The organism is Acidocella aquatica (genome assembly GCF_030160635.1).
Taxonomy (GTDB): domain Bacteria; phylum Pseudomonadota; class Alphaproteobacteria; order Acetobacterales; family Acetobacteraceae; genus Acidocella; species Acidocella aquatica.
The window spans coordinates 57672-142238 of the sequence record NZ_BSOS01000006.1; the positions used below are offsets into that span (position 1 = coordinate 57672).

General features: G+C 60.8%; 71 protein-coding genes, 2 pseudogenes and 1 riboswitch (1 of these 74 cut by a window edge). Of the genes and pseudogenes, 50 read left to right on the top strand and 23 right to left on the bottom strand.

Going from position 1 to position 84567, the window contains the following annotated elements; translation table 11 throughout:
* On the bottom strand, window positions 1-438 hold the 5' end (the start) of the coding sequence (locus QQJ84_RS01725; RefSeq protein WP_284256192.1) for a hypothetical protein. Its footprint begins 804 nt before the window's first position; the window shows 438 of its 1242 coding nt (coding positions 1-438); it begins with the start codon at window positions 436-438; the stop codon falls past the left edge of the window.
* Window positions 439-634: 196 nt separating this feature from the next.
* Here QQJ84_RS01725 and QQJ84_RS01730 point away from each other — a divergent pair, with 196 nt between their 5' ends.
* The 8 genes and pseudogenes from QQJ84_RS01730 (at window position 635) to QQJ84_RS01760 (ending at window position 10041) form a co-directional block, all read left to right on the top strand.
* Window positions 635-1534, top strand: coding sequence for an SDR family oxidoreductase (locus tag QQJ84_RS01730; RefSeq protein ID WP_284256193.1), 900 nt, complete (start codon window positions 635-637; stop codon window positions 1532-1534).
* A 19-nt stretch (window positions 1535-1553) separates the two neighbouring features.
* Complete coding sequence (locus QQJ84_RS01735) at window positions 1554-2477, top strand: NADP-dependent oxidoreductase (protein WP_284256194.1); 924 nt, start codon at window positions 1554-1556, stop codon at window positions 2475-2477.
* A 192-nt stretch (window positions 2478-2669) separates the two neighbouring features.
* Window positions 2670-3932 carry an aromatic ring-hydroxylating oxygenase subunit alpha gene (locus QQJ84_RS01740; protein ID WP_284256195.1) on the top strand — a complete coding sequence of 421 codons (1263 nt, stop codon included), beginning with the start codon at window positions 2670-2672 and terminating at the stop codon, window positions 3930-3932.
* A gap of 111 nt (window positions 3933-4043) precedes the next feature.
* Window positions 4044-4538, top strand: a complete 495-nt coding sequence (locus QQJ84_RS01745; RefSeq protein ID WP_284256196.1) for an aromatic-ring-hydroxylating dioxygenase subunit beta — start codon at window positions 4044-4046, stop codon at window positions 4536-4538.
* A gap of 22 nt (window positions 4539-4560) precedes the next feature.
* Window positions 4561-4818, top strand: a pseudogene (locus QQJ84_RS19410) (VOC family protein); the annotation flags it as partial.
* A gap of 18 nt (window positions 4819-4836) precedes the next feature.
* Window positions 4837-5475, top strand: a complete 639-nt coding sequence (locus QQJ84_RS01750; protein WP_284256269.1) for a VOC family protein — start codon at window positions 4837-4839, stop codon at window positions 5473-5475.
* Window positions 5476-6498, top strand: coding sequence for an amidohydrolase family protein (locus QQJ84_RS01755; protein WP_284256197.1), 1023 nt, complete (start codon window positions 5476-5478; stop codon window positions 6496-6498).
* Window positions 6499-6546: 48 nt separating this feature from the next.
* The gene (locus QQJ84_RS01760; RefSeq protein WP_284256198.1) at window positions 6547-10041 is read left to right on the top strand and encodes an indolepyruvate ferredoxin oxidoreductase family protein; all 3495 of its coding nucleotides are present in this window, start codon (window positions 6547-6549) and stop codon (window positions 10039-10041) included.
* A gap of 87 nt (window positions 10042-10128) precedes the next feature.
* Here QQJ84_RS01760 and QQJ84_RS01765 read toward each other — a convergent pair whose 3' ends face one another.
* Window positions 10129-11301: an acyl-CoA dehydrogenase family protein gene (locus QQJ84_RS01765; protein ID WP_284256199.1), complete on the bottom strand. Its 1173-nt coding sequence runs from the start codon at window positions 11299-11301 to the stop codon at window positions 10129-10131.
* Between the two features lie 228 nt (window positions 11302-11529).
* Entirely contained in the window at window positions 11530-12057 is a 528-nt protein-coding gene (locus QQJ84_RS01770; RefSeq protein WP_284256201.1) for a MarR family winged helix-turn-helix transcriptional regulator, read from the bottom strand.
* Between the two features lie 377 nt (window positions 12058-12434).
* On the opposite strand from QQJ84_RS01770, the gene QQJ84_RS01775 reads away from it, so the two are divergent.
* From QQJ84_RS01775 to QQJ84_RS01795, 5 genes are read left to right on the top strand one after another with little or no spacing between them, the layout of a single operon-like run.
* The gene (locus tag QQJ84_RS01775; RefSeq protein ID WP_284256202.1) at window positions 12435-13577 is read left to right on the top strand and encodes a hypothetical protein; all 1143 of its coding nucleotides are present in this window, start codon (window positions 12435-12437) and stop codon (window positions 13575-13577) included.
* Window positions 13574-14626 carry a phosphotransferase family protein gene (locus QQJ84_RS01780; protein WP_284256203.1) on the top strand — a complete coding sequence of 351 codons (1053 nt, stop codon included), beginning with the start codon at window positions 13574-13576 and terminating at the stop codon, window positions 14624-14626. Before QQJ84_RS01775 ends, QQJ84_RS01780 begins: the two co-directional genes overlap by 4 nt.
* Before the next feature lie 11 nt (window positions 14627-14637).
* A complete protein-coding gene (locus QQJ84_RS01785) occupies window positions 14638-15138 on the top strand; it encodes a hypothetical protein (protein WP_284256204.1) in 501 nt (166 codons plus the stop codon).
* Complete coding sequence (locus QQJ84_RS01790; RefSeq protein ID WP_284256205.1) at window positions 15135-16517, top strand: phosphotransferase family protein; 1383 nt, start codon at window positions 15135-15137, stop codon at window positions 16515-16517. Before QQJ84_RS01785 ends, QQJ84_RS01790 begins: the two co-directional genes overlap by 4 nt.
* Window positions 16514-17395, top strand: coding sequence for an alpha/beta fold hydrolase (locus QQJ84_RS01795; RefSeq protein ID WP_284256206.1), 882 nt, complete (start codon window positions 16514-16516; stop codon window positions 17393-17395). The genes QQJ84_RS01790 and QQJ84_RS01795 overlap by 4 nt, the downstream gene beginning before the upstream one ends.
* Window positions 17396-17441: 46 nt before the next feature.
* On the opposite strand, the gene QQJ84_RS01800 is transcribed toward QQJ84_RS01795, so the two are convergent.
* The 3 genes from QQJ84_RS01800 to QQJ84_RS01810 all read right to left on the bottom strand — a co-directional run bounded on the left by QQJ84_RS01800 (window position 17442) and on the right by QQJ84_RS01810 (window position 19383).
* Complete coding sequence (locus QQJ84_RS01800) at window positions 17442-17774, bottom strand: non-heme iron oxygenase ferredoxin subunit (RefSeq protein ID WP_284256207.1); 333 nt, start codon at window positions 17772-17774, stop codon at window positions 17442-17444.
* Window positions 17775-17852: 78 nt separating this feature from the next.
* A complete protein-coding gene (locus tag QQJ84_RS01805; RefSeq protein ID WP_284256208.1) occupies window positions 17853-18599 on the bottom strand; it encodes an antibiotic biosynthesis monooxygenase family protein in 747 nt (248 codons plus the stop codon).
* Between the two features lie 13 nt (window positions 18600-18612).
* Window positions 18613-19383 carry a glucose 1-dehydrogenase gene (locus tag QQJ84_RS01810; protein ID WP_284256209.1) on the bottom strand — a complete coding sequence of 257 codons (771 nt, stop codon included), beginning with the start codon at window positions 19381-19383 and terminating at the stop codon, window positions 18613-18615.
* A gap of 152 nt (window positions 19384-19535) precedes the next feature.
* Between QQJ84_RS01810 and QQJ84_RS01815 the strand changes: the two genes are divergently transcribed.
* From QQJ84_RS01815 to QQJ84_RS01830, 4 genes are read left to right on the top strand one after another with little or no spacing between them, the layout of a single operon-like run.
* Window positions 19536-20330, top strand: a complete 795-nt coding sequence (locus tag QQJ84_RS01815) for an enoyl-CoA hydratase/isomerase family protein (protein WP_284256210.1) — start codon at window positions 19536-19538, stop codon at window positions 20328-20330.
* Window positions 20331-20353: 23 nt separating this feature from the next.
* On the top strand, window positions 20354-21877 hold the full coding sequence (locus tag QQJ84_RS01820) for an AMP-binding protein (RefSeq protein ID WP_284256211.1): 1524 nt from the start codon (window positions 20354-20356) through the stop codon (window positions 21875-21877).
* Window position 21878: 1 nt separating this feature from the next.
* Window positions 21879-22679 (top strand): enoyl-CoA hydratase/isomerase family protein, encoded by an 801-nt coding sequence (locus QQJ84_RS01825; RefSeq protein WP_284256212.1) that lies wholly within the window; start codon window positions 21879-21881, stop codon window positions 22677-22679.
* 19 nt (window positions 22680-22698) lie between these two features.
* A complete protein-coding gene (locus tag QQJ84_RS01830; protein ID WP_284256213.1) occupies window positions 22699-23886 on the top strand; it encodes a CaiB/BaiF CoA transferase family protein in 1188 nt (395 codons plus the stop codon).
* Here the strand turns inward: QQJ84_RS01830 and QQJ84_RS01835 are convergent, their stop codons facing one another.
* On the bottom strand, window positions 23887-25257 hold the full coding sequence (locus QQJ84_RS01835; RefSeq protein WP_284256214.1) for an enoyl-CoA hydratase/isomerase family protein: 1371 nt from the start codon (window positions 25255-25257) through the stop codon (window positions 23887-23889). It abuts the gene before it with no gap.
* Complete coding sequence (locus QQJ84_RS01840; RefSeq protein ID WP_284256215.1) at window positions 25254-26450, bottom strand: NAD(P)/FAD-dependent oxidoreductase; 1197 nt, start codon at window positions 26448-26450, stop codon at window positions 25254-25256. The genes QQJ84_RS01835 and QQJ84_RS01840 overlap by 4 nt, the downstream gene beginning before the upstream one ends.
* A gap of 719 nt (window positions 26451-27169) precedes the next feature.
* Here QQJ84_RS01840 and QQJ84_RS01845 point away from each other — a divergent pair.
* From QQJ84_RS01845 to QQJ84_RS01880, 8 genes are all read left to right on the top strand, one after another.
* Window positions 27170-28855, top strand: coding sequence for a DUF1302 domain-containing protein (locus QQJ84_RS01845; protein WP_284256216.1), 1686 nt, complete (start codon window positions 27170-27172; stop codon window positions 28853-28855).
* A gap of 20 nt (window positions 28856-28875) precedes the next feature.
* On the top strand, window positions 28876-30291 hold the full coding sequence (locus tag QQJ84_RS01850) for a DUF1329 domain-containing protein (protein WP_284256217.1): 1416 nt from the start codon (window positions 28876-28878) through the stop codon (window positions 30289-30291).
* A 169-nt stretch (window positions 30292-30460) separates the two neighbouring features.
* Window positions 30461-31522, top strand: a complete 1062-nt coding sequence (locus QQJ84_RS01855; protein WP_284256219.1) for a WD40/YVTN/BNR-like repeat-containing protein — start codon at window positions 30461-30463, stop codon at window positions 31520-31522.
* 14 nt (window positions 31523-31536) lie between these two features.
* Entirely contained in the window at window positions 31537-33933 is a 2397-nt protein-coding gene (locus tag QQJ84_RS01860; RefSeq protein ID WP_284256221.1) for an efflux RND transporter permease subunit, read from the top strand.
* Window positions 33934-34108: 175 nt separating this feature from the next.
* Window positions 34109-36319, top strand: coding sequence for a CaiB/BaiF CoA-transferase family protein (locus tag QQJ84_RS01865; protein WP_284256222.1), 2211 nt, complete (start codon window positions 34109-34111; stop codon window positions 36317-36319).
* 68 nt (window positions 36320-36387) lie between these two features.
* A complete protein-coding gene (locus QQJ84_RS01870; protein WP_284256223.1) occupies window positions 36388-37482 on the top strand; it encodes a DUF7065 domain-containing protein in 1095 nt (364 codons plus the stop codon).
* A complete protein-coding gene (locus tag QQJ84_RS01875; protein WP_284256224.1) occupies window positions 37479-38960 on the top strand; it encodes a phosphotransferase family protein in 1482 nt (493 codons plus the stop codon). Before QQJ84_RS01870 ends, QQJ84_RS01875 begins: the two co-directional genes overlap by 4 nt.
* 40 nt (window positions 38961-39000) lie before the next feature.
* Entirely contained in the window at window positions 39001-40059 is a 1059-nt protein-coding gene (locus tag QQJ84_RS01880; protein WP_284256226.1) for an NADPH:quinone oxidoreductase family protein, read from the top strand.
* A 76-nt stretch (window positions 40060-40135) separates the two neighbouring features.
* Here QQJ84_RS01880 and QQJ84_RS01885 read toward each other — a convergent pair whose 3' ends face one another.
* Window positions 40136-41539, bottom strand: a complete 1404-nt coding sequence (locus QQJ84_RS01885) for an aldehyde dehydrogenase family protein (protein WP_284256227.1) — start codon at window positions 41537-41539, stop codon at window positions 40136-40138.
* Between the two features lie 75 nt (window positions 41540-41614).
* Between QQJ84_RS01885 and QQJ84_RS01890 the strand changes: the two genes are divergently transcribed.
* Entirely contained in the window at window positions 41615-41884 is a 270-nt protein-coding gene (locus QQJ84_RS01890) for a hypothetical protein (RefSeq protein ID WP_284256228.1), read from the top strand.
* Here QQJ84_RS01890 and QQJ84_RS01895 read toward each other — a convergent pair.
* Window positions 41881-42702: an RMD1 family protein gene (locus QQJ84_RS01895; protein WP_284256229.1), complete on the bottom strand. Its 822-nt coding sequence runs from the start codon at window positions 42700-42702 to the stop codon at window positions 41881-41883. The genes QQJ84_RS01890 and QQJ84_RS01895 overlap by 4 nt on opposite strands.
* A 65-nt stretch (window positions 42703-42767) precedes the next feature.
* Here QQJ84_RS01895 and QQJ84_RS01900 point away from each other — a divergent pair, with 65 nt between their 5' ends.
* Entirely contained in the window at window positions 42768-42959 is a 192-nt protein-coding gene (locus QQJ84_RS01900) for a hypothetical protein (protein WP_284256230.1), read from the top strand.
* Between the two features lie 53 nt (window positions 42960-43012).
* On the opposite strand, the gene QQJ84_RS01905 is transcribed toward QQJ84_RS01900, so the two are convergent.
* The 3 genes from QQJ84_RS01905 to QQJ84_RS01915 all read right to left on the bottom strand — a co-directional run bounded on the left by QQJ84_RS01905 (window position 43013) and on the right by QQJ84_RS01915 (window position 48781).
* Complete coding sequence (locus tag QQJ84_RS01905) at window positions 43013-44002, bottom strand: AraC family transcriptional regulator (RefSeq protein ID WP_284256231.1); 990 nt, start codon at window positions 44000-44002, stop codon at window positions 43013-43015.
* Window positions 44003-44126: 124 nt separating this feature from the next.
* A complete protein-coding gene (car, locus tag QQJ84_RS01910; protein ID WP_284256232.1) occupies window positions 44127-47711 on the bottom strand; it encodes a carboxylic acid reductase in 3585 nt (1194 codons plus the stop codon).
* A 236-nt stretch (window positions 47712-47947) separates the two neighbouring features.
* Window positions 47948-48781, bottom strand: a complete 834-nt coding sequence (locus QQJ84_RS01915) for a class I SAM-dependent methyltransferase (RefSeq protein ID WP_284256233.1) — start codon at window positions 48779-48781, stop codon at window positions 47948-47950.
* A gap of 116 nt (window positions 48782-48897) precedes the next feature.
* Window positions 48898-48993: riboswitch (TPP riboswitch) on the top strand.
* On the opposite strand from QQJ84_RS01915, the gene QQJ84_RS01920 reads away from it, so the two are divergent.
* From QQJ84_RS01920 to QQJ84_RS01930, 3 genes are all read left to right on the top strand, one after another.
* Window positions 48983-49942 carry an ABC transporter substrate-binding protein gene (locus QQJ84_RS01920; RefSeq protein ID WP_284256234.1) on the top strand — a complete coding sequence of 320 codons (960 nt, stop codon included), beginning with the start codon at window positions 48983-48985 and terminating at the stop codon, window positions 49940-49942. Its footprint overlaps the riboswitch before it by 11 nt.
* Before the next feature lies 1 nt (window position 49943).
* A complete protein-coding gene (locus QQJ84_RS01925; RefSeq protein ID WP_284256235.1) occupies window positions 49944-50678 on the top strand; it encodes an ABC transporter ATP-binding protein in 735 nt (244 codons plus the stop codon).
* Window positions 50675-51424: an ABC transporter permease gene (locus QQJ84_RS01930; RefSeq protein WP_284256236.1), complete on the top strand. Its 750-nt coding sequence runs from the start codon at window positions 50675-50677 to the stop codon at window positions 51422-51424. The genes QQJ84_RS01925 and QQJ84_RS01930 overlap by 4 nt, the downstream gene beginning before the upstream one ends.
* Here the strand turns inward: QQJ84_RS01930 and QQJ84_RS01935 are convergent.
* Window positions 51394-52605: a DUF2125 domain-containing protein gene (locus tag QQJ84_RS01935; protein WP_284256237.1), complete on the bottom strand. Its 1212-nt coding sequence runs from the start codon at window positions 52603-52605 to the stop codon at window positions 51394-51396. The genes QQJ84_RS01930 and QQJ84_RS01935 overlap by 31 nt on opposite strands.
* Before the next feature lie 86 nt (window positions 52606-52691).
* Here QQJ84_RS01935 and QQJ84_RS01940 point away from each other — a divergent pair, with 86 nt between their 5' ends.
* Genes QQJ84_RS01940 through QQJ84_RS01955 form a run of 4 tightly spaced genes read left to right on the top strand, consistent with a single transcriptional unit; the run spans window position 52692 to window position 57510 of the window.
* Window positions 52692-53642, top strand: coding sequence for a bifunctional riboflavin kinase/FAD synthetase (locus QQJ84_RS01940; RefSeq protein WP_284256238.1), 951 nt, complete (start codon window positions 52692-52694; stop codon window positions 53640-53642).
* Window positions 53639-56458, top strand: a complete 2820-nt coding sequence (gene ileS / locus QQJ84_RS01945; protein ID WP_408861664.1) for an isoleucine--tRNA ligase — start codon at window positions 53639-53641, stop codon at window positions 56456-56458. The genes QQJ84_RS01940 and ileS overlap by 4 nt, the downstream gene beginning before the upstream one ends.
* Window positions 56455-56943 (top strand): signal peptidase II, encoded by a 489-nt coding sequence (gene lspA / locus QQJ84_RS01950; protein ID WP_284256240.1) that lies wholly within the window; start codon window positions 56455-56457, stop codon window positions 56941-56943. The genes ileS and lspA overlap by 4 nt, the downstream gene beginning before the upstream one ends.
* Window positions 56944-56952: 9 nt before the next feature.
* Entirely contained in the window at window positions 56953-57510 is a 558-nt protein-coding gene (locus QQJ84_RS01955) for a DUF3035 domain-containing protein (RefSeq protein ID WP_284256241.1), read from the top strand.
* Window positions 57511-57521: 11 nt separating this feature from the next.
* Here QQJ84_RS01955 and lysA read toward each other — a convergent pair whose 3' ends face one another.
* The 3 genes from lysA to argH are packed head-to-tail and all read right to left on the bottom strand — an operon-like array spanning window position 57522 to window position 60399.
* Complete coding sequence (gene lysA, locus QQJ84_RS01960; protein WP_284256242.1) at window positions 57522-58832, bottom strand: diaminopimelate decarboxylase; 1311 nt, start codon at window positions 58830-58832, stop codon at window positions 57522-57524.
* Between the two features lie 2 nt (window positions 58833-58834).
* A complete protein-coding gene (lptM, locus tag QQJ84_RS01965; protein ID WP_284256243.1) occupies window positions 58835-58960 on the bottom strand; it encodes an LPS translocon maturation chaperone LptM in 126 nt (41 codons plus the stop codon).
* Window positions 58957-60399 (bottom strand): argininosuccinate lyase, encoded by a 1443-nt coding sequence (gene argH / locus QQJ84_RS01970; protein WP_408861669.1) that lies wholly within the window; start codon window positions 60397-60399, stop codon window positions 58957-58959. The genes lptM and argH overlap by 4 nt, the downstream gene beginning before the upstream one ends.
* Between argH and QQJ84_RS01975 the strand changes: the two genes are divergently transcribed.
* A complete protein-coding gene (locus tag QQJ84_RS01975) occupies window positions 60353-60967 on the top strand; it encodes a TlpA family protein disulfide reductase (protein ID WP_284256246.1) in 615 nt (204 codons plus the stop codon). The genes argH and QQJ84_RS01975 overlap by 47 nt on opposite strands.
* 62 nt (window positions 60968-61029) lie before the next feature.
* Here the strand turns inward: QQJ84_RS01975 and secB are convergent, their stop codons facing one another.
* A complete protein-coding gene (gene secB, locus QQJ84_RS01980; protein WP_284256247.1) occupies window positions 61030-61539 on the bottom strand; it encodes a protein-export chaperone SecB in 510 nt (169 codons plus the stop codon).
* 68 nt (window positions 61540-61607) lie between these two features.
* On the opposite strand from secB, the gene argC reads away from it, so the two are divergent.
* The 7 genes from argC to fusA all read left to right on the top strand — a co-directional run bounded on the left by argC (window position 61608) and on the right by fusA (window position 69555).
* A complete protein-coding gene (argC, locus tag QQJ84_RS01985; protein ID WP_284256248.1) occupies window positions 61608-62513 on the top strand; it encodes an N-acetyl-gamma-glutamyl-phosphate reductase in 906 nt (301 codons plus the stop codon).
* The gene (locus QQJ84_RS01990; protein ID WP_284256249.1) at window positions 62513-63073 is read left to right on the top strand and encodes a gamma carbonic anhydrase family protein; all 561 of its coding nucleotides are present in this window, start codon (window positions 62513-62515) and stop codon (window positions 63071-63073) included. The genes argC and QQJ84_RS01990 overlap by 1 nt, the downstream gene beginning before the upstream one ends.
* 72 nt (window positions 63074-63145) lie before the next feature.
* Window positions 63146-63766: a TetR family transcriptional regulator gene (locus tag QQJ84_RS01995; RefSeq protein ID WP_284256250.1), complete on the top strand. Its 621-nt coding sequence runs from the start codon at window positions 63146-63148 to the stop codon at window positions 63764-63766.
* Between the two features lie 48 nt (window positions 63767-63814).
* On the top strand, window positions 63815-64276 hold the full coding sequence (locus QQJ84_RS02000; RefSeq protein ID WP_284256251.1) for a phasin family protein: 462 nt from the start codon (window positions 63815-63817) through the stop codon (window positions 64274-64276).
* 67 nt (window positions 64277-64343) lie between these two features.
* Entirely contained in the window at window positions 64344-66515 is a 2172-nt protein-coding gene (gene uvrB, locus QQJ84_RS02005) for an excinuclease ABC subunit UvrB (protein WP_284256252.1), read from the top strand.
* A 30-nt stretch (window positions 66516-66545) separates the two neighbouring features.
* Entirely contained in the window at window positions 66546-67331 is a 786-nt protein-coding gene (locus QQJ84_RS02010) for an EipB family protein (RefSeq protein ID WP_284256253.1), read from the top strand.
* 142 nt (window positions 67332-67473) lie between these two features.
* On the top strand, window positions 67474-69555 hold the full coding sequence (gene fusA, locus QQJ84_RS02015; protein ID WP_284256254.1) for an elongation factor G: 2082 nt from the start codon (window positions 67474-67476) through the stop codon (window positions 69553-69555).
* 45 nt (window positions 69556-69600) lie between these two features.
* On the opposite strand, the gene QQJ84_RS02020 is transcribed toward fusA, so the two are convergent.
* The 3 genes from QQJ84_RS02020 to ispH are packed head-to-tail and all read right to left on the bottom strand — an operon-like array spanning window position 69601 to window position 72338.
* Window positions 69601-70209, bottom strand: coding sequence for a DNA-3-methyladenine glycosylase family protein (locus QQJ84_RS02020; protein ID WP_284256255.1), 609 nt, complete (start codon window positions 70207-70209; stop codon window positions 69601-69603).
* A gap of 14 nt (window positions 70210-70223) precedes the next feature.
* Window positions 70224-71372: an adenosyl-hopene transferase HpnH gene (hpnH, locus tag QQJ84_RS02025; protein ID WP_284256256.1), complete on the bottom strand. Its 1149-nt coding sequence runs from the start codon at window positions 71370-71372 to the stop codon at window positions 70224-70226.
* A gap of 12 nt (window positions 71373-71384) precedes the next feature.
* The gene (gene ispH / locus QQJ84_RS02030) at window positions 71385-72338 is read right to left on the bottom strand and encodes a 4-hydroxy-3-methylbut-2-enyl diphosphate reductase (protein WP_284256257.1); all 954 of its coding nucleotides are present in this window, start codon (window positions 72336-72338) and stop codon (window positions 71385-71387) included.
* A gap of 312 nt (window positions 72339-72650) precedes the next feature.
* Between ispH and dxs the strand changes: the two genes are divergently transcribed.
* The 5 genes from dxs to QQJ84_RS02055 are packed head-to-tail and all read left to right on the top strand — an operon-like array spanning window position 72651 to window position 78445.
* Window positions 72651-74582 carry a 1-deoxy-D-xylulose-5-phosphate synthase gene (gene dxs / locus QQJ84_RS02035; protein WP_284256258.1) on the top strand — a complete coding sequence of 644 codons (1932 nt, stop codon included), beginning with the start codon at window positions 72651-72653 and terminating at the stop codon, window positions 74580-74582.
* Window positions 74583-74599: 17 nt separating this feature from the next.
* Window positions 74600-75238 carry an ABC transporter substrate-binding protein gene (locus tag QQJ84_RS02040; RefSeq protein WP_284256259.1) on the top strand — a complete coding sequence of 213 codons (639 nt, stop codon included), beginning with the start codon at window positions 74600-74602 and terminating at the stop codon, window positions 75236-75238.
* A gap of 1 nt (window position 75239) precedes the next feature.
* Window positions 75240-76367, top strand: a complete 1128-nt coding sequence (gene hpnI, locus QQJ84_RS02045) for a bacteriohopanetetrol glucosamine biosynthesis glycosyltransferase HpnI (protein WP_284256260.1) — start codon at window positions 75240-75242, stop codon at window positions 76365-76367.
* Between the two features lie 17 nt (window positions 76368-76384).
* Entirely contained in the window at window positions 76385-77809 is a 1425-nt protein-coding gene (hpnJ, locus tag QQJ84_RS02050; RefSeq protein ID WP_284256262.1) for a hopanoid biosynthesis associated radical SAM protein HpnJ, read from the top strand.
* Entirely contained in the window at window positions 77810-78445 is a 636-nt protein-coding gene (locus tag QQJ84_RS02055) for a phosphoribosylanthranilate isomerase (RefSeq protein WP_284256263.1), read from the top strand.
* Window positions 78446-78622: 177 nt separating this feature from the next.
* Here the strand turns inward: QQJ84_RS02055 and QQJ84_RS02060 are convergent, their stop codons facing one another.
* Both QQJ84_RS02060 and QQJ84_RS02065 read right to left on the bottom strand, forming a co-directional pair.
* On the bottom strand, window positions 78623-79744 hold the full coding sequence (locus tag QQJ84_RS02060) for a flavin monoamine oxidase family protein (protein WP_284256264.1): 1122 nt from the start codon (window positions 79742-79744) through the stop codon (window positions 78623-78625).
* Complete coding sequence (locus tag QQJ84_RS02065) at window positions 79741-80610, bottom strand: NAD(P)-dependent oxidoreductase (protein ID WP_284256265.1); 870 nt, start codon at window positions 80608-80610, stop codon at window positions 79741-79743. Before QQJ84_RS02065 ends, QQJ84_RS02060 begins: the two co-directional genes overlap by 4 nt.
* Window positions 80611-80666: 56 nt before the next feature.
* Between QQJ84_RS02065 and QQJ84_RS02070 the strand changes: the two genes are divergently transcribed.
* The 3 genes and pseudogenes from QQJ84_RS02070 to QQJ84_RS02075 form a co-directional block, all read left to right on the top strand.
* Window positions 80667-80897 (top strand): hypothetical protein, encoded by a 231-nt coding sequence (locus tag QQJ84_RS02070; RefSeq protein ID WP_284256266.1) that lies wholly within the window; start codon window positions 80667-80669, stop codon window positions 80895-80897.
* A 52-nt stretch (window positions 80898-80949) separates the two neighbouring features.
* A pseudogene (locus QQJ84_RS19415) lies at window positions 80950-81051 on the top strand (ESPR domain-containing protein); the annotation flags it as partial.
* A 21-nt stretch (window positions 81052-81072) separates the two neighbouring features.
* On the top strand, window positions 81073-84567 hold a 3495-nt coding region (locus QQJ84_RS02075; RefSeq protein ID WP_284256267.1), incomplete at its 3' end, for a two-partner secretion domain-containing protein.

An 84567-nucleotide genomic window follows, 5' to 3' on the forward strand; every position in this document is an offset into this window, starting at 1 on the left:
GTAGCGGCCGTTGCGGGTGGCGCGGTGGTGCGCGGAGAGATGCGGCGGGGCGAGGCCGCGCCAGGTGACATCGTAGCTCATGCCCGATTCGTTGGGCTCCAGCACCATGCGGGTGGTGCGCAGGGGCTCGATGAACTCGTAGCGGAGCGGCCCGATCGACACGCTGAAATCATCGCGCCAGATGCGGCTGAGGCGCAGGGTGCGCTGCACGCCGTTGATGTTGAGCGAGCTGTGGCCGCCGATCATGTTGCTGTTGGGGGCGATGCGCATGCCGTTGATGAGGAAGACGCCGCTCTCGAGGTCGTAGACGCCGTAGTAGTAGCCGTCGTCCCACGCGGGGTCTGACGCTGGGATGTAGCTCATGGGGTAGGCGGTGGCGTGGACCGGGTATTCATCATACGGGGTCAGCGGCATTTTTTCGAAATCTTGTTCGGACAATTTTGCCGTTCCTCCGGGCTTTTTGCTGAAATTCCAAGACTGCCGCGTGGTTTGGCGCGCGTGCGCCATGGTGGGGAATAAGTTGACACTTGGCGAGGCGGGTTATAATCCGAGATCTAATTAGTGTGCAACTGTATTATACATATCCTTGCAAACTGCGGCAGGCAGTTGCGGGGTAGGCAGGGGAGGCCGCGATATGGGGATTTGCGACGGGCGGGTGGCGATTGTGACAGGCGGCGGGCGCGGTGTGGGCCGTGCCTATGCGCTGATGCTGGCCTCGCAGGGGGCGAAGGTCGTGGTTAACGATCTGGGCGCCGCCGCGAACGGCGTGGGGGCGGATTTGTCACCGGCGCAGGAAGTGGTGAACGAGATCGTTGCCAAGGGCGGCGAGGCGATTGTGAACGGCTCTGACGTGTCCGACTGGGCGCAGGCGCATGCGATGGTGCAGGGCGCGGTGGACCAGTTTGGGCATCTGGACATCCTGATCAACAATGCCGGCATTCTGCGTGACCGCATGATGGTGAATATGACCGAGGATGACTGGGATGCGGTCATCAAGGTGCATTTGAAGGGCACGTTTGCGCCCGCGCACCACGCGGCGAATTATTGGCGCACGGAGAGCAAGGCAGGGCGGCAGCGCGATGCGCGGATTATCAACACCAGCTCCGGCTCCGGGCTGTTTGGCAACATTGGCCAGGCGAATTATGCGGCGGCGAAGGGCGGGATTGCCTCGTTCACCATCGTGATTGCGCGTGAGCTGGCGCGGATTGGCGTGACGGTGAATGCGATCGCGCCGCGTGCGCAGACGCGCATGACGGAGAATTTACGCGAGGTTTCCGGCGAGGCGCTGTTGCGGCGCGACCCAGAATGGATTGCCGCACTGGTGACATGGCTGGCCAGCCCGGCCGCGCGTGATGTGACCGGGCGGGTGTTTGAGGCCTGGGGCTTTGGCTACTCGGTGGCGGGTGGCTGGACGCATGGGCCGATTACCGAGGCCTCGCGCGACCCGGCGACGGTGGAGGACGGGGTGCGCCACATATTGGCGGCGGCGCGCTACAATGCCGGGATCGACCGCGATACCTGGCTGAATCCATAGATATTACGGAGGAAAATCCATGAAGCGCGTTAGCATTCACGATTACGGCGGACCCGAGCAGCTGGTTTATGAAGACGCCGCGGCGCCGGTGGCGGGGCCAGGGCAGTTGCTGGTGAAGGTGGCGGCGAGCAGCGTCAACCCGGTGGATTGGAAGATCCGCAGCGGGGCAACGCGGGCGATGATGGATTTTCCCATGCCGCTGGTGCTGGGGGGCGATATTGCAGGCACGGTGGTGGCGGTTGGCGAGGGCGTGAGCGGCTGGGCCGTGGGCGAGGAAGTGTTCGCGTTGATCGGGCTGGTGGGGGCGTATGCCGAATATGTGGCGGTGAATGCCGCGATTGTGGCGCGCAAGCCTGTGGGGTTGAGCTTTGAGGCGGCGGCGGCGCTGCCGCTGGTGGCGCTGACCGCGTGGCAGGCTTTGGCCGAGGATGGGCGCGAGCTGAAGGGCAAGCATGTGTTGGTGCATAATGCCTCCGGCGGTGTTGGCACCATGGCCGTGCAACTGGCCAAGGCGGCGGGAGCGCGGGTGACGGCGAGTGCTTCGGCGAAAAATGCGGCGCTTGTGCGTGGGCTGGGAGCCGATTTGGTGGTGGACTTCCGGGCGTCGCCTGTGGATGTGGTGGCCAAGGATGTGGATATTCTGCTCGATTGCGTGGGCAATAGTGCTGCGTTTGCGTTGTGGCCGCTGGTGCGGGCGGGTGGTTCGATGATCCGGCTGGGTGGCGGGGCGGATGATGCCAAGCCGGCGGAAGCGGCGGGCGTGCGGATTTTGAAAATACGGGTACGGCCGGATGCGGCGCAACTGCGTGAGATCGCCGCACTGGTGGAAGCGGGCAAGCTGCGCCCGGTGGTGGGTGAGGTGCTGCCATTGGCCGAGGTGGCGAAGGCGCATGTGGCGAGCCAGGGCGGGCATGTGCTCGGAAAAATAGTGCTGAAGATGTGAAGTTGGCGCGGGTGGCTTCCATTGCTTGCTATGGGGGTTGACGTGCGGTAATATGCTCTAGCTTATTATACGCAACTATTAATTTGCCTCTTTGAGGGGCGCAAATTGCGGCGGGGAATGAAAATCATGCCATTGGATAATTCGCTACAGGCTGCCTTGGTCCAGGCGAACGCGGAGAAGGGGTCCTTTCGGGTGAACCGCGCCGCATACAAGAGCCGGGAAGTATTCGAGCGGGAAAAAAAGCTAATTTTCGAGAAATGCTGGCTGTACCTCGGGCATGGCACGGAGTTGAAGAAAAAAGGCGATTTTGCCTCGCGCCGGGTGGGTGGTCGCGATATCATTTTTATCAGAGACCGTAACGACCAGGTGGCGGCATTCTATAATAGCTGCACGCATCGCGGCGCGAAGATTTGCCGGGAGCATAATGGAAATGCGAGGACTTTTGCTTGTCCGTATCATGGCTGGGTGTTCAATTCCGAAGGCAAGCTGGTCTCGCAGAATGCCAGCAGCGGTTATGTGGAAAACCTGAACGCCGATGGCCATCTGGATTTGCTGCCGGTGCCGCGGCTGGAGCATTACCGGGATTTCTATTTCCTGAATTATAATCAGAAGGCGATCAGCCTGCATGATTATCTGGCGGGCGCGCGCGATGCGATCGACGCGATCTGCGACCAGACCGAAGACAAGCAGATTATTCTGGCAGGTGAGCATAGCTACAGCGTGCGCGCCAACTATAAGTTCATGGCCGAGAACAGCTATGATGGGTATCATCTCTTGCCCGTTCATGCCTCGTTCTTTGACCATTTACGTGACCAGTATGCGGGGACCTCGGCCGCGCATGTCGTGGATGAAACCATTGCGAGTTATAACACGCGTGGCGCGGTGCGCGGCCTGGGGATGGGGCACGCGGTGCTGGATTCCTATGTGCCGACCGGCCGCCCTGTGGCGCAATGGCTACCCTCGATGGGGGCGGCGTTAAAGCCGGAGATCGAAGCGAAATACGCGCGGCTGGTTGAGCGGTTTGGTAAGGAACGAGCGGACTATATTGCGGAGACGCAGAAGAATCTGGTGATTTTCCCGAATCTGGTGATCAACGATATTCTCTCGACCACGGTGCGTTATGTTGAGCCGGAAGGGCCGGATATGATGCGGATAACCGCCTGGGCCTTGGGGCCGAATGATGAAAGTCCGGCACTGCGAGCTATGCGCCTGGATAATTTCGTGTCGTTTCTGGGGCCGGCGGGGTTTGGCTCGCCCGACGATATTGAAATGTTGGAGATATGTCAGACAGCGCTTGAACATACGCCTATTGAGTGGAATGAAATTTCCAAAGGCATGGCGCCAGGCGGGGATCGGCGGACGATTGCTGGTGCTCCGGATGATGAAATTCAGATGCAGGCTTATTGGACACAATGGGATTTGATCATGCGGGGCATTGAGACCTTGGAGACATGACAAGGTTTTGCCTTGGGCAGAGTGGATTGAGGACCAAAAGAGCGAATGGCACGATACCGGTAAGTATCCGGCCTGAATAAAAAATTAGGCTGCAAGGAGGGAATTAATTGTATGCCATCTATATTGACACGGACCGAAGCCGAAGACTTTTTGTTCCATGAAGCTGAATTACTCGATGACTGGCGGATGCCGGAATGGGCGGCGTTGTATACTGAAGGCGCGCTGTATGAAGTGACGTCGCCGGCATCGCCCGATCCTGTAGCGTCCAATGCGGCAAACAGTCTGTTTTTAATCTCAGATCATATCGACAGAATTCGTGGCCGCGCCAACAGGCTTATGAAAAAGAGTGCCCATGCGGAGTTTCCACGCTCAAAGACGCGCCATCTGGTGACGAATGTGCGTATTGTGGGTGAGGAGGATGGCGGGACGCGGCTGCGTGCGAATATCGCAGTTTACCGGACCAAGGAAGATACCAGCACCGTGTTTATGGGCGAGGCCTGGTATACGATCGTGAATGAAGGTGGGACACTTAAAATTCATCGCAAGCGGATCATTCTTGATCTGAACAGCCTTTATAACCAAGGCCGTCTGACAATTATTTTATAACTCTGATGGTGGGGCAAAAAAAATGGCCGTAAATTTCCGCTATAGAAGGCTTGGCTACGTTGCATTGAATGTAATTGATGTTGAAAAATCAACGAAATTTGCAACAGACGTGTTTGGGCTTGACTGTGTTGGCGAGGGGCCAAACGGGGCGCGGTTTTTCCGCTCTGGGACGTCGCATCATGATATTATCCTGACCCCAGCCGCGAGCCCCGCGTTTGTACGCAGCTCCTGGGAGCTTGAGACGGAGGAGGATCTTGACCGGGCGTTCAGGCATTATCAAGGGCTCGGTTTGAACCCGGTGTGGCTGGGTGCTGGCGAGAGCGCGGATTTGAAATTGGAGCGAGCCTTCCGGATGATTGAACCGGTGCTCGGCACGACCTGGGAATATTATGCGCGGATGACGTATTTGACATCACCGCGGCAGAATCGGCTGACCAAGTTCCAGGGCGGGAAGCATTATGGGCTTGTGGTGCCCGACTGCAAGAAGATGAACGACTATATGGTCGAAAACATGGGCTTCCTGGTGTCGGACTATATGGAAGGGTGGTTCGCCTCGTTGCTGCGGGCGTTCCCGAATCCGAACCATCATAGCTTTGCGCCGCTGCAGTTTCCCTCGCCTAAGCCGGTGTTTCACCATGTGGCGTTTATGGTTGATGAAATCGACGATATTGGAAAATTGCTGAACCGCGCTAAGCAGTTTGATGTGAAGATTCAGTTTGGCATTGGCCGGCATCCGACATCAGGCAGCATTCATCTGTATCTGTACGATCCGGACTATTTTGTGTGGGAATACACGCTGGGCATGGAGCAGTTCCCCGAGGCGGGCGCGCGCGAGCCAAGACGGATGTCGTCGTTGCCGGAAAATCTTGACCTGTGGCAGGCGGTGCCGGATCGGGAACATTTCAGCAAAATGCCGCCGATTATACAGGCGCTCTGAATGCTGATTGATTTCCATAGCCATTTCATTCCGGGTTCTTTCCCTGAATTACCGCAGGGAATTGAGGAGCCGGCCTGGCCCCGGCTGGAACTGGATGGCCAAGGGCATGGCACGATGTTTACCGGTGCGCGGAAGTTCCGGGCGTTTGATGATATCTACTGGGATGTTCCCAGGCGCCTTGCGGTGATGGATGCGGCTGGGCTTGATATGCAGGTGATATCCCCGTTGCCGGAAACGTTGTCCTACTGGCTTGATGCGGCGGCGGCGGTTGTGTTGACTGATGCAATGAATGAAGCCTGCGCTGCGATGGTGGCGCAGGCGCCGCTGCGGTTGAAGGGGTTTGGCGCGGTGGCGCTGCAGAATCCTGAAGCGGCGATTAGGCAGGTTGCTGATGTCGCGCGGATGCCGGGGATGGTGGGCATTTTTGTGGGCAGCCATGTCAACGGAAAGTCGATTGCTTCGTCCGAGTTTCATCTGGTGTTCGCAGCGGCGGAAAAGGCCGGACTGTTGGTGTTTGTGCATGGGATTAAGCCAGATATTTTGGGCAAGGTGGCGGGACCGCCGCTGCTGGAGGCCGTTTTAGGTATCCCGCAGGAAAATGCGCTGGCTCTGGCCTCGTTTATTTCCACGGATATTCTGGGGAAATTTCCAGAGTTAAAGTTGGTTTTTAGCCATGGCGGCGGAACCATTGGGGCGGTGATTGACCGCATGACCTTGGTTTGGGAAAAATTCGCGGATATGCGTGTGGCGATAAAAATCCCGCCGCTCGAATATGCGCGGCGATTTTGGTACGATACTGTCGTATTCAGCCCGGAGTATCTCGGCTATCTGATCGCGCGGTTGGGGGCTGATCGGATTGTTGCGGGAACGGATGGGCCGACCGAAATCGGCCAGACCAATCTGCGCGGCTTTATCGCAGCGACAGGCGTTGATGCGGCGGACCAGGAGCGCGTTGGCGGCGGCAACGCGTTGGCATTGTTTATGAAGACGCCTGGCATTATCGCGATAAAATACATGGATTAATCTCTCCGGGTGAATTGACCTGGGAAATTGTGATGACGAGGACAGGACATGGTTAAGACGGCTGTAAAGCTCGACGATAAATTTACACAGGATCATGGACGGGTCTATATTTCGTCTAACCAGGCGCTGGTGCGTCTGCCGATTATGCAGCGCCAGCGCGATGCGGCTGCAGGGTTAAATACAGCCGGGTATATCACCGGATATCGTGGCTCGCCCATTGGTGTTTACGACACCAATCTATGGGCCGCAGCCGATTATTTGAAAGACAATCATATCCGCTTCCAGCCGGGGGTGAACGAGGAGATGGCGGCGTCCACGATTCGTGGCACGCAATGGTTGAGTTATTACAAAGAGGCAAAATACGACGGTATTTTTTCAATCTGGTATGCCAAGAATCTGGGGGTTGACCGGGCGTTTGAAGTGTTGCGCCAGGGTAATCTGGAGGGTTCGGCCAAGAATGGCGGTGTGTTGGTGGTTGGCGCCGACGATGTTGGCGGTAAGTCCACGGTAACAGCGACTTCGTCTGATCCGGTATGGCGTGCGGCATTGATGCCGATTCTCTATCCGTCCAATACGCAGGAATATCTGGATTTTGGCTTGTATGGGTTTGGCCTGTCGCGTTATGCGGGGGTGTGGACAGGGTTCAAGGTGGTTACGGATACCATCGAGCTGACCTCTACGATTGACGTTAACCCGGAGCGTTCGCGCATTATTTTACCGGCGGATTTTCAGATGCCGCCGGGTGGCATTAATAAGATGAAGGGGGATATTGCACCTTTGCCGATTGAGCGGCGGTTGGTGGAATTTAAGTTGCCGGCCGCGCAGGCTTTTGCGCGCGCCAATAATCTTGACAAGATCATCCTCGACAGCGAACGCCGCGAGCTTGGCATTGTGACCGCGGGTAAGCCGTATCAGGATGTGCGCGAGGCGTTGAACGAGTTGGATATCGACGAGAACCGCGCGCGGGCGCTGGGTATCCGGCTGCTCAAGCTCGGCATGATTTTTCCGGTGGAGCCGAATGTTGCCACGCACTTCGCGCTTGACCACAAGGAGATTCTGGTTGTCGAGGAGAAGAGTGCGTTTATCGAGGATCAGCTGATCACGCTGCTTTACCATACCGAAGCAGCGCGCCGGCCGCAGGTGACGGGCAAGAAGGACGACAGGGGTGAACGTCTGGTACCTGATTTCGGTGAGACTTCGGTACATCTGCTGATCGACGTGCTGAGCCGACGGATTGAGGCGCTGGGCCTGGCGGATGACCGGCTCAAAGAGCGCATTGCGCGGATTCGTGAGCGGCGCAGCAATGTGCAGCCGATCAAGCAAACGGGTCTGGTGCGGACGGCGTTTTTTTGCTCGGGTTGCCCGCATAATACCTCGACGCGCACGGTTGATGGCAGTCTGACGTTTGCGGGTGTTGGCTGCCACGGGCTGGCGGCGATGTTTATGCCTGACAGGCCGACCGAATGGGCGGTGCAGATGGGCGGCGAGGGATCGTTGTGGGCGGGGCTGCATTCTTTTGTTGATGTGCCGCACGCATTCCAGAATTTGGGTGATGGTACATATTTTCATTCAGGTATTCTGGCCATTCGTGCGGCTGTCGCATCCGGCGCGAACATGACCTACAAGCTGCTGTATAATGATGCGGTGGCGATGACGGGTGGACAGCCGGTCGATGGCAAGTTGAGCGTCGAGGCGATGGCTAACCAGGTGTATTGGGAAGGCGTGAAGCCGATTGTGATTGTCACCGACGAGCCGGATAAATATCCCGCGGATGTGATCTGGCCGCCGGGAACAACCATCCGGCACCGGCGCGACCTGGAGGACGTGCAGCGCGAGATGCAGAAACTCCCTGGTGTTTCCGGCCTGATTTATGATCAGACCTGTGCTGCGGAGAAGCGCCGCCGGCGCAAGCGCAAGACCTTTCCCGACCCGGCGAAGCGCTTGTTCATCAACCAAGATGTCTGTGAAGGCTGTGGCGATTGCAGCAAAAAATCGAACTGTGTGAGTGTGCAGCCGGTTGATACCGAGTTCGGCCGCAAGCGCAAGATTGATCAGTCTAGCTGCAACAAGGATTTCTCATGCCAGGATGGCTTCTGCCCATCGTTTGTGAGTGTGCTGGGCGGCTCGGTGCGTAAGTTTGGTGCGGTGTTCAAGGACGCGGAACTGGCTGATCTGTTCAAGACACTGCCGGAGCCAGGCGCTCCGGCGGAGAAGCCGGTTTATAATATCGTGCTCACCGGTATTGGCGGGACGGGCGTGCTGACTGTGGCGGCGATTGCCGGCATGGCAGCGCATCTCGACAATAAGGGGTCCAGCGTGATGGACATGACGGGGATGGCGCAGAAAGGCGGTTCGGTGCTTAGCCATATCCGTATCGCCAACTCGCCGGATGCGTTGCATGCGCCGCGGCTTTGGGCTGGTTCGGCCGATTTGGTGCTGGGTTGCGATCTGGTCGTGACTGCGAGCGCGCAGACGCTGGACATGGTGTCGCCGGATACGAAGATCGTGGTGAATAGTGATATTGTGCCGACGGCGCAGTTTCAGTCCAACAATGCGATTCAGTTGAATCCACAAACACAACTTGATGTGTTGCGGGGAATTGTTGGGGCGGAAAATCTGGCGGAGCGGCCGGCGACATCAATCGCGACGCGGTTGATGGGTGACAGTATTACGACGAACATGTTCATGTTCGGGTTCGCGGTGCAGAAGGGGCTGGTGCCGCTTTCGGTCGCGGCGATCGAAGAAGCGATCAAGCTTAACGGCTCGCAGGTGAAGGCAACTTTGCAGGTGTTCAACTGGGGCCGGCTGGCCGCGCATGATGAGCCGATGCTGGAAGAGTATCTGGAGAAATGCGGCGTTGAGGAATTGGCGGAGCCGGTGTCACAGACACTGGATGCGTTGATCGAACGGCGCGTGAGGCACCTGACTGATTACCAGAACGCTGGTTGGGCAAAGCAATATAGCGACTTTGTTAGCAAGGTGCGTGAGGCTGAATTGGTGGGTGTGCCGGGTGGCGAACTGAAGGTGACGGCCTCGGTGGCGCGCTATCTGAGCAAGCTGATGTCTTACAAGGACGAATATGAAGTTGCGCGCCTTTATACCAACGGTGATTTCATTAAGCGGTTGCAGCAGCAATTTGAAGGTGACTTCAAGCTTGAGTTCAACATGGCGCCGCCGTTGATCGCCAAGGCGCGCAAGCCTGGTGGTGAACCGCAGAAGATCGCCATCGGGGGTTGGATGTTTAACGTGCTGAAGGTGATGGCAAAACTGAAGGGTTTGCGCGGCGGGGCGCTTGATGTATTCGGGCGGACGGCGGAGCGCCGGATGGAGCGCCGGTTAATTGGCGAATACCGTGACCTTATCACCAATGTGCTGGAGCAGTTGACGCCGGCGACACAGAATTTGGTAACACGGATTGCTGAGTTGCCCGAGATCATCCGTGGCTATGGCGTGATCAAGGATGGCCATGTTAAGCAATTTGAAGTGGAGAAGCAAAAGCTTCTGGCGGAACTGAACAAGGGCTCGCCGGCGCTGGCGGCTTGATGCCGACAATCTCGGATTGATACGCGGCCAGTCTGCACTGAAAGGTTTAGACTGGCCGTTGCGTTCGGTTGCTAAAAAACAAAAGACCTAGCAGTAACCGAGTTGACGGCCTGCGAGGTCCAGGAGAATTTCTTCGGAGCCCCCGCCGATGGCATAGACGCGGACTTCGCGGTAGAGGCGTTCGGTTTTGGTGCCGCGGATGTAGGAGGCGCCACCGAGGACTTGTGCGGCTTCGCGGGCGACGCGTTCGAAGGTGCGTGTTGCTTGTACTTTTAAGAGTGCGAAATCGGCGGCGTTGATTTTGCCTTCCCGGAAACGCCAGGCGCAAAGGTCGACAAAGGCCTGTGTTGTATCGATGTGACGTTGCATGTCGGCTAGTTTGACGCGAATCACTTGATGTTCGGTGAGTCTCTTGCCGAAAGTATAGCGCTGTTTTGCCCATTCAGCGGCTTCGGTGAGGCAGACCCTGGCCTGGCCGCAGCAACTTTGCGCGGCGACGAGCCGTTCGGCGTTGAAATTTTCGAGGATCTTGATGAAGCCGCCATTTTCGGGACCGATCAGGTTTTCAACAGGCACCTCTACGTCGTCGAAGTAGAGCGCCGCGGTGTCAGAGCAATGCCAGCCCATTTTGTCGAGCTTGGTCTGGGTGAACCCAGGCGAGCCTTTTTCAATTAAAAGCAGGGAAATTCCCTTCATGCCCTCACCGCCGGTGCGAACGGCGACGACGTAGTAGTCGGCACGCATGCCGTTGCTGATGAACATTTTGGAGCCATTGACAATGTATTTCCCGCCGCGCCGGACGGCTGTGGTTTTGAGGCGCGCAACGTCCGAGCCGCCCGAGGGTTCGGTGATGCCAAGTGCCATGATTTTCTCGCCGCGCAGCACGGCCGGTGCGATGCGCTGCTTCATTTCTTCGGACCCCATGGCAAGAACAGGTGGCAATGCCACGAAATGGGTCATTAAAACCGAATGGATGCCGCCGGCGCCTGCGAGGGCGAGTTCCTCGGCGCAGACGAGGTTATGGAAAATATCGATGCCTTCCGAGGTTCCACCGTATTGTTCGGGAAATCCGAGCCCGGTAATCCCGGCCTCTCCAGCTTTGCGGTTCAGTTCGCGCGGGGTGTCGCAGGTCGCTTCCCAGTGGTCGAGATTGGGCAGGACTTCCTTTTGGATGAACCGGCGGACAAGATGGGAAATTTCTTCATGGGTTTCATTGTAAAAGGGTGACCGTACGCGCCATGCGTCGAAAATTGCTTCCAATTTCTCGGGTCCTTTCTGGTTGTGATTTTGTCTCCGGAGCATGCTGGCCCGACAATTTTCTACGGGGCGCGTATCCGCCGGACAAGGGGGCGGCCGATGAAGAGTTGAGCGTGGCTGACGAGGCGGCGATTATGAGTTGCGTGCCTTGAGTATGTTCGATTTCCCGCCAAGCCGGCCATGTTAGCGTAGAGACACCTTAACGAATCTCTGCTGAATGAAGGCAGATGCTCATGGCTGGTCGGTTAAAAGCAGCGACTCGGGTGCATCGCTTTTATCCTCGGCGGTTTGCTTTGTCTGGTTGTTCATTTCGATGAGGCGTAGTTTCATCCGGTGCAAAATATCTTCGGCCAACAGGATTTCATCGTTCGTCATGCCGCGCATGGTTTCTTGATTGAGGCTGGTGGCGCGTTCCTGCATCAGGCTCAGGAGGGAGCGGCCGGCGGGGGTCATCTCGATCCGCTTGGCGCGGCGATCCGTGGGGTCGGCCTTACGGGCGACGTAGCCGTTGGCTTCCAGCCGGTCGAGTAGGCCACCCAGGGCGACCTTGCCGATGTCCAGAACTTTGGCAAGTTCAGTTTGCATGGTCGGCTCGCCGTCGTGGCGGGAAAGGTTGGCCAACACCCACCATTGTGAACGGGTGATGCCCAAGGGTTTGAGCGCATTGTCGATGACGGTACGCCGAAGGCGTGAAACGTCGTGGACCAGAAAACCCAAACGGAATTGTCCAGGTTTAAGAGTTATTTTTTTACCTGACATTTCGCGAAGCCTTTAAAGTAAGTCTAATCGTGGAACCTGGATTAGAGTTGGTTGTGGTGCCGTTGTGTGACGGTGATACACAAGTATAGCCGGGATTGCCGCCGAATGAAAGTAGTGTGCTTGCACATAATTCTAGGTTCGCGGTGGGAGGCGATAGGGCCAAATTTATGCCTGGGCGGAGAAATTCCGCGCTGTTTTGCGATGCAGCCCAGAATCGGCTGTGCTGTACATGTTTCAGATAAATAAGAAAGCTAGTGCATTATATGGAGGTATATCAGATATTGACCCCCCAGACAAGACTCCATATACAAATTGCGCAAAGGTAGAGACTGGCGCCCGGCCCGCTTCACCGCACCGCGAAACAATGGGAGAAAGCGATGCTGACGGATCTCGATGAAAGCCTGCATCATCAGGCCCCGTTGACGTTTGATCACGTGAATACCACGGATCATCGCTTTTATGACCGGCAGTTGATGGGCGGGTTCCGCCCGGATGGCGAGGCGGCTTTTCTTGCCGGAATCACCTATTTCAAGAATATGAACGTGGCCGAGGGCTTTATGATGGTCCAGGCGCGTTCGGCCAAGCAGTATAATGTGCGGTTCACCAAGCAATTGCGGCCGTTGACGGAGAGCCGGGCGCAGCTCGGGCCGCTTTCGCTGACCGTGGTGGAGCCGTTCAAGGAGTTGCGGTTTGTGCTGGAGGCGGGTGTGGACTACCCGCTGGCGATGGATATTACCTATCGCGCGGTGCTGCCGGCGCGCCTTGAGCACCCGCATAACGACCGTATGGATGGCCGGCTGCATACGGATTATCTGCGCTATAACCAGCTGGCGAAAATCAGTGGCTGGATTGAAGTTGAGGGTGAGCGTTTTGATGCCGCCGATTGGTTCGGCTGGCGCGACCATAGCTGGGGTGTGCGCCCTGGGGTTGGCGGGTTTGAACCCCAGACGGGGACCGCCGTGGGTGGGGGCGTGGCGTCGGCGTCGCGGACTGGCGGCAAGGGGCTTTTTCTCGTGCATGCGGGGTTTTTCAATGGCACGCAGGGCGGCAGTATCCAGTTGATTGAAGCGGGCGACGGCAAGCGGATTTATACCGAGGGCGCGGTGTGCGGGGCGGACGGCGAGGAGATCGCCGTGACCAGCATTACGCATGACGTGGTGTTCAAACCCGGCACGAGGGTGTTTGATACCATGGGGCTGGATCTCGGCCTGGCGAATGGCGAGACGTGGACGCTGCGGGCAAAGTCTGTTGGGCGGCCCTGGGTGTATCGTGGCGGCGGGTTTGACAGCGGGTTTAACGATGGCAAGGGCCAGGGCGTGTATCGCAGCAAGGAGTTGATGATCGAGACGGAGGTTTATGACATCTCCGACCCTGAGTTGATAGGCTTCCCCGATGGCACGCGCGGCAAGACCAAGCACCGTGAGCAAATGGCGGTTTGCGAGATTAACGGCGTGACCGGCTCCGCCTATATGCCGATGTTTGTCATTGGCGATTTAGTTCAGCTTAAGGGCCAAAAATGATCAATGAAGCATCGCTGCAAAGCTATTTTCAGAAGCACCTGGGTATTGATACGCAGGTGGTTAAGGTGAAGCAGACGTTTCCAGGAATTTCGCGGCAGACCTATTTGGTTTGGACCAAGGAGGGGAATGCCGAGGGGAGCTATATTTTCCGGACTGATTCCAAGGGCGGGCCGATTTGCCCGGTGCCGTTGGAATATGAGTGGAAGATTATGTCGCGGCTGTTCAAGACCGTGGTGCCGGTGGCCGAGCCGTTGTGGTTTGAGCAGGCGCCGGAGGTGACCGGGGGCCGGCCGGTGATGGTGCGGCGGATGGTTGATGGCTCCAATGAGATTCCGGGGCTGTACGATGAGGGTGCGGCAGCGGCGGCGCGGCGGCAGCGGGTTGCCTTTGACCATGCCGAAAAGCTGGCGGCGCTGCATACGCTGGATTTAGAGGCCAACGGGTTTACCGCGTTTGTGGAAATGCCGGAGTCTCCAGCACTGGCCTCGCGGCATGATTTTGAGCGTTGGACCGGCATATGGCGTGGCGCGCGCACTGATCCGATGCCGCTGGTGACCGAGGCGGCCTATTGGCTGGAGGAAAATCTGCCGACGAGCGCTGCGCGGATTTCGTTATGCAAAGGCAATAACGGCATGGGCGAGGAGATTTGGAAGGACGACAAGGTTGCGGCGCTGAGCGATTGGGAGTTGGCGTTCGCGGGTGACCCGGCGCAGGATTGGGCGATGTCTCAGGGCATGCTGACGCTCGGCGATGCGAAGGCGACGATCGCGCATTATGAGGCGGCGGCGGGGTTCTCGATTGATCAGTCGAGCCTGGATTTTTACCGGGTGTGGGAGGTGTGGAAAGCGGTGCCGACGCTCAACAACGGGCTGCGCAGCTTTCTGGACGGCTCCGACAAGAGCGTGGCGCGGTTGAACCTGGGCTATGGGCGCGTGAAATTGTTCGAGCAGCTGTTGGGCATGATGATCGGCAAGCCGATTGACGAGGCGGCGGCGATTGTCGAGCGTTGGCGCAAGAGCCCGTACCGCCCTGAAAACGCCGCGGCTTAAGGAGAGAGACGATGAAACCATCCGTTGAGCAGATGCTCGAAGCGATGCAGTTGGCGCTGCGGGAAAAAGTGTCGCCGGTGGTGAGCGACCAATGGGCGGCGAGTGCGCTGCGTAGTGTCGACGTGATTTTGAACCATCTGCAGGCGCGCACGCCTGTGGAAGGGCCGATGCTGTATGAGGATAACCGTGACCTGGCGGCAGTGCTGGAAGGGGCGGGCGGGTTGAGCCTGGCTGGGGAAATGGCCAGCAATGGTGATGTATTGGCCAAGGCGCTGGCGGGGTTTGCCGCGGATGTGGCGGAGTCGGCGCAGGGGTATCCGGCGGTTGCGGTGTTGTCGGCGCTGAATGTTCGCGGGCGGTATTTACTCGACGATTTGCTGCGGGTTTGCCACGCGCGCAGGGGCCAGCCAGGGGTGGAGCGGGTGCATACGGCATTGCGTGGATATTTGGACCGGCATATTGAGCGCGAGCGGCCGTTTTTCTTCCCGACATACGTCGGCCGGCCGGTATGAGCGGGTTGGATGACCGCGCGGGCGCGCAGCTACGGGCCGTGCTTGCGGCGTTCCGCGAGGAGGTGAAGCCTGAACTCACCTCGCCGCAGACCAAGTTTCGCGCAGAGCTGATTGATATGCTCCTGACCCGGCTTGCCGCCGAGGCGGATGGCGGGGATGCGGGGGAGTTGTTCTGGGATGATATGGGGCGATTGCTGGGGCAGACGCCTGCTAACGATGAGCGGGCGCGCAACCAGGCGCTGTCCGATTTGTTGGGCCATGCGCAGGGCGGGGACGGCAAATTGGTGGCTTTGATTGCCGCGATCGCCGCTGGTGAAGCCAAGCGCCGGGTTGCATTGGAAGACCGGGTTGCGGAGAATTTGCGGGTTTTGAAAACCGGGCCGAGTTCGGCTGGCGAACTCTCGATTTCGCCGGAGGATGTGACCGGGTATCTGCGCGGGCGTTTTCCGGAAGACCCTGGTATTATCGCGACGCGGGTGACGGTGGTGCCAGGTGGGCGCTCGAAGGCGACCATTTTAATTGAGTTCACCACCGCCGATGGTCCGCGTGAGATTGTGGTGCGCAAGGATTTCGAGCTGGGGTCGGCGGGTATTTCGGTTGTTGAAGAATATCCCGTGATTCGCGCTGCTTGGGAGGCGGGTTTGCCGGTGCCGCAGCCGTTGTGGCTGGAGGAGCGGCGGAGCGCGATTGGCGGCAAGTTCATCGCGTTCAGCAAGGTCCGTGGCAAATCCATGGGGACGTTGTTCGCCAGCGATGCCTCGCCGGCATTTTTGCGGGAGTTTGCCGCGACGCTGGCAAAACTGCATGCGGTGGACATTGATAAATCCGGCTTGAGCGAGCGGCTGCGCTGGGCGCGGGAGGCGCACCCGGTTCGCGCGCTCATTGATCATTTTTATGACCGTTACCGCCTGCTGCCGCCTGAGCCGTTGATGGATGCGGCGTTTGCGCATTTGCGGCTGCTGATGAAGGATATCGGCAATGAACGCGCGCTGGTGCATGGCGATGCGGGTTTGCATAATCTGATGGGCGAGGGCGACCATCTGACAGCGCTGCTGGACTGGGAGTTTTCGCATACAGGGGACCCGGCCGAGGATTTAACGTATTGCAAATATCTGGTGGAGAAGTTGATCCCCTGGGATGAGTTCATGGCGGTGTATATCGCGGCTGGCGGGCGGCCGGTCTCCCCGGCGCGGATGCAGTTCTTCACGCTGTGGCGGACGCTGCATCTTGCCATTCACACCGGAACGGCGAAGCTGGCGTTTGATAGCGGTGAAGATCAGGATTTGCGCAAGGCGGCGATCGGCTACAACACATTTCCCAAACAGTTGCGCGACCTGGCGTTTGATTTGGCCAGATATACCGGCGGGAGCAAGCTGTGACCGGCCGGTCCACCACCGGACCTTCATCGCATATCTATGTTTCGCAGCGGCTTCGGCTGCATTATGCCGATTGGGGAAATGCCCAGGCGCCGCCGTTGCTTCTGCTGCATGGCTCGCGGGACCATTGCCGTAACTGGGACTGGGTGGCGCAGGATTTGTGCCGGGATTACCACGTCATCGCGCCGGATTTGCGCGGGCATGGCGATAGTGCCTGGACCAATGACGGCCAGTATTCCATGGCGGCCTATGTGTATGATCTGGCGCAGTTGATCCATCAGTTGAAGCTGGCGCCGCTTGCCATCGTGGCGCATTCGCTTGGCGGGAATATTTCGCTGCGGTATGCGGGGTTGTATCCGCAAAATGTGAGCCGCCTGGTGGTGATCGAGGGCATGGGTTCGATGCCCAATGGGCCGCTGGAGGCACAGCCGGAGAAGGTGGTGCCACGGATGATTGATTGGCTGGATGAGCAGCGCAGGCTCTCGGCGCGGTTGCCGAGGCGGTATGCGACCATCGATGAGGCGTTTCAGCGCATGCACGCGGAGAACAAGCATCTCTCCGAGGCACAGGCGCGGCATTTGACGTATCATGGTGTGAGCCAGAACGAGGATGGCACGTTCAGCTGGAAGTTTGATAATTATGTGCGGGCGTTTCCACCGAACGATCTGGCGCCGGCGGAACTGGCGTATTTATGGAGCCGGATTAGCTGCCCAACGCTGTTGGTTTACGGAGCGGATAGTTGGGCGACCCCGCCGGACCAGGATGGGCGCATGGCGCATTTTAAAAATGCGCGGCTCGATGTTTTTGAGCATTCCGGGCATTGGGTGCAGCACGATCGTACGCCGGATTTTATCAAGACCGTGCGGGAATTTTTGGCCTGAGCGGAGCGGGCGCGGCGATTTTTATCGCCACGCTTCTCCGTTGGCGTTAAATGGTGAGAAAAACTTCGTCATTTTTGACTTCAACAGGATAGGTTTTTAGCGCGACCATGCAGGGCAGTGCGGCCGGCTCGCCGGTGCGGATGTCGAAGGCGCCGTCATGCCAGGAGCAGATGACATTGAATTTTTCGACATAGCCGTCCTCGGAGAGAGTCGCGGCGCCGTGGGTGCAGATATTGTCGGAGGCGTAGACTTTGCCCTCCACCAGATAGATCGCGAAATTGCCTGACCCCGCGACTTCGGCGTGGAAAATTTCGCCTTCTTCAAGGTCCGACATCTGACAAACTTTTACCAGTGTTTGTCCGGAATTCTCTGAAGTCACGGCTGATCCTTTTTCTTAAAGCTGGGGGTGAAATACAATAGGGCGTAGCCTGGTGGAATGGAAGATGCCGGCGCGCGGTTAGAGAATTCCCTGGAATAATGGGCCGCCATAGGTTGTGCCTAATTCCGGTTTGAATTTTGCCAGGAAGGGCGCGGGCACGGCGCCGAAGAGGTGTACCTTGCTGGTAACCAGGGGCAGGATTTTAGACATTTTAGGGCCGGAATTTGCCATATGGGCAGCCAGGGCCGGGGCGTCGTCATAAATATCGAGCACCAGCGCTTCAGTGCCGGATTCGTTGAGGAACCATTCGTAGCCGCTGGTGGCGGGTTCGGTGGCGGCGACATGGGCGAAGCAGTCCGCAGCGAGAGCGCGGAAGGCGGCTTCCTGGCCGGGGTGGATGGAGAAGCGGGCGACGGCGAAAATTTTGGGGCTTGGCCCTGGGCTCGCGGTGCCCGGGGCGGGCGATTGCAGCTTGCCCTGGAAGCGCAGGCCGGCGTGCGCCGCGTTGGGGAACCGCTTGGTGTATTGGGTAAATAAATCGGCGGGCATGTCCCCGGCGAATTTGATTTTCAAGCTGGCGTGCGCGAGCAGGGCGGGCATGGTTTTGCCAACCATTTTGCCGTGATGGTTGAGACCGGCGATGCCGTCATAGATTTCGATGACGAAGGCCTGGGTGCCGTCGGGCGAGATGAACCATTCATAGGCCTGGGTGCCGGTGAGGTCCACTTTCGCGGCGGCCATGCACGTCTGGGCTTTTTCCCTAAAAGCCTCGGTCTCGCCAGGGTTGATGAAGAAGTGCACGATGCTGAAGAGTTTTTCCGCCATGGGAGGCTCCTGATTAAACCGAGGTTGCGCCGTCGACCGGGAGGGCGGCGCCGTTGACGAAGCTGCTCTCGGGCGAGGCGAGCCACAAGACCGCGTTGGCGACTTCCTCGGGCAAGCCAACGCGCTGCATGGGGATGCGGGCGGTGAGCATGGCGAGTTTTTCCTGCGCGTTGGCGAAGCCGCTGGTGATGAGGTCGGTCATGATCAGGCCGGGGCAGACGGCGTTCACGCGGATGTTGCGGGCGGCGTATTCGAGGGCGACGGATTTGGTCATGCCCAATACGGCGTGTTTGCTGGCGTAATAGGCGGATGAGCGCGGGCCGCCGCGCAGGCCGGCGAAGGAGCTGCAATTGACGATGGCGCCGCCGCCGGCTTTGAGAATTTCCGGGATTTCGTATTTCATTGAGAGCCAGACGCCGCGCACATTGACGGCCATGACGCGCTCGAATGTGTCCTCGTCGGCATCGGCGATGTCGGTGGTCACGTCACCAGGGATGCCGGCGTTGTTGAAGGCGACGTCGAGGCGGCCAAAGCGGGCGATGCAGGCGGCGACCATGGCCTGCACCGAGGCAGAGCTGGTAACGTCGGTTGCCACGAAGGCGGCCTCGCCCCCGGCCTGGAGGATTTCGGCGACGGCCTGCTCGCCCTCGGCGCTGCGGCGGGCGGCGATCATCACTTTGGCGCCCTGCCCGGCGAAGGCGTGGCCGGCCGCGAGGCCGATGCCAGCGTTGCCGCCGGTGATCAGGGCGACCTTGCCGTCGAATCGCATCCGCGCGTTTGGCATGATTGGATTTCCCCTTGATTATTAACTAGCGCACGATCTGAAAAAACTCATTCCGCACGCTTGCTTAAAATGTGCGCTACTTTATCATACACATCCATGCTTGCAAGCCAAGCCGCAAGGCGGGCGACGATTCGGGGGAAGGGAAAAGCCAGATGGCCAAAGAGTATAAAACGCTCCGCTATGAGGTCGACGGGCCGATTGCCAGGTTGACGTTGACCCGGCCGGAAATATTGAACCGGATGGATGATGTGACCTCCGAGGAGGTGGTGCATGTGATCGAGAGCCTGCGCCGCCCTGGCGATGTGCGGGTGCTGATTATTGCCTCGACCGGCACGACGTTCTCGGCCGGGGGGGATTTGGATGAGGTGCGCCGGTTGATCAATGATTTTGATCGCCGGATGGATGCTTATGATACCGGGCGGCGGCTGATTTACGGCATGGCGGAGATTACCGTGCCGGTGGTGGTGGCGTTGCAGGGCGATGTGTTCGGGTTGGGCACGTCGCTGGCGCTGTCGGGCGATATCATCATTGCCAGCAAGAATGTGCGCATCGGTGATCCGCATGTGAAGGTGGGGCTGGTGGCGGGCGATGGCGGCTGCCTGGTGTGGCCGGCGGCGTTCGGCATGGCGCGGGCGAAGCGGCATCTGCTGACGGGTGACCCGATTGGCGCGGAAGAGGCTTACCGGCTGGGAGGGGTGACGGATTTGGTGGACACACCCGAGGAAGTGCTGCCGCTGGCGGAGAAGCTTGCGGCCAAGATTGCGGCGCTGCCGCCGGTGGCGGTGCAGCTGACCAAGCGCTCGCTCAACCATGTGATGCACAAGGCGGCGGTGGATGGTTTTGAGTTCTCCATGGCGCTTGAGCAATACGCGATCACCACCAATGACCTTGTGGAAGGGCTTGATGCGTTCAAGGAAAAACGCAAGCCGGTGTATCGTAATCGTTAAAATGGGCGGGAGAGAGTAGGGCCATGCACCCGCGTGACCAGCTTGCGATCAATCCTGACCGCCCGGCGCTGATTATGGCCGGGAGCGGGGAGGTGATTACGTTTGCCGGACTGGACCGGCGGGCGAACCGGTGCGCGCAGTTGTACCGCAAGCTCGGGCTGAAGCCGGGGGACCGGGTGGCGTTCTGGCTGGAGAATGATGCGCGGTTTTTCGAGATATGCTGGGGCGCGCATAACGCCGGGCTGCTGTATGTGCCGATCAGCTCGCGCCTGACGGTGGGCGAGGCGGCGTATATCGCGCGCGATTGTGATGCGAAGCTGGTGATTGCCTCGGCGGCGTTGCGGGCCGAGGCGCTGGCGGCAGAGTTGGGGCCGGAGATAGCGGTGCTGGTGACCAGTGCGCCGGGCGGGTTCGACGAAGCGGTGGCGGGGATGCCTGACACGCCGATTGCGGGTGAGGTGCGCGGGGCGGCGATGGTGTATTCATCGGGCACCACGGGGCGGCCGAAGGGGATTTCACCTGACCTGGAGGCGGTGGGGATTGATGTGCCGCCCGCGGTAACCGCCACGGTGGTGCGGCTTTATGGGTTTGATAACCACACGGTGTATCTCTCCACCGCGCCGCTTTATCATACCGCGCCGCTGAAATTTACCATGTCGGTGCAGTCCGTTGGTGGCACGGTGGTGGTGCTGGAGAAGTTTGACGCGGCGGCGGCGCTGGCGGCGATTGAGACATATCGCGTGACGCATTCGCAATGGGTGCCAACCATGTTCGTGCGCATGCTGCATTTGCGCGAGAGCATGACGGGGCGTGATTTGTCGTCGCACAAGGTGGCGATTCATTCGGCGGCCCCCTGCCCGGTGGCGGTGAAGGAGCAGATGATCGACTGGTGGGGGCCGATTATTTACGAATATTATGGCGGGTCCGAGAGTGTCGGCATGTGCGCCATCGAGCCGTTGGAGTGGTTGCGCAAAAAGGGGTCGGTGGGGCGGCCCTCGCGTGGGAAAATTCATATTCTGGCAGAGGATGGCGCCGAACTTGGCGTTGGCCAGACCGGGAATGTGTATTTCGAGGGCGGCAGCGCCTTTGTGTATCATAAGGACGAAGCCAAGACCGCGCGGGCAAAAACACGAGAGGGCTGGGGCACGTTTGGGGATATTGGGTATGTGGATGAGGACGGCTACCTCTTCCTGACCGACCGGCGCGATTATGTGATCAATGTTGGCGGTGTGAATATCTATCCGCAGGAGGCGGAGAATTTTCTCTCCACGCATCCGAAGGTGCTGGACGTGGCGGTGTTTGGCATTCCGCATGCGGAATATGGCGAAGAGGTGAAGGCCGTGGTCGCTGTGCGCGCGCCGCATGTCGCCGGTCCGGCGCTGGCGGAGGAATTGATCGCGTATTGCCGCGAACATCTGGCGGCGAACAAATGTCCGCGCTCGGTTGATTTCGAGGCTGACATGCCGCGCGAGCCGACAGGGAAATTGCTGAAGCGCTTGTTGCGGGCGCGCTACTGGCCGGAAAAAAACAAACAAAAGGTGGGATGACATGAGCGAGCCGGAATTATTAACGCAAATCGACGGACCGATTGCCCGGATCACGTTTAACCGGCCGCAGGCGCGTAATGCGCTGACCGCTGGCATGGTGAGCGACATGGCGGCGTTTTTGCTGAAAATTGAGAATGACTCAGCGGTGCGCTGCGTGATTCTTGCGGGTTCTGGCGAGCACTTCATGGCCGGTGGCGATGTTGCGGGGTTTGGCGAGGCGCTGAATGCCCTGCCGGCGGAGCGGGAGGCTGATTTTGTCCGCCGGGCAAAATCAGCCATGCCGATCTTCGAGGTGTTTGAACGTTTGTCGAAGCCGGTGATTGCCAAGGTGCGCGGTGCGGCGGCGGGGGCCAGTATCGGCTGGGTTGCGGCGGCGGATTTTGTGATGATCTCCGAGACGGCATTATTCGTGTTCGCGCATATCCATTTGGGTGCCAGCCCGGATGGCGCGCTGACCTGGCATCTGCCGCGCGCGGTGGGGCTGCGCAAGGCGAAGGAACTGGTGCTTCTCGGCGGGCGGTTGAACGCGCAGGAAGCGCTGGAGGCGGGGCTGGCAAATCGCCTGGTGCCGAACGCGGAGCTTGATGCGGAAACCGAAGCGCTGGCGAAACGCCTTAGCGCCGGGCCAAGCATTGCCATTGGCCGCAGCAAGCTGTTGCTCAATCAGGCTTCGGCCAATTCGCAACTCCGGCAGATGGAGCTGGAAGCAGAGTCGTTTGGCGCCTGCGCGGCGAGTGATGATTTCGTTGAAGGCGTCACGGCATTCACGGGCAAGCGTAAAGCGGCATTCAAGGGCCGTTGATCTTCGAAGGGTTTTGAATATGGCAAAGATTTTACAGGGCATAAGGGTGCTGGATGTCACGCGTTATGTCGCTGGCCCGGCGACGACGGCATTGCTCGCGGACCTTGGCGCGGATGTAATCCGCATTGAGCCGCCTGGCGGCGGTGAAGACCGTACGCCCCTGCCCTTTGCCGAAGGTTTCCACGGGGGTGCTGGTTTCACCCAGGTTGGGCGCAACAAGCGTGGTATAACGCTCGATCTTGCTTGCGAGCGTGGGAAGGCCGTGTTTGAAAAATTGTTAAAGACGGCGGATATCGTGGTTGCGAATTTGCCACCTCGCTCCGTGGCGTCGCTGGGCATTGGCTATGAGCGGCTCTGCGCGACCAAGCCTGATATCATCTTTGTGCATCTGACCACTTTTGGCGCCGATGGGCCTTATGCCGACCGGCTGGGGTTTGATGCGATCGCGCAAGTGATGAGCGGCATGACACATCTCTCCGGTGATCCTGGCCGGCCGATGAAAAACGCGGCGGCATGGGTGGATATGTCCACCGGTTTTATCGGTGCGTTCGGCGCGCTGGCGGCGTTGCGCCATCGCGATGCCACCGGCGAGGGGCAGAAGGTGGAAGCCAATCTGCTGCAAACCGCAATGACAGTCGGTAATTACTTTTTGATCGAGGAAGATTTCAATCACTACGGGCGCGAGGGGACGGGTAACCGTGCGCAGTCTGGCGGGCCGGCTGATCTGGTGCGGACCAAGGATGGCTGGGTGTATATCGTCGCGCTTGGCAACCCGATGTTCAAGCGGTTTGCCCGGATGATTGGCCGTGAGGAGGAGTTTCTGGCAGATCCACGCTATCAATCCGACGAGAGCCGCGCCGAGCATGGCGATGCATTGAGTGCGGTGACGAGTGAATGGTCGTCGCGGCTGACGACGGAAGAAGCGCTGCTGCAACTGGCCAAATTCAACATTCCGGCCGGGCCGCTTTTAACGCCCAAACAGGCCTTGGCCGACCCGCATGTGGTTGGGCAATTCCTGCAGCATGTCGAGGTCGAGGGCTTGTCAAAACCCGTGCCCTATATCCGCCCGCCTGCGAAGTTGAGTAAAACACCGGCGGAAATACACAAAGGTCCGCCGCGCGCGGGGGAGGATAATGAAGCGATTTTGGCGGAAGTTGGTTTTACGGTGGAAGAAATCGCAACGCTGGCGCGCGACGGTGTGATTTGATCAGCTGGCGCTGAGGTTTTTTTGATATATGGGCCCACCGAGCGGGCGGGGAAAGCCCAGTGCTGCGACGCAGAGCAGGTCAATATCTCCGGTTGACGCAGCGGCGCCGGAGGCAACCAGCGCTTCGCCGGTCGCAGAGAGTGCCGCGGTAAATTGCGGTGAAAATGCCTGCACGGGGCCAGATACAGCGGCGCGGAGTTGTTGGCTGAGCTGGCAGCCGCGCCCGATGACCGTGGCGCGGCCCAATGGACGGACGAGGCGGGCAATGGCGGCGAGGACGGCGGCATCCTGATTTTTTTGTGTGGCGATTTCGACCAGCCCGTTGGCCTTGCCATGCAGGATGACGGTCAGCGCGTGGGGAGCCGCGGTTTCGTTTGAGCCAATGACATGCACGGCTATTTCCGCATCCGGCCGGATTTCGATGTTGGCGGCACGGGCGATTGGTGCCAGGGTTTGGGCGTGTGAGCCGCTGAGCGCCAGGGCGGTGAGTCGCTGGGGTGGCGCCGCAACTTTTCCGGCGGCGCGTTCGGCGAAGAACAGATGGCGCATGGCCTTGGCTTCAGCGGAATATTTGCATTCGCTGACGAGCTGGCGTTCGGCTTCAACACCGGCATCAAACCCATGTTCATAGCCAGCGCGCACGGCGGCGATGGCTTTGAGGGGGGCGGTTTCTCCAGGGCGTTCATGTGCGGCGCGCAGCGCGGCGGCGGCGAAGATAGCCTGAGCATCCTGGCTGGCGATGAGCGCGTGGTCGCGGGTGCGGCGGATGAGTTTGCCGGTTTGGGCTTTGGCCCATGCTATGGCGGCGGCGCGGAAGTCAGCTTCGGTTGTTGTCTCATCGACAAGACCGAGGCGCAGGGCCTCCGGGGTATCGAGGATATCGCCGCAGGCGGCGACATCCAGTGCGCGGGCGAGGGGGATGATGCGGGGCAGGCGCTGTGTGCCGCAGGCGCCGGGGATGATGCCGACCTCGACTTCGGGCAGGCCGAAACGGGCTTGTGCTCCGGCGAGGCGGTAATGGCAGGTGAGGGCGAGCTCCAGCCCGCCGCCCAGCGCCGCGCCGTGGATGGCGGCGAACAGTGGTTTTGTGACCCGGTCCATGGCGTCAAGTGCCGCATGCAGAAAGAACGGTTCGGTGCGCGTGGCGGTTCGCTTGAGGTCCACCCCGGCGGAGAAGGCGCGGCCGGCGCCAACGAACAGTATGCCCGCGACCGCCTTATTGTGTTCCAGATGGGGCATAAGCTCGGCGATGCCCTCGCGCATGGTGTCATACAGTGCGTTGACCGGTGGGTTATCCAGTTCGATGATGGCGAGATTGCCATCGAGGGTGAGGTGCAGCGGAGCTTGGCTCTCAGCGGCGGGCGTGGTCATACCGCGAGTTTCCGCAAATCCTGTTTTGGATCAGCGAGCAGGGCGGCGTTAACCGCGGCGCGTTTCTCGACGAGAATTTGGGCGAAACGCATGTCCTTGGCCTGATTGATGCCGAGCGCGCCGATCACGACTCCGGCTTCGTTCTGGTAGATGAGCATGAATTTCCGGCTGTTGGCCTCACCACGCAACGTGGCGATGCCGGTGCCGATATCGCCGGCGGTTTGCAGCTTTACGTCATATTGGTCGGACCACATGGTTGACACGGCGCCATAGGCCTCGTGTTTGCCCAGCATGTTGCGCGCAGCGGTGATGGCCTGGTTTTGCGCGTGTTTCCAGTTTTCGCTGCGGATGTCGCCGTTGCCAAAAGGGTTGGGATAGCGCGTTACGTCACCCGCGGCGTAAATATCCGGGTCGCTGGTCTGGCAATATTCGTCGACGATGATGCCGTCGCGGCAGGCAAGTCCGGCCGCGGCGGCGAGCTCGGTATTTGGCACGACGCCGATGCCGATCACGATCAGATCAGCTTGAAGATCACCGCGCTTGGTGGTGCTGATACCCGTGGGGGTGAGGCTGACGGAGCCGGCATCGAGCAGCAGATTGACGCCGTGGCTCGTGTGCAGTTCCGCCATATAGGCGGAGAGCTCGGGCGGCAGAATACGCGACATCACACGGCCGGCGAAGTCTACCACGGTGACATGGCAGCCGCGGGTTGAAGCGCTGGCGGCGACTTCCATGCCGATGACGCCAGCGCCGACGATGGCAACGCGTATGCCAGGTTGAAGCGCGGCGCGAAGATGCCGCGCGTCGGCAAGCGTTCTCACGACGTAGGCCGGCACCGGGGAGGTTTCCATGCCGGGCAGGGTGCGCGCGCGCGCGCCCGTGGTGATCAGCAATTTTTCATATTTAATCGGTTCATCGGAGCCGATCTGCAGCGTGCGCGCGGCCGGGTTGATGGCAGTGACGGGCGTGCCCAGCCGGAGTTCGACGCCCTGTTCGGCGTACCAACTCTCGGCGCGCAGATAAAAGCGGCTTTCCGGCGCATCGCCGGTCAGCGCTTCCTTTGATAAAGGCGGACGGTCGTAGGGGGCTTCAGGCTCATCGCCGATCAGCAGAATCGGTCCGGCATAGCCTTCCTGCCGCAGAGTCGCCGCCGCCATATCGCCAGCCAGGCTCGCGCCGATGATGTAAATCATGCTAGAATCTCCTCCTGAACCGCTTTGCGGCAATATATGGCAACCAAACAATGAGGTTGTGTACTAATTTTCTGGCCACCCTAACATCTGTTTCCTGTGGGGGCAAGAAATCGCCGTGGAAGCGGATCGAAGACGGATAAAATGAGGAAAACCAAGGATATCAAAGCAATTTCACGGAAAAATTCCAACAAATTCAACGGGGATGGAGAAGACCCCCGGTGTGACGCCCGGTTTTAGTGGAACGAAAAGAGAATTGCCGGCAATGCTGAGAAAGCTGGTAAGCAAGGGCAGAAAATGGTCAAATAAAGAGATTGTAAGCCACCGTATGGTTGACAACTTTCTATCTAGTGTAATAAACACTTGCGTACTATCGTCGTTCAGGCAAAAGTTCACAGACCGTAGTTTGTAGTTACCGTCGTCATAAGTGGTGTTGTTATGAGGGGGAGGCGTGGACAAAATTATCGTTCTTAAATGCTGGGTGGATTTATCCGTCGCGGTGTAGGTTGAAGGGGCGGGGTATTGATCCATTTAGGCTGGCTTCCAGTCGTTTTTCGCGGAATGTTCTGAGATTGCGGGTTGCTTGGTGGGCGTGAGCAATGCCTCATTTGAGTGTTGAAGGTCTGACAGGTACTAAAAGCTTATTGATATGCGCTAGAGTAATAAAAAATCGCCAGCTTTAAACTGGTGGCGTGCAAGATCAACTGGGAAGGATAAATTCAATGAAAACAAAGGATGTAACGATTTTAAAGCAGCGGTTGCTGTCGAGTATTCCATCTCGATATGCGCACCTCTCCGCCTTGATGCTCGCGGGCACGGCGGCGGGTGTCGTGACACTTTTGGCGCCGCATGCGGCGCATGCGTACAGCTTCTACAACGGCCAGTATGATGGTCAGCAACTCGAGATCAACCTCGATACGACGGTTGGTTATTCAAATATTTTTCGTGTCAATAATCCGTCCAAGGTGTTGTTGGCCAATGTCAACGGCGATGAAGGCGACCGCCAGTTTCCGCATGGCATGGTTTCGAATGAATTCGAAGTTAACCCGATTTTTGACGTCAAATACGGCAATTACGGCTTGCATGTCAGCGGTGAAGCTTATCTGAACACCGTTTATCTGCAAAAGGGCCAAGATCACTCAGCGGCCACCTTAAACCCGATTTCGATTACCGATCCATCGAGTTTCACGAGTGCGACGCGCAATCAGAATGGTGAAAATGCCAAGCTTCTGGATGCCTTTGTTTATGGCTCGGAGTATTTTGGGGCGAATAACCAGCAGGAAATCACTGTTAAAATTGGCCGTCAGACTCAGCTTTGGGGGCAGAGCCTGTTGATCGCCGGTGATGGTATTTCCGCGGCCATGGCGCCGATTGATATTCAGTTCGCGCAGAGCAACCCGAATGCGCTGGCCTCGCAGGTGTTCCTGCCGACCGCGCAGGTGGTCGTAACCTATCAGCCAAACACCGTATATACCCTGCAGGCTTATTATCAGTCTGAATGGGCGCCGGATAATTTCCAGGGTGTAGGCTCTTATTTCAGCAGCGCAGACATTCTCGACAAGGGTGGGCAGCGGATTCTTGTTGGAGGTCCTTATGGGCTTTACCGTATCAAGGATAACCGCCCGCCGATCGGTAACGGCCAGTTCGGTGTCTCCCTACAGGCGACGCTTGGTAATTTCGATCTTGGCGTGTATGCGCTGCGCTATGATTCCAAAACGCCTGAGATCTATGTTGGTGCACCAGATCCGTCGAAGGGGCCGTCAATTCCTCAGGGCGGCGTAAATGCGGGCAGTTACTGGCTGGTTTACCCACGTGACTTGCAGTTGTACGGTGCTTCGATCTCCACCACCATTGGGCCAGCTAACGTCGCGGGAGAAATTTCGTATCGTCCGAATGTGAATTTGGACAGCGGTTTGGGTGGTTCGGCCTATCCCGGTAATGCGAATGGCTCCCCGGCCTGGGCCGTCGGCCGCGTGTTGAACGAACAGATTTCAACTTTGTATATTTCGCCACCGTTACCGCTTGATCCAGGTGGTTTGTCGTTCCTGGGCGAATTTGTATCAAACACCGTGCTTGGCGTGTCAAAAAACAAGGCTGCGTTGGCTCCAGGCCGCGATGCCACGGCTGGCCAGATTGCCTTTCAGCTTACCCCGACCTACTTCTTTGCTGCGGTTCCAAATGTTCAGTGGAACTTTCCGATCGGCTTCGGCATGGGCGTGTTTAACCGCTCGCAGTTCGACCAAACCGAAAACAATGGCGTTGGCCACGTAAATGTCAGTATTCAAGCCATTTACAAGCAAACTTGGACGGCCGAGGTGACCTATTACGACTATCTCGGGAAGGCTAACGCGCTCAATCCAACGGCCGATCGCGGGTATGTCGGATTCAACCTTACGCATACATTCTAAGAATCAGGGAAGAAACAACCATGAAAAGAAGAAGTTTTGGTTTGATGGGTGCAGTCAGCGCGGCGGCGATGAGTGCGGGGGTTGGTCTTCCGCAGAGGGCACGCGCGGCGCTGACGACGGCGGATGCCGACCGGCTCAAGAGTGAACTAACCCCGATCGGCGCCGAGCGCGCGGGCAATGCGGATGGTTCGATCCCGGCCTGGACCGGCGAAAATCTGCCGCTTGAGGGCAGCGGCCCATGGGGCATTCTGCCTGACTACTTCGCCAGCGACGCGAAGATTGTCAGCATCAATGCCTCCAATATGGAGCAATACAAAGACAAGCTGACACCCGGCACGCAGGCGATGATGCAGAAGTATCCGGACTTCCGGATCGATGTGTATCCGACCCATCGTACCGCGATTGCCACGCAGGAAGTGTATGACAACGCGTATAAGAACGTGACGGGTGCGGTGCCGGCCGCGGGCGGTTCGCGCTTTGGCGTTTCGGGTGTTTACGGCGCCATTCCGTTCCCGATCCCCGACCCGAACGATCCGCTTGAGGCTGGCGCACAGATTATTCAAAACCATTCCTTCCGGTGGTTCGGCCCGTATCAGACGCGCAATCTCTGTATTTATACAATGATCGATGGCCAGTTGGTGCTGGCCACGGGTGACCGGGTGACGCAGTCCTGCCCTTACTACTTCCCCGGCGGTGATGCTGCCTCCTTCGACAGCGGCCCTCACAGGGGCCAACTGCGCAACTTCCTGGGGCCGGTGTTTGCCCCGCCGCAGTCCAAGGGGCAGATCTACATGGAGCTGAACACGACGAATCAGCTGGAGAATCCGGTCAAGATCTGGGAATATCTGGTGGGTCAAGGGCGTGTGCGCCGCGCGCCGGAACTACAGTATGACACGCCGGAAACGCAGGCCAACGACCTTATCAATTATGACGAAAGCTACGGTTGGTACGGTTCGCAGGACAGGTACGACTGGAAGTCGCTCGGCAAGAAGGAGATGTACATCCCCTACAACAACAACAAGCTGTGGAATGCAACCCAGTTTGAGGCGCATGGGAACCATTTCATTAATCCGGATCTGGTGCGGTGGGAACTGCATCGTGTATGGGTGGTTGATGCCACGTTGCACCCAGGTGAGCGTAACGTGCTGCCGCACCGTGTGTTCTATGTTGACGAGGATACATGGACCATCGCGGCGACTGACTCCTACGATGCGCAAGGCAATCTGCTTCGCGTTGTGCATATCTTCAATGAAAACCGGCCAGATATTCCTGCTGTTTCCATGGGAACGCCGGCGTTCTACAATTTCCAGACGGGCAATTATGTGACTGTGCAGGCCCCCTGGAATTCACCGCCGTATAACCAGCCCTACCTGCTGACGCCAATTCCCGATAGCACGTTCAATCCGCAACAAATGGCGGCGGCGGGTCAGTATTAAGGAGGCGCCGCTCCCAAGCGGCAGCCTGACCAGCGGTGTGCCTCAAACAGGGGTTTTGTTTGGGGCGCACCTTTTGTCTTTTTAGCCTAGTGCGTTCGTGATCGGTGAAGTGAGTACGATAATAATGCCAATACGCCGCCATTTTACTGTTATTCTGGGCCTGTTGTGCATGCTGATCTCGACGCCGCTGCGGGCTGACGGTCAGGTGCCAACGGGTATCCGGCCGCTCGATACACCAGCGTTGGCAGCCAAGGTGCCGGATCAGGTAACGCTGATTGCCATTACGAAAGCCGGTAACAGGCTTGTGGCGGTTGGTGAACATGGTGTGATTATCTACTCTGATGACAATGGCAAAACCTGGACGCAGGCGCGCGTGCCGGTTAGCGTTCTGCTAACGGCGGTTGCTTTCGCAACGCCGGCGCAAGGCTGGGCGGTGGGGCATTATGGGGTGATTCTCCATACGTCTGACGCTGGCGCCACTTGGCAACTGCAGCTCAATGGCATCCAGGCAAACCAGCTTACACTTGACGCTGCCAACCAGGCCGTTGCGCAAGACCCGAATTCGGAAGTAGCCCAGCGTGCATTGCACCGGGCAAATATATTCATGGCGGCCGGCGCGGATAAGCCATTTCTCACCGTTTTGGCGCTGAGCGCGAATGACGCGATTGCCTTCGGGGGCTACCGTATGGCGATGAGAACAACAGATGGCGGAAAAACCTGGACTGACTGGAGCCTGCATATAGGGGATCCGATCAGCCATAATCTCTATGATGTGGAGCAAATCGGGCCGTATATTGTTATCGCTGGCGAGGCTGGAAATGTCTTCATTTCAACTGACGGCGGCAATGATTTTCCAGCTGTAACGGCACCCACTGATGCGACCATGTTTGGCGCTGTTGCAACAGGCGATAACAACGGGGTGCTTGTGTTTGGTGTCGCGGGGCAGGCGTATCGCAGCGAAGATGGCGGTAAGACCTGGCAAACGGTACAGACGTTTGGATCAGAGGCCAATTTGCTTGCCGCGCGCACGCTCGCATCGGGCGTCATTGTCGTCGTCAGTGAAGCGGGTGTGATCTATGTTTCCCGCGATCATGCTCACAGCTTCACCCGCTTGCCGGAACCTCAGAAAATGGGCCTGTTTGATCTTGTGCAGGCTGCGAATGGTGATGTCGTGTTTGTCGGAAATCTTGGTGTGCAGCGTGTTCCTGCCCAAGATTTCGGCGTAAATTAGAACGGGGGAATTTCGTGACCATTCATACTGATCCATCGCCCGTCATTGCCGATATTTCCCAATTTGATCGAAAGTCCGGTTCATTTCTGGAAGGACTGTTGTTTAATCATCGGCCGATTATTCTACTGGCCTGCCTCCTGGCAACTTTGTTCTTTGGCTTCTCGGCGACGCAGATAAAACTGAATGCAAGCTTCGAGAAGATGATTCCGACGCACCAAGCGTTTATCGTCAATTTTCTTAAGCACTATGACGAGCTGCAAAGTCAGGGGAATGCTGTCCGCATCGTGGTGAGCGCCAATCAGGGCACGATCATTGACGCGCACTATCTCTCGGTCCTGCAGAAGATTAGTGACCAGGTCTACCTTCTGCCGGGCGTTGACAGAGGGTATATGACCTCGCTCTGGACGCCGCTGACACGCTGGCTGGCGGTCACCCCCGACGGGCTTGAGGGGGGGCCTGTAATCAGCCAGTATTATGATGGCAGTCCCGCGCAGTTGGAGATCGTCCGGCAGAATATTGCGAAAACGGGAAAAATCGGCGAACTCGTCAGTCCTGATTTCAAGTCGAGCATGATTTATGTGCCGTTGATGGAGAACGATAATCTCACGGGAAAACCGTTGAACTACGGCGAGCTTGCACGGGATTTGAATGGCATACGCAAGGAATATGCCTCCCAGGGAGTGACGCTGCATATTGTTGGTTTCGCCATGGTGGTTGGCGATATGATCAACGGAATCAACGAAATTCTAGCCTTCTTCGCGGTCTCAATTCTGATCGCGACATGCGCGTTGTTTTGGTATACGCGCTGTGTGAGGAGCACGTTGCTGGTGGTAACGGCCTCTCTTGTGGCCGTCACTTGGCAAATGGGGTTACTGCCGATACTCGGCTTTGATCTCAACCCCTATTCGGTGCTGGTGCCATTCCTGGTGTTTGCCATTGGTATGAGCCATGGCGCGCAGAAAATGAACGGCGTTATGCAGGATATCGGGCGTGGCACGCATCCGCTGGTCGCCGCACGCTACACGTTCCGGCGGCTGTTCCTGGCCGGGTTCGCGGCACTTACCTGTGATGCGGCCAGCTTTGGCGTGCTGATGACCATAAAAATCGAGGCGATTCGCGAGTTGGCGCTGATTGCCAGCATGGGTGTGGGTATCCTGATCTTCACGAACTTGATAATGCTGCCAATGTTGCTGAGCTATACAGGGGTTAGCCGCAAGGCGGCGGTGCGCAGCATGCGCACCGAAATGGCTGAGGAAGGCGGGCGGGTCTCACATCCGTTATGGGATTTTCTCGATCTGTTTACCCAGCGCCGCTATGCCACCATGGCAATTTTTCTGGCGGTGATCCTTGGTTGCGTTGGCTGGTATGTTGGCCGTGGTGTGCAGGTTGGCGATTTGAACCAGGGCGCACCGGAGTTGCGGCAAGCCTCGCAGTACAACAAGGATAATGCATATATCCTGAGTCATTATTCGACCGGCAGTGATGTACTGGTCGTAATGATTGATACGACGCCGGGGCAATGCACCGACTATAAGACAATTTCAACAATTGATGGTCTGGAATGGCAATTAGACCAGATGCATGAAGTGAAGTCCACGGAGTCTCTCGCATCCTTTGCGGCCATGGCCACGATGCTGTTGACCGAGGATGCGCCTAAATGGGACGCGCTTGATCTTACGATGACCGATTATATCGTCTACGCGCCGAGCCGTCTGGTGAATCCAGATTGTAGCTTTTTGCCGCTCTACGTCTCACTCGTCGACCATAAAGCGGCGACACTGGACCATGTGGTCGCGACCATACAGAAATTCATCGCAAACCCGGCTAACCAGGGGGCCGGTTTTAAAATCTCCCTGGCAGGCGGCAACGCCGGCATTGAAGCCGCGACCAATATCGTCATCAAGCAGGCCAATGATCAGATGCTTTATCTGGTTTATGCGGCCGTGATTCTCTTCTGCTTTGTAACCTTCCGTTCCTGGCGGGCGGTGCTCTGCGCGGTATTGCCGCTTGTCCTCACCTCAATTCTCAGCCAGGCGCTGATGGTCTGGTTACACATAGGCATCAAAGTGGCGACGCTTCCGGTGATTGCGCTTGGTGTCGGCATAGGTGTCGACTATGCTCTCTATGTACTGAGCATTTGCCTTAAACAACTGCGGGCAGGGGCGAGCCTTTCGGACGCTTATCATCGTACGCTTCTGTTTACGGGAAAGGTCGTGCTGCTGACCGGGTTTACCTTGGCGGCCGGTGTGGTGACCTGGGTATTCGCCCCGATTAAATTCCAGGCTGACATGGGATTGCTGCTATCGTTCATGTTTGTATGGAACATGCTCGGCGCGATGATTCTCGTTCCCTCACTGGCGTATTTCCTGCTCCCACAATCATTGTTCAAGCCCGCCGTGGAATCCCAGTGAGGCATGGAAACAAGGGGCGGACCAAAATAGGTTAGTTGTTTTCTGTCCTGGCGATGCTTTCTGCGGATGGCATTGCGGGTAACGAGTATTGTGCGGGCCGTCTGACTTTGAAGCAGCGGCATTTGGAACGGTTGTCAGCAGCCGTTAAGGATCGCTTTGAAGAAAGGTCTATGGCATGGCTTCTGAACCGCGGATTTTGAAGGATATCGTCGTCGTGGATTTGGGCGCCGGCATGGCGGCCGCACTGGTTTCAAAATTTCTCGGTGAATGGGGCGCTGAGATAATCCGGGTAACGCCCGCGCAGTCCGATCCGTTTGGCACGATCTATCCAGCCTATGAAGTCTGGCGCCGTGGCAATAAATTTGACCATGAGGCCGCACACTCCACGGTGGCGTTCAACCGGTTGCTTGCCCGGGCGGACATTTGCATTACCGGCGGCGAGGATTACCCCGGCCTGGCAAGACATGATGCGACGGCTTTGGCGGCGCAGAATCCGCGTTTGATCGTTCTGGATATTGAAGCTTATCCGGCTGGAACCAAATATGCTGGCCGCCCCGCGACGGATGTGCTCGTGCAGGCACGCTCCGGGCTCGCTTATGAACATTATTCCAAACGCCCGCTGGTTATGAGCTTCGCGCCTGCGAGTTACGGCGCTGCATGCCGTGGTCTGGTGGGGCTATTCGCAGCCCTCTACGAGCGCGAGGGCAGCGGGAAGGGGCAGGTTGTCGCGACGTCGTTATTTGAAGGGGCGTTGAACTGGGCGGCCGGGTTGTGGTGTGATGTCGACAAACCCACCGAGAATACGAAGTTTGTTATGCCGAAGGACCCGTACCCGCTGATCTTCCGCTGCGCGGACGGGGTGTATGTGCATATCGTGATCGGTGCTGCGGGTTCTAAATACCGCATGTATCAGGCACTGGAGATCGACGACCCGAGTGTGCTGCCCAATGACAGCGGGATGCCCAAGCCCACCGATGATCCAAAAAACTTTTTCGGGAACATCGATCTTCTGGCCGAGCATGTGGCGAAAAAACCAAGTGGGGAGCTGCTGGAGCGAATTTGGGCACTCGGCCTGCCTGCCGAGCCGGTGCTCCCGCCCGGCGCATGCTGGGATCTGCCGCAGATCCGGCATAATGGCACAATTGTCACGGATGCTGATGGTACGCGCCATGTTGGTCAGCCGATTGTCATCGAGACCTGCGAAGCCCCCTTCGCCGGGCCGCCTAAACAGGTGGGGCCGCGGCCTTTGGATGGCGTGCGCGCCATCGATTTCGGCGCTTTTGTCGCCGGGCCCTACGCTTCGCTGGTGCTGGCGGATCTTGGTGCGGAGGTGATCAAGGTTGAAACCCCGGCGGGCGACCCGAATCGCAGTATTTTCCGGTCGTGGTCGCCGGTGAACCGAGGCAAGCGTGCGATTTCAATTGACCTGAAACACCCTGACGGGCTGGCCCTGGCGAAAATGCTCTGCACGAAATCTGACATTGTCACAAGCAATTTCAGGACCGGCGTTTCCGCCCGGCTGGGGATTGATCCGGATAGTTTGCACGCTGAAAAGCCAGAACTTATCGTGCTTGAGAGCCCGGCCTATGGCAGCAGCGGTCCGCTGGCGGAACGCGCTGGGTTTGACCTGGTGATGCAGGCCTTGTGCGGGCATGAGTACCGGGCGGGCGGCAAGGGCAATGAGCCGTTGTGGAACCGGACTTCCATGGTGGATTATGCCGGCGGTTTGCTCGGAGCCATCGGCGCGCTTGCGGCGCTGTATCATCGTGCCAGGACGGGTGAGGGCACGACGGTTAACTGTGCCCTCGTGAGCGCCGGTATTTATCTGCTCTCAGAGCTTGTGCAGCGGCCTGATGGCCATTTTGAGGGTGCAGAGCCATTGAATGCGTCGCGGACTGGTTACGGCCCCGCGGAAGCGCTCTATGAGGCTACTGATGGTTGGATCGCCATTGCCGTGCGTGGCGCTGCCGCTGGGGCGGCTTTGGCGAAGGTGCTGGGGCTGAGCGGCGCCCTGACCGGCGAGCCGATGCAGTGGGGGGCCGGGGAGGCCAACCTGATTGCGGACGCGGTGCGCGCGAGACCGGCGGATGAGCTGCTCGGCGCGTTGGATGCGGCCGGCGTGTGGGCTGAAAAATGTCTGAAAAACAATGAGCGGGAAATTTTGAATGATCCCAGCCTGCATGCCGCCGGGACAATCCGCAGCGCATTTCATCCGCAATCTGGGGAGGTGCGCGAGCTTGGCCCGATGCTACGGTTCTCGCGTTCATCGACTGGTGTGCCCGGGCATGCGCCGCTGTTGGGTGAGTCGACGCGCGAGGTGCTTGTGGAGATAGGTATGAGCGAGACGGAGATTGACGCGCTTTGGGCAAAGAAGGCGGTCTCCTGAAACTGGTTTGCTGATTTAACGGGAGGCGGGCGCCTGCCGTATGATGGAAACGACAAGGACATAATTTCATGCTGGATGCTGCTTTGCTGAACCCGTTTGACGTTGATCCACACGACGAGCTTCCGCATCCGGCGGAGGATAAGCCGAATTGGACCGAGTACTACTATTTCTTTGGCTTCGACAGGCAAGCGGACCATGCCATCAGTTTGCATATTGGCCGCGAGCCGACGGATACAGACATCTGGCGCGCGGTGATTGGCGTTTATCTTCCGGGCGGAAAACTGCTGGTGGGACGCTATTTGGGGCGGGACGGCACCGCGGATGGTCCTGGCGCGGGACCAATGCGCGTGCGCTGCCTGGAACCAATGCGGCGGTGGGCACTTAGCTTCGATGGATTACTGGAACAATCCGATCGTGTTGCCGCGGCTAACCACCCGCATCCAAGCGCAATTGCCGAGGTGGCGAAATTTGATCTTGTGTTCGAAGGCGCCGCGCCGATGTGGGATCTTGGAAAGAGCGATCTGTCCAAAGGTTTTGTGTTTGTCGCGGATGACACAAGCGAGGAGTCAAAGTCGCATCACTGGGAACAAATCTGCAAGGTAGGCGGCAGCCTCACGGTTGCCGGCAAGACGCTGGCTTTTGAGGGCGCGGGCAACAGGGATCACTCCTTTGGTCCGCGCGATTATACCCCGATGGTGAGCAGCATGTGGGTGAATGCGTATTTCCCCAGTGGCAAGGCGCTGATGCTGATGGGAACGAGGGTTGGACCGTTCTTCATCAAGGGTGGTTATATCTTCCGCAACGATGGCAACCCGCTGGAGACAGTTCGTTTTATTGAGGCGCCAGCGGGTGAGGGCGAGGCGGCGCCCCTTGCCAGCGTGGCGGCTGATCCGTTGGCGGACCCAGCGCAGAGGCATTTTCGGGTTGTGGTGGCGACGGCCGCGGGATACGAAGTGATTACCGGAGAGCTGGTACATGCCCTCTCCACTACGAATTTGTCGCCCAATCATGAACTGCTAGGCACGGATATGGCTTTTTCAGGGAAGGGATTCCAGTTCTGCGAATGCCCCACGCGCTATTCATGGAATGGCGAGGAGGGCATGGGGCATTTCGAACGGATCACGCAATTGCGTTCTCTTCATGCAACAGGTGTGCTGCCATGATCCGCGATAAAGATTTGCATCGCTTTATTACCTCCATCTCCACGGCGCTCGCTGGGCCGGTCATGGGCGATCTGCAATCGGATGGGGTGCGCAGGTTGAACGGCATACTGCTGTTGTTGCTGGACCGGATTGCCTCGGATTTTATAGACGGGAATGCCATTGCGGCGGAAACCCTGCGGCAATGGGAAGAGCTGGAAGGCGAAGTCGCGGCGGTTGGTTTGGCGGCGGCAACGCGAGATTTGGAGCAGCCTGGGCAAATTCGCGAGACGCTGGATCGACGGATGACATCCGTGCAGAAACAGCTTTGCGCGCCGGAGGCTTTTGACGATTTTGTAGAGCGTCTGCGTGCGAAGGATCCGCAAGCGCGCGCATGGATGCAAAAAGCTTCCGGGGCATTGCTGCGGGTGAACCAGGCCTTTGAGGATAGTTTTTCCGCACATGGCAACCGTAAGGCGGAGGTGGCGGTTGACAAGGCAAGCGCATTGCGCACCGGCCTCGCAGCTTATCTGAAGCAGCGCTATCCTCAGTTGCCGGATGATCCTCTGGAAGAGTTTGTTGTTGCATCGGGGGGATTTTCAAAAATCACGGCGCTTTTCACGCTGCCCGAAAATGGCGTTTTGCCGCGGCGGCTGACGTTGCGGTTGGATATTCCGAACGCGATCACCCAGGCGGTCTTGAGTGATGAATACCCGATTTTGGAGCGAGTGTATCAGCTTGGGCTGCCGGTACCCAAGCCTCTGTTTTTCGAGCCGGATGCAAGCCATCTGGGCGGAGCTTTTGTCGTCACCACGCAGGTTGAGGATGCCAAGGTGGCGGGCTCGCCGTTTTATGAGGACCGCCGGAAGGGGGGCACGAATATCGGGCCGCAATTCGGGAGGGAAGTTGCGCGCCTGCTCGCGGATCTGCATCGCGGCACGCTGGAGGCCGCACCCGATCCGGCGATCGCCAAGGCACGTGATGACATTATCGCAACACTGAGCGCCGAGTGGCGGGCGCTGGAGAAACCGGCGTTCTCGCTGGGGCTCGATCTTGGCCTTGCCTGGCTGGCTGCGAATCCTCTACCGCCGGAGCGGCCGGTTACGTTGATCCACGGTGATTTCGCGCCGCATAATGTGCTGACGCGCGATGGCCACGTTGTGGCCCTGCTCGATTGGGAACTGGCAAAACGCGGTGACCCGGCGGAAGATCTGGCGCAGGCCAAGATGCTGATGACCGGCGGAATTATCGGCTGGGATGATTTTGTGGCAACCTATGTCGAGGCCGGTGGCCCGGCAATTGCCTGCGACCCGCATGCTGTGGCCTATTATGCGATTATCGTTTTCCTCCAGCATGGCGTGAACGAGACGCGGCTTCGTAACAATTATCTGAACGGGACGCGCGGCGATATCGAGGCAATGATCTGCGCCAGCCATTTTCAGGATAGGCTCAATCTCTACCAGGCAAAGTCGTTGGCTGAAGCCTTGGCGCTGGAAACATAACGCCGCGCCGCCAGCACTGAACTCTAGGAGGAATGCTTAAATGAAAGCCATTGTTTGTCGCGAGTTTGGGCCGATAGAGAAGCTTCGCTATGAGGACCTTGCCCGGCCCGTTCCGGGCGTTGGGGAGGTGTTGGTTGAAGTGCATGCCGTGGGCGTGAACTTTACGGATGTGTTAGCGGTGGAGGGCCGCTCGCAGTTGAAGCGGAATTTCCCGATTGTTCCTGGCGTGGAGGCCGCTGGCGTGGTGTTGCGGACGGGGCCGGGTGTTACTTCTGTGAAGCCGGGGCAGCGCGTGTTGGGAACGTGCATTTCTGGCTCTTATGCCGAGGAAGTCATTTTCGAAGAGCATGAAGTGTTCCGGATTCCTGATGATATGGATATGCGTGCCGCCGCGACATTTTATGTCGCGTCGATGACTGCGCATTATGCCTTGCATGACAGGGCGAAGTTGCAGCCCGGTGAGACGCTGCTGGTATTGGGAGCCGGTGGTGGCGCCGGTCTGGCGGCGGTGCAAATTGGCAAGGCGCTGGGAGCAAGGGTTGTCGCCGGAGCGTCCTCGGAAGAAAAGCTGGTGTTGGCGGCGCGCTTTGGTGCCGATGCGGGATTGCAATATCCCAAGGGGCCGCTTGATCTTGCTGGTCAGAAGGAATTGGCGGAGGCATTGTTCACGCATACAAAAAACACTGGCGCCGCATCACCCGTTGAGGTCAAGATCAGTTCCGTCCGCGACGCATCGGGATACCATGTGATTTTTGATGGTGTCGGCGGAACTTATGCTGAACCGGCACTGCGCTCGCTTTCCTGGGAGGGGCGTTACCTTTCCGTTGGTTTTGCCGCGGGCGTGCCGAAAGTATCGCTCGGGCCGATATTGTTTAAAAATGCCGTGGTGATGGGTATTCAGCCGGCCGAGGATATTATCCGCCAACCTGGGCGCAGCCCCGAGGCGATGGAAAGGATGCTGGGATGGTATGCAAAAGGCTTGCTGCGTCCCGACATCAGCGCGGTGTTTCCGCTGAGAGATGCTGCTGAGGCCATGCGCCTGCTTGCTGAGCGGAAAGCAACGGGGCGTGTTGTGTTGGTGACGGATCGGGCGGGGTGAGGGCGAGCAGCTCGCTAAAAAATCAGGACGCTTTCTTTGCGCGAAGCGCCCCGATTTTATCTGATTATGTTAAAAATTATTTGGCGACGTACACGATGTGATTTTGCGTGAACTCGGCGAGCCCTTCAAGACCAAGTTCCGACCCCATGCCGGATTGCTTGGCGCCACCAGCTGGAACATCAGGGTGGACGTTCAAATGTTGATTTACCCAGACGATACCTGAGTCGATTTTCATCGCGACTTCAAGGCCGCGTTCCGGATTCGCGGTCCAGACCGTGCCGCCCAGGCCGTAGGTTGTATCGTTGGCGCGGGCGATCGCGTCGTCGATACTGGAGTAGCGGAGCACCGGCAGCACCGGCCCGAACTGCTCCTCGCGGACGAGGCGCGCGTTATCGCCAATGTCGCGGACAATGGTGGGGCGGATAAAATAACCCGGACCTTCGGGGAATACACCGCCCGCGATAATTGTGCCCTCACTGCGGGTGTCTTCGATCAACGCTTTGACTTTTTCATACTGCGCTCTGTTTTGGAGCGGTCCCATCTGGACACCTTGCTTCATGCCGTCCTCAACAATGGCGGCATCCGCCAGAGTCGCCAGTTCGGTGCACATTTCCTCATAGAGTGAGTCATGAACGTAGAGGCGTTTGATCGCCAGGCACACCTGGCCGGCGTTGATCATGGCGCCGGCGAAAATTTTTGGTGCGACCACTTTGGGGTCGGCGTCGTCGAGCACAATGCCGACATCGTTGCCACCGAGTTCAAGTGTGACGCGCTTGAGCGTACCGGAAGCACTTTCCATGACTTTTTTGCCGGTGGCGGTGGAGCCGGTGAAGGAGATCTTCGCGACATCCGGGTGCTTTGTGAGCAGGCCGCCAAGGTCGTTGAGGTCGGTAATCATGTTGAACACGCCAGCGGGGAGGTGCTCATTGCAGATTTCGGCAAATCGCAGGCTGGAGAGAGGTGTCGTGGGAGCCGGTTTCGCCACGACGGTATTGCCGGCGAGCAATGCGGGCGTGATTTTGACCATCAGGATGGTCATCGGATAATTCCAGGGTGTGATCGCGGCGACGACACCAAGCGGCGTGCGATGTTCGACGATTTTTTCCCGCTCGTCTTCTTTCAGGATTTTTGTAGGAAGTTCCATGCTGCCGAGAATACGCAGCATGGCAACCGCGCCGCCGATTTCACCCGTTGCGTCAGCGAGAGGCTTTCCTTGTTCAGTGGTCAGCAGCCTGGCGAATTCCTCAAGCCGAGCTTCCAGGCTGGCGGCAATGGCAAAAAGTCTGGCGCGGCGGGCTTCAATGGTGAGTTTGGACCACGCGGGGAACGCAGCTTTCGCCGCCTGCACGGCAGCTTCAACCTGTGCGGCATCGGCGCGCGGGCAACGGGTGATAATCTCCCCTGTTGCTGGATTCAGCACGTCCATGTTCAGAGCGCCGGGCGTGAGTTGCCCGTTGATAAGTAGGCGGTAATCGTTCATTTTTTTCTCCCTAAATTTATCTGGTTTAAACAAGCCGGGCCTCATAATTCACATGGTAGGTAAAATCATCCGGCCATGAATGCGCGTATTTGTTTTCTTCAATTTTATTTTAAACAGCTGTGGGCACCGGATAAATCCTATTCCCGTATCTTTGCTGACAGTCAATATATGAATTATATAATGATCATTAACAACTTATTTGACGATTTCCGCATGAACGGCTTATGCCGCGCTGCCTTCAAAGGGCACGGGATGCTGCCGCCAGGGGCAGGCCGGAAGCCGGGGGATTATCCAGGTGTTCGAATTTGGTCAGTCACCTCTTCTTCTGCAAAATTCATCAATTAAGGCCAAAAATGCTGCCATAATGCGGGTGGATAGATCACGAGCAACAGCTCGACGACGATAAGTGCCACGATGTACCATTCGACACGCAGGTTACTCTCGCTCTGCACGAGCCCCAGGAGGGTCTGCATCGTCCCCGAAATAACATCAAGTTTGCGGTCAAGCGCGCGGTCGCGTTCACGCAGCTCATACTCCTCGGCAAGCCGGGCGTAGAGTCGCTCAAGCTCCGGGTGCTCCCAGAGCAATTCAGGTTTTTCGCCAATTTCAACACGGCCGACCATCTTGTGCTGGATCAGCAAAACCTTGCCGATATGGCGCATCAATTCACGCCCCCTGCCACGGTTTCGCGCCCTGATCGCGAGATCAGCCGCCAGGGGGTCGATCCGGTCGAAAACAGTGGCCAGACGCATCTCGTAATGTGATAGAATGACACTTTTCGCCAAGACGATGGCAATGGCCTGAAGCCGCTCTATGTTCATCTCCCGAATCACGATGACGCCCGTGGTATCGACCTGCTCCTCGGCCGCGGGATCAACGCGCAGCCGAGCGTCATCCTTTTCGCGGACTGCCAGCGGCTCGGTCAGCAGTGGGGCAAGATGGTCCAGAAACGCCTGCTCAACGGCGTCGCTGGCATTGAACAACACCAGAGCCCCGTAGCGGAACACAACAGCGGCGCCATCCTGCGGAAGCCGCAGCACCAGCGGTGCCGTATCCAATGCCCCCTCCACCTCCAGCGGCCGCGGGTCGAGGCGTTCGGCCAGCAGCCACGTGCGTACCCTGATAAGCTTTGAAGCCCAGGTTTTGCCCATTACGTCTTGCATGGTAATATTCCTGTTGCGTTATCGCCTGTATGCCCGCCAAGCCGCGCGGCCAACCGGATCAACGCATGATCAGGTTTAACCGGAAGGTTCAGGCTAAACGCATGAAGGTGAGCATTAAAGTAAAAAGTGAGCGTCTTGCCGCCGATCCTGGTCAGATCGCGTTGTGGCATCCCGCGATGGCACGCGCGGTGGCGCCATTGGCGTCAATCCGGGCGAAAGGCCATCCGGCGGCCCCGGTTTCAATCCAAAACTCTTGAGAGCGGGGCATTTTCGCCAGCACCGCACAAAAAATATTCTCCATCAGCTGCGTTCAGGGCAATGGCGCCGCATGGTCTTTGCCGCTTTTGGCCTGCCGTAACCGGGCTAAAAACGCAGTCGGGGACACACCATGAAATGCGGCGAAAGCCCGCGTGAACGAGGTATGCACAGGGTAACCAGTCCGCCGCGCGATTTCAGAGAACGGAATGTCTTCAGCCTCAATGAGTTGGGCCGCTCGCATCATGCGGATCCGGGTGAGATAGGCCATAGGCGGCATACCCATGATGGCCGCGAACCCCGCCGCAAAACGTGACCGCGAGACGCCGACCGCGTGCGCCAGGCTCACAACGGTCCAGGACCGGTCAGGCCGCGAGTGCAGCAGAATAACCGCCGCATTGACCCAGCGCGTGCTTGGGGCACGAACCTCCATCGGCTGGTCTTGCCAGGAGTCATGGTACATGCCGCGCATGCTGTGCACAAAACACAGGCTCGCCAGCATGCTGCCGAAGGCGGATGCGCCCGGCCCGCGCAAGGCCTCATGCCATTGCTTCGGATCACCGGCCAGCGCCCGGCCATGAGGGGCTGCTCCGGTCTTGGACATAACCAGAACCGCCGGTGCCGCGCGCACCGCCCGGGCCGCAGGCGACAGATAGGCAAGTTCCAGCACACACGACATCACGACCGCCAGAACCGGAAGATTGCCAACCGCAATATGGCACGGTTCCTCCAGCGGCGGGGTATCGATTATGACCTCTTCCTCCAGCACCGGCCCGGAGACGCCACTCAGGCGGTGCTGGTCACCGTAGAACATCAGCGCCGTCTCGCCGCTCTCCAGGCGTATGGCCGGAGCCTGCTGGCTGCTGGCATCAAGCCAGACGCAGCCTTCCAGCACCACATGCAGCACCGGACGCCCGGCCTCTGGAAACACGGCCGCCACGCCGCCAAGCTCGACAACCGAGACACGGGCCTCAATAACCCGCAAGTCGCGCAGCAAAACCTCGCTGAGCTGGCCCGGGGGCCTGGCCTGCCTATCGGTGGGCAAGCCGGGCCTCACATTGCGCGTGAGATGATTCGAGACAGTTTCGGTCGTGCATGAGTTTGGCGCTCCGCCTGCCTTTTGGCTCAAAAGTCTAAATGCCTTTCCTGGCGCCGCGCAAGCGCTGGAATTAAGCCGGAGGGCGAGACATCACGTCCGCGCTCGCCTTCGGCTGCTCGATCAGCCCCAGCAAGCTCATATCCCTCAGATATTTGTGGATATATTCCTCGCTGAGTTGAGGCACCTCCGGCCCGGCCGGGATGGTCTTCACCATGGCCTCAAAGTCCGCGCTGCTAACCGGCACCGGGTTGGGCGGATGCGGCGCCGCGAAGTATCCGAGGATCGACATCGAGGATTTCTGCCGCTCATTATCAGGCAGGTTACGCAATTTATCCTCAAACCTGCGGGCCCATTCCTCGTGATCGTTGATCCGCTTTACGGTGTAACCCGCGCTCTCCACCCAATCCACCACCGTGTCGAGCGACAAACCGTCGCCGTGGTGAACATTGATCAGGTTGTAGCTGAAGAAACCACTATACGGCCGGGCGCCAATCTGCTGCATCGCCGCCGCGAGGAAATTAACCGGCAACCCGTCATAATGCGCAGGCTGGCGTTCGCCGTTCGGGCCAAGCTCGTAGAAGGATTTTGGCGCGATCCCCGTTTTCACGAGGCTGAACAGCAGCCGCGTGAACATGTCGGTGACATTGATCTGCCCCAGATAACGGGCATGAGGCATGATCATGCCGGCACGGAATACATTCACCGGCAGGCCGAATTCTTCATTTGCTTCGCGCAACATAACCTCGCCCGCCCATTTGCTCGCCCCGTAGCCGGATGCGTACATGTCGATCAGCGGCATCTCCGGCGCGCCCTTGCGCACGTCCATCGACTCCGGGCCGCGCGCGAGGTCGGCGCCCATATGCGGCACCGCGACAGAGGATATGTAGTCAAATCGTTTGAGCCGCTCCGTCAGCGCCAGACGGATGAGTTCCGCCGTGCCCAGCACGTTTGGCTCGAAAAGATTCCGGTAGGAGAGGCGGTGATTCACCAGCGCGGCGGGATGCACGATGTGATCCACCTCATAGGCAAGCCGCGCGAAGCTTGCTTCGCTCAGCCCAAGCTTTGGCGTCGCGAGATCGCCGGGCAACATCTCCAGGTGGCGGGAAGCAAGTGTCTGGAAGCGCTCGGCCAGGTCGTGGTCCAAGGTGCCGATGGCCTCATCCAGCCGCGCCCGCGCCGCCTGCGCATCCGCGCCACGGATGATGCAAATGAGCTTACCGTCAATCCTGGCAAGCTGCTCCAGCCATTCCAGGCACAGAAACCGGCCAAGAAAGCCGTTCGCACCTGTCAGAAGCACTGTCCTGCTGACACTGACAGCCGGCGCGGCGACCTTCGCGGCGGCCAATGTTGCCGCATCTAACAGCACGTCAAGTTTGAAATCGGTGGCGCGCACCCGCTCCGGATCAGGATGGATCTGCTTGTAGCGTTCCAGTGGCCCGGCATTGCTGAGCGCATCGTCGATATAGGCAGCCAGGCGCGAGGCGCTGGCCGAGGGATGCAGCACAATGCTGACCGGCACCGAAATTCCGAACATCTCCTCGAACAGCAGCGTGAGGCTCACCGCGCCGAATGAGTCGCCGCCAAGGTCGGCATAGCTCTGGTGATTGCCGCCATGAAACGATGCCAGACCAAGATTTGCCTTGAACGCGCCGGCAACGCGATCAAGCGTTGATTGGCCAGCCCCTCCCTCGCGCAGCAATGCGAGTTCGTCCTGCTGCTGGCGTTCAATCTCCTGATACATGGCCTCAAGCCTGCCGGCGTAACGCCGCTTCAGATTGGGCCGCAACGGCTTGCGCACGCTGGAGAGAAGGCCGTTTTCAAGGGTGAAAGCTTCCCGCTCGATCAAAACATCGCGCGGCACCTCGAAAGATTTCAGCCCTGCATCCCGCGCCGCGTTCTGGAGGTCGCCAAGTACAAGCTCCCTCAGCTCAGAATCGCTCGGCGCGTGGCCAAGCCGCGCTTGGGCAAGCTCAAGCGCCGGTACGGCCACGGCAAGCAGGAAGGAGCGCTGGGAGCTGCCATAAACGTAGATCTGTTTTATGAACTTGCTCTGGGCGAGAAACACGGCTTCCAAAGGCCCGATGGCCACAAACTCAGCCTGGGAGAGCTTGATGACATTGTTCCGCCGATCGACCCAGACCAAATACCCCGGCTCTTGCTCCTCCATAACGTCGCCGGTTTTAAGATAGCCATCCGCGTCGAAGATCGCCGCGCTCGCCTCCGGTCGCTTGAAATATCCCTTGATCGTGAGGGCGGTTTTCACCAGCAGCTCACCGCGCGGGAAGGGCCGGTCCGTTGTGTAATAGCCAAGTTCAGGCACATCGGCGAGCTTGTAATCAAGCACAACGCGGGGAACGATCCTGTTGAGCCAGGTCATCGCGCCGCCGCCCGCTTCCGTGCAGCCATAGCCTTCGATGATGGGGATATCGAAACATTCCGCCATGAACTGGCGCACTTCCGGCGCGGTGGGCGAGCTGCCAACGCCACCGGCGTTCAGGCGGTCACCCAGGAAGGAGTTTCTCATCTCCTCCCGGACGGCTTCATCGGCGTTTTCGCGCGTCTCGCCGGCAGCAAGCCGGCGCTGAACCTCGGATTGATAGTGCTGATAGACCAGCTCGCACACACGCGGAATGAAGGTGATGAAAGTGGGGCGCGCGATGCGGATATCCTCGAATAGGGAGGACATGTCGCTCTTCAGCGTGAAATAAACGGTGCCGCCCTGCGCAAGGGCGGAATGCACCATGTTGCGGCCCATAAAATGGTTCATCGGTGCATAGCCCATGGCCACGGTCGGCACATAAACCGGCATCCAGCTCCAGAATTGAATGCTGATCGCATCATGGATCAACGCACCTTTCGGTGTGCCCGTGCTGCCGGAGGTGTACATGATCATCGAGATATTGTCGCGGCCGCGCGGCGAAGGCGGCAGCGGCTCGAACACGAATTGTCCGCCATGGCTGACCGCTTCGGCGAATGCCGTCAACCTCACCGTGCCGCCATTTTTCGCGAGCCGCTCACGCGATGCTTCAAGCAACCGGCGTTCAGCATCAATCTGGTCATCATAATCGATCACGATCAGGCTGCGGATCGTGTTCTGGCTGCACGCATAATCAGTTGCGAGCGCCAGATTGTCGATATTCGCAACCATGGTGACCGGCGCGGTATCGCGCAGCACCTCTTCCATATCCGGCTGGGACAGATTGGCCTGCAGCGGCACGCACACCGCCTGGGCATAGATGCAGGCCAGATCAACCGCCGCCATCTCGGCGCCGGTGAAGGCGATGAACGCGACCATATCCCCCGGGGCGACGCGATGGTGCGGATGGTGCCGCCAGAAATTCGCAATGGCCTCAACCTGCCCGTGAAGCTGCGCGTAGCTGATGGTTTCGAATGCAGGCAGATAATGCCTGAAGCTTTCCCCCGTGCGCGCATCCAGCCTGATCTCGTAGGCGCGCGACCCCATGGCGGGGCGGCCGGCGTAGCCGTTCAGCGTCGCGGCGATGATTTCGCGATATGATATGTCAGGCTCTTGAATCCTGCGCGTCACATCCTCCAGGGGCTTCAGTGCCTTGAGCTGCGGATCAGCCTCGGCCATTTTCCAGATACGCACGCCCGCTTTCTCGATAAGATGCTGCTGGTTGAAGTCCTGGACCATTTTTTCCCCCTCATTATTGGCATTAGAGGGGTAAGCTAACATTCACGCAGTCAGCCTGCCACGGTTTCTCCCATCATATATCTCGCAAATCGTCCAGAACATTTAACGATTAATCCAGCACGCGCGGGCAGTGGCTGTCCCGCGGGGGGCTGATCCGGCTCATGCGCCGTGCCGCCGATGATCCGCCGCTGGTTTCAGAGCATGAACGCGTTGGCGGCAACGAGATATCATACTGTTTAAACCGCGGCGCTGATCAGCTCCACCGGCGCGATCAGATTTCGCTCGAGATTATCGATCATGTTCGCAATTTTCTGCGGCGCCGTCCCGCCCATTAGCTGGTGCAGGCCAAGCCGCGGCGGCCCTTCGCTTTGGGCCATGCGCGCGCGCATCTGCTGGAAGAACGCGATGGCGAATGCACGCCGGTTGCGCTCCTTGCGAACCACAAATCCGGCCCCCTCCAGCAGGTGCCGGTAGGTGGCGGTGGTTTCCACGAAGCTCGCCTCGGGCGTCGCGGCCCAGGGCAGGGGGAAGTTCAGCTCCGCCGAGATATCCTCGCGCATCACATCATAAATGCCGAACAGGCCTCCGGGTTTGAGCACGCGCCGCACCTGTTCGAACAGCCGTGATTTTTCCCTTATGTTCATGCCGGCATGCAGCATATAGGCGCCATCGAAGCTGCCCGATTCGAACGGCAGATCAAGCGCGCTGCCATGCAGATAGGCCACCTCGCTCTCCAGCCCCACATGCCGCGCCAGGGTTTTGGCGGCGCGGACATAGTCCTCGGTAATATCAATGCCGGTCACCCGGCATCTTTGCTCATGGGCGAAATAGCGCGACGCGCCGCCCAGCCCCGCGCCGATGTCGAGCAGGAGCATCCCCGGCTTGAACCCCAGCTCGGCGGCGAAGTCCACGGTCGCCTGTCGTCCGCCGATGTGGAATTCATCGATGGGCGAAAGATCGGCGGGGACGAGGTGGCTAAGGTTTTTTCCCGTGGCGGCCAGGGCGTCGAAAATGTCGCGCTCCAGTGATCCGTGCGCGTAGTGCCGCGCGACTGTTTGTTCGAGTGTCATGGTGCCGGCTCCCAATCCGAGTGAGAAGCGCGGCCAGCATACGTCCATGCTGGATTTCTGTAAAAGGGCAATTGCAGGTCCGGCGGCTTGACGCGGCGCGTGGAATCCTAAAAACATCAGCTCAACCGGGGTGCCTGCAATCCGCAGGCTGAGATCAAACCCGCTGAACCTGTCTGGGTAATGCCAGCGAAGGGAGTGCATATGAGACTACACCGCCGTACCCTGTTGTCCGCCGCCACCGCGAGCGCCGCTCTGGCCGGCCCGCTTGCCCGCGCCGCAATGCCGCAAAAATTCACGGTATTGCTGGATTGGTTCGTCAACCCAGACCATGGGCCGCTGTTCGCCGCCAAATACATTGGCGCCTATGCCCGCGCGGGGCTCGATGTGGCGCTGATCGCCCCCACCGACCCCGATCTGCCGCCGCGCCTGCTCGCCGCCGGCAAGGCGGATGTGGCGCTCAGCTACCAGACCCAGCTTTATCTGCTGGTGGACCAGGGCCTGCCCGTGCGCCGCATCGGCACGTTGATCGACAAGCCCCTGAACACGCTGACCGCGCTGGGCGGCCGGGGGATCACCACCCTGCACGACCTCAAGGGTAAAAAGATTGGCTATTCCATCGCCGGGGTGGAGGAGGTGCTGATCGGCACCATGCTGAAATCAGTTGGCCTGGCTTTGAGCGATGTCACGCTGGTCAACGTCAATTTCAACCTTGTCAGCGCGTTGCAGAGCCATGCGGTGGATGCCGTGATCGGCACCTACCGCACCTATGAGGATATTCAACTGGCCCAGGCCGGGCTGAACCCGGTGATCTTTCTGCCCGAGGATTATGGTGTGCCGCCCTCCGACGAGCTGATCATGCTCGCCAACCTGAAGGCGCTGGACAACCCGGCCCTGCCGAAATTCATCGCGGCGGTGAAGGAAGGCGCGGATTATCTGGCCCTGCACGGCGATGCGGTGCTGGCGCAGTTCCTTAAGGATAATCCGAGCCTGAACGACAGACTCGACATCGCCTCCTGGCATGCGCTGCCGGGCGCCTTCGCGGCTGACCCGGCGAAGCTCGATGCCGCGCGCTACACCCGCTACCGCGATTTCATGTTCGCCGCCGGACTCATCAAAAAATCCCTGCCGCTGGATACCTACGCGGTGGAGATCAAGGCCTAAGGTGGAGACACCTCCCGGGATTTTGGTGCGGGATCTGTCGCTTCATTTTGGCGGCGTCACCGTTTTCGAGGGGTTGAGCTTCGAGATCGCCGCGCAAAAATTCACCGCGCTGCTGGGGCCGAGCGGGGTGGGCAAGACCACGCTGCTGCGCATCATCGCCGGGCTGGAAGCGCCCGCCACAGGCGGCGTTGCGGCAACTGACCGTGCACCGCTCGCCGGGCGGATCGCCTATATGGCGCAGCAGGATTTTTTGCTGCCCTGGGCCAGCGCGCTGCGTAACGTGATGCTTGGCGCCACCTTGCGGGGCGCCAGGCCGGAGCCTGAGCGGGCCTTGCATCTGCTGGAGCGGGTGGGGCTGGGCGCGCAGGCGCATGCGCTGCCGCAGACCCTCTCGGGCGGCATGCGTCAGCGCGTGGCGCTGGCCCGCACGCTTTATGAGGACCGGCCGATTGTGCTGATGGACGAGCCGTTCTCCGCGCTGGACAGCATCACCCGGCTCAAAATCCAAAACCTGGCGGCGGAACTTCTGGCCGGGCGCACAGTGCTGCTGATCACGCATGACCCGCTGGAGGCCTGCCGTCTTGGCCATGCGCTGTTTGTGCTCTCCGGCGCCCCGGCGCGGCTGAGTGAGCCGCTGCACGTGCCCGGCCCGCCACCGCGCGCGGCCGATGATATTGCCCTGCTGCAGACCCAGGGCGCGCTGATGCGCACCCTCACCGAAGCAGCCGCGCCATGAGGGGCGCTCGCCCAGCCACCACCTTCCTGGTGTTCCTCGCCCTATGGTGGCTGGCGGCCCGCTATTCTTCCGTGCCGCCCTTCATGCTGCCGCCGCCTGGTGATGTTGCCGTGGCGTTGTGGACGCAGCGTGGCCTGTTGCTGGCCAATACGCTGGTCACGCTGGCGGAAATCCTGCTCGGCCTGCTCTGCGGCACGCTGCTGGGCGGTATCGCGGCGCTGGGAATCGTATTCTCCCCCGTGTTGCAGCGCTGGCTGATGCCGGTTCTGGTGGTCAGCCAGGCAATCCCCGTGTTCGCGCTGGCGCCGTTGATGGTGCTGTGGTTTGGCTTTGGCATGGTGGCGAAGATCATCATGGCGATGCTGGTGATCTTTTTCCCCGTGACCGCCAATTTTGCTGACGGCCTGCGCCGCACGCCGCCCGGCTGGCTGGATCTGGCGCGCACGATGAATGCCAGCCCCTACGCGATGCTGCGCCACATCCGCCTGCCGGCCGCGCTGCCGGCCTTTGCCTCCGGCCTGCGCGTGGCCACCGCCATCGCCCCCATCGGCGCGATCATCGGTGAGTGGGCCGGGGCCTCCTCGGGCCTGGGCTACATCATGCTCAACGCCAACGCGCGCATCCAGACAGCACTGATGTTCGCGGCATTGTTTATCCTGGCGGCCCTCACCGTCGCGCTTTATGTGCTGGTGGACCGCCTGTTGCGCCGCCTGCTTTATTGGGCGCCCGATACCACCGGCGGCTGAGCCGCGGCGCCGGAGCCATCCCCCGGCGCCTGCGGCGTGGGGGCTGGCGGGTTTTCCAGCGCATCCCAGTCAATCGGCGGCAGGTCCGATACTTTTTCGCCGTTAATAGCCACAGTACCCGCGCCATAAACCACATGCATGCCCAACGTCTGCCCACCGCTATCGCTGCTGGAGAGATAAGGTGAGAGCTGCGCCTGGATCGCGCTGATCCTGTCCTGCGTCTGTGGATACGCGCCGGTTATGGCGGCGGAGAATGCGTCTAGATGGTCCGCGGTGACATCCGCCGTGCCCGAGGGCTGCGCCTTGGCGTCAAATTTCACATTGCCGCTCGCATTCAGCGTGCTCGGCCCAGCCACCAGCTTCAGGCTGGCGCTGGCATTCCCACCCCCGGCCGCCCAGGCACGCGCCGCCTGCAGCATGATTTTGCCGCGATCCGCCCTGTTCGCCGCCGGCAGGGCGTTGAATTGTTCGACCAGCGCGTCCCAATTGGCGGGAACCGGGCCGGAGAGGTTCATGCTGACCGCCAGCTCCGTGACACTGCCGCCAAAGGGCACCGAGCCCAGGCGGGTGAGCAAGGGCGAGAGCGAGATGCCTTTAAAATCATCGGTCCAGTTTAAGGCCGAGCCGGAGGCACCGGCCGCGCGGTTGATGGTGGCATGGGAGTTGATGCTGTCGATATGCAGCAGCAGCAGGCTGCCGCCGCTGGCCAGAAGATTGATGTTGCTGGCTGAAAAATCGGAGGCCTTGAACGGGTCGATTTCTTTGTTCGCCAGTGCGTCGAGGTCGATCTGCTGGGTCAGGGCGATGTTGCCGAACGTGGCGGCGACGCTGGCGCGCGGCGTGTTGATGGTGATCTGCCCCGGCAGGTTGTAATGCAATATCTGCGGGTCAGCCGCGTCGATCTCCATGCCGAAACTTGGCAAAGTGACGGAGACGGGCGGCCGGGCCGGGTTCGGCTGCACGGTAATCTGCATATTGGTCAGCGTCACGCTGGCCGCCAGCGGTGAATAACCCCGGTTCATGCGGCCATAGCTCACGGTAATGTTGCCCTGGTTCTGCATGCGCGCGGCCCAGTTGGCGAAGCCGTCCTGCATCTGGCTCTCCGTCCACCACCAAAGCCCGAGCCAGACGGCCGCCAGGACCACCACGGCCATGCCCAAAACTCTGCCGATGAACCGCATGGTAAAAACTCCGTTCGGGCTATATTTATGCGGCCATACTGCCCCACCCTTGACCATTGGCCAAGCGTTGGGGCTTTTGCAGGGTCATGAAGATTTTCAAAGACTGGCGGGGCCTGCCCGCCTCCGCAAAAGGGGCCTGTGTGGCCCTGGGTAATTTTGACGGCGTGCATCTGGGCCATGTCACGGTGCTGCGCGCCGCCCATGCGGCCAGACCCGGCGCGCCGCTGGCGGTGCTAACCTTCGAGCCGCATCCGCGCGAGTTTTTCCGCCCGCAGGACCCGCCGTTCCGCCTCACATTGTCGAGCGAGCGTGCCAGTGCCCTGGCCGCGCTGGGTGTGGAGATGCTCTACGAGCTGCCATTCAACGCGGAATTCTCCCACCTCACCGCCGAGCAATTCTGCCAGGAGGTGCTGCATGAGGGGGTAGGGGCGCTGCATTTGGCCTGCGGCGGAGATTTTGCCTTCGGTCACCGGCGCGGCGGCGATGTGGCGCTGCTGGCCCGCCAGGCGGAGGTTTTTGGCATGGGCCTGAGCATCGTGCCCCCCGTGAGTGACACGCAGGGGCTGATCTCGTCCAGCCGCATCCGCCGCCTGCTGCAGGATGGCTACCCCGAGCGCGCCGCGCTGCTGCTCGGCCGCCCCTTTACGATTCGCGGCGAGGTGATGCATGGCGATGCGCGTGGCCGCACCATCGGCTTCCCCACCGCCAACATTCCGCTTGGCCGCCATCTGGAGCCCGCGCGCGGCGTATATGCCGTGACCGTGCGGCTGCCGGACGGGGCGGAGGTCAACGGGGTTGCCAATATCGGCCAGCGCCCCACCGTGGGCGGGTTGGAATCGCGGCTGGAGGTGCATTTGTTCGACTTCGCGGCCAACCTCTACGGCGAGGAGCTGAGTGTGGCGCTGCATCATTTTTTACGCGAGGAACAAAAATTCCCCAGCTTCGAGGTATTGAAGGCGCAAATCGCCCAGGATGCGCTGCAGGCCCTGGCCATGCTTGACAGGGATCAAAATCCGGCCAAACCCCTCACCCCATGACCGAAGCCCCCATGAGCGAAGCAAAGCCCGACTATAAAGCCACCGTATTTCTGCCACGCACGGAATTTCCGATGCGCGGGGAGCTGCCAACCCGCGAGCCGGAGATGCTGCGCCGCTGGGAGGAGATGCGCCTGTGGGAGAAACTGCGCGAAGCCGGGGAGGGGCGCGCACCGTTCATCCTGCATGACGGCCCTCCCTATGCCAACGGCAATCTGCACATCGGCCATGCGCTGAACAAGATTCACAAGGATGTCATCAACCGCGCGCAGCAGATGTCCGGGCGGGATGCCAACTACATCCCCGGGTGGGACTGCCACGGCCTGCCGATTGAATGGAAGGTCGAGGAGAAATACCGCGCCAAAAAGCTGGATAAGGACCAGGTGCCGGTGCTGGAATTCCGCCGCGAGTGCCGCGAATACGCGCAGCACTGGCTGGATGTGCAGGCGGCGGAGTTCAAGCGCCTCGGCGTCGCCGGGGACTGGGTGAACCGCTACGCCACCATGGATTTTAAGTCCGAGGCGTGCATCGCGGGCGAAATCGGCAAATTCCTGCTCAACGGCGCGCTCTATCGCGGCCTGCGCCCGGTGATGTGGAGCCCGGTGGAAAAAACCGCCCTGGCCGAGGCCGAGGTTGAGTATTATGACAAAAAAGATACCGCGATCTATGTCCGCTTCCCCATCGCGGACACGATCGCGCGCGGCGCCCCGGCCGAGGTGGCTGATCTGCTTGGCTGCGCCATCGTCATCTGGACCACGACGCCTTGGACCATTCCCGGTAACCGTGGCCTGGCGGTGGGGCATGAGCTTGATTATGTGCTGCTGCGGGTGGACGCTCTCGCCGACGGCAGCGCCGCCGTGGCGGGCGAAAAGTTCATCGTCTCCGAAGGCCTGCTGGAGGATTTCGCGGCAAAAACCGGCATCACCGCGCATAGCGTGCTGCGCAAGTTCCAGGGGCGCGATCTCGAAGGCCAATTGTTCAAACACCCGCTGCACAAGGCCGATGCGGGGTATGATTTCACCGTGCCGCTGATGCTGGGCGAGTTTGTGACCATGGAGGCGGGCACCGGCATCGTCCACATGGCCCCCGGCCACGGCGAGGACGATTTTTTCCTCTGCCGCGCGCATAACATCGCAGTGCCGGACACGGTGGCGGGTGACGGCACCTATTACCCCTCAGTGCCGTTGTTCGCGGGACTGCACGTTTACAAAGCGGCTGATCCCGTCTGCAACGCCTTGCAGGCGGCCGGGGCGCTGCTGCACCGGGCGGAGTTCATGCACTCCTACCCGCATAGCTGGCGCTCGAAGGCGCCGCTGATCTACCGCGCCACGCCGAACTGGTTCATCCGCATGGACGGCGAGGACAAGATCCGCGAAAAGGCGCTCGCCGCCATCGACACCACGCAGTTCGTGCCCGGGATCGGCCGCAACCGCATCCGCTCCATGGTGGAATCGCGCCCTGACTGGTGCATCTCGCGCCAGCGCGCCTGGGGCGTGCCGATTGCGATCTTCGTTGACAAGACCACGCACGAGCCTTTGCGCGATGCCGAGGTCATGGCCCGCATCGTGGAGATTTTCGCGGCCGAAAGCGCCGATGCCTGGTATGTCCGCCCGGCGCAGGATTTCCTGGGCGATAAGTACAAGGCCGAGGATTACGAGCAGGTGTTCGATGTCGTCGACGTCTGGTTCGAAGCCGGCTCCACCCACGCCTTCGTGCTGGAAGCGCGCGGCCTGCCCACCCCCGCTGACATCTATCTCGAAGGCTCGGACCAGCATCGCGGCTGGTTCCAGGCGTCGTTGCTGGAATCGGTGGGCACACGCGGCGTGGCGCCGTTCAAGGCGGTGGTGACCGATGGCTTCGTGCTCGACGAGCAGGGGCGCAAAATGTCCAAATCGCTCGGCAATGTCACCGCGCCGCAGGAGGTGAACGACAAATACGGCGCGGATATTCTGCGCCTGTGGGTGATGAACTCCGACACCTCCGAGGATCTGCGCATCGGCCCGGAAATCCTCAAGCAGCAGGCGGAGCTTTATCGCCGGTTGCGCAATTCGCTGCGCTGGATTCTGGGCTCGCTGGATGGTTTCACCGAGGCGGAAAAACTGCCGGAAGCAAAATTCCCGGCGCTGGAGAAGTTCCTGCTGCACCGGCTGTGGGAGTTGAACCAAAAAATCCAGGGTGCCGTGCGCGACCATGACTGGACCGGCGTATACCCCGCCATCCACCATTTCTGCGCCACCGACCTTTCGGCGTTCTATTTCGATATCCGCAAGGATTCGCTCTATTGCGACCACCCGGATTCCGAAAAACGCCGCGCCTGCCGCAGCTTTCTGGATATTCTGCACCGGTGCCTCACCGCCTGGCTGGCTCCGGCATTGCCCTTCACCGCGGAGGAGGCCTGGGTCACGCGCTTTGGCGCGGAGGCGTCGGTTCATACAACGCAGTTCCCGGATGTGCCGGATATCTGGCGCAACGACGCGCTGGCGGAAAAATGGCAGGATAAGATCCGCGCCGTGCGGGCCAATTTCACCAATGCGATCGAGCAGATGCGGCGCGAGAAGAAGGTGGGCTCGTCGCTGCAAATCGCATTGAGCATCCCCGAAAAATGGTCGTTCGGCCTGTCCGCCGAGGAATGGGCGGATGTCGTCATCGTGTCTCAGGTCGAACTCTCTTCTGAAACTCAAAAATCAGACGAGAGCATGGAACTTCCCGTGATCGCCCCCGGCGCCAAATGCGAGCGTTGCTGGAAGATTTTGCCGGAAGTCGGCCATAACGCCACTCACCCCACGCTGTGTATCCGCTGCTGCGAGGCCGTTGCGTGAACAAGCGCATCGCCGGATTGTTCCTCGCCGCCCTGGTGCTCACCGCTGACCAGGGCAGCAAATACTGGGTGCTGCATGGCGCGCATTTGACCGATGGCCATGTGCTCGTGCTGCTGCCGGTGCTCAACTTTGTGCTGGTCTGGAACCACGGAATCACCTTTGGCATGTTCGCGGGCGCGGGGGCTAAAGTGTTGCTGGCCACCGTTGCCAGCGTTGTCATTCTCAGCCTGCTTGTCTGGCTGTGGCGGAGCAAAAACTGGCTCACCAGCCTAGCCGCCGGCGCCATTGCCGGCGGGGCAGTCGGCAATGTAGCGGATCGCTTGCACTACGGCGCGGTGGTGGACTTCATCCAGGCGCATATCGGCGGCTGGTCCTGGTATGTGTTCAACGTGGGGGATGCCGCGATCGTCTGCGGGGTTGCCGCCTTGATGCTGGAAAGCTTGTTTCAACGCCCGCCAGTTGCCCCAAACGGCGCGCAGCGATAGGAAGACGCCATGAGAATCAAAATCCCCGCCGCTGCCTGCGCCGTTACCCTCGCTATCGTCCTCTCGGGCTGTAGCGACAATATGAAGAAGACGTTCGGGCTGGAAGCCAATCCGCCCGACGCCTTCCAGGTCGGCACGCAGGCGCCGCTCTCCTTGCCGCCCGAGCTTGGCGTATTGCCCCCGCCCAACCCCGGCGAACCGCGGCCCCAGCAGGTTAACGCGGCGCAGCAGGGCGCGGATGCGCTGGACACCGCCAACGCGTTGACCTCCGCCCCAACCACCCAAAGCCCTGGCGAACAGGCGCTGCTCGATCAGGCAGGCCCCGCCCCCAGCGGCGACATCCGCGCGCAGGTGAACCAGAATGCGCTGATCGCCAGCAAGCCGCCCGGTTTTGTCGCCAAGCTCACCGGCAGCGGCCCCGTGCCCGCGCCGACCGTGGATGCCGGGGCCGAGCAGCGCCGCTTGCAGGAGAACGAGGCCCTGGGCCAGCCAGCGACAACCGGCGCAACCCCGCAGGACTCAAACGTGAAGCCGGGCTTTTTTCAAAGCATCTGGAACGCGTTCTAAAACCCCGGCGTTCAGGCGGGCACGGCCTCATCTTCCCATAGCTGCGCAATGCTCTGCCGGGGTGTGATGAGGTGAAAATGCCCGCCATCCACCAACACGGCGGCGGCGCGCGGCCGGGCGTTGTAGCTGCTGCTCATCACCGCGCCGTAAGCTCCCGCATCCAATATCGCCACGCGCGCGCCCGGCGCCATCGGCGGCATCGGGCGGTCCTTGGCGAAGCAATCCGCGGTTTCGCACACCGGGCCGACGATATCAGCCGGCGAGACCGGATTTTGCAGCTGCGCCGCGCCCAGCGGTAAAATCCCGTGCCAGGCTTCGTAAAGCGCGGGGCGCATCAGATCGTTCATCGCCGCGTCCAGCACGATGAAGCGTTTGTCCCCGGCCTGTTTTTCCAGGATCACGCTGCTCAGCAGCATCCCCGCCGGGCCTACCAGATAACGCCCCGGCTCCAGCAACAGCCGCACGCCAAGCGCGCCCACCTCGCGCCGCACGGTGGCGGCAAAGGCGGCCAGCGGCATGCCGGGCTCATCGCCATAACCGATCCCCAGGCCGCCGCCGAGGTCGAGCACGGAGACCGCAAGCCCGGCCGTGCGCAATGCGCGCACCATGGCGGCGGCCTTGGCGTAGGCTTCGGCATAAGGGGCGGGTGAGAGGATCTGGCTGCCAATGTGCAGCGCGATGCCCACCGGCTCCACCCCCGGCAGGCTTGCCGCCCGCGCGTACAGGGCGGGAATATCCTGCGCGGCGATGCCGAATTTATTGCCGGCGAGGCCGGTGGTTATCTTCTCATGCGTGCCAGCGTCCACATCCGGGTTCATGCGCAGCACCACTTTCGCGGTGCAGCCCATCCGCCCGGCGATGGCCGAGATCATCTCCAGCTCCTCGGCGCTCTCAACGTTGATCTGCCCGATCCCGGCGCCCAACGCCTCAGCCAGTTCAACGGGCGCCTTGCCGACACCTGAATATACCACATCGGCCGCGGCGATTCCGGCGCGCTGGGTGCGCAGAAACTCGCCCAGGCTGACAACATCGGCCCCCGCGCCGAGGTGCCGGAAAATGTTGAGCACGGCCAGATGGTCGTTGGCCTTCACCGCGTAATGCACATGCACGTTCAGCTTTTGCGCCTCCAGCGCCGTGGTCAGAGCGGCGTAGCGCGCGCGTATGCTCCCCGCGCCGTAGACCCATACCGGTGTACCATGCGCATCCGCGATGGCGTTCAGCGGCACACCCTCAAAACACAGCCCGTCGCGCGCGTGCATCGAAAGTGCCGGGCGGGCGGCCAGAAGCTCCGGCAGACCCGCCGCTTGCGTTGCATCGGCCATGGTTATTGCGCCGGGTAGACGTGCGGGTAGGTCACGGCCGCGGCCGGGCCGGGCGGGGATGGTTCGCCCCGCCGCCCGCAAGCGGTGAGCGCCAGACAAAGCATCAAAGCCACGGTGATTCGTTTCATGAAAGTTGTTCCAGCCATTTTGCCGCCTGCGCGCTCACATTCGCGGGCGCCGTTCCACCATAACTCACGCGCGAGGCCACTGAGGCCTCGACGGTCAGCACATCAAAAATCTCCGCCGTGATACGCGGTTCGGCTGAGCGCATCTCCTCGAGCGTGAGTTGCGCGATATCCACCCCCCTGGCTTCCGCCAGCCGCACGATCTGCCCGGTCACATGGTGGGCGTCGCGGAAGGGCATTTTCAGCACCCGCACCAGCCAGTCGGCGAGGTCGGTCGCGGTGGAGAAGCCCGAGCCCGCCAGATCGGCCATGCGCGCGGTGTCGGCCGTCAGGTCGCGCACCATCCCGGCGGTGGCGGCTAGGCAGAGCGAGATGGCCTCGCTCGCGTCGAACACCGGCTCCTTGTCCTCCTGCATGTCCTTCGCATAGGCCATCGGCAGGCCCTTCATCACGGTCAGCAGCCCGAGCAGATGGCCGAAAATGCGCCCGGTCTTGGCCCGTGTCAGCTCGGCGGCGTCTGGGTTGCGCTTCTGCGGCATGATCGAGGAGCCGGTGGTGAAGGCATCGGAGAGCGAGATCAGCCGGTAGGGCGAGGAGCACCAGATGATGATCTCCTCGGCGAAGCGCGAGAGGTGCATCGCCAAAATGGAGAGCGCGGAGAGATACTCCAGCGCGAAATCGCGGTCGGAGACCGAATCCAGCGAATTCGCGGTCGGCCGCGCGAAGCCCAGCGCCGCCGCGGTCGCGAAACGGTCAATCGGGAATGAGGTTCCCGCCAGCGCCGCCGCGCCCAGCGGGCATTCGTTGAGGCGGCGGCGGGTATCCTCAAGCCGCCCGGCGTCGCGCGCCAGCATCTCCACATAGGCCAGCAGATGGTGCCCGAAGGTGACCGGCTGCGCCGTTTGCAGATGCGTGAAGCCCGGCATCACGCTGCCCGCATGTTCCGCCGCGCGTGTGGCCATCGCCAGCATCAGATCCTTCACCTGCGCGCCCACATCATCAATTGCGCGGCGTACCCAGAGGCGGAAATCCGTCGCCACCTGGTCGTTACGGCTGCGCCCGGTGTGCAGGCGGCGCGCCGCTTCGCCGATGCGCTCGGTCAGCCGCACTTCCACGTTGGTGTGAATGTCCTCCAGCGTGTCCGAAAATTTAAATGTTCCGGCCCCGATCTCGGCGGCGATGTCCGCCAGCCCGGCATCAATGGCGGCAACATCCTCGGGGGTCAGAATTTTTTGCGCGCCCAGCATGGCCGCATGCGCGCGGCTGCCGGCAATGTCCTCGGCCCATAAACGGGAGTCAAACCCGATGGATACATTAATCGCTTGCATCACGGCCGCGGGTCCGGCACCAAACCGGCCACCCCATTGCAGTTTCTTGGTCGCTGGAGTCTCGCTGTTGTCCGTCAAACCCGTTCGTCCATTGTTGATGTCCCGGCGATCCATCATCGCCGCCGCTGGTCTAGCCGCCGCGGCGGGCTGGGGCAAATTTTCCGCGGCCCAAATTGCGGAATCGGACCTGCCGGACGCCGCGGAGGTGATGACCCGGATGGCCCCCGTCATCGCGCCCCCGATGGTTTTCACCAGCGCCAAGGGCAAACGCCTAACGCTGGCGGATTACGCCGGGCACCCGCTGCTGGTGAACCTGTGGGCCACCTGGTGCGGCCCGTGCGTCGCGGAGCTGCCCAGTTTCGCCAGCCTGGCGCCCAGGCTCAAAGCCAGCGATGCGTTGATTTTGCCCATATCGATAGACCTGGAAGGCGCCGCCGCGGTGGCGCCGTTCTATACCAGCCACGGCATCACGGATCTGCCCATCCTGCTCGACCCGAACGGCGATAACATGAATGTGCTCAACACTGACGGCATTCCTGTCACCATCGTCATCAACGCCGCAGGCCAGATGGTGGCGCGGCTTGATGGTGCCGCGAACTGGAACACCGGCGCGGTGGTGGAATTCATGCACGGCCTGCGGGGCAAGCCCCCAGCCGCGAAGAAAATTTTCGTCCCCGCATAGGCGCGCAAACAAAAACGGCGCGCCCTGAGGCACGCCGTTCATGAACCGTGTTTCGAGGCGGATTAAGCGTTCGCGATGGGTGCCGCGGCGGCGGCCTGGGCGCGGCGCGACTGCCACAGCCCGACGAAGTCGATCGGCCCGAGCAGCACCGGGGGGAAGCTGCCGTCACGGGTGACATCGGCCAGGATATTGCGGGCGAAGGGGAACAGCAGGCGCGGGCATTCCACCAGCAGAACCGGCTCCTGCTGGTTCTCCGGGATCTCATGCAGCGTGAACACGCCGGCATACACGAGGTCGGCAATGAACACGACCACCGGCTTCTCCTCGGTGGCGCCGTTGGTAACCGGCGGAATGGTGCCCTCGGCGCGGATTGCCAGCGCAACCTCGAACACGCTCTGGTCTTCCTGAATGCGTTTGACCTGAACATCGAGGGTGATGTTCACGGCCGGTGCCGCGCGCAGCTGGGTGTAAATCGCCGGGGCGTTCGGCACCTCGAAGGACAGATCCTTCGTGTACTGGATATTAAGGGCGAGAGGCGGCTGCGGCTGGGCCGGGGGAGCGGTTTCTGACATGCGTAAAGTTTCCTGTTATTAGTACGCGCCCGCCTAGCACAGCGGCAACGCCATGATAAGAGAGGGTTATGAGCGCACGTATTTTTATCGACGGACAAGCCGGCACCACAGGTCTGGGCATCGCGCAACGCCTGCGCGGCATGCCCGGCATTGAGCTGATTACCTTGGAGGAGGCCCACCGCAAGGAGCCGAAGGCCCGCGCCGAGGCCATGGCCAGCGCGGACGTCACCGTGCTGTGCCTGCCCGATGACGCGGCGCGCGAGGCTGTGGAACTGGCGCCGCCCGGCGCGCGAATCCTGGACGCCAGCACCGCCCACCGGATCGCCCCTGGCTGGGTATACGGCTTTGCGGAGCTGGATGCCGCCCAACCCGGCAAAATCGCCGCCGCCACCCGTGTTGCCAACCCCGGCTGCTACGCCACCGGCGCCATCGCGCTGCTGCACCCGCTCATCCAGGCGGGGATGCTGCCGCACGGCCAGCACCTCAGCATCAACGCCGTCTCCGGTTATTCAGGCGGCGGCAAGGTGATGATCGCCTCGCACGAGGCCACTAACGGCCCCGCGTTCGAGCTTTACGGCCTGGGTCTCGCGCATAAACACATCCCAGAGATCATGGTGCTCTCCGGCCTCTCCCGCCGCCCGCTGTTTGTTCCCTCGGTCGGGCATTTCGCGCAGGGCATGCTGGTGTGTATCCCCCTCTTTCTGGACCAGCTTCCAGGCAGCCCCACCCCGTATGAAATCTCTGAGGCCTACCGCGAGCATTACGACCATGCGCCCGATATCATCACCCACCCCGGAATTTACGGCGGAACGCTGGAACCCGACGCCCTGAACGATACCAACCAGCTCGAAATCTTCGTCTGCGCCAACGGCGCCTTTGACCATGCCGTGCTCATCGCCCGGCTCGACAACCTCGGCAAAGGCGCCTCCGGTGCCGCCGTGCAGAACCTCAAACTCATGCTCGGAGATATCTGATGCCCGACTCCCACATCGCCGCCAAACCCTCCGGGCTGCTCTACGCCCTTAACGGCGCCGCCCCCACGATCCACCCCACGGCCTGGATCGCCCCCACCGCCGTGCTGATCGGCGACGTGCGCGTCGGCCCCGGCGCCAATATCTGGTTCAACTGTGTGCTCCGGGCTGACACCAACCCCATCATCGTCGGCGCCCGCAGCAACATCCAGGACGGCACGGTCATCCATGTCGACCACGGCGAATTCTTCACCGATATCGGTGAGGACGTGACCATCGGCCACAGCGCCATCATCCATGCCTGCAAGTTGCGCCACCGCGCCTTCATCGGCATGGGCGCCACCGTGCTCGACGGCGCGGTGGTCGAGGAGGCCGGCCTCCTGGGTGCGCGCGGCCTGCTCGGCCCCGGCAAACGCATCGGCCCCCAGGAACTCTGGATCGGCAGCCCCGCCAAACTTTCGCGCGTGATGAGCGATGCCGAACGCGCCGGCTGGGACGAAACCGTGCCCCATTACCTGGGGCTTGCGGAGATGTTCCGGAGCGGGCTGACTGAAGCGGGCTAAACAAGGCCAGACGCCCTTGTTTTACTTAATCAACCATTGGCAACCTGCCCTGGCACTTCTACATTCCCGGTTATGACTGAAACAGATTTTGACCAGGCCTTGGTAACGGCGGCGTTTGCCTTGGGCGCGGAGGCAGGCTGGCGCAAGGTTTCCCCAGCGGCGGCGGCGTTGCGCGCGGGGCTTGATCTGGGCGAGGCGCGGGCGCGTTTTTCCGGGTGCGGCGATATTTTGCGCAAATTTGGCACCCTGGCGGATTGTTATGCGCTGCAGGGCGCGCTGACAGAGGGTTTGGTGCGCGACCGGTTATTTGATACGATGTTGCGCCGGTTCGATTTTTTGCAGATGCATCGCGGCGGTGTGGTGGCCCTGCTGAAGTTTCTGCCGCTTGCGCCGCCGCTGGCGGTCTGTCTGGCGCATGCCACGGTGGATTCCATGGGCTGGCTGCTGGAAGCAGCGGGGGTCTGCGCCACTGGTGCCCGTGGCGAGGTGCGCAAGCGCGGCCTCGCGCTGGTGTGGGGCTATGGCGTGCGGGCCTGGTTGCGCGATGACAGCCCGGATCTGGCCGCGACCATGGCGGCGGTGGACGAGGCGCTGACCAAGGCCGATGCCCTGGCGGCGCGGTTTTCTCCGCCGCCCAAGGTAGCGCCCGCCGTGGATTTGCCTTCCCCCGAGGCGCCATCTGAGGTAGCCTGAGGCAGGCCGGGGGTCCGGCCAACCGCCCACGTGAAAAGGATATGATCCATGGCCGAAAAACCGACTCCCAAAACCCCGGAATCCGCCTTCACCTTGCCTTCCGCGATGAAAGACCTTGATTTCACCAAGCTGTTCAAGGACATGAAGACACCCGCGATGCCCGATATGGAAGCCGTTCTGGCCGCGCATAAGCGTAATCTGGAGGCATTGTCGGAAGCTAACCGCGTCGCGCTGGAGGGGGCCCAGGCCGTCGCCCGCCGGCATATGGAAATCATGCAGTCCACCATGAGCGGCCTGACCGAGACCTTGAAGGATATCTCGGTGAGCGACGCCCCGGCGGCGCGTGCCGCCAAGCAGGCGGACATGCTCAAGCAGGCTTATGAAAACGCGGTTTCCAACACCCGTGAGCTGGGCGATCTGATCCAGAAGGCCAATTCCGAGGCGATGGAGAAGCTCAACCATCGCTTTTCCGAGGCGATGACCGAAATGAAGGCACTGTTCAAGAAGTAGGTTCGCCGCGGGGCGGCGCCCGCCGCCGCCCCTTCCATTGCCTGGCGCGCGGGCCATATACTGCGCCATGTCCGCCTTTTCCTCCACCGCTCCGGTCACTTTCATCCCTGAGAAGCCCTCGCCGCGCGCGCCGCTGAAGCCGCTGCGCGTGGTTTCCGAATTCGAGCCCAGCGGCGACCAGCCAGCCGCCATCGAGCAGTTGGTGGCGGGCATTGTGGAGGGCGAGCGCGACCAGGTTCTGCTTGGCGTCACCGGTTCGGGCAAAACCTTCACCATGGCCAAGGTGATCGAGCGCATCCAGCGCCCGACTTTGGTGCTGGCGCCCAACAAAACCCTGGCGGCGCAACTTTACGCGGAAATGAAGTCCTTCTTCCCCGACAATGCGGTGGAGTATTTCGTCTCGTATTACGATTATTACCAGCCGGAAGCCTACGTCCCCCGCTCGGACACCTATATCGAAAAAGACTCCGCCATCAACGAGACGATCGACCGCATGCGCCACGCCGCCACCCAGGCGCTGCTGGAACGCTCGGACGTGGTGATTGTTGCATCTGTTTCCTGCATCTACGGCATCGGCTCGGTCGAGACCTATTCCAAGATGGTGGTGCGGCTCGAGACCGGCGGCAGCATAGACCGCGATACACTGGCCAAGGCCCTGGTTGACCTGCAATACCGCCGCAACGATGTCGCCTTCGCCCGCGGCTCGTTCCGCCTGCGCGGCGAGGTGGTGGACATTTTTCCCAGCCAATACGAGGACCGCGCCTGGCGGGTCACGTTATTCGGCGACGAGATCGAGAAGATCTCGGAGTTCGACCCGCTGACCGGCGAGCAGACCGCGCTGCTGGAAACCATCAGCATCTACGCCAACAGCCACTACGTCACCCCGCGCCCCACACTCACCCAGGCCATCACCCGCATCAAGCGCGAGTTGAAGGACCGGCTGGATGAGTTCGTCGCGGACGGCAAACTGCTGGAAGCCGAACGCCTGCAACAGCGCACCACGTTTGACATTGAAATGATGGAAACCACCGGCGCCTGCAAGGGTATCGAGAACTACTCGCGCTACCTCTCCGGCCGCAACGCCGGCGAGCCGCCGCCGACCTTGTTCGAATATCTCCCTGACAATGCATTGCTGGTGGTCGATGAATCCCACGTCACCGTGCCGCAGATCGGCGGCATGTTCAAAGGCGATTTCTCGCGCAAATCCACCCTGGCCGATTACGGCTTCCGCCTGCCCAGCTGCATGGACAACCGCCCGCTCAAATTCGAGGAATGGGAAAAATTCCGCCCGCAGTCCGTCTTCGTCTCCGCCACGCCGGGGCCATGGGAGCTGGACCGCACGCAGGGCGTGTTCGCCGAACAGATTATCCGCCCCACCGGCCTGGTTGATCCGGTGACGGAAATCCGCCCTGTCGAGCATCAGGTCGATGATCTGCTCGGTGAATGCAAAAAAGTCGCGGCCCTGGGCGGGCGCGTGCTGGTCACCACCCTGACCAAGCGCATGGCCGAGGACCTCACCGAATACCTCACCGAACAGGGCGTGCGCGTGCGCTACCTGCACTCTGATATCGACACGCTGGAGCGCATCGAGATCATCCGCGACCTGCGGCTTGGCGCCTACGATGTTCTGGTTGGCATCAATCTGCTCCGCGAGGGGCTGGATATTCCCGAATGCATGCTGGTCGCCATTCTTGACGCCGACAAGGAAGGTTTTCTGCGCTCCGTCACCTCGCTGGTGCAGACCATCGGCCGCGCCGCGCGCAATGTGGATGGCCGCGTGATCCTCTACGCCGATGTGATGACCCGCAGCCTGAAACAGGCGCTGGACGAAACCGCCCGCCGCCGTACCAAGCAGACAGCCTGGAACGCCGCGCACGGCATCACCCCGCAGAGCATCCGCAAAAACATCGGCGAGGTCATCCACTCGGTGTTCGAGCAGGATTACGTCACCGTCTCGCCGCTTAAGGACTCCAGCCTCGATGAATTCGTCGGCAAAGACCTGGGTGCGACCATCGCCACGCTGGAGACCCGCATGCGTAAGGCCGCCGGCGATCTGGAGTTTGAGGAAGCCGCCCGCCTGCGCGACGAGATCAAGCGCCTGGAAGCCCTGGTCCTGGGCATCGCCCCGCCGCCGCCAACTCCCCGCCCGCAAAAAAACCGCGGTCCGGTGCCGATGGGGCCGGGCGGTGGCGGTTACGACCCGGCGCTGCGTAAGGGCAAGGGGCGCAAACGTGTTTGACGCCCCACGAGGACAAGTCATTATACGCCCATGAAACTTCCCCTCGCGCTCCTCTGCCTGCTCACCCCTGGTCTGGCCGATGCTGCCGGCCTCACGGGCCAGCACGCGCTCTACACCCTCAGCCTCTCCAAGGTCCGCACGCATGACATCACCGGCGCCACCGGGCAGCTGAGCTTCGATGTGGCGGACGGCTGCACCGGCTGGGCCACCACCCAGCACATGACCCTGCTGCTGCGCGGCGTGGATGGCACGCTGACCAAATCAGTCACCGATTATATCACCTGGGAGAGCAAGGACGGCAAAACCCTGACCTTCACCCTGCGTGAGAGCGATAATGACGGCAAGGAGCAGATCGACGATGCCGGAACCGCCACCCACACCGCGGCGGACGGCTCGGGCATCATCGCCTACACCACGCCTGCCAATACCACGCTGCGGATGCCGCCGGGCACGCTCTTCCCCATTGCCCATACCGAGGCGCTGCTGGCGGCCGGTGCGGCGGGGGAAAAATTCATCTCGCCCACCCTGTTCGACGGCACCACCGCTGACGGCGCCCAGGCCACCTTCGTCGCCATTCTGGGCCACCACGGCCCCATGCCCAACACCTACCCGGCGCTGGCCGCCCTCCCCAGCTCAGATGTCGACATCGCCTTCTACGAGCGCAAAAATGACGACGAAAACCCTGATTTCCGCAACCAGATGCGCTATTTCGACGATGGCGTGGCCGGCAACATGGCCCTGGACTTTGGCGATTTCGTCATGGCCGCCAAATTGACGCATCTGAGCATCCCGCCCTCGCCCTGCGGCGCAAAATAACCCTGGCTCTTATAATATAGGGCGCGCCATGCAGGTAACGGGCTTGCCAAACCGGCCGCGCTGCCGCAAAAGCCGGGCAGCGCGCGCTACTCGATGAGTGGCGCCGTACCCTTTTGTTTTTTCCTCGCCCGTGGAGGCTTTGATGGCTGATTTCGACCTTGGCAAGATCCGCAATATCGGGATCACCGCGCATATTGACGCGGGCAAAACCACCACAACCGAGCGGATTTTGCACTACACCGGCGTGTCGCACAAAATCGGTGAAGTCCATGATGGCAACACCACGACCGATTACATGGACCAGGAGCGTGAGCGCGGCATCACCATCACCTCCGCCGCCGTGACCTGCGAGTGGAAAGACCACCGCATCAACATCATCGACACCCCCGGCCATATTGACTTCAACATTGAAGTCAACCGTTCGCTGCGCGTGCTCGACGGCGCCATTTTCATCATCGAGGGCGTGGCCGGCGTGCAGCCGCAGTCCGAGACCAACTGGCGCCTGGCTGACCGTTACAACGTGCCGCGCATCATCTTCATCAACAAGCTGGACCGCACCGGCGCCGATTTCTTCCGCGCCTTCAACACGTTGAAGGAAAAGCTGGACATTATCGCGCTACCCCTACAGCTTCCCATCGGCATTGAGGACGGGTTCCTTGGCGTTGTCGATCTGGTCGAGATGAAAGCCATTATCTGGGAAGGCGGCGATCTGGGCGCGAAATTCCATGACGAGCCGATCCCCGAGAACCTCAAGGCGCAGGCTGACGAATACCGCCAGCTCCTGCTCGACACCGCCCTCTCGGTCGATACCGCGGCGATGGAAGAGTATTTCGACAAGGGCGATGTCTCCATCGAGACCCTGAAGCGCTGCATCAAGGCCGGCACCATCACCGGCGCCTTCCGCCCCGTGCTGTGCGGCACCGCCTTCAAGAACAAGGGCGTGCAGCCCCTGCTCGACGCAGTGCTTGACTACCTGCCGAGCCCGGTTGACGTGCCCGGCATCCGCGTTGCCCCCGAAGAGGGCCAGGAAGACGACCCCAACGCGCGCCGCATCAAGGCCGACCCCAGCGCCCCGTTCGCCGGCCTCGCGTTCAAGATCATCAACGACAAATACGGTACGCTCACCTTCGTGCGCGTCTATGCCGGCACGTTGAAATCCTCCGACACGGTGATGAACACCACCAAGGGCCACCGCGAGCGTATCGGCCGCATGTTCCAGATGCACGCCGACAAGCGCGCGGAAATCAAGGAAGTGCACGCCGGTGACATCGCCGCCTTCGTCGGCCTGAAAGACACCGGCACCGGTGACACCCTGGCCGCCGCCGAGGACCCGGTGGTGCTGGAGCGCATGGCGTTCCCGGTTCCGGTTATCGACATTTCCGTCGAGCCGAAGACCAAGGAAGGCGTCGAGAAAATGACCCTCGGCCTGCAGAAGCTGGCGGGTGAAGACCCGAGCCTGCGCCTGAAGACCGACCAGGAAACCGGCCAGACCATCCTCTCCGGTATGGGCGAACTGCATCTGGAAATCATCATTGACCGCCTGCGCCGCGAATACGGCGTGGACGCGAACATCGGCGCGCCGCAGGTGGCCTACCGTGAGACGATCTCCAAGGCGCACACCGAAACCTACACCCACAAGAAGCAGTCGGGTGGTTCAGGCCAGTACGCCGAAGTGAAGATCATCTTCGAGCCGCTGGAGCGTAACGAAGGCGTGGTCTTCGAGAACAAGGTCGTTGGCGGCACCGTGCCGAAGGAATACATCCCGGCCGTCGAAAAAGGCATTCGCAACCAGGCCGACACCGGCGTGCTCGCGGGCTTCCCCACGGTTGACTTCAAATACACGCTGATCGACGGCAAGTACCATGACGTCGACTCGTCGGCTCTCGCCTTCGAAATCGCCGCCAAGGCCTGCTTCCGCGAAGGTATGAAAAAGGCCAGCCCGATCATCCTCGAGCCGATCATGGACGTCGAAATCACCACCCCGCAGGACCATGTGGGCGACGTGGTGGGCGACTTGAACCGCCGCCGCGGCATGATCCAGAACCAGGAGTCCTCGGGCTCCACCATCATCGTGCGCGCGCATGTGCCGTTGAAGGAAATGTTCGGCTACATCTCGCACCTGCGCTCCATGACCAAGGGCCGCGCGTCCTTCACCATGCAGTTCCATCACTACGACCCCGTGCCGCGCAATATCGCGGACGAGATCATGGCGAAGAGCGCGTAAGCGCGAGCTTCCGAGACTGAAAACGGCGCCTTCGGGCGCCGTTTTTTATTTGGGTAAATCCGCCGCCCGCCACAAATATAGCGCGGCTGTTGAGCGATACGGCGCCCAAACCTCACCAAGCCGCGCCAACTCCTTCGGCTTTGGCTGCGCAGCCAGCCCATGCAGGCGCCTAAAACCCTCGCGCACGCCAAAATCATCCACCGGCAAAACATCCGGCCGGCGCAGCGTGAAAATCAGCAGCATTTCAACAGTCCATTGCCCCACGCCCCGAATCGCCGTGAGCCGTTCGATCAGCTCGGAATCGGTCAGGCGCAGCGCGCGGGCACGCGAGGGGATGGTGCCGCCGGCGGCCTTGGCGGCAATGTCGCGCAGCGCCGCCATTTTGCTCGCGGAGAATCCGCAGCCGCGCAGGGCTTCCTCGGGCAGGGCCAGCATGGCCGCGGGGGAGGGCAGGGCGCCATCGCTTAACGCCTTCAATCGCCCGAGAATGGCGGCGGCGGCGCGGGCGTGGAGCTGCTGGTGCGCCACGGCGGACAGCAGGGCAGGGTAGGGTTCGGTGAATTCCGGCGGGGTACGTTTAATCTGCCCGATGCGGGCAATATGCGCCCCCAGCACCGGGTCGGCAGCCGTCAGGTGGGCGATGGCTTTCCTCATCGCCCACCCAAACCTTACTCGGCCGCGACTCGCGCCGCCTTTTTCGCGTCGATCTCGGCCATTTTCGTCTCCACATGCTTGGAGAACACGAACTCAGCCTTGCGCGCCTTGTCCAGCGGAATGTCCTGCGCCATCGCGCCGTCCAGTTTCATGCCCTTGATCGCCAGCGCCGCCAGCTTCCAGGGTTTTTTCACCGAATCCATCACCGCGGTGGCCTCGAAGCCGGAATGCACCATGCAATCGGAGCATTTTTCGTAATTGCCGACGCCGTATTTATCCCAGTCGGTGCTGTCCATCAGCTCCTTGTAGGTCTTGGCATAGCCTTCGCCCAGCAAATAGCAGGGGCGCTGCCAGCCGAACACGTTGCGCGTCGGGTTGCCCCAGGGGGTGCAGGCATAGCTCTGGTTTCCGGCCAAAAAGTCCAGAAACAGCGGGCTCTGGGTGAATTTCCATTTTTTGCCGCGCTTCTTGCTCTCGACGCCGCGCTTGAAGATGGCCCGGAACAGCTCCTTGGTGCGGGTGCGGTTGAGGAAGTGCTCCTGGTCCGGCGCGCGCTCATAGGCATAGCCCGGCGAGGTCATCACGCCCTCAATGTCCATATCCGCCACGGTATCGAGGAACGCGGCAACCCGGTCCGGGTCAGCGCCCTCGAACAGCGTGCAGTTGATGCTGGTGCGGAACCCCTTGGCCTTGGAGAGCTGGATCGCCTCAACCGCGCGCTCATAAACACCGTCCTGGTCCACGGATTTGTCATGCATCTGCTTGTCGCCATCCAGATGAATGTCCCAGCAGAAGTTTTTGTGCGGCTTGTACTGGTCGATCTTCTTCTCCAGCAACAGCGCATTGGTGCAGAGAATCACGTATTTGCCCATCTTCAGATAGGCCTCCACGATCTGCGGCATCTCCTTGTGCAGCAGCGGCTCGCCGCCGGCGATGGCGATAATCGGCGCCGGACACTCGCGCGCCGCCTCAATGGCATCCGCCACCGAAATCCGCTGGTTGAGAATATCCGCCGGATAATCGATCTTCCCGCACCCGGCGCACGCCAGGTTGCAGCGGAACAGCGGCTCCAGCATCAGCACCATCGGGTAGCGTTTCACGCCGGTGATATGCTGCTTCACCACATAGGCGCCAACTTTAAGGGCCTGACTTAAGGGGACCATGTTTTGCTGTCCTTAGACTTCGGCCACTTCGGCCGGTAATTTGAATTTCACATCTTCCGGCGTACCCGCCAGCAGCTCAATCTCCAACTGGCCAAACTGGCGCAACCCCTCGAGCACGCCCTGCACCAGCACCTCCGGCGCCGAGGCGCCAGCGGTTAGGCCGACTCTGCGGATCCCTTCGAACCACGCCGCCTGCAGATGCGAAGCATCGTCGATGAGATAGCTCGGCCGCCCCAATTCCGCGCCGATCTCCTGCAGGCGCTTGGAGTTGGAGGAATTTTTGCTGCCCACCACGAGGATCAGGTCAACCAGCTCCGCCAGATGATGCACCGCCTCCTGGCGGTTCTGAGTGGCATAACAGATATCGCGCACATCCGGCCCCACAATGGCGGGGAAGCGTGCCTTCAAAGCCGCGATGATCCCGCGTGTATCATCCACCGAGAGGGTGGTCTGGGTGATGTACGATAGTTTTTCGGGGGTTTGCACCTGCAGCGCGGCGGCATCGTCCACGGTCTGCACCAGATACACGGTGCCGTCGATCTGGCCGATCGTACCCTCAACCTCGGCGTGTCCCGCGTGGCCGATCAACACAATCTCGCGGCCCTGCCCGGCGTAGCGGCGGCCCTCGGCATGCACCTTGGCGACCAGCGGGCAGGTGGCGTCAATCACCGGCAACGCACGGGTTTTGGCCGCATTTTCCACCTTCCGGGCCACGCCGTGGGCGGAGAACACGGTCATGGCGCCCTCGGGCACCTCGTCCAGCTCATCCACGAACACGGCGCCGCGCGCCCGCAGATCCTCGACCACATGGCGGTTATGCACAATTTCATGGCGCACATAGATCGGCGGGCCGAATTTTATCAGCGCGCGTTCCACGATGTCGATCGCGCGCTCCACCCCGGCGCAGAAGCCGCGGGGCTGCGCCAGTATCACACGCATCGATTTGGGGGAGTTTAAGCCGTCCATCTTAAGAATCCTGTTGCCGGTCTGTCACGCTGTTCATCTTTCTGATAGGTGCATTAGGTCATTGCCTGCCAATTCCGCAAGCAGCAGTGTAAGGAGATCATTCATACCTGCTCTTCCGCCGGTCAACAAATCTGGGCTGCGGGGGGTTAAGGGGCGCTGGCAATTCGGTTGCGTGTCCCTTATGTGGCAGTAAATGAACGGTGAACCGGGTGCTGTGCTTCTGCTGACACAGGTTTTGGTTATTTGGTTTGAGTGAAGGATAAAGAGGATAATGCGGATGACACTGGCGCGGCGTACCGGAGGATTGATCTGATGCCGCCGCGCACACCGCTTCTGGACCGGGTGAAAATCCCCTCCGACATGCGCAACCTTTCCGCCGAGCAGCTCAAACAGCTGGCCGATGAGCTGCGCGCCGAGACCATCGACACGGTTTCCGTCACCGGCGGGCATTTGGGCTCTTCGCTCGGCGTGGTGGAACTCACCGTCGCCATCCACGCGGTGTTCGAGACCCCGCGGGACCGCCTGATCTGGGATGTCGGCCACCAGACCTACCCGCATAAAATCCTCACCGGCCGGCGCGACCGTATCCGCACCCTGCGCCAGCCGGGCGGGCTTTCCGGCTTCACCCGCCGCTCCGAGAGCGAATACGATCCCTTCGGGGCCGCCCATTCCTCGACCTCCATCTCCGCCGGGCTTGGCATGGCCGTGGCGCGTGACCTGAAAAACGAAGCCGACCCGCGCAACGTCATCGCCGTCATCGGCGACGGCTCGATGAGTGCCGGCATGGCCTATGAGGCGATGAACAACGCCGGGGCCATGAAATCGCGCCTCATCGTCATCCTCAACGACAACGACATGTCGATCGCCCCGCCGGTCGGCGCCATGAGCGCGTATCTCTCCAAGCTGATTTCTTCCCGTAGTTTCATGAGCTTGCGCGACTTTGCCGCGAAAATGGCGAAGCATTTCCCCCGCACGCTGGAGCGTACCGCCCGCCGCGCCGAGGAATACGCCCGCGGCATCCTCACTGGCGGCACCTTGTTCGAGGAGCTGGGCTTCTATTACGTCGGCCCGGTGGACGGCCATAACCTTGACCATCTGCTTCCCGTGCTGCGCAACATCCGCGATTCAGACAGCCACGAGCCGGTGCTGCTGCATGTCGTCACGAAAAAGGGCAAGGGCTACGCCCCGGCCGAGGCGGCGGCGGACAAATACCACGGTGTCTCCAAGTTCAACGTCGTCACCGGCGAGCAGAGCAAGGCCCCTCCCGGCCCGCCGAGCTACACCAACGTGTTCGCCAAGGCGCTGATCGCCGAGGCCGAGGTCAACCCCAACATCGTCGCCATCACCGCCGCCATGCCCCCCGGCACCGGGCTGGACAAGTTCGAGGCCAAATTCCCCGGCCGCATGTTCGATGTCGGCATCGCCGAGCAGCACGCCGTCACCTTCGCCGCCGGCATGGCGACCGAGGGCATGGCGCCCTTCTGCGCGATCTATTCCACCTTCCTGCAGCGCGGCTACGACCAGCTGGTGCATGACGTGGTGCTGCAATCACTCCCGGTGCGCTTCGCGATGGACCGCGCCGGCATGGTCGGTGCCGATGGCGCGACCCATGCGGGTGTTTATGATCTCTGCTTCCTCGGGCCGATGCCGCGCATGATCATCATGGCGCCCTCTGATGAAGCCGAGCTGATGCACGCCGTCGCCACCGCCGCCGCGATCGACGATCGCCCCTCCGCCTTCCGCTATCCGCGCGGCGAGGGGCTCGGCGTCGCCCTGCCCGCGCGCGGCACGCCTTGGGAGATCGGCAAGGGCCGGATTGTGCGCGAGGGCGGCAAGGTCGCCATCCTCGCCCTTGGTCCACGCCTGGCCGACGCCCTGCGCGCCGCCGATGAGCTGACCGCGCGCGGTTTCCCCACCACGGTCGCCGATGCCCGCTTCATGAAGCCGCTGGATACCGATCTGGTGAACCAGCTCGCCCGCCACCATGAGGTGCTCATCACCATTGAGGACGGCGCCGCCGGTGGCTTCAGCGCCGCCGTCGGGCATCACCTCGCCTGGAACGGCGTGTTCGACTCGGGGCTGAAATTCCGCCCGATGACGCTGCCCGACCGGTTGATCGACCACAACACCCCGGCGGCGCAGCTGATCGACGCGGGGCTGACCACGGCGGATATCGTGGCGCACGCAATTGCGGCGCTTGGTGCGGATGCACACCACGATCTGGTCGCAATTCCGGCACAGTGAACAGCGATAACAGCCCGATGAAACATTTTTTTCGTACCGCCGGGCTGGTTTTCGCGCTTGGCGTCCCGCTGGCCGCGATGGCCGCCGCTCCGGCCGCGACCCCGGAATCCGCGCCGGTGAGCGCCTTGGACGCCGGGTTGCTGGCTACCATGAAGGCGGGCAGCGCCGGGCAGAGTTTCGCCGCCCGCTATGCGGCGCTGGACCCGGTGGTGAAGCAGACCTACAACCTGCCCCTGGTCACGCAAAATTCCGTTGGCTTCTCCTGGGCCACCCTGCCGGCGGCGCAACAGAAGCAGCTGGCGGCGCTGTTTGAGCAATTCACCGTGGCCAGCTACGTCAGCCAGTTCAAGGGCGAGGGCGCCAAGTTCGTTCTGCTGCCCACTGAAAAATCCCTGGGCGCGAACAAGATCGTGGAAACCCAGATCGTTCCCGCCGACGGCACCGCGCCGACCGAGATTGATTATGTCGTTGCCCAAGGCCCTTCCGGCTGGCAGATCACCGATGTGCTGCTCAACGGCACCATCAGCCAGGTCGCCGTGCATGCCTCAGACTTCAGCGCGCTGGTGAGCGGCGGCGACGCCTCGAAGCTGATCGCGGCGCTGCAGGGCAAGATCACCACGCTCTCCGGTGGCGCGCTCACCCCCAGCGGCCCATAATTTGCACATTCTTGCCGGGATTGCCGGGCTCTGCGCGCTCATCGGCGTGGCGCAGCTGCTCATCGGCACGGAGTTGATCCGCCGCTTCCGCGCAGCCCCGGCGCCGGTGCCCGCGGCCTATCCGCCCGTCTCCATCCTCAAGCCGCTCTGCGGGGTCGAACCGCTGACAGAGCTGGCGCTGGAGTCCTTCTTTCTCATCGAATATCCCCAGTTCCAGCTGGTGTTCGGCGTGCAAAATCCGGCTGACCCGGTGCTGCAGATCGTGCAGATACTCTGCGCCCGTTACCCCGCGCGCGATGTCGCCGTGGTGGTGGATGACACCCTGCACGGCTCCAACCGCAAGGTTTCCAACCTCATCAACATGTACCCCGAAGCCAGGTACGAGACGCTGGTGATGTCGGATGCCGATATCCATGTGCCGCCCTATTTTCTCAACCGCGTGGTCGCGGCGATGGCTGAGCCGGGCGTGGGGCTGGTGACAACCCTCTACACCGGCCTGCCGGGCACGCCGCATCTGGCGACGCTGATGGGCGCCAATCAGATCAACTATACCTTTCTTCCGGGCGCCCTGCTGGCCCGCAAGCTCGGCCGTCAGGATTGCCTGGGCGTGACCATGGCGCTCACCAAAACCGTGCTGGCGCAGGTTGGCGGGCTGGCCGCGGTGGCCGATAATCTGGCCGATGACCAGGTGCTGGGCCGGCTCGTGGTGGCGCGGGGCTACAAGCTCACCCTGGCGCAGGTGATCCCCGCCACCACTGTCCCCGAGCATGATTTCGCCGTGCTCTTCCGCCATGAGCTGCGCTGGGCGCGCACCATCCGCGCCCTGGTGCCGCTGCCTTACGCCGCCTCGGTGCTGCAGATATCGTTGTTCTGGGCGCTGCTCGCCCTGGTGTTTTCCGGCGGGGCGGGCTGGGCCTGGATATTGTTCCTGGCCGTGCTGAGCATCCGCTATGCGGCGGCGCGCGCCATAGATACCGCCCTCGGGCTTGCCAAAGCCGGCGATGCGTGGCTTTTCCTGGTGCGGGATTTTTGTTCCTTCGTTATTTATGTTGCCAGTTTTACAGGTGACAAAGTCCACTGGCGCGGCCAGATAATGCAAGCTGATGCCGGCAAAGTACCGCTGAATTGAAAAGAGAAGAGTGAACCATGTTGAAGACCTTGTTTTTGCAGCCGCCCTCCTTTGACGGTTTTGATGGTGGTGCCGGCTCACGCTATCAGGCGCGGCGCGAGATCAAATCCTTTTGGTTCCCAACCTGGCTGGCCCAGCCGGCAGCCTTGCTGCCCGATTCCACATTGATCGACGCCCCCCCGGCGCGCCTGACCATGGCCGATGTGCTGCCCCACGCCAAAACCCATGACCTGCTGATCATCCACACCTCCACGCCCTCGTTCGGCAACGATGTGAAAGTGGCCGAAGCCTTCAAGGCGGAAAACCCGGACATGATCATCGGCTTCGTCGGCGCGAAAGTGGCGGTGCAGCCCGAGGAATCGCTGAGCCGCGCGAAGGTGGTCGATTTTGTCGCCGGTAACGAGTTTGATTTCACCATCAAGGAAATCGCCGAGGGCAAGCCCTTCGCCGAGGTCGACGGCATCATGTACCGCGATGCCAATGGCGCGCTGATCAAGAACAAGGACCGCGCGATCCTGCACGATATGGACCAACTGCCCTTCGTCACCGAGGTTTATGCCAAGCACCTGCGCATCGAGGATTATTTCATCGGCTACCTCAAGCACCCGTATGTCTCCATCTACACCGGGCGCGGCTGCAAATCGCATTGCACCTTCTGCCTGTGGCCGCAGACGGTGGGCGGGCATAAATACCGCACCCGCTCGGTGGAAAACGTGATCGCTGAAATCAAGCGCGCGAAGGAGCTCTTCCCGCAGGTTGAAGAGTTCATGTTTGACGACGACACGTTTACCGATGACCTGCCGCGCGCTGAGGCCATCGCGATCGAGCTGGGCAAGCTCGGCGTCACCTGGTCCTGCAACGCCAAGGCGAATGTGCCCTACAAGACCTTGAAAATACTGAAAGAGAACGGCCTGCGCCTGCTCCTTGTCGGCTACGAGAGCGGCAATCAGCAGATTCTCTACAACATCAAAAAAGGCATGCGCATAGACGTCGCCAAGCGCTTCACCGCCGACTGCCACAAGCTCGGCATCAAAATTCACGGCACCTTCATCGTCGGCCTGCCCGGCGAGACGCAGGAAACCCTGAAGGAGACGGTGGAATTCGCCAAGGAGATCAACCCGCACACCATCCAGGTGTCCCTGGCGGCGCCCTATCCCGGGACCTTCCTCTATAATCAGGCCGTTAAGGAAGGCTGGCTCGACATTGAACACGCGGAGCTGATCGATGAGCACGGCGTGCAGATCGCCCCGCTGCACTACCCGCATCTGAGCCATCAGGAAATTTTCAACTCGGTGGAAACCATCTACCGCAAATTCTATTTCCGGCCGTCGAAAATCCTCTCCATTCTCAATGAGATGATCCGCAGCCCGGACATGATGAAGCGCCGCCTGCGCGAGGGTGTCGAGTTCTTCGCCTTCCTGAAAGAACGCAAAGCGGCATAAATGATGGCGCTACGCCGTAAGGTCAAAATCTGCGGCATCAACAGCCCCGCCTCGTTTGACGCGGTGGTTGAGGCCGGCGCTGATTACCTCGGCTTTGTCTTCTTCCCCGCCTCGCCGCGCTACGTCACGCCCGGCGAGGCGGCGGCGCTCGCGGCCCGGCACGCGGGCGGGCCGCTTCGTGTTGGCCTGTTCGTGAATCCGGGTCTCGATGAAATCGATGAAATCCTGCAACAGGTCTCGCTCGACATTTTGCAGGTTCACGCCCCGGTGGAAGCCATCGCCGCGCTGCGCAACCGTTTTGGCCGCCCGGTCTGGCGCGCGGTGGGTGTCGCAACCCCGGCGGATTTCCCCGCCCCTGACGAAGTATCCGACGGCTATGTGGTGGAAGCCAAACCCCCGCCAGGCGCCACCCGCCCTGGCGGCAACGCCGTTCTGGCGGATTGGAACCTCCTCTCCACCTGGCGGACCCAGAAATTATGGCTACTGGCCGGCGGCCTGAACCCCGGCAACGTCATCACGGCCATGACCCAGACCAACGCCCCCGGCGCGGATGTTTCCTCCGGCGTCGAAACCGCCCCGGGAGAAAAATCTCCAGAGCTAATCAGGCAATTCGTCGCGGCTGTCCGGCGGCTCTAGAGTGCGATCGTTTGAGGTTCGTTCAACCGAGCGAGCCGAAAGCGTGAATCGCCCTCAGAAAAACGGCTAAATAACCGGCCCGGGTGTCTCAACGTCATTGACATGTTCCGCGCGCCACGCCCGGCCGCGCGATACCAACAGCCTGCGATGATGAGTCATCATATACGGCCATTGGCATCAGTTATCTTCCTTTTCTTCCCTGATCCGGCGCCTGAGTTCGGCCACGGCGCGGATGGCGGCTTCCACCGCCCCGGCCAGATAGCCAGGTTCAAGCGGGCTGGTTTCGCTTCCCGCCAGGAGCAGGCGTTGTGCCCAGGCGCCATCAACCCAGTTGTGCACGCCGGCGGCAGGGTGCCCGCCCGCGATCTGGTCGGCGGCGGTGGCGGTCAGCTTGTCGGCGGCCCAGTCTTTGAACAGCGTGGCGCGCGGCATACCCGCCTCAGGCCCAAACAGCAGCGCGAGTTGCTGCACGCAGGCGGCGGTGATCGCGGCCTCGCCGGCCACCGACCGCTGCGCGGTGGGAACGCCGAGGAACCCGAACAAAGCCGCCTGCCCGGAGGCGGTCGTGGCGTCGTGAATCTCCATCATTGGCCCGGCCATGCTCTGCGCCGTGCCGGAGAGTCCGGCCTCGCGCCAGAACGGCCGGTCATACAGGGCAAGGAATTTGGCATGAGGCGCCATCCAGGTGGGGATGGCGCGCCAGAGCCCGGCGGTGGCCGGAGGCAGAGCGGGGAAGAAGGACATGGCCGCCTCCAGGAGGCGCGGTGGGGCGGCAAGCAACGCATAGGCGCCGCGCGCCATGCGCTCGTTGCCATCGGGCTTACTCAGCGCCGCCTCCACCCCGTCCTCGCGCAGGTGCAACGCCGTCACCCGCGCGCCAATATGCAGGCAATGTGCCGGCAGCGAGGCGGCCAGGGCTGCAATGAGCGCGCCGGTGCCGCCCACGAGGCGCATTGACTGCGCTTCCTGCGCCATGCCGCGATAACGCTGCGGCGCCTCGCGCGACATGCGGTGAAAAAGCACGTCCCCCTCGCTGTTCTGGGCAAAGGTGGTCAGCCCCAGAGCTTCGACAAATTCGGCCATACGCGGCTGAAGTTGCGGCCAGAACCAAGAGGGGCCCAGGTCGAAGCCTTCGGCCGCCGGGTTGCCGGAGGCATCGAGGGACATCACCCGCCCTCCCAGCCGGTCGCGCGCCTCAAAGAGTTCGAAGCCGATCCCCTCGCGGTGGAGCAGATAGGCAGACGTCAGCCCAGCCAGGCCGCCACCGGCAATCAGAACGGTTCGCTGGTGGTTTGTCACTGCCCCGAATCTTTGGCGGCCAGCGCGCCGAAGGCCGACCAGTCGAGCCCCTCGCCGCCATTTGCCAGTAATGTGAGGAAGCGGTCGCGCACCAGGCTGGCCAGCGGCAGCGGCACGTTCAACGTCTCCGCCGCCGCGAGCACGAGGCGGATATCCTTCTGTCCCAGCGCGGCGGCGAAGCCAGGCGGCTCGAATTTTTGCTCCACCAGCAAATTGCCATAGGTTTTGTAAACCGGCGCGTTGAACAGGCTGGAGGTGAGCAGTTCGAGATAGGCGTGCTTATCAACGCCGCCCTTGCCGACCAGGGCCAGCGCCTCGCCCAGCGCCTCGATGACCGCGGCGATCAGGAAATTGCCGCTCAGCTTCACGAGATTGGCCCGCGCGGGCATATCGCTCATGATGAAGCTGCGCTGAGCGAGCACGCCGAACAGCGGCTGCAGCCGGGCGAGATCTGCACTCTCCCCGGCGGCGGCTATGAACAGCTTGGCAGCGGCGGCGGCATCGGGCCGGCCGAATACCGGGGCGGAGACGAAACGCTGCCCCGCGTTTGCGTGTGCCGCGGTCAGCGCCTCGGCCAGCGCCACGCTGATGGTGCTGCAGGAGACATGGATGGCTCCCGCCGGCAGATGAGCGAGCACGCCATCGGCCCCGTGCACCACCGCCTCCAGCGCGGCATCGTTGGCGAGCATGGTGAACACCACCTCCTTGCCCAGGGCCGCCTCGCCTGGCGTAGCGGCGCGCGCCGCATCCAGCCCCGCAGCCTTGCCCGGCGTGCGGTTATAGAGAGTTACCTCATGCCCGGCCCTTATGAGGTTCGCGGCCATGCCATGACCCATCTGCCCCAGGCCAAGAAAACCAATCTTCATGCTGCGTGACTCCGATCCGATGATGATGTGCTGCAATGGTGGGGAGCCGGAGGGTAATGCGCAAGTCAGGCATTGCCGGGGCGCGCAGGTTAAAGCGGCCGGACCTTTCGTGCGGCTGCTGCCTGACCGAGGCAATGGGGGCGCCGCGCACGCTGATTGAGCGGATTGTACTGAAACCTGATGCGACGGGCCTGAACGATCAGGCCATCGCGCTCTTCGGTGATCCGGCGATGTTTATATCTCCGGTTGATGAGTTCGAAGGCGGAAAATACATTACTTATTGTTAACTAAATTCCATTAAAAACAAAATCTCAGTGAAACTGTCTGGGAAGCGCAACGATGAATCACGTATATAAGCTTGTTTGGAGTCGCGCTCTCAATGCTCTGGTGCCTGTACCCGAGGTTGCTTGTGGACCAGGGCGTGGCGGACGCCGGGCGTCTCGCCGGAGTCGCCAGGGTGGCGTGAGCAAGGGTGTTGCCGGGCTGGCTGGGGCGCTCTCTGTGCTTGGGAGCCTGTCTCCCATGGCGGCGTTGGCGCTGCCCACGGGCGGGCAGGTGGTGAGTGGGCAGGCCAATATTCAGCAGAGCGGCGCGGCGGTCACGGTCACGCAGTCGAGCAACAGCGCGATCATCAACTGGCAGAGCTTCGGCGTTGGGGCGAATGAGAGCGTGAATTTCCGCCAGCCGGGGGTGAGCAGCGTGGTGCTGAACCGCGTTCTGGGCAGCGACGCCAGCGCGATTTACGGCAAGATCACCGCCAATGGCCAGGTATTCCTGGTGAACCCGAACGGGATTTATTTTGCTCCCGGGGCGCAGGTGAGCGTTGGCGGGCTGGTCGCCTCGACGCTGGGCATTTCGGACCAGGATTTTACCGCCATGAAGTATAATTTCAGCGGCAGCAGCACAAACAGCGTGGTGAATGCAGGCAGCATCACCGCCGCCAATGGCGGTTCGGTGGCGTTTATCGGCCCTGTGGTGGATAACGAGGGCAGCATCAGCACTCCCGGCGGCACCACCGCGCTGGGTGCGGGCGGCGCGGTGAACATGACTCTGGCGGGCAACAGCCTGGTGTCGTTTCAGGTCAGCGCGGCGGCGCTGAAGGCGGCTGCGCGTAATGGCGGCGTTATCCAGGCGCCGGGCGGCGCCGTGATTCTCAGCGCGCAGGCAAAGAGCGCGTTGCTGCAAACGGTTGTGAACAACACCGGCGTGATCAGTGCGCAGGGCGTTGCCTCGCGCAACGGGGTGATCACGCTGCTCGGCGGCGATTCCGGCACGGTGCAGGCGGGCGGCACGCTGGATGCCTCCTCCGCCAGCGGGACCGGCGGGCATGTCGTCGTCACCGGGCAGAACGTTGCGGTGGTGGATGGCGCGAAAATTTTTGCAACCGGCGCCACGGGCGGCGGGCAGATCAACATCGGCGGCGGGATACATGGCGGCGGCGGTATCGCCCAGGCCATGACCACCAAGCTCGCCGTAACCGCAGTGCTGGATGCCAGTGCGACCGGCACCGGCAACGGCGGGCAGATCAGCGTTTGGTCGGATGTAACCAATGCCGCGTCGCAAACCCAGGTGGCGGGCAGGCTGCTGGCCAAGGGCGGCGCCGTGGGCGGCAATGGCGGGTTGATTGAAACCTCCGGCGCCAATCTGGATACAACCGGCATCAAGGTAAGCGCCGCCGCACCGCACGGCACGGCTGGGCAATGGCTGCTGGACCCGACAATGGTCGAGATTACGTCTAATACCGCTGCATCCGGCACCACGGCGAGTGGAACGAACCCGCAGGTGATCTCGGGCATCAGCACATCTTATCTCGACCCCGCGACGATCGATGCGGCGCTGAATGCCGGCACCAGCGTGACGGTGGAGACTTCCGGGCTCGCGAATGGCGGCGCGTTCGACGTCTGGGTGGTCTCACCCATCCTACAAACCTCCGGCCCTGGCGGTGGAACTTTAACCTTGCAGGCGGCAAACAGCGTGTATGTCGGCGCGCCGATTTCCAGCACCAGCGGGGCGCTGAACGTTAACCTGTATGCAGGCAATAACGGCGGCACACTAACGGGCACCGGCGCCGTCATGCTGGCGGCCAATATCACCACCAATGGCGGCGTCATTAATTTCGGCACCAATCAGAAACTCACGAGCGCCAGCGGCGTGACCCAACTCGCGGGCGGCGATGTGTATGTGAACTCGCAACTCCAGCAGGATGGCGGCGGCTCGGCGGCCAACCAAATGGTGACGCTGGATACCACCTCCGCAGCCGGATCGGGTGGCAATGTAAATATCTACGGCCAGACGGTGATCGCCAACCCTTCAGGATTCACCATCAATAGCGCGCATACGGGCACAGGCAGTGACGGGAATGTGCTTTTCGCGGGTACCGTGGATTCGGGAAATACGTTCCAGCTTGTTTCAGGAAGTTATAACTGGAACCAAGCCTATACCGGAGCAGCCTCGGGCACGGGAGCCAATGTCGGGGATACGTATTTGGCAACGCCAAACACCTCGCTGCTTAACGCGGTGGCGAGTTTCGCCTCCAATTATTCGCCGGCGTGGCTGGGTGCTGAGCGTCTCGTGGCCAATACGGTTACGGGCACGCCAAATGCTGCCGACACCACAACGCTGGATAATACCTGGTACTGGATCGCGGGTCCGCTCGGGCTGGTGGTGAACACTTCCTCTCCCACAGGCTATGGCACGGCCTTCTTCACGCAAAATGGCACCACAACAACAAACGGCTTCGGCGGAACGGCGATCAACGGCGCCTACTTCAACTGGAATAATTATCCGAACGGCGAACCAAATAATTACAACGGTTCGAACCTGACGCCATCAGGTGCAAATGAGTGGGCGTTGCAATTTGTTGGCACAGCCGGGAATTGGAACGACCTTAACCCGATCATCCACCTCCTCCCCTACGTGAAGGAAACCAACCTCGCGGCCTCACCGCTGACGGTTAATTCCGGCACGGGCACCATCACGTTTGGCGCAGGTGTTGGCACGAATTCGCCGCTATTGTCGCTGAACGCGACAGGCAAGGTGATTGAACTGCCGCAAAACCCGACGCTGAACACCACCAACGGTACGAACGTTAACGGTCAGGTGGAGGTCGCCAATGGAAGTGGCGGCTATATTCCTACGCAATTGCTGACCATTGCGGCAACCAGCCAGACAGATACTTATGGCACAGCGCCGCCGGCGAACCTTCCGATTACCTACACAATCCAGGGCAGCACCGCGACTCCCACGCCGCCCACCAATGTTACGGCGGCAACCGAAACATGGTCGGTCACGCCAGTCAGCACCTCTTCCATAGGCATTTATGAAGAGAATGTCAGCGGCGCGACCTGGACCGGAGGTGGAACGAACCCTTACACCTTCATTTACGTAAAGGGCGGCCTGACCATTAACCCGGCGATATTATCCTATAACGCCACCGCGGCCAACAGCGCTTATGGTGCCAGCATTGCGCCGCTCACCGGCAGCATCACCGGCTTTATGGGCTCTGATACGCTGGCCAGCACCACCTCCGGAACGGCAAGTTTCACGACCACCGCGACCAGCGCAAGCAACGCCGGTACCTATGCGCTCGATGGTTCCGGGCTAACATTGAACACCCCCAACTATGTGCTGGCGCAGGCTGCGGGGAATAGCACAGCCTACACCATCACCCCGGCGGCGCTGACGGTAACGGGCCTCTCGGGCACCAACCAGATATATAACGGCGCCAATGTTGATGCGCTGATCGGCACGGGCGCTCTGAACGGGCTGATCGGCGGGCAGACACTCTCCCTGCTGAACACCAGCACCGGCACACTGGCCAGCCCCAACGCCGGAGCTGAGGGGGTAACCACCAACATCTCTCTGGCCAATGGCACCGGCCTGGCCAGCAACTACATGCTGACCCAGCCCACGCTCGCCCCGGTGAACATCACCCCGGCGGCGCTGACGGTAACGGGC

Bases quoted from the DNA above. Each gene is read 5' to 3' on its own strand.
- QQJ84_RS01730 (WP_284256193.1), top strand. From the start codon at position 635: ATGGGGATTTGCGACGGGCGGGTGGCGATTGTGACAGGCGGCGGGCGC.
- QQJ84_RS01735 (WP_284256194.1), top strand. From the start codon at position 1,554: ATGAAGCGCGTTAGCATTCACGATTACGGCGGACCCGAGCAGCTGGTT.
- QQJ84_RS01745 (WP_284256196.1), top strand. From the start codon at position 4,044: ATGCCATCTATATTGACACGGACCGAAGCCGAAGACTTTTTGTTCCAT.
- QQJ84_RS01755 (WP_284256197.1), top strand. From the start codon at position 5,476: ATGCTGATTGATTTCCATAGCCATTTCATTCCGGGTTCTTTCCCTGAA.
- QQJ84_RS01760 (WP_284256198.1), top strand. From the start codon at position 6,547: ATGGTTAAGACGGCTGTAAAGCTCGACGATAAATTTACACAGGATCAT.
- QQJ84_RS01770 (WP_284256201.1), bottom strand. From the start codon at position 12,057: ATGTCAGGTAAAAAAATAACTCTTAAACCTGGACAATTCCGTTTGGGT.
- QQJ84_RS01775 (WP_284256202.1), top strand. From the start codon at position 12,435: ATGCTGACGGATCTCGATGAAAGCCTGCATCATCAGGCCCCGTTGACG.
- QQJ84_RS01780 (WP_284256203.1), top strand. From the start codon at position 13,574: ATGATCAATGAAGCATCGCTGCAAAGCTATTTTCAGAAGCACCTGGGT.
- QQJ84_RS01785 (WP_284256204.1), top strand. From the start codon at position 14,638: ATGAAACCATCCGTTGAGCAGATGCTCGAAGCGATGCAGTTGGCGCTG.
- QQJ84_RS01790 (WP_284256205.1), top strand. From the start codon at position 15,135: ATGAGCGGGTTGGATGACCGCGCGGGCGCGCAGCTACGGGCCGTGCTT.
- QQJ84_RS01805 (WP_284256208.1), bottom strand. From the start codon at position 18,599: ATGGCGGAAAAACTCTTCAGCATCGTGCACTTCTTCATCAACCCTGGC.
- QQJ84_RS01810 (WP_284256209.1), bottom strand. From the start codon at position 19,383: ATGCCAAACGCGCGGATGCGATTCGACGGCAAGGTCGCCCTGATCACC.
- QQJ84_RS01815 (WP_284256210.1), top strand. From the start codon at position 19,536: ATGGCCAAAGAGTATAAAACGCTCCGCTATGAGGTCGACGGGCCGATT.
- QQJ84_RS01820 (WP_284256211.1), top strand. From the start codon at position 20,354: ATGCACCCGCGTGACCAGCTTGCGATCAATCCTGACCGCCCGGCGCTG.
- QQJ84_RS01825 (WP_284256212.1), top strand. From the start codon at position 21,879: ATGAGCGAGCCGGAATTATTAACGCAAATCGACGGACCGATTGCCCGG.
- QQJ84_RS01830 (WP_284256213.1), top strand. From the start codon at position 22,699: ATGGCAAAGATTTTACAGGGCATAAGGGTGCTGGATGTCACGCGTTAT.
- QQJ84_RS01835 (WP_284256214.1), bottom strand. From the start codon at position 25,257: ATGACCACGCCCGCCGCTGAGAGCCAAGCTCCGCTGCACCTCACCCTC.
- QQJ84_RS01840 (WP_284256215.1), bottom strand. From the start codon at position 26,450: ATGATTTACATCATCGGCGCGAGCCTGGCTGGCGATATGGCGGCGGCG.
- QQJ84_RS01845 (WP_284256216.1), top strand. From the start codon at position 27,170: ATGAAAACAAAGGATGTAACGATTTTAAAGCAGCGGTTGCTGTCGAGT.
- QQJ84_RS01850 (WP_284256217.1), top strand. From the start codon at position 28,876: ATGAAAAGAAGAAGTTTTGGTTTGATGGGTGCAGTCAGCGCGGCGGCG.
- QQJ84_RS01855 (WP_284256219.1), top strand. From the start codon at position 30,461: ATGCTGATCTCGACGCCGCTGCGGGCTGACGGTCAGGTGCCAACGGGT.
- QQJ84_RS01865 (WP_284256222.1), top strand. From the start codon at position 34,109: ATGGCTTCTGAACCGCGGATTTTGAAGGATATCGTCGTCGTGGATTTG.
- QQJ84_RS01870 (WP_284256223.1), top strand. From the start codon at position 36,388: ATGCTGGATGCTGCTTTGCTGAACCCGTTTGACGTTGATCCACACGAC.
- QQJ84_RS01875 (WP_284256224.1), top strand. From the start codon at position 37,479: ATGATCCGCGATAAAGATTTGCATCGCTTTATTACCTCCATCTCCACG.
- QQJ84_RS01880 (WP_284256226.1), top strand. From the start codon at position 39,001: ATGAAAGCCATTGTTTGTCGCGAGTTTGGGCCGATAGAGAAGCTTCGC.
- QQJ84_RS01885 (WP_284256227.1), bottom strand. From the start codon at position 41,539: ATGAACGATTACCGCCTACTTATCAACGGGCAACTCACGCCCGGCGCT.
- QQJ84_RS01890 (WP_284256228.1), top strand. From the start codon at position 41,615: ATGAATGCGCGTATTTGTTTTCTTCAATTTTATTTTAAACAGCTGTGG.
- QQJ84_RS01895 (WP_284256229.1), bottom strand. From the start codon at position 42,702: ATGCAAGACGTAATGGGCAAAACCTGGGCTTCAAAGCTTATCAGGGTA.
- QQJ84_RS01900 (WP_284256230.1), top strand. From the start codon at position 42,768: ATGATCAGGTTTAACCGGAAGGTTCAGGCTAAACGCATGAAGGTGAGC.
- car (WP_284256232.1), bottom strand. From the start codon at position 47,711: ATGGTCCAGGACTTCAACCAGCAGCATCTTATCGAGAAAGCGGGCGTG.
- QQJ84_RS01915 (WP_284256233.1), bottom strand. From the start codon at position 48,781: ATGACACTCGAACAAACAGTCGCGCGGCACTACGCGCACGGATCACTG.
- QQJ84_RS01920 (WP_284256234.1), top strand. From the start codon at position 48,983: ATGAGACTACACCGCCGTACCCTGTTGTCCGCCGCCACCGCGAGCGCC.
- QQJ84_RS01930 (WP_284256236.1), top strand. From the start codon at position 50,675: ATGAGGGGCGCTCGCCCAGCCACCACCTTCCTGGTGTTCCTCGCCCTA.
- QQJ84_RS01935 (WP_284256237.1), bottom strand. From the start codon at position 52,605: ATGCGGTTCATCGGCAGAGTTTTGGGCATGGCCGTGGTGGTCCTGGCG.
- QQJ84_RS01940 (WP_284256238.1), top strand. From the start codon at position 52,692: ATGAAGATTTTCAAAGACTGGCGGGGCCTGCCCGCCTCCGCAAAAGGG.
- ileS (WP_408861664.1), top strand. From the start codon at position 53,639: ATGACCGAAGCCCCCATGAGCGAAGCAAAGCCCGACTATAAAGCCACC.
- QQJ84_RS01955 (WP_284256241.1), top strand. From the start codon at position 56,953: ATGAGAATCAAAATCCCCGCCGCTGCCTGCGCCGTTACCCTCGCTATC.
- lysA (WP_284256242.1), bottom strand. From the start codon at position 58,832: ATGGCCGATGCAACGCAAGCGGCGGGTCTGCCGGAGCTTCTGGCCGCC.
- lptM (WP_284256243.1), bottom strand. From the start codon at position 58,960: ATGAAACGAATCACCGTGGCTTTGATGCTTTGTCTGGCGCTCACCGCT.
- argH (WP_408861669.1), bottom strand. From the start codon at position 60,399: ATGGATCGCCGGGACATCAACAATGGACGAACGGGTTTGACGGACAAC.
- secB (WP_284256247.1), bottom strand. From the start codon at position 61,539: ATGTCAGAAACCGCTCCCCCGGCCCAGCCGCAGCCGCCTCTCGCCCTT.
- argC (WP_284256248.1), top strand. From the start codon at position 61,608: ATGAGCGCACGTATTTTTATCGACGGACAAGCCGGCACCACAGGTCTG.
- QQJ84_RS01990 (WP_284256249.1), top strand. From the start codon at position 62,513: ATGCCCGACTCCCACATCGCCGCCAAACCCTCCGGGCTGCTCTACGCC.
- QQJ84_RS01995 (WP_284256250.1), top strand. From the start codon at position 63,146: ATGACTGAAACAGATTTTGACCAGGCCTTGGTAACGGCGGCGTTTGCC.
- QQJ84_RS02000 (WP_284256251.1), top strand. From the start codon at position 63,815: ATGGCCGAAAAACCGACTCCCAAAACCCCGGAATCCGCCTTCACCTTG.
- uvrB (WP_284256252.1), top strand. From the start codon at position 64,344: ATGTCCGCCTTTTCCTCCACCGCTCCGGTCACTTTCATCCCTGAGAAG.
- QQJ84_RS02010 (WP_284256253.1), top strand. From the start codon at position 66,546: ATGAAACTTCCCCTCGCGCTCCTCTGCCTGCTCACCCCTGGTCTGGCC.
- fusA (WP_284256254.1), top strand. From the start codon at position 67,474: ATGGCTGATTTCGACCTTGGCAAGATCCGCAATATCGGGATCACCGCG.
- QQJ84_RS02020 (WP_284256255.1), bottom strand. From the start codon at position 70,209: ATGAGGAAAGCCATCGCCCACCTGACGGCTGCCGACCCGGTGCTGGGG.
- hpnH (WP_284256256.1), bottom strand. From the start codon at position 71,372: ATGGTCCCCTTAAGTCAGGCCCTTAAAGTTGGCGCCTATGTGGTGAAG.
- ispH (WP_284256257.1), bottom strand. From the start codon at position 72,338: ATGGACGGCTTAAACTCCCCCAAATCGATGCGTGTGATACTGGCGCAG.
- dxs (WP_284256258.1), top strand. From the start codon at position 72,651: ATGCCGCCGCGCACACCGCTTCTGGACCGGGTGAAAATCCCCTCCGAC.
- QQJ84_RS02040 (WP_284256259.1), top strand. From the start codon at position 74,600: ATGAAACATTTTTTTCGTACCGCCGGGCTGGTTTTCGCGCTTGGCGTC.
- hpnJ (WP_284256262.1), top strand. From the start codon at position 76,385: ATGTTGAAGACCTTGTTTTTGCAGCCGCCCTCCTTTGACGGTTTTGAT.
- QQJ84_RS02055 (WP_284256263.1), top strand. From the start codon at position 77,810: ATGATGGCGCTACGCCGTAAGGTCAAAATCTGCGGCATCAACAGCCCC.
- QQJ84_RS02065 (WP_284256265.1), bottom strand. From the start codon at position 80,610: ATGAAGATTGGTTTTCTTGGCCTGGGGCAGATGGGTCATGGCATGGCC.
- QQJ84_RS02070 (WP_284256266.1), top strand. From the start codon at position 80,667: ATGCGCAAGTCAGGCATTGCCGGGGCGCGCAGGTTAAAGCGGCCGGAC.